We start from the raw sequence: 91,604 nt of genomic DNA, 5'->3' as shown, positions 1-91,604 counted from the left end.
GCATGTAAATGCTATCCGTCAGGTTTTCTAGCAACCTAACGTAAGCACCCACACAAATTACTTGATACTGTTTTGTTAAAGAGCGTTGCTTGCAGAACTCGCTGCAGCAAAGAAGCGAGAATTATACCGGCCTGAGAGAGTGTGTCAACAGTGTTACAACACTAATTTCAGACTTTCTGATGATAGGACTAAAAATCAGTCAGTTAGCTCAAGAAATAATCTTGTTTACTATCATCTATGGCCTTTCAGCCGCTTCTATAAATAGAAAAGCCGGCATTGAGCCGGCTTTCCATGATCGATATATGCTGAGTGTTATTCAGCGTCGACAGCTTCAGCGTCCTGAACCTCGCGATCTACCAGTTCAACAATAGCCATAGGGGCCTTGTCGCCTTGGCGGAAACCACATTTCAGTACACGCACGTAGCCACCAGGACGGTTGGCTGAACGTGGTGCGATTTCATTGAACAGTTTGGTCACAACATCGCGGTCACCGATTCGGGCGAAAGCCAGACGACGGTTAGCAACCGAGTCTTTTTTACCCAAAGTAATCAGCGGCTCAACGACACCACGTAACTCTTTTGCCTTTGGCAAAGTAGTACGAATGACTTCGTGCTCAAACAGAGACGCAGCCATGTTTTTGAACATCGCTTTGCGATGGCTGCTGTTACGATTTAATTTACGACCAGAATTACGATGACGCATTGTTGTTACCCTATTCTTTTATGCTGAATTAACTTCAGTATTATTTTGACTCTAAAGAAGCAGGTGGCCAGTTATCCAGGTGCATACCCAGGGACAGACCTTTTGAAGCCAGCACTTCTTTAATTTCAGTTAATGACTTCTTACCCAGGTTTGGCGTTTTCAGCAGTTCCATTTCAGTACGCTGAATCAGGTCACCAACATAATAAATATTTTCTGCCTTCAGACAATTCGCTGAGCGGACAGTCAGATCCAGATCATCGATCGCTTGCAACAGCGCAGGATCAACAGCCGGTTGTTTCGGTTCACTGACACTTTCTTCAATGACAGTAAAATCAACGAAGGAAGTGAGCTGATCACTCAAAATGGTTGCTGCGTATTTAATTGCATCTTCCGCTTCCAGTGTGCCGTTGGTTTCAACGTCAATAATCAATTTATCAAGGTCAGTGCGGTTTTCTACACGGGCACTCTCAACACTGTAGGTCACCAGACGAACAGGGCTGAAAGAAGCATCCAGATGAAGCTGACCAATCGCATGATCTTCTTCTTCTGTTGTGCTACGGGTATTGGCAGCAGAGTAGCCACGACCTTTAGCAACCTTGAAGGTAATAGCCAGGCTACCACCAGTCAGATTGGCAATAACATGATCAGGGTTGGTCACTTCCACATTATGCGGCAATTGAATATCAGCAGCAGTAACAGGGCCAACGCCTTCTTTATTTAAAGTCAGAACAACTTCATTACCTTCATGTAACTTGATTGCCAGACCTTTCATGTTCAGCAGGATGTCGAGGACGTCTTCCTGCACACCATCAATAGCGGAATACTCGTGGACGACACCATCAATCTGAGCTTCTACAACAGCTGCACCTTCCATTGAGGACAGCAGGATTCTGCGCAGGGCATTGCCCAGGGTGTGACCAAAACCACGCTCAAGCGGTTCCAGCACAAGACGTGTACGCGTATCACTAAACTTCTGGATGTCTACAATCCTTGGTTTAAGAAATTGACTCGTGTAAGTCGTCATGCAAATTCCTCTAGTAAACTCCTGCCCGGAGTTTAGTTATGTTTATTTCGAGTAAAGCTCTACAACCAGGTTTTCAGACAGTTCAGCTGGCAGCTCATCACGCTCAGGAACACGTTTGAAAGTACCTGAGAATGCTTTCGCGTTAACTTCCACCCATTCCGGGAAGCCCAGTTGCTCTGCAACAGACATGGCGTTGCTGATGCGTTCTTGCTTTTTGGCTTTCTCGCGAATTTCTACAACATCACCTTCCTGCACTTGGTAAGAAGGGATATTGGTCGCTTTGCCATTAACCAGCACGGCTTTGTGAGAAACCAACTGTCTTGCTTCGGCACGAGTGCCGGCAAAGCCCATGCGGTACACAACGTTATCCAGACGTTGTTCCAGCATGTTCAGCAGGTTGATACCGGTTGCGCCTTTCTTCTGGTCAGCTGATTTGTAGTAGTTACGGAACTGTTTTTCCAGTACACCGTAGATACGACGAATACGCTGCTTGGCACGCAACTGTTGAGCATAGTCAGAATCACGACCTCTGCGGGCACCATGCTGACCAGGTTTAGTTTCGATCTTGCACTTGCTTTCGATTGGGTTGCCTCTGCTCTTCAGGAACAGATCAGTACCTTCTCTACGGCTCAGTTTACAAGTTGGGCCACGATATTTTCCCATTCTGTGTTACTCCGAAATTCTATTAAACGCGACGACGCTTAGGCGGACGGCAACCATTGTGAGGAATCGGTGTGACGTCAGAAATATTGGTAATCTTGAAACCCAGATTATTCAGGGCACGCACGGCTGATTCACGACCAGGGCCTGGGCCTTTGATTTCTACGTCCAGGTTTTTCATGCCGAAATCCTTGGCTACCTCACCCGCTTTCTCAGCTGCTACCTGAGCAGCAAAAGGGGTGCTTTTACGAGAACCACGGAAACCGCAACCGCCTGAGGTGGCCCATGACAAGGCATTCCCCTGACGATCAGTGATAGTAACGATTGTGTTATTGAATGAAGCGTGCACGTGGGCTACGCCATCAACGACATTCTTTTTAACACGTTTACGTTGTCGTGCTGATGAATTTGCCATCGAAAGCCTCTTACCTTATTTGATCACACGGCGAGGACCTTTACGGGTCCTTGCGTTTGTTTTTGTTCTTTGGCCGCGAACTGGAAGACCTCTACGGTGACGAACGCCACGGAAACAGCCCAGATCTTTCAGGCGTTTGATATCCATGGATACTTCACGACGCAAGTCACCTTCTACGGAGTACTTGCCAACTTCGGTACGAAGCGCTTCGACTTCCTGCTCAGACAGATCTCTGACTTTAGCGTCAGGTGCTACGCCTGCGGCTTCACAGATTGCTTGAGCACGTGTGCGTCCGATACCATAAATCGATGTCAATGCGATTACAGCGTGCTTCTGCACAGGAACATTAATACCAGCTATACGAGCCATTGATTTACCCTAATTCCTCAGGAGTGAACAGTGAATTGTAACATACAATTCTTTTGTTCAACAACAAACTAAAACGATCGTCAAGTTAGCCTTGACGTTGTTTGTGACGAGCTTCTGAACAGATAACTCGTAACACACCATTTCTTTTTACAATTTTACAATTGCGACAAATCTTTTTTACTGACGCCTGAACTTTCATCTTTTTTCTCCAGCAAAACCTTTTAAGTCGGGATTAGCCTAAAAAGCCCCTGACCCCACTATTAGATTTATTCGATTTTTTCATCAAACTTTCGTACTGCTGAGACATCATGTGCGACTGCACCTGGGACACGAAGTCCATAACAACCACGACGATGATCAACAGGGAGGTACCGCCGAAATAAAACGGAACGCTCCAGTAAAGTATTAAAAACTCTGGCAGCAAACATACTGCGGTAATGTAAACCGCACCTGCGAGGGTCAATCGGCCCATCACAGTATCGATATAACGCGCAGTTTGCTCACCTGGACGGATACCAGGGATGAAGGCGCCAGATTTTTGCAGGTTCTCAGCTGTTTCTTTCGGATTGAACACCAGCGCGGTGTAGAAGAAACAGAAGAATATAATTGCCAGGGCATAGGCCATGACATACATCGGTTGACCAGGCGACATCAATGTTGAGATATCTTTCAGCCACCCCATGCCGTCTGATGAACCAAACCAGCCGGCAATTGTAGCAGGAAACAGGATGATACTTGAAGCAAAAATTGGGGGAATAACACCCGCCATGTTCAGCTTCAACGGCAGATGCGTAACCTGGCCGGCGATCATCTTACGCCCCTGCTGGCGTTTAGCATAATGCACAGGTATACGACGCTGTGCTCTTTCGACGAAAACGACAAAAGCAGTGACAGCCAGCGCTAACAACAGCAGCGCAATCACCAAGAAAGTATGCAGCTGACCGGTGCGCGCCAGTTCCAGGGTGCCGCCAATCGCTGATGGCAGTCCGGCAACAATACCGGCAAAGATAATCAATGAAATACCGTTACCGATACCGCGCTCAGTGATCTGCTCGCCCAGCCACATCAGGAACATGGTACCGGTAACCAGGGTAATGACCGCAGTAATACGGAATACAAAACCCGGATCAATGACCACACTAACACCGGCAGCGCTCTGACTTTCGAGTGCAATAGCAATACCCAGTGCCTGGAACGTGGCCAGTACCAGCGTACCGTAACGCGTGTACTGCGTGATTTTGCGGCGACCTGCTGCACCCTCTTTCTTCAGTTGCGCCAGTTTAGGGTGCACAACCGTCAAGAGCTGCATGATAATCGACGCCGAAATATACGGCATGATGCCCAGTGCAAAAACAGACAGGCGCTCAAGAGCGCCGCCGGAGAACATGTTGAACATATCGAGGATGGTCCCTCGTTGCTGTTCGAACATAATGGCCAGCGCAGCCGGATCGATACCGGGAACCGGCATAAACGTACCCATACGGTAAACGATTAACGCCCCCAGAACGAAGAGCAGGCGGGCTTTCAGTTCACCGAAACGTCCACCGCCTGCCAATAAAGCTGCTGCTTGTTGTCTGTTATTTTCCACTTAGCTTACTCTTCGATTTTACCGCCTGCGGCTTCAATCGCTTTTTTCGCGCCAGCCGTTACAGCGATGCCTTTCAGATTAACTGCAGTGCTGATTTCACCAGAGTTGATGACTTTGACACTTTTCGTGTTTTCAGCCACTGCGCCGGCTGCTTTCAGCGTCAGCAGGTCAATCACCTCCGCTTCGATGTTTGCCAGGGTATCCAGGCGAACTTCGGCAGCAGTCAGACTCTTGCGGGAGTTAAAACCGACTTTAGGCAGACGGCGTTGCAAAGGCATCTGACCGCCTTCGAAACCACGTTTGTGGAAACCGCCTGAACGAGATTTCTGACCCTTGTGACCACGGCCACCGGTTTTACCCAGTCCCGAGCCAATACCGCGACCGACGCGTTTCGCGTCTTTCTTCTCGCCTGGTGCTGGCGACAGTGTATTCAGGTTCATCTTAAACTTCCTCAACCTTCAGTAAGTACGACACAGCGTTGATCATGCCGCGATTCTCAGGTGTATCCAGCACTACAGCGCTGCTACCGGTTTTTCTCAGACCCAGACCGGCAACACTCGCTTTATGTTTGGCCAGACGACCAATGGTGCTTTTCACCAAGGTGACTTTTAATTTAGCTTGTGATGACATCTTTCTTATTCCGTGATCTCTTCAACAGTCTTGCCGCGTTTGGCCGCAATCGCTTCAGGGTTGTTCATGTCTGTCAGACCCTTGATAGTTGCGCGAACCACGTTGGCAGGATTGGTTGAACCGTTTGACTTGGCAAGAACGTTATGAACACCGACCGCATCGAATACAGCACGCATCGCACCACCGGCGATAACACCGGTACCTTCAGATGCAGGTTGCATGAACACCTTAGCGGCACCGTGACGTGCTGTCACAGGATGCTGCAGGGTGTCACCTTTCAGCGCGACCTGTTTCATGTTCTTTCTGGCTTCATCCATTGCTTTTTGAATCGCAACCGGTACTTCACGGGCTTTGCCCTGGCCGAAGCCAACGCGACCGTTACCGTCACCAACCACAGTCAGTGCAGAGAAACCAAATACGCGACCGCCTTTTACTACTTTAGCAACGCGACGGATACCGACTAATTTTTCAATCAAGCCATCAGAGTTGTTGGCTTGTCTTTGTTCATTCTGAGCCATGTTTCTTACCTTTTAAATTAGAACTGAAGGCCGTTTTCGCGCGCCGCATCAGCTAATGCTTTGACACGACCGTGATATCTGAAACCGCTGCGATCAAAGGCCACTTCTTTAATACCTTCTTTGGCAGCACGCTCAGCAATGATTTTACCGACGACGGTAGCCGCGTCGACATTGCCGGTGTTTTTCAGATCTTTTTTGACTTCAGGATCCAAAGTTGAGGCCGAAGCAATGACTTTAGAGCTGTCGTGGGTCAGAACCTGCGCATAAATATGGCGTGGAGTTCTGTGAACTGTCAGCCGATAAACTTCGAGTTCTCTCAGTTTAGCCCGCGCTCTGGCCGCTCTACGTAAACGTGAAATTTTCTTATCCATTTTTCAGCCTAACTATTTTTTCTTAGCTTCTTTACGAGCAACATGCTCATCGGCATAACGGACACCTTTACCTTTGTAAGGCTCTGGTTCGCGATATGCGCGGATGTCTGCTGCCACCTGACCGACAACCTGCTTGTCAGCACCTGAAACAACGATTTCAGTCTGGCTTGGTGTTTCAACGGTAATACCTTCAGGCACTTCGTACTGAACCGGGTGGGAAAAACCCAGTGTCAGGTCCAGTTTGTTGCCTTGTGCTTTAGCACGGTAACCCACACCGACCAGGGCCAGTTTCTTCTGGAAGCCCTCGGTAACGCCGATAACCATGTTGTTCAGCAGGGCACGAGTTGTACCTGCCAGGGCAACAGCGGCCTGTGATTCAATTTTGGCAGAAGTTTTCAGTGCAGAATCTTCCTGTGCAACCTGTACATCAGGATGGATTGCACGTGACAGCGTGCCTTTTTTACCTTTAACGGTGATTTCACTGTCGCTCAGAGAAATTTCCACACCTGCTGGAATTTCGACTGGCGCATTTGCAATACGTGACATTTTACAATCTCCAATAAATCAGGCTTAGCTTACTGCGCACAGCACTTCACCACCCTGACCCAGGGCACGTGCTTTGCGGTCGGCCATCACGCCTTTAGATGTAGACACAATCGCTACACCCAGACCGCCGATGATACGTGGCAGGTCATTGGCTGATTTGTAAACACGCAGACCTGGACGGCTGACGCGGTTAATTTCAGAAATAACCGGTTTACCCTCGAAATATTTCAGGGTAATAGTCAGCGTTGCTTTGCTGTCTGCTTCGGTGACATTGAATGCAGTGATATAGCCTTCTTCTTCCAATACCTTGGCGATGTTAACCTTCACTTTAGAGGAAGGCATAGCAACTTCGGCTTTGTTCGCCTGTTGGGCATTGCGAATGCGTGTCAGCATATCTGCAATTGGATCTGTCATACTCATCTATCTAGCTCCACTATTCAGGCTGGTAATTACCAACTGGCCATTACCAGACCAGGGATGTCGCCTTTCATTGCATGTTCGCGCAGTTTGTTACGAGACAAACCGAATTTGCGGAAATAGCCATGCGGACGACCTGTCAGTTCACAACGGTTTCTCAGACGCGTTGGACTGGAGTTACGTGGCAGCGAGTGGAATTTCTTCGCCGCTGCTTCACGCTGTTCTGCAGACAGCGACATATCCAGCATTTGCTTTTTCAATTCTTCACGCTTCGCAGCGTATTTTTTAACCAGTTTTGCCCGCTTGATTTCGCGGTTAACCATGCAACGTTTAGCCATAACTTATTCCATCCAAATGTTTATTTTCTAAAAGGAAACTTGAACGCAGTCAACAAAGCGCGCGACTCTTCTGCGTTATTGGCAGAAGTGGTAATGGTGATATCCATACCACGCAGCTTGTCGATTCTGTCGTATTCAATCTCGGGGAAGATAATTTGCTCTTTAATCCCCATGCTGTAGTTTCCTTGGCCGTCAAACGATTTAGGATTGAGGCCACGAAAATCCCGAATACGTGGAATGGAAATGGTAATCAGGCGATCCAGAAAGTCATACATGCGTTCTTTGCGCAGTGTGACTTTACAACCAATCGGCCAACCTTCACGCACCTTGAAGCCGGCAACTGACTTACGCGCTTTGGTTACAACGGGTTTCTGACCGGCAATCTTCTCCATGTCAGCCATTGCGTTTTCCAGCACTTTCTTGTCAGTCAACGCTTCACCTACACCCATATTAATGGTGATTTTGGTAATGCGAGGCACTTCCATTACTGATTTGTAGTTAAACTGGTCTTGCAGTTGTTTAACTACAGTTTCACGATAATAATCTTTTAATCTGCTCACTGTTCTCTACCTAATACGAAGCTCAAGCGCTTACAACTTCGCCATTTGATTTGAAGACGCGAACCTTCTTGCCATCTTCCAGCACTTTAAACCCAACTCGGTCAGCCTTGCCTGTAGCAGGGTTAACCAGAGCCAGATTCGACCCTTCAATCGGCATTTCTTTTTCGATAATGCCACCTTGTTGACCCAACGCCGGATTCGGTTTCTGGTGTTTCTTGACCAGGTTAATGCCCTGAACAACAAACTTGCCACCATCGACACGGCGCTGGATTTCACCTTGCTTACCGCGATCTTTACCTGTCAGAACGACAACTTGATCGCCTTTTTTTAACTTTTCCATCCTCAGCGCTCCCTTACAGTACTTCTGGTGCCAAAGAAATAATTTTCATGAACTTTTCACTACGCAGTTCACGGGTAACCGGACCAAAAATACGGGTACCAATCGGTTGATGTGCCTGGTTCAGCAGCACGGCAGCGTTCTCATCAAAACGAATCAGAGAACCGTCAGGGCGACGAACGCCTTTACGGGTTCTGACGATAACCGCATTGTGAACGGTACCTTTTTTCACTTTACCGCGCGGAGCCGCTTCTTTAATGGTGACTTTGATGATGTCACCGATACCGGCATAACGCTTGTGTGAACCGCCTAAAACTTTGATGCACTCTACACGTCTGGCACCGCTGTTATCGGCCACTTCAAGACTACTTTGCATTTGAATCATGGTCTAAACTCCAAACTGTACAGTTGCTTATTTCGCACGCTCGATAATTTCGACCAACTTCCAGCACTTAGTCTTAGACAGTGGGCGAGTTGAGGCGACACTAACGGTATCACCAATGTTGCATTCATTGTTTTCGTCATGAACATGCAATTTGGTAGAACGTTTGACATATTTTTTATAGATCGGATGGGCGACACGACGTTCAATCAGAACGGTAATCGACTTATCCATCTTGTCACTAATGACACGACCGGTTAACGAACGTGCTGTACTTTGCTGATCACTCATTTCCGTGCCCTATCTATTTCTCGTTCAATACAGTCTTGATGCGTGCAATGTCACGACGTACACGTTTCATTTCGCTGTTACGTGTCAATTGACCAGTAGCGTTTTGCATCCGCAGATTAAACTGTTCTTTGTGAAGCTCTTCCAGTTCTTTGGTCAGATCTTCAGCTGATTTTTGTCTGATTTCGCTCGCTTTCATTACAGTATCGCCCGCGTTACAAATGTGGTTTTAACGGGAAGTTTTGCTGCCGCCAGACGGAAAGCTTCACGTGCGACGTCTTCAGCAACACCTTCCATTTCGTAGAGCATGCGACCTGGTTGCACATTGGCTACCCAGTACTCGACATTACCCTTACCTTTACCTTGACGAACTTCCAGTGGTTTGCTGGAAATCGGCTTGTCAGGAAACACACGAATCCAGATCTTACCGCCACGTTTGATGTGACGAGTCATGGCACGACGAGCCGCCTCGATTTGGCGTGCAGTAATGCGACCGCGCTCCAGAGATTTCAGGCCGTATTCACCAAAGCTCACTTTAGCGCCGCGGTGTGCCAGTCCTCTGTTACGCAGCTTTTGCTGCTTCCTAAATTTCGTTCTTTTTGGCTGTAACATTGGTTATAACCTTATTTTTCAGCTGCAGGTGCGTTTTGCGCGTTGGCGTCGAAAACTTCACCTTTGAAAATCCAAACTTTGACACCGATGATGCCGTATGTCGTTTTTGCTTCGGCAGTACCGTAATCGATATCAGCACGCAGGGTGTGCAGTGGCACACGACCTTCGCGATACCATTCAGTACGGGCAATTTCTGCACCGTTGAGACGGCCGGCAACGTTAATACGGATACCTTCGGCACCAAGACGCATTGTGTTGGTCACTGCGCGTTTCATCGCACGGCGGAACATAATGCGGCGCTCGAGCTGCTGTGCCACGCTTTCAGCTACCAGGGTAGCATCCAGTTCTGGCTTACGAATTTCTTCGACGCCGACATTGACAGGAATCCCCATCAAGTCAGACGCTTCTTTACGCAGCTTGTCGATGTCTTCGCCTTTCTTACCAATCACGATGCCTGGACGGGCTGTGTGAATGGTGATCTTGGCGTTCTTCGCTGGTCTGTCGATTTGGATTTTGCTGACTGAAGCGTGTGACAGTTTTTGTTTCAAATAGTCACGTACTTTCAGATCGTTATTCAGCTGGTCTGAAAAGTTAGCTGAATCGGCATACCAGATCGAATTCCAATCTTTAATTATACCAAGTCTAAAACCTGTTGGGTGAACCTTTTGTCCCATAAGTCTGCTCTCTTACTTCTCGTCTACAACCACAGTGATGTGGCTGGTGCGTTTAAGAATACGGTTGCCACGGCCTTTGGCACGTGCCTGCATACGTTTCATGGTTGGACCTTCGTCAACCATGACTGCAGAAACAACCAGCTCATCAATATCAGCACCGTCATTGTGCTCCGCATTAGCGATAGCTGAGTCCAGTACTTTTTTCATCAGTTCAGCCGCTTTCTTAGGGCTGAATGCGAGCAGGTTGATTGCTTTTTCTACCGGCAAACCTCTAATTTGATCTGCAACCAAACGCACCTTTTGTGCGGAAATGCGTGCATAGCTGAGTTTAGCTTGTGTAGCCATATCTATAACCTTATCGTTTAGATTTCTTGTCAGCGGCATGACCTTTAAAGGTGCGAGTTGGTGAGAACTCACCCAACTTATGCCCTACCATATCTTCTGTCACAAACACGGGTACGTGTTGACGACCATTGTGAACGGCGATTGTCAAGCCGATCATGTCAGGAGAAATCATCGAACGACGTGACCAGGTTTTGATCGGACGTTTATTGTCAGTTTCTCTCGCTTCCAAGACCTTCTTTTCAAGGTGGAGGTCAATAAAAGGACCTTTTTTAATTGAACGCGGCATAGGTATTCCCTAAATCTTATTTACGATTGCGACGACGTACGATCATATTGTCAGTACGTTTGTTCTTGCGTGTTTTGTAACCTTTGGTAGGTACGCCCCACGGGGTAACCGGATGACGACCACCCGAAGTACGACCTTCACCACCACCATGAGGGTGATCAACCGGGTTCATGACCACACCGCGAACGGTAGGACGAATACCGCGCCAGCGAGTGGCACCGGCTTTACCCAGTGAACGCAAGGAGTGCTCGCCGTTACCGACTTCACCCATTGTCGCTTTACATTCCAGAGGTACTTTACGCATCTCACCACTACGCAGACGAATCGTTGCATAGCCGTTTTCGCGGGCAACGTATTGCGCGCTGCTGCCAGCACTACGTGCCAACTGAGCGCCTTTGCCTGGCTTCAGTTCGATGCAGTGAACGGTGCTACCCAGTGGGATAGCAGACAGCTTCAGTGCGTTACCTGCACGAATCGCTGCATTGTCACCAGATTCCAGACGATCACCTGCTGCCACGCCTTTCGGGGCGATGATGTAGCGTTTTTCACCGTCTGCATATTTCAGCAGGGCGATATGAGCAGTACGGTTTGGATCGTATTCCACTCTTTCTACTTCAGCTGGGATACCGTCTTTGTTACGTTTAAAGTCAATCTGACGGTAACGTTGCTTGTGACCACCCCCGCGATGACGCACGGTGATACGACCAGCATTGTTACGACCGCCAGTTTTGCCTTTCTTTTCAACCAGGGGTGCATAAGGCGCACCGGTGTACAGATCAGGTGTACTGACCTGAACCACAAATCTGCGGCCGGCTGATGTAGGTTTAGCCTTCTTTAATGCCATTCCTAATTCCCTCTTACTTATTCGCCAAGGAAGTTGAGATCAGCACCGTCAGCCAATGTGACGTAGGCTTTTTTCCAGTCGCTGCGTTTGCCCATGATACGGCCGGTACGCTTGACTTTGCCTTTGACATTGGTGGTTGATACTGACGCAACTTTCACATCAAACAGGGTTTCAACCGCTTGTTTGATTTCTGTTTTGTTGGCGTTAGGCAATACTTTCAGCACTACCTGGTTATTCATTTCTGCAACTCGTGATGCTTTTTCAGCAACCACAGGGCCCAAGATAACTTTTGTTAAGCGCTCTGAGTTCATGCCAGTGATTCCTCTAATTTGCGTACAGAGTCTTCACTCATCACAACTTTTTCGAAACGCAACAGGGCAACCGGGTTGACGTGTGCCGCATCAGTGGCAGCAATGTCATACAGGTTGCGTGATGCCAGCGCGACATTGCCGGCGGCATTTTCAGTCACGATAAGTGCGTTTGACAGACCCAGTGATTTGGTTTTGGCCAGCAGGTCTTTGGTTTTTGGTGAATCCAGCTCGACTTTGTCGACCAGAATCAATGCATCTTTACGGCGCAGTTCTGACAGGATGGCTGCTACGGCACCACGGTACATTTTGCGGTTTACTTTTTTGCTGTAGTCACGGTTAGTGGCTGCAAAAGTTTTACCACCGCTACGCCACAATGGGCTACGGATAGTACCGGCACGGGCACGACCACTACCTTTTTGTGAAAAAGGCTTGCGACCACCGCCACTGACAGCTGCGCGGTTTTTCTGTGCATGAGTACCGCTGCGAGCTGCTGCCAGGAATGATGTCACCACCTGATGCACCAGAGACTCGTTATATTCACGGTCAAACAAAGCATCGGAAACAGAGATGTTTCCTGCTTTCTTGCCGTCAAATGATTGTAATTGAAGATCCACGTCTATTCCCCTAAGAATCTTACTGGGCTTTAACAGCCGGGCGGATGACGACGTCGCTGCCAGTGGCACCAGGCACTGAGCCTTTGACCAACAGCAGATTTCTTTCTGCGTCTACCCGAACGACTGACAGGTTTTGCAGGGTGCGTTTCTTGTCACCCATATGGCCCGCCATTCTTTTACCTTTGAAAACACGACCAGGTGTCTGACACTGACCGATAGAACCCGGTGCTCTGTGAGACAGCGAGTTACCGTGTGTGGCATCACCACCACCGAAACCGTAGCGTTTAACGACACCGGCAAAACCTTTACCTTTGGTAATGCCTGAGATGTCGATCTTCTGACCGGCTTCGAACAGGTCTACTTTCAGCTCGGCACCCAGTTCCAGTTCAGCGATATCTTCCACTCTGAACTCTGCAACCTTACGGCCTGCAGCTGTTTGTGCTTTGGCGAAATGACCTGCCTGAGGTTTGGTAACGCGTGATGCTTTACGCTCACCTACAGTCACTTGAATCGCGTTGTAACCATCCGCTTCCAGTGTTTTCAACTGGCTAACACGGTTTGGCTCTACTTCAATTACCGTTACAGGGGTAGACACACCGTCTTCAGAGAAGACACGAGTCATACCACGCTTACGGCCGATGAGTCCGATAGTCATTGACCCAGCCCCTCTTAATTCAACTTGATCTGGACGTCTACGCCAGCGGCGAGATCCAGTTTCATCAATGCGTCTACTGTTTTATCAGTAGGCTCAACAATATCCATCAGACGCTTGTGAGTACGAAGTTCGTACTGTTCACGGGCATCTTTGTTCACGTGTGGTGAAATCAGCACTGTGAAACGCTCTTTCTTAGTTGGCAGAGGAATCGGACCATTGATTCGCGCGCCTGTACGTTTCGCAGTTTCAACAATTTCTTTTGCTGATTGATCGATCAAGCGATGATCGAATGATTTCAGCCGGATTCTAATAGTTTGGGTTGCTGCCATTTCTATTACTCAACGATTTTACTAACGACACCGGCACCAACTGTGCGGCCGCCTTCACGAATAGCAAAACGTAACCCTTCTTCCATCGCAATCGGTGCAATCAAAGTTACGTCCATTTTGACGTTATCACCTGGCATGACCATTTCTACGCCTGAAGGCAGGTCACACGCACCGGTAACGTCGGTAGTACGGAAGTAGAACTGTGGACGGTAGCCATTAAAGAATGGGGTGTGACGACCACCTTCATCTTTTGACAACACGTACACTTCACATTCGAAACGAGTATGCGGAGTGATAGTACCCGGGTGTGCCAGAACCTGACCACGGTCTACATCTTCACGCTTGGTACCACGCAGCAGAACACCGACGTTGTCACCGGCCTGACCTTGATCCAGCAGTTTGCGGAACATTTCAACACCGGTACAAGTGGTTTTCTGGGTGTCTTTGATACCCACGATTTCCAGGTCATCACCCACCTTAACGATACCGCGTTCAACACGACCGGTAACAACAGTACCGCGGCCAGAGATTGAGAATACGTCTTCAATCGGCATCAGGAATGCACCATCAATGGCACGCTCTGGTTCCGGGAAGTATTCATCCATCGCTTCGGCCAGTTTCAGGATAGATTGAACACCGATTTCACTGTCGTCGCCTTCCAGTGCTTTCAGCGCAGAACCGACGATGATTGGCGTGTCATCACCTGGGAAGTCATAGGTGTCAAGCAGTTCACGAACTTCCATTTCAACCAGTTCGATCAGCTCAGCATCATCAACCATGTCTGCTTTGTTCAGGTAGACAACGATGTATGGAACGCCTACCTGACGAGACAGCAGAATGTGCTCACGGGTTTGTGGCATCGGGCCATCAGCTGCGTTTACAACCAGGATCGCGCCGTCCATCTGAGCCGCACCGGTAATCATGTTTTTAACATAGTCGGCGTGGCCCGGGCAGTCTACGTGCGCATAGTGGCGGTTAGCAGTTTCGTACTCGACGTGTGCGGTTGAGATTGTAATACCACGCTCACGTTCTTCAGGTGCGTTATCGATATCCGCGTAATCTTTGAATTCGCCGCCTGACATTTCACCCAGCACTTTGGTCAGCGCTGCTGTCAAAGTGGTTTTACCATGGTCAACGTGACCGATGGTGCCCACGTTGACGTGGGGCTTCGAGCGTTCAAATTTTTCCTTGGACATTCTCGTCTACCTCGTTAAAAGTCGTTATTTCGTTTTGTTAATGATCGCTTCTGCAACATTGCCTGGTATTTCACTGTACTTGGCGAACTCCATGGAGTAAGTCGCCCGACCCTGTGTTGCAGAACGCAAATCAGTTGCGTAACCAAACATTTCTGCCAGTGGCACTTCTGCCTTGATAATCTTGCCGCTGGATGCATCATCCATTCCAGCAACGGTACCGCGACGGCGATTCAAATCACCCATCACGTCACCCATGTACTCTTCGGGAGTCACTACTTCGATTTTCATTACGGGTTCGAGCAGAGCCGGACTCGCTTCGAGCGCGCCGTTTCTGAAACCCATCGAACCGGCAACTTTAAATGCCATCTCGCTGGAGTCGACGTCGTGATACGAACCGTCGAATAATGTCACTTTGACATCCTCCACAGGGTAGCCCGCTATTACACCATTTTTCATCTGCTCTTGTATACCCTTATCTACAGATGCGATGTATTCTTTTGGTACCGATCCGCCAACAATGGCGTTTTCAAAGGCGTAACCAGCACCCTGCTCTTGTGGTTCCAGTCGTAGCCAGACATGGCCGTACTGGCCTTTACCACCACTTTGGCGCACAAACTTACCTTCAGCCTCAACGGTTTTACGAATCGTTTCGCGATAAGCGACCTGCGGCGCACCCACATTGGCTTCGACGCCAAACTCTCGTTTCATACGGTCAATGATGATATCGAGGTGCAGCTCACCCATACCGGCGATAATAGTTTGTGCTGATTCTTCATCAGTGCTGACACGGAATGAGGGATCTTCTTTGGCCAGCTTGCCCAAAGCAATACCCATTTTTTCCTGGTCTGCTTTGGTTCTCGGCTCAATCGCGACCGAGATAACAGGCTCGGGGAACTCCATGCGTTCCAGTGTGATCTCATGTGCCGGGTCGCACAGCGTTTCCCCGGTAACGGTATCTTTGAGGCCAATCGCTGCAGCGATATCACCTGCGCGGACTTCAGTCAGTTCTTCACGGCTATTGGCATGCATCTGAACCAGACGGCCAATGCGTTCTTTCTTGCCTTTGACAGGATTATAAACCGCATCACCAGACTTCAGAACGCCGGAATAAACCCGGAAGAATGTCAGGCTGCCGACGAAAGGATCGGTCGCAATTTTGAAAGCCAACGCAGCAAACGGCAGTTTGTCATCGGCCTCACGGGTTTCATATACCTCGTTATCGACATCGACCAGGCCCTTGATGGCAGGCACATCACCGGGAGCAGGCATGAATTCGATGACTGCATCCAGAACCGCCTGAACACCTTTATTCTTGAAAGCCGAACCACAGAAAGCCGGCACGATTTCATTGGCCAAGGTTTGCTTGCGAATGCCCTGCTTGATTTGCGCCTCGGTCAGCTCTCCGGCTTCGAGGTAGGCATTCATCAGCGCTTCATCAGCTTCCGCCGCATTTTCGACCAGCTCTTCACGGTAATGCTGGCATTCAGCCAGCATGTCTTCGGGAATGTCGCGCAAGTCGTAGGTGGCACCGAAATCTTCCTCGTTCCAGTAAATGGCTTTCATACGAATCAGATCGACAACGCCTTCGAACTCGTCTTCACTGCCGACCGGTAATTGCATGACAACCGGCTTGGCACCGAGGCGTTTTTTGATCTGTTCAACAACGCGCAGGAAGTTGGCGCCCTGACGATCCATCTTATTGACAAAGGCGAGACGGGGAACGTGATATTTGTTGGCTTGGCGCCAGACTGTTTCAGATTGAGGTTCGACACCACCCACTGCACAGAAGACAGCGATGGCACCATCGAGAACACGCAGGGACCGTTCTACTTCAATGGTGAAGTCAACGTGTCCAGGCGTGTCGATGATGTTAATGCGATGTTGTTCAAATTGTTGATCCATGCCGGCCCAGAAGCATGTAGTAGCAGCAGAGGTAATGGTGATACCCCGCTCCTGCTCCTGTTCCATCCAGTCCATAATGGCCGCACCATTGTGTACTTCGCCAATCTTGTGCGAAATACCGGTATAGAACAGCACGCGCTCGGTCGTCGTGGTTTTACCCGCGTCGATGTGAGCCATGATGCCGATATTACGGTATCTGTTAATTGGTGTCGTACGTGCCACTATAGCTACTCTTAAATCAACAATGTTAAAGAACAAAAAACCTTCACCAGAACCAGCTGGTGAAGGGGTAATACAGCTTTAGAAGCGGAAGTGCGAGAACGCCTTATTCGCTTCAGCCATACGGTGAGTATCTTCTTTCTTCTTCACCGCAGTGCCTTTGTTTTCGTAAGCGTCAGACAGCTCACCGGCCAAACGCATACCCATGGATTTTTCACCACGTTTACGAGAGGCTTCAACCAGCCAGCGCATCGCCAGGGCAACACGACGCTCAGGACGAACTTCAACGGGCACCTGGTAAGTCGCACCACCGACACGACGGGATTTTACTTCCACCATCGGGCTGATATTTTCAATGGCTTTCTGGAAGATTTCCAGACCATCAGTGCCTTTGCTTTCAGCGACTGTGTCCAGTGCGCCATAAGTGATTTTTTCAGCAACTGATTTTTTGCCGTCTTTCATGATGACGTTGATGAACTTGGCCAGGCCGATGTTTTGAAACTTCGGATCAGGCAGTACTTCACGTTTGGCAACAACCCTTCTTCTTGGCATTTGTCTTTCCTAAATCTTGTACGTTAATGGCGAGTCTAAAAGTGCTTAGCCTTTAGGACGCTTGGCACCGTATTTGGAACGGCCCTGGCGACGAGCTGCAACACCGGAGGTATCCAGTGCACCACGAACAGTGTGGTAACGCACACCAGGCAAGTCCTTAACACGACCGCCACGAATCAGAACAACGCTGTGTTCCTGCAGGTTGTGACCTTCACCACCAATGTAGGAAGTCACTTCGAAACCGTTAGTCAGACGAACACGGGCGACTTTACGCATCGCAGAGTTCGGCTTTTTAGGCGTAGTGGTGTAAACACGAGTACAAACACCACGACGCTGAGGACATGCCTGCAACGCAGGAACATTGTTCTTTTTCTTCTGCTTTAATCTTGGTTTGCGAACCAACTGATTTATTGTTGCCATCAATACAACCTTACAAATATCTAGCGATGGTAGCCTGCGTTACTATTATTCACGCATTACCATTCCAGTAAAAATGTGGGCACCCTCAGGAGGGTGCCCGACAAAGAAGACGAATTCTATAACGTAACAAAGTGTTACGTCAAGACATTTGGCTTATGAAACTTCTTTCATTGCCTCGTCTTTGCTTTCCTCAGAATCAGAGGCGGGTGCAACATCCGGGTTACCCATCCGCTCTGCACGACGACGCTGGCGTTCCTTGTGGTAAGCCAGACCAGTACCGGCCGGGATCAGACGCCCCACAATCACGTTCTCTTTCAGGCCACGCAGGTTGTCGCTCTTGCCAGTGACCGCCGCATCGGTAAGGACGCGGGTTGTTTCCTGGAACGACGCCGCCGAAATGAACGACTCGGTTGCCAGTGAGGCTTTGGTGATACCCAGCAGCAACGGTGTGAAGGTCGCTTCCAGTTTATCCTGCTGGCGCAGAATATCATTGGCTTCCAGCACACGATCGTATTCAACCTGTTCACCTTTCAGGAACTTGCTGTCACCGGCTGCATCAATTTCAACTTTACGCAACATCTGACGCACGATGACCTCGATGTGCTTGTCGTTAATTTTTACACCCTGCAGACGGTAAACTTCCTGTACTTCACTGACCATGTAATTAGACAGGGCCAGCACGCCTTTAAGACGCAGGATGTCATGCGGATCTTCCGGACCATCGACCAGCATCTCACCTTTCTCGATGTGCTCACCTTCGAACACGGAGATGTGACGCCATTTTGGAATCAGTTCCTCGTAAGGCTCGCCTTCTTTCGGCGTGATGATCAGACGCTGTTTACCTTTGGTCTCTTTACCAAAGCTGACCGTACCGCTGATTTCTGCCATCAGAGCAGGATCTTTCGGCTTACGTGCTTCGAACAGGTCGGCAACACGCGGCAGACCACCGGTGATGTCGCGGGTCTTACTGCTTTCCTGAGGAATGCGCGCAAGAATGTCACCGATTTCCACTTCCTGGCCATCGCTGACACGAACAATCGCGCCACCCGGCAGGAAGTACATCGCTGGAATATCAGTACCCGGAATAAAGACGTCTTCGCCTTTCTCATCAACCAGCTTAACCATCGGACGCATGTCTTTGGCGGCACCGCTGCGCTGTTTTGGTTCACGGACACTGAAGCTGGTCAGACCGGTGACTTCGTCGACTGTCTTATCAACGGTGACACCTTCGACCAGATCACTCAGTTGAACCTGACCTTTCACTTCGGTCACAACCGGATGCGTATGCGGATCCCAGTTGGCAACGATCTGACCTGAGTCTACCGCCGCGTTATCCGGTACGGTGATTTCCGCACCGTAAGGGATCTTGTAACGCTCACGCTCACGACCATTTTCATCGATCAGGTGCAGCTCACCGGAACGGGATACCGCAACGAATTTACCGGCCGAGTTCTCAACATATTTAATGTTGTGATAGCGGATATTACCTTTGTATTTCAGTGCAACCGAGTTATCAGCCGCAGTACGTGACGCCGCACCACCGATGTGGAAGGTACGCATGGTCAGCTGGGTACCCGGCTCACCGATAGACTGTGCCGCGATAACACCGACCGATTCGCCGACGTTGATCTTGTGACCACGACCCAGGTCACGACCGTAACAGGCGGCACAGACACCGTAGCGTGATTCACAGGTAATCGCACTGCGAACCATGACTTCGTCGATACCTTCTTTTTCCAGCTTGGTCACAGCGGCTTCATCGATCATATCGCCGGCAGCCATAACCAGTTTGGAACCATCCGGTGACATCAGGTCTTCAGCCACAACACGACCCAGTACACGTTCACCCAGGGCTTCAACAACGTCACCACCTTCGATAATCGGTGACATGCTGATACCCAATGAGGTACCACAGTCATCTTCTACCACGACCAGATCCTGAGATACGTCAACCAGACGACGGGTCAGGTAACCGGAGTTCGCGGTTTTCAGTGCGGTATCAGCCAGACCTTTACGTGCACCGTGAGTCGAGATGAAGTATTGCAGTACGTCCAGACCTTCACGGAAGTTCGCGGTGATCGGTGTTTCGATGATAGAACCATCCGGTTTCGCCATCAGACCACGCATACCAGCGAGCTGACGAATCTGCGCCGCACTACCACGGGCACCGGAGTCAGCCATCATATAAATGGAGTTCATCGATTGCTGTTCGACATCATTACCGTCTTTATCTTTGGTAATGTCTTTACCGATACCGTCCATCATCGCTTTCGCGACCTGGTCGTTGGTACGTGACCAGATGTCGATGATCTTGTTGTAACGTTCACCGTCGGTGACCAGACCGGAAGCATACTGAGTCGCAATTTCTTCCACTTCGGCTTCGGCTTTGGCCAGGATTTCCGCCTTGGCAGCCGGAATCACCATATCGTCGGCACAAACGGAAGAACCTGACTGTGTCGCTTGTGAGAAGCCGAGGTACATCAGCTGGTCAGCAAAGATAACGGTTTCTTTCAGACCCAGACGACGGTAGCAGGTGTTGATCACATCACCAATTGCTTTCTTCGACATGGCGCGGTCAACAATCGAGAACGGCAGACCTTTGGGCACAATACCGAACAGGATGGCACGACCAACCGTGGTTTCCACACGGATGCGACGGCTCTGTTCCGGTTCCGGCAGCGTAATGTCAGTTTCATCCAGACGTACCGTGATCTTGGCATGCAGCGAAACAACACCACTGTCATAGGCACGGCGCAGTTCTGCCAGATCAGCAAAGAAGCTGCCTTCGCCTTTTTCACCAACACGTTCACGGGTCATGTAGTAAAGACCCAGTACCACGTCCTGAGACGGGATAATGACCGGTTCACCGTTGGCTGGCGACAGGATATTGTTGGTCGCCATCATCAGAGAGCGGGCTTCCAATTGGGCTTCCAGTGACAATGGTACGTGGACCGCCATTTGGTCACCGTCAAAGTCAGCATTGAATGCGCTACAGACCAGTGGGTGCAGCTGAATCGCTTTACCTTCGATAAGCAACGGTTCAAAGGCCTGGATACCCAGACGGTGAAGGGTTGGCGCACGGTTCAGCAGAACCGGATGCTCACGAATGACTTCTTCCAGAATATCCCAGACTTCCGGACCTTCACGTTCCACCATTTTCTTGGCAGCTTTGATAGTGGTTGCCAGACCCTGACGTTCCAGTTTGCCGTAAATGAATGGCTTGAACAGTTCCAGTGCCATTTTCTTCGGCAGACCGCATTGGTGCAGCTTCAGGTAAGGACCCACCACGATAACCGAACGACCGGAATAGTCGACACGTTTACCCAGCAGGTTCTGACGGAAACGACCCTGCTTACCTTTGATCATGTCTGCCAGTGATTTCAGCGGCATGCGGTTGGTACCGGTAATAGCACGACCACGACGACCGTTATCCAGCAGCGCATCCACAGATTCCTGCAGCATACGTTTTTCGTTACGTACGATGATGTCCGGCGCGCTGAGGTCCAGCAGGCGTTTCAGACGATTGTTACGGTTGATGACACGACGGTACAGATCGTTCAGATCGGAGGTCGCAAAACGACCGCCATCCAGTGGCACCAGTGGACGCAGATCCGGTGGCAGTACCGGCAGTACTTCCATGATCATCCATTCCGGCTTGTTACCGGATTCCTGGAAGGCTTCCATCAACTTCAGGCGTTTGCTCAGTTTCTTGATCTTGGTTTCTGAGTTAGTGCCGTCGATTTCCTCACGGATGACTTCAATTTCTTTATTGACGTCGATGTTGCGCAGCAGTTGCTGAACTGCTTCAGCACCCATGCGGGCGTCAAATTCATCACCGTATTCTTCAATGGCCTGCAGGTAAGTTTCATCAGACAGCAGTTGGCCTTTTTCCAGCGGCGTCATACCGGGATCAACAACGATAAACGCTTCAAAGTACAGTACACGTTCGATATCACGCAGCGTCATATCCAGGAACAGTGAAATCCGTGATGGCAGGGATTTCAGGAACCAGATATGGGCGACCGGACTGGCCAGTTCGATGTGACCCATACGTTCACGACGTACTTTGGCAACCGTGACTTCAACGCCACATTTTTCACAAATAACACCGCGGTGCTTCAGACGCTTGTATTTACCGCACAGACATTCGTAATCTTTAACCGGGCCAAAGATCTTGCAGCAAAACAGACCTTCGCGCTCCGGTTTGAAGGTACGGTAGTTGATGGTTTCAGGCTTTTTGACTTCACCGAAAGACCATGAGCGCACCATTTTAGGTGAGGCCAGGCCAATGCGAATGGCATCAAATTCCTCGGGCTGAGTTTGTTGCTTTAACAAGTTAAGCAAATCTTTCATGTTTCATTCTCCGCTGCCGTAAACGGCTCATTTCTTGATTATCTGTCAGTACTTGGTATCGCTTACTCTTCGACCAGGTCGACGTCGATACCCAGAGAACGAATCTCACGGGTCAGTACTTTGAAGGATTCAGGCATACCTGCATCCATACGATAATCACCATCAACGATGTTTTTGTAGATCTTGGTCCGACCATTCACATCATCCGATTTCACAGTCAGCATTTCCTGCAGGGTGTAGGCAGCACCGTAAGCCTGCAGTGCCCAGACCTCCATCTCACCGAAACGCTGACCACCGAACTGGGCTTTACCACCCAACGGTTGTTGTGTGACCAGGCTGTAAGGACCGGTAGAACGGGCATGCATCTTGTCATCGACCAAGTGGTTCAGTTTCAGCATATGCATGTAACCGATGGTCACCGGACGGTGGAAGAATTCACCAGTACGGCCGTCAATCAGTTTCGCCTGACCACTGCGTGGCAGATCGGCCAGTTCCAGCATGTCCTTGATCTCATTTTCGTTGGCACCGTCGAACACCGGTGTCGCCAGTGGCACGCCGTCTTTCAGGTTCTTCGCCAGCTCGATGATTTCCTCATCAGTCAGGGAATCCAGATCTTCTTTCTTACCACTGGTGTTGTAGACCTTGTCCAGGAACTCACGCAGGTCGGAAACGGCTTTCTGCTGTTCCAGCATATCCTGGATCTTGTAACCCAGACCTTTCGCGGCCCAGCCCAGATGCACTTCCAGAATCTGACCGATGTTCATCCGTGAAGGTACACCCAACGGGTTCAGTACGATATCGACCGGACGGCCATCCTGGGTATATGGCATGTCTTCAACCGGTACGATGTTGGAAATAACACCTTTGTTACCGTGACGACCCGCCATCTTATCACCAGGCTGGATACGACGTTTCACAGCCAGGAACACTTTCACCATACGCTGAACGCCTGGTGCCAGATCATGACCTGAAGTCAGTTTCTCTTTCTTGTGTTCAAACGCTTCCTCCATTTCCTGACGGTACTGCTTGAGGTGGGCGTTGGCCTGTTCCAGCAGGGTATTAAGCTCTTCCGATTCCATCCGAATGTCGAACCATTTCGCATGCTCCAGACCTTGCAGATAGGCTTTAGTAAGCTTGGTGCCTTTCTTCAAATCAGGACCGGCTTCGGCGACTTTACCAGTCAACGCTCGCTCCAGTCGGGCAAACACGTCTTCGGTCAGGATACGGTTTTGGTCTTTAAGGTCGTTCCAGACTTTTTCCAGTTCGGCCTTTTCGATTTCCTGAGTTCGCTCGTCCTTTTCCACGCCGTCGCGGGTAAAGACCTGAACGTCAATCACTGTACCGTAAGTGCCTGATGGAACGCGTAAGGATGAATCTTTCACGTCTGCGGCTTTTTCACCGAAAATGGCACGCAGCAGCTTTTCTTCCGGTGTCAGCTGGGTCTCACCCTTGGGTGTCACTTTACCCACCAGGATATCACCCGGCTTGACTTCAGCACCCACGTAGACAATACCGGATTCGTCTAATTTGGACAGTGCGCTCTCGCTAACGTTCGGAATATCACTGGTGATTTCCTCGGTACCGAGTTTGGTGTCACGGGCCAGACAGTTCAGTTCCTGAATGTGAATGGTCGTGAAGCGATCTTCTTCCACCACTCGTTCAGAGACCAGAATGGAATCCTCGAAGTTGTAACCGTTCCAGGGCATGAAGGCGACCAGAATATTCTGACCCAGCGCCAGTTCACCTTTGTCGGTTGACGGACCATCGGCCAGTACATCGCCTGAAGCCACCTGATCACCCGGCTTCACAATCGGACGCTGGTTGATACAGGTGCTCTGATTGGAACGGGCATACTTAATCAGGTTGTAGATATCTACCCCTGATTCACCGGCTTCGGTCTCATCATCGTTAACACGAATAACGATACGGCTGGCGTCAACAGAGTCGACGAAACCACCACGTTTAGCGGTAACCATCACGCCGGAATCCTGTGCCACAACACGTTCGATACCGGTACCAACCAGCGGCTTGTCCGCACGCAGCGTCGGTACAGCCTGACGTTGCATGTTAGAACCCATCAGGGCGCGGTTGGCATCATCGTGTTCCAGGAATGGAATCAAGGACGCAGCCACAGACACCACCTGACGTGGTGAAACGTCCATCAGCTGCACCTGTTCAGATGGTGTCAGTGAGGATTCACCACGGTAACGGCAGTGGACCATGTTTTCGGCGATGGAACCATCTTCATTCAGTTCAATTGTCGCCTGGGCGATCTTGTATTCGCCTTCATCAATGGCAGACAGATAAACGATTTCATCAGTCGCTTTGGTGTCGATAACCTTACGATACGGGGTTTCAATAAAACCGTATTCGTTGGTACGGGCGTAAGTCGCCAGCGAGTTAATCAGACCGATGTTTGGACCTTCAGGGGTCTCGATCGGGCAGACACGACCGTAGTGAGTCGGGTGAACGTCACGCACCTCAAAGCCGGCACGTTCGCGTGTCAGACCACCCGGGCCTAATGCAGAAACACGACGCTTATGGGTGACTTCTGACAGCGGGTTGTTCTGGTCCATAAACTGTGACAGCTGACTGGAGCCGAAGAACTCTTTGATCGCTGCAGCGACAGGTTTAGCATTGATCAGCTGTTGCGGCATCAGGCCTTCAGACTCGGCAATGCTCAGACGCTCACGTACGGCACGCTCAACACGAACCAGACCAACACGGAACTGATTCTCAGCCATTTCACCAACACTACGTACACGACGGTTACCCAGGTGATCGATATCATCGACGACACCGTTGCCGTTACGAATTTTGATCAGCTCTTTCAACACGGCCAGGATATCATCCTTGGACAGGGTGCCCTCGCCTTCCATTTCTTCGCGACCCAGACGGCGGTTAAATTTCATCCGGCCGACACTGGACAGATCATAACGATCCAGGGTGAAGAACAGGCTGGTAAACAGATTTTCCGCGGCATCCTCTGTCGGCGGTTCGCCCGGACGCATCATGCGGTAGATTTCAATTTTGGCTTCCAGTTCACTGCGGGTTTCATCCAGACGCATGGTGTCCGACATGAACGGACCGTCGTCCAGATCGTTGGAGTAGATCGTTTCAATTTCATTGATATCGAAACGAGCAAAGGCTTCCAGCAGCTCTGTGGTGATTTCATCGTTGGCATTAGCCAACAGCTCACCGGTTTCCGGATCAACCATATCTTTGGCAACGACTTTACCCACCAGGAAGCTGGTCGGTACGGTCAGGCTGTTCATACCGGCTTTTTCCATACGACGGATATGACGGCCGGTGATCTGACGCTCAGCTTCAACAATCACTTCACCGTCTGGATCGACGATATCAAATGGCACAGACTGACCACGCAGACGAGCCGGTTCCAGCGCCATTTCGAAATCATCGCCCTTACGGACAAAGCTATCGTTGCTGAAGAAAATTTCCAGCATTTCCTGGTTACTGTATCCCAGCGCGCGCAGCAGAATAGTGGCAGGCAGTTTGCGACGACGGTCGATACGGACGAAGACAGAATCTTTCGGATCGAACTCGAAGTCGAGCCAGGAACCACGGTAAGGGATAACACGGGCGTTATAGAGGATCTTGCCCGAGGAGTGAGTTTTGCCGCGATCGCTGTCGAAGAACACACCGGGTGAACGGTGCAGTTGCGACACGATAACGCGTTCGGTACCGTTGATGACGAAGTTACCTTTCTCGGTCATCAGCGGGATTTCACCCATGTAAACTTCCTGCTCTTTGATGTCTTTAACGACTTTTTGCTTGGCAGGGGCATCTTTGTCATAAATGACCAGACGCATTTTGACTCTCAGAGGTGCGGCATAAGTGACACCGCGCAGTTGGCACTCTTTCACATCAAATGATGGGGTGCCAAGGCGATAGCTGACATATTGCAGCTCTGCCATGCCGGTATGGCTCTTGATAGGGAACACTGATTCAAAAGCAGCGTGTAGCCCTTTTGCCCCGCGTTCATCTGCAGCGACGCCCATTTGCAGGAAGTCTTGGTAAGAGTTAACCTGCGTAGCAAGCAGATTGGGAACATTCAAGACAATTGGACGTTTGCCAAAATCTTTACGAATCCGTTTTTTCTCGGTAAACGTATAGGCCATGTATTACACCTCGAAGAACGTCCTGATTTCACGGCGGTGAAATCCAGGAAAGATTGTTTTGTTAATGACCGGCAAAACCGCCCGGCCTGCAACGGAAAAAGGCCGGTGACCAAAATCACCAGCCATTTTCTTTTTCGCGGTGGTCCGCAGACCACCGCGACCGATGCGATGCTTACTTAAGTTCAGCAGCTGCACCAGCTTCAGTCAGTTGTTTGACGAGGTCTTCTGCTTCAGCTTTTTCAACGCCTTCTTTCACTGTAGCAGGTACGCCTTCAACCATTTCTTTGGCTTCTTTCAGGCCCAGACCAGTGATGCCACGAACAACTTTGATGACGCCGACTTTGTTATCACCGAAGCTGGTCATAACAACGTCGAATTCAGTTTGTTCAGCGGCAGCAGCGCCACCTTCAGCAGGAGCAGCAGCAACAGCAGCAACAGGTGCTGCAGCAGTCACGCCAAATTTTTCTTCCATTGCTTCGATCAGATCAACGACCTCAACAACAGTCATGTTGGAAATTGCTTCCAGGATATCGTCTTTAGATACAGCCATGATAATTACCTATTTCAAGCTTACAGAATTTATAAATTTGCCTAATCCAACTCGGATTAAGCGGCTTCTTTCGCGTCGCGGACAGCCGCGAACGTACGTACCATCTTGCTGGTAGGTGCTTGCAGCGTACGAACAAATTTCTCGATTGGCGCCTTGAGCGTACCCATGAACATGCTGATTGCCTGTTCTTTGGTCGGCATCTTAGCCAGTTTTTCGATTTCGCTGGCTGGCAGCAGTTTGCCGCCCAGTGAAACCATTTTTACTTCGAGGTTTTTGTTGTTTTTAGCAAAGTCACCCATGACACGTGCAACGGCACCTGGATCTTCCATAGAAAAACCAAATACCAGCGGGCCAGTCATTCCTTCCTGCATGCAGGCGAAATCAGTACCGTCTACCGCACGGCGAGCCAGTGTGTTACGAATAACGCGCAGGTAAACATTTTCCTTACGCGCTGCAACACGCAGCTCTGTCATTTCTGAAACAGTCAAACCACGGTATTCTGCTGCAACAGCAGAAAACGCGTTGCTTGCTACTTCAGAGACCTCAGCAACGACGGCCTTTTTACCTTCGAGATTTAAAGCCACCTAAGACCTCCTTAGGTTCATCCATTACTGGATGAATAGTTGCTAAACGGAAGTGTTGCCACTCCCCCCTTTACGGTATCCAACTCAGAAATTCTGCAGCTGAACCCGTCTGCGCAGGCCGCCCCATTCACATGGGTCAATTAAAATTGCTTACCTGCGGTCTTAGACGACTCGCCACCGAGAACGGTGACGAGCGGTCCAATTCGTTTGATAAATCTTAGCCGAGGAAAGATTTATCGACAGTAACACCGGCACCCATGGTGCTGGAGACACTGATTTTCTTAATGTATGTACCTTTGGCTGAGCTCGGCTTCAGCTTGTTCAGGTCATCGATCAACGCCTGCAGGTTTTGACGCAGCGCGTCAATTTCAAAGCTGGCATTACCGATTGGGCAGTGAATGATACCTGCCTTGTCAGTACGGTAGCGAACCTGGCCGGCTTTGGCGTTTTTTACCGCTTCAGCGACGTTCGGCGTAACCGTACCAACTTTCGGGTTTGGCATCAGGCCACGAGGCCCCAGAACCTGGCCCAGTTGACCGACAATACGCATCGCATCCGGTGTGGCGATGACAACGTCAAAGTCCATGTTGCCTTTCTTGATGTCTTCGGCCAGATCTTCGAAACCGATGACGTCTGCGCCGGCTTCTTTTGCTGCGTCAGCATTAGCGCCCTGGGCGAAAACAGCAACGCGAACGGTCTTGCCGGTGCCGTTTGGCATCACAGTAGAGCTACGAACGACCTGGTCAGATTTACGCGGGTCTACGCCCAGGTTAATTGACACGTCGATAGACTCAACGAATTTGGCAGAAGCGTTTTCTTTAACAAATGCCAGAGCGTCGTCGATAGCAAAGGCACCAGCGCCTTTCAATTTCTCGCGGATGGCGAGTGTTCTTTTACCTAAAGCAGCCATTACTCAACACCCTCCGTGTTCAGACCCATGCTACGTGCAGTACCTGCGATCGTTTTGACAGCAGCTTCAAGATCAGCCGCATTCAGATCAGGCATTTTGGTGTTGGCAATTTCTTCCAACTGTGCACGTGTAACCGTACCGACTTTCTCGGTATTAGGACGGCTGCTGCCGCTTTTCAGACCGGCCGCTTTTTTCAGCAGGATAGAAGCTGGCGGGGTTTTGGTTACAAAGGTAAAGCTCTTGTCGTTAAAAACAGTGATAACGACAGGAATAGGCAGACCATTTTCCAGGTTCTGTGTCTGCGCGTTAAACGCTTTACAGAATTCCATGATATTCAGGCCGTGCTGACCCAGAGCAGGACCAACCGGTGGACTTGGGTTAGCACCACCTGCCGGCACTTGCAGCTTGATATAAGCTTCAATTTTCTTTGCCATGTTTACTCCTTACGGGTACAAACGCCTTGCGGCTCCCCAGTGATAAAAACCAGTTAAACTGGACTTGCTTTGCCAGCCTAGCCTTTGACGACCTGGCTGAATTCAAGCTCAACCGGTGTTGAGCGGCCAAAGATGACCACTTCAACCCGCAGCTTGCTTTTCTCGTAATTCACTTCTTCTACAACACCGGTGAAGTCATTAAACGGACCGTCAATCACACGGACCACTTCACCCGGCTCGAACAACACTTTCGGACGCGGGCTTTCAGCCGTATCCTGAACGCGTTGCAGAATGGTATTGGCTTCTGCTTCGCTGATTGGCGCCGGGCGGTCACCAGTACCCCCGATAAAACGCAGGACGCGAGGCAGATCATTCACGATGTGCCAGGTTTCATCATCCATTTCCATATTCACCAGCACGTAGCCGGGGAAGAATTTGCGTTCACTTTTACGCTTCTGGCCTTCTTTCATTTCCACGACTTCTTCAGTCGGAACCAGAATTTCGCCAAACTTATCCTGCAGGCCAAGACGATTAATGCGCTCTTCAAGAGAACGTTTCACTTGTGCTTCAAAGCCTGAATAAGCTTGAATGACATACCAACGTTTGCTCATTAGGAACCCTGTATTATAGCGTCAGAGCGCGGACCGCCCAACCCAGAATAGAATCGATACCCCACAGCATCAGCGCGACAAGCATGACCATCAAAATGACAACCAATGTGGTTTGCAGTGTTTCCTGGCGTGTTGGCCAGACCACTTTTCGCACTTCGATATTGGTATCACGTATGTAAGACAGCGTGTTTGCACCAACAGCCGTCTTAGATGCGATGAACAAGGAAATACCTGCCACAGCCAACAGACCGAGGACGCGAAGCAATGTTGAATACTCTGAGTAGGTATAAAACAAAGCAATCGCAGCCGCCATTAAGACGACTGCGACTATTAATTTGATGTTGTCTGCCATTATTATTCGATAATTATCCGTTTTGAGGAAAACATAAGATGGCAGGCCAGGAGGGAATCGAACCCCCAACCTACGGTTTTGGAGACCGTCGCTCTGCCAATTGAGCTACTGGCCTATCCTATGCTCTCAAAAATGCTGAGCGCCGATGCGCTCAGCATGGTGGCATCCTTCAGCTTACTTCGTGATCTTACTGACGACACCGGCACCAACGGTGCGGCCACCTTCACGAATAGCAAAACGCAGGCCTTCTTCCATCGCGATTGGTGCGATCAAAGTTACGTCCATTTTGACGTTATCACCTGGCATAACCATTTCAGTACCTGATGGCAGTTCACATGCACCAGTTACGTCGGTGGTACGGAAGTAGAACTGTGGACGATAGCCATTAAAGAATGGGGTATGACGACCACCTTCATCTTTCGACAGGATGTAAACTTCCGCTTCAAACTCAGTGTGTGGCGTGATAGTACCCGGGTGAGCCAGAACCTGGCCACGGTCAACTTCTTCACGCTTAGTACCACGCAGCAGAACACCAACGTTGTCACCGGCTTGACCTTGGTCCAGCAGTTTGCGGAACATTTCAACACCAGTACAAGTGGTTTTCTGGGTGTCTTTGATACCCACGATTTCCAGCTCGTCACCCACTTTAACGATGCCGCGCTCAACACGACCGGTCACAACAGTACCGCGACCAGAGATTGAGAATACGTCTTCAATCGGCATCAGGAACGCACCGTCAACAGCACGCTCTGGCTCTGGGAAATACTCGTCCATCGCTTCGGCCAGCTTGATGATAGAAGGAGCACCGATTTCGCTGGTGTCGCCTTCCAGTGCTTTCAGCGCAGAACCGACGATGATTGGCGTGTCATCACCTGGGAAGTCATAGGTGTCAAGCAGTTCACGAACTTCCATTTCAACCAGTTCGATCAGCTCAGCATCATCAACCATGTCTGCTTTGTTCAGATATACGATGATGTACGGAACGCCAACCTGACGAGACAGCAGAATGTGCTCACGGGTTTGTGGCATCGGGCCATCAGCTGCGTTTACAACCAGGATGGCGCCGTCCATCTGAGCCGCGCCGGTGATCATGTTTTTAACATAGTCGGCGTGACCTGGGCAGTCTACGTGAGCGTAGTGGCGGTTTGGAGTTTCGTACTCAACGTGGGCGGTTGCAATGGTAATACCACGCTCACGTTCTTCAGGTGCGTTATCGATATCCGCATAGTCCTTGAACTCACCACCAGAAGCTTCACCCAATACTTTGGTCAGCGCTGCTGTCAAAGTGGTTTTACCATGGTCAACGTGACCGATAGTGCCCACGTTGACGTGGGGTTTAGAACGTTCAAATTTTGTTTTAGACATGACCAGTCTCCCCGCCAATAATTTTTTAATGTCAAAAAATCAAACAGGCAGGAACAACCTGCCTAATCAAAATCAATTATGGAGCCCGCAATCAGAATCGAACTGATGACCTCATCCTTACCATGGATGCGCTCTACCGACTGAGCTATGCGGGCCGAATTCTTTTTACTGTATCTTCCAAGCAGAAAATGGAGCGGGTGATGGGAATCGAACCCACGTAGTCAGCTTGGAAGGCTGGAGTTCTACCATTGAACTACACCCGCTTAATAGTAAACTCGCAAATACTAAATGGTGGAGGGGGGAGGATTCGAACCTCCGAAGGCGGAGCCGTCAGATTTACAGTCTGATCCCTTTGGCCACTCGGGAACCCCTCCACTAAAAGAAGTGGCATTTTCCGGAAAAGCCTGACCGTTGTCAACACTTAAAATCAGCCAATTTCCAAGAAGCCGCTTATTTGCATGGGTAGAACTGACATTCTCCCCGACACACTGCAGCGCCAAACCCAACATAGTATACTAATCGGCTCTTCTTTACAGCCTAATTTTCACAGGAGTCATTTATGGAGCAGTACCGTGGTACGACTATTCTCTCGTACCGTCGTGACGGCCAGGTTGTGATCGGCGGCGATGGTCAGGTCAGTCTCGGCAACACTATTATGAAAGGCAATGCCCGCAAAGTACGTCGTCTCTACCACGGCAAAGTGATTGCTGGTTTTGCCGGCGGCACCGCAGATGCTTTTACTTTGTTTGAACGTTTCGAAGGCAAACTGGAAAAGCACCAGGGCAATCTGACCCGCAGTGCCTTGGAACTGGCCAAGGACTGGCGTACTGACCGTATGATGCGGCGGCTCGAAGCGCTCCTGGCTGTCGCTGATCACGAGGTATCTCTGATTATTTCCGGTAACGGTGATGTGATCGAACCCGAGCAGGGACTGATTGCCATCGGTTCCGGCGGCCCCTTTGCCCAGGCGGCAGCAACAGCCTTAGCGGAGAACACCGAATTATCTGCCCGCGAGATTGTTGAGAAAGGCTTGAATATTGCCGCCGACATCTGCATCTATACCAATCACAACCTCACTATTGAAACGTTGGATTCCAATAATTAATGACTATGCAATCTCTGACTCCAAAACAAATCGTCCACGAACTTAATAAACGCATTATCGGCCAGGAAGCAGCCAAGAAAGCTGTCGCCATTGCGCTGCGTAATCGTTGGCGGCGCAAACAACTCGGTCATGAACTGCAACAGGAAGTCACCCCCAAGAACATTCTGATGATTGGCCCCACCGGTGTCGGCAAAACTGAGATCGCCCGTCGGCTGGCAGCCCTGGCTGATGCGCCCTTTATCAAGGTGGAAGCCACTAAATTCACGGAAGTGGGATACGTCGGTCGCGATGTTGAGTCCATCATCCGTGACCTGGCGGAAACTGCGATGAAGCTGTTGCGGGAAAAAGCCATTAAGTCAGTGAAAAATAAAGCTGAAGATGCTGCTGAAGAACGTATTCTGGATGCTCTGCTACGCCCTGCACGGGACGTTGAGTCCGACGAGGATTCATCTACCCGCCAGCGCTTCCGGGTAATGCTGCGCGAAGGCAAACTCGATGACCGCGAAGTCGAACTGGAACTCAACGCGCCACAAGTCGGTGTTGAAATCATGTCTCCACCTGGCATGGAGGAGATGACCAACCAGTTGCAGGAGATGTTTCAGAACATGGGCCAGCAACGCAAAAGCACGCGCAAACTGACTGTCGCCAAAGCCATGCGTCAACTGGCTGAAGAGGAAGCCTTGAAACTTATCAATGAGGAAGAACTTAAGGCTGAAGTGCTCGACAGCGTGGAACAGAATGGCATCGTGTTTCTCGATGAAATCGACAAAATTACTGGCCGCGGTGAAGGCAGTGGTAGTGCCGATGTCTCACGGGCTGGTGTTCAGCGTGACTTGCTACCACTGGTTGAGGGCAGCACGGTGCAGACCAAATACGGCATGATCAAAACCGATCACATTCTGTTCATCGCTTCCGGCGCCTTCCATCTGAGCAAACCTTCTGATCTGATACCGGAACTGCAGGGTCGCCTGCCTATCCGGGTGGAACTGGATGCCCTGACCAGCGCCGATTTCGTCCGTATCCTCACCGAACCCGATGCTTCTCTGACAGAACAGTACGTCGCCCTGATGGGGACCGAAGGTGTGGAACTCGAGTTTACCGACGACGGTATCCAGCGTATTGCCGAGCTGGCCTGGGAGGTCAATGAAAAGACCGAGAATATCGGTGCCCGCCGACTGCACACACTATTGGAAAGACTGCTGGAAGATATTTCCTATAACGCCGGTAGTGAACTGAACTTCCGGGTGACTGTCGATAAAGCCTATGTTGATAAACAGCTGGGCGAACTGGCACAGGATGAAGATCTGTCCCGTTACATACTGTAGGAAGCACAATGTCCGAACACGCAATTCCAACTGAAATCACCCTGCATAAGCAGTCCAAAAGCCTGGGGCTGGCTTATGGGGACCAACAATATAAGCTGACTGCCGAATATCTGCGGGTCTTCTCGCCATCTGCAGAAGTACGCGGTCATGGACCCGGTCAGGAAGTGTTACAGACTGACAAGGAAAATGTGGGCATCAATCAGATAGAACCAGTGGGCCATTACGCCATTAAGATTTATTTCGATGATGGCCATGACAGTGGTCTGTATTCATGGGATTATCTGTACGATCTCGCCACCAATCAGGACGCGCTGTGGCAGGACTACCTACAACGCCTGGCTGACGCCGGTCATCATCGTCATTAGGACAAACATGGAACACAAAGACACCACCCATTTTGGTTACCGCCAAGTCCCGGTCTCGGACAAAGCCCGTCACGTTGCCGAGGTTTTTCATTCTGTCGCCGGCAAATACGATCTGATGAATGATCTGATGTCGATGGGCATTCACCGCCTGTGGAAGTGGTTTACCGTCAATAACAGTGGTGTCAGACGTGGTGCAAAAGTATTGGACCTGGCCGGTGGCACGGGTGATTTGACCCGCAAATTTTCAGAGATGGTCGGTGACAGCGGAAAAGTGGTATTGGCCGATATCAATGCCTCCATGCTCAGTGTCGGCCGGGACCGGCTGACTGATGATGGCGTGGTCGGCAATATCGAGTATGTGCAGGCCAATGCCGAGGCACTGCCGTTCCCTGATAACAGCTTTGATTGCATTACCATGGCCTTCGGCCTGCGTAATGTGACCGATAAGGATAAGGCACTGGCCTCGATGTATCGGGTGCTCAAACCCGGCGGTCAATTGATGGTACTGGAATTTTCCAAACCTGCCGACTGGCTGGCCAAGGCTTACGATGCCTATTCTTTCCACCTGCTGCCCAGAATCGGCAAAGTCATTACCGGCGACGAGGACAGTTACCGCTACCTGGCGGAATCCATCCGCATGCATCCGGACCAGGACACCCTGAAACAGATGATGGATACCGCAGGTTTCGAACGAACTCAGTATCACAATATGACTGCCGGTATTGTGGCGCTGCACCGGGGATACAAATTCTGATATGGCGGGCCTGCTGACACCGATTGAACGGGCTGTGAATGCTGCGCTGCGGCAGGATCCGGATACCTGCGATCGTCTCAAGGCTTTTGAACAGCGAACCATCGTGGTTCACATCACCGACCTGCATCAGTTTGTTCACATTACTTTTGACCGGCAATCCATCAAATTAAGTCACAATGATGATGAAGGCACAGACCTGCTTATCGCCGGCAGCAGCTTTTCCCTGCTTAAACTGGGCGAGCACCCGGATAATCTGTTTTCTTCAGAAATCCGTATTCATGGTGATGTCCAGTTTGCCAAGCAATTACAGGATCTGCTGGACGGGTTTGATTTCGACTGGGAACAGCAACTGGCCAGAATCACCGGTGATGTGGTTGCGCAACCACTCGCCTACGGCCTGCGGCAGGGTTTCGGCTGGCTACGCGACAGCAGCCAGTCTCTGCAACAAAGCCTGTCTGAATACCTGCGCGAAGAAGCCCAGTTATTGCCGGATAAAATTCAGATTGAAGACTATATGCAGGCTGTTGACAGACTCCGTGCCGACTGTGATCGCCTCGAAGCGCGGATTAAGCGGCTGGAAAACAAGTCATGATCTCACTCAGCACAACCATAAGGAGCCCTGAATGAAGGCCAGTCAGTTTGCCCGACTGATTCAAATTAATCATGTGCTGGCCAGACACCGTCTGGATGAGGTGATTAAGGCGATTCATCTGCTCAGACCGCTACGCTATCTCAGCTTCCTGTCTCCCAACCGCTGGCGCCGTTCCAGTGGCCTGCCACGTGGTGAACGATTACGGGTGGCATTACAGGACCTGGGGCCGATTTTTGTTAAGTTCGGCCAGGTTCTGTCTACACGCCGCGACTTGCTGCCACCTGATGTGGCCGACTCCCTCGCTAAATTACAGGATCAGGTCGCGCCCTTCCCCGCCGAGCAGGCCCGCGAACTGATTGAGCAGGCTTATGATGAACCGCTTAATAATCATTTCGCGCATATCGAACCGGAGCCCCTGGCCTCTGCCTCGATCGCCCAGGTCCATGCCGCCCGGTTGGTTAACGGCGAAGAAGTGGTCATCAAACTGGTCCGCCCGGGTATCGAACCACTGATCCGCCGCGATATCGATTTGCTCTATACCATCGCCGGTTTTGCCGAGCGTTACTGGTCGGAAGGTAAACGTCTGCGCCCCAGAGAAATTGTTGCCGAACTGGAAAAGAACCTGTTCGACGAGTTGGATATGCTACGTGAAGCATCTTCTGCCTCGCAGCTGCAGCGCAATTTTGAGGGCACCAAACTGCTCTACGTGCCCAGGGTTTACTGGTCCCTGACCCGCACCAACCTGTTGGTACAGGAACGCATTTACGGCATGCCCATCAGCGATGTGCAGGGGCTGAGAGATCGTGGCGTGAATATGGCCAGACTGGCTGAAATCGGGGTCGAAATCTTCTTCACCCAGGTGTTCAAACACAGTTTCTTCCATGCTGATATGCATCCGGGCAACATTATGGTCGACATCAACGACCCGGAAAACCCACGCTACGTTGCCGTTGACTTCGGCATTATGGGCACGCTGTCACCCGATGATCAGCGCTATCTGGCAGAAAACTTCCTGGCCTTTTTCAATCATGATTACCGGCGGGTTGCCGAACTGCATATTCAATCTGGCTGGGTACCGGCCAATACTCGACTCGATGAGTTCGAAGCAGCTATCCGCAGTGTCTGTGAACCGATTTTTGCCCGGCCACTGAAAGATATTTCTTTCGGTCAGTTGCTGTTAAGACTGTTTCAGACTGCGCGCCGCTTTAACATGGAAGTGCAGCCACAGCTGGTCCTACTGCAGAAAACCCTGCTTAATATCGAAGGTCTGGGTCGTGAGCTATACCCGGATCTGGATTTGTGGCAAAGTGCCAAACCCATTCTTGAACACTGGATGAAAGAAAAACTGGGCTGGAAAGCAGCGATGAAAACCCTGCAACAGGAAGCGCCACACTGGGCTGAAACCCTGCCGCAGATGCCGCGTCTGCTGCATGATTTAAGCAATAAGGCCCAGCAAGGCAAACTGCATGTGAATTTATCCTCCAGCGATCTGGAGAAACTGCAACAGGAAATCCGCCAGTCCAGTTACCGCACGGCCGCAGCAACCAGCGGCGCGGCTTTTCTGGTCGGCGCCGCCGTGATGAAGGGGCTGGATGGCTATGCCCCCACCATGCTCGGCGGCCTGCCCATATTGAGCTGGGTATTCGGAATATGGGGTATCGCCCTGCTCTATTTCAGTCTTAGCAATAGAAATTAACGCTTATGTTTAGATTTATCGCCCTGATTCTGGGCATTATCCTGCTGGGCACGATGGGACTGGGTATTCTGGTTCTTGCCGTTTTCGGCGTTATCATTGGCCTAATCTATGCCGCCATCACCGGCCGCATGCCGCAGTTCAATTTCAGTCTGAACCCACTCAAGTCGCAGCAACGCCAGGCGGTATTTCTGGAAACCGTGTTTGTACTGATGGGCAAACTGGCCAAAGCCGATGGCCGCATCTCCCAGATTGAGATTGATCACGTCGAAGCTTTTATCCAGAAAATGGGGATGTCGGCTGAACATCGTCAGGAAGCAATTCGCCAGTTCAAACGCGGTGCCGACCCTGGCTTCGATATCAAGCCGACACTGGACAACTTCATGACCCACTGCGGCCGCAGCTTTAATCTGAGACAGGTGCTGCTGGTCTATCTCACCGTCATGGCGCTCGCTGACGGTCAGCTGGATCCATCTGAACGCCAGATTCTGGAGCAGATTGCCGCCCATCTCGGCTACAGTCAGGCAGAATTCAAGCGCATTCTGGAAATGGTGTTGAGTCAGGCTCACTTCTCCAGCGGGCAGCAGCAGTATCGTCAGCCCGGGCGCTCCAGCGCCAGCGACCTGGATGATGCCTACAAAGCGCTGGGCGTCAGCAAAGAAGCCAGTAATCAGGAAATCAAACGTGCCTACCGCAAACTGATGAGCCAGTATCATCCGGATAAATTAACCGGCCAGGGTGTGCCGGAAGATATGATCGCGGTCGCCACCGAGCAGGCCAAGGAGATTCAGGTGGCTTATGATTTGATAAAGAAGCACCGGGGGATTTAGCAGCTTATTCAGACCTCCTCCGGTTTCCACTACTCAAAAACATTTAATCTTTCAGATACAGATTTCGCCTTGAGGGCGAGTCAGGGATTTGCGCGGCCAAATCCCTAACAACCCTAGGCCGCCCCACTGTGCTGGCCTGCGGCTTCACTGCGTTGCTCGGTTTATCTTGGGATTGGACAAAACTCGCTGCGCTCACAAATTTGTCTGGAACAAATTTGGACGACAGGGGCGCCCGAAGGGTGAGTGGCAGGGATGCCACGAATCAGACACTGCCCAATCCTTATCCAGATACCCCTGCGCTACTCGTCAGCACAAAGGGGAAATAGGGAACGCTTTTCGCCCCGTGTTATTGCCGCCAAAAATTAGGCTTGTTTGATGGGTTAAGTGGTCGAGTGTTTGAGCGTAGCGAGTTGTCGACCACGCCATCAAAGAAGGTTAATTTTTGGATGAAGGCAATAGCGGGTGCCTTTTTCTTTGGTTCGTTTATTTTGGGCAAACAAAATAAATGAACGCCCCGCGGCAGCGTCCCAGCTTGGATAGAGAGCATTCGGGCTTAAAACTTGAACCAGAGTTACAAATAACTTAATTGCAGGCTGATTGAGAAAGCCCTGCGGCGGCAGTATCAGAACAACCCGGTGATCTGCCCCTGATCATCAATATCAATCCGCTCTGCTGCCGGACGCTTGGGCAGCCCGGGCATGGTCATGACATCACCACAGAGTACGACCAGAAAACCAGCACCATGTGACAGTCTGACATCACGAACCGTCAGGGTGTGTCCGTCTGCCACACCGCGCAGATTAGCATCGCTACTGAAGGAATAAGGCGTTTTCGCCATGCAGACCGGAATATCACCATGCTGCTCGTTAAGCATGCTGATTTTGTCCATGACTTTTTTATCGGCCACAACCTGGCCAGCGCCGTAGAGTCGCTTGGCAACTGAGCTAATTTTGTCCCACAGTGGCAGTTCATCGGCATAGAGGAATTCACAGGCCTCGGCGTCCTGTTCCAGCATAGCAACAACACGCTGGGCCAGTTCTTCCGCTCCGGCGCCACCATTGGCCCAGTGTCTGGCCAGGATCGCTTCGGCACCCATGTCTTTCACCGCAGACTGAATCAGTGCAATCTCGGCATCGGTGTCATTCACAAAATGATTGATAGCCACCACGCAGCGCAGGCCGAATTCCTGTTGCAGATTATTCAGGTGCCGCTGCAGATTTCTGAGGCCAGCTTTAAGGGCATCAAGATTCTCTTTGCCCAGTTCTTTCAGGCCCAGACCGCCGTGGTATTTTAATGCTTTCACGGTGGCGACAACGACCGCCATATCCGGTTTAATACCGGCTTTGCGGCACTTGATATTGATAAACTTTTCCGCGCCCAGATCAGCACCAAACCCAGCTTCGGTCACCACATAATCACTGAGTTTCAGAGCCATCTTGGTAGAAACCACCGAGTTACAGCCATGAGCGATGTTAGCGAAGGGACCGCCATGGACAAAGGCTGGATTATTTTCCAGGGTCTGCACCAGGTTGGGCTTAATCGCTTCTTTCAGCAGCGCGGCCATGGCACCGTGCGCCTGAAGCTCTCGGGCATAGCGTGGCGTGCCGTCGGTGGAGTAGCCTATCAAAATCTCACCCAGCCGGGTTTTGAGTTCCTGTAAAGAATTGGACAGGCAGAAAATCGCCATGACCTCGGAGGCGACAACAATATCAAAACGGTCTTCACGCAAATAACCATTAGCAGTGCCGCCCATACCGACGACAATATCGCGCAGCGCGCGATCGTTCATATCCAGCACCCGCTGCCAGGCAATACGGCGGGCATCGAGCTGCAAGTCATTACCGTGGTGGATATGGTTATCGATCATCGCTGCCAACAGATTGTGCGCTGCAGCAATCGCATGCAGGTCACCGGTGAAATGCAGATTGATATCCTCCATCGGCACGACCTGAGCATAACCGCCGCCGGCGGCACCGCCCTTGACACCGAAACAGGGCCCCATTGATGGCTCGCGGACACAGACCAGAGATTGTTTGCCGATGCGGTTGAGTGCGTCACTCAAACCAATGGTGGTGGTGGTTTTGCCTTCACCGGCCGGGGTCGGACTGATCGCGGTCACCAGTATCAGTTTCCCGTCGGGACGATCGGCCAGTTCATCCAGCACATCCAGAGAGACTTTGGCCTTGTAGCGACCGTAGGGATCGAGATGTTCCGAGGCAATGCCCAGTCGCTCTCCGGCAAGGCCGGTCACTTCCTGCATCGTTGCCTGTTGTGCGATTTCGATATCAGACATGATTTCCCTGCTGTTTATTCTAAGCCAGCATTATACGCGACTTGGCTGCCTTGTCCTGTCCGGACTATTCGCCCCAGCGTGGCATCAGGCTGTGTTCAATACCGGTCTGATCCAGAATACGGGCGACCACAAAATCCACCACTTCCTGCAGGCTGCCCGGTCGGAAATAAAACCCGGGGCTGGGCGGCAAAATGCAAACGCCCAGTCGCGCCAGTTTCAGCATATTTTCCAGGTGAATGGCAGAAAACGGCGCTTCCCTTGGCACCAAGATTAATTTGCGATTCTCTTTCAGCATCACATCCGCGGCACGATTAATCAAATTATCGCTCTGGCCACAGGCAATCGCTGACAAAGTGCCCATGGTGCAGGGGCAGACAATCATCGTTGGCACCCGGTGTGAGCCACTTGCCAGCGGTGCGGACCACTGCTGTTCACCATAGACTTTTAGCTGCTCAGGCTGACACTGGAACTGCTCACTGAGAAGAGTCTGAACATCTCCGGCACGGGCAGGCAGTTTCCAGTCCAGTTCATCTGCCAGCACAATACGGCCCGCAGCTGAAATCATCAGGTGCACGGTGATGCCGCTTTGCAGCAAAATTTCCAGTAATCGTTTTGCGTAGGGCGCGCCTGAGGCCCCGGTAATAGCGAGTGCAATCTGTTTATTATCGGTCATCGTGATGCCAACGCCTCCAGAATTTTCTGGTGGATACCACCGAAGCCGCCGTTACTCATGACCAGAATTTCATCGCCCTGCCCCGCTTCTTTCTGCAGCGCTGTGACGATGCCATCCACGGAATCATGCACACTGACATGATCGCCCAGACTCTCGGTGACCTGTTTCAGAGACCACTTGAGACCGGCATCCTGAAACAGCAGCACCCGGTCGGCCTGGATCAGTGACTGCGCCAAGGCATCCTGATGCACGCCCATTTTCATCGTATTGGATCTCGGTTCCAATACTGCGACCAGTTTGCGGTTACCGATACGCGCCCGCAGTCCGGCAATCGTGGTGGCAATCGCCGTCGGGTGATGGGCAAAATCATCATAGACACGGATATTGTCGACTTCACCGCGCAGTTCCAGCCGGCGTTTGACGCCGACAAACTCAGATAAAGCTTTGGCCGCATGTTCCAGAGTCACACCCACATGACGGGCGGCGGCGATAGCGGCAAGCGCATTGCTGACATTATGCTGCCCCAGCATATTCCAGCGAACAATCGCGGTCTGGTCTTCGAAGCGAACCTCAAACTCACTGCCGTCTTTATTGAGTAAATCGGCCTGCCAGTCGCCGTCATGACCCAGTATCTGTCTGGGGGTCCAGCAGCCCATTTCGAATACCTGATCAATGGCCTTTTCCTGCGGTGAAACAATCAGCCCCTCAGAAGGCACAGTTCTGACCAGGTGGTGGACCTGTTTCTGAATCGCCGCCAGATCATCAAAAATATCGGCATGATCAAACTCGAGATTATTGATGATCAGCGTGCGTGGCTGATAGTGAACAAACTTGGAGCGTTTATCGAAAAAGGCCGTGTCATATTCATCCGCCTCGATTACAAAAAAAGGCGTGTTGCCGAGTCTGGCTGTTTCACCGAAATTATCCGGCACGCCGCCAATCAAAAAACCCGGCGACATACCGGCGTGTTCCAGTATCCAGGCCAGCAGACTACTCGTCGTAGTCTTGCCATGGGTACCCGATACGCCCAGCACCCAGCGACCACGCAGTACATTTTCTGCCAGCCATTGCGGCCCGGAGACATAAGGCAGACCTTTATTAAGGACATATTCCACCGCCGGGTTACCGCGGGTCATGGCATTGCCCATCACCACCAGATCCGGTGCCGGTTCCAGATGAGCGGGTTCATAGCCCTCCATCACATCAATGCCGGCCGAAGCCAGTTGATCGCTCATCGGCGGGTAGACATTGGTATCACTGCCGCTGACGGTGATGCCCAGTTCTCTCGCCAATAGCGCAAGACCGCCCATAAACGTACCGCAGATACCGAGAATATGAATATGCATCAATGCACCCCAGAGAATAACAAAGCAGGATCAGCCAGCGAATTCCGGATCAACGGCGATACCGGAAATAGTCAGCCCCACCACGACCAGTGACAAAATGGTATAGGCCACGGTCAGAATGGCGGCCATGCCGGGCCTGATTTCCAGTGAGTGACGGAAAATATGGGCGGTAATAAACAGACTCCAGAACATCAGAATCAAAACCAAGAGCAATATCAGACTGGTGAGTTGACCCTGCCCCTCAAACTGGCGGAAAAGTATGAAAACCGGCAAACCAAACAGCCCCATAATGGCACCGGTGCCGGCCATCGCCGTGGCTGTCTGTAGAAAACGTTCGCTAAAGCCACGAACTGAGAGCAGTAACCAGCAGACAGCAAGTAAAAGCAGTGTATCACTGAGACTGGCTGAGAGCGCGGCGGACCAGGGATGATCCACATGGCTGACCATGGCACCTATGGAAAAATAAATCAGACAAACCAGTTTCAACAACCAGTGAGATGCCGGCACATCCGCGGGGCCTGCCTTAAAAAGGCAGATCTGAAAGAAACGCTGCAATAAAATCATGGAGGCATGATACCCCGTCACCTGCAGTGAACAAAGTGTTAAATCCGGGCCTTTCTATGCTGATAAACGCCGCTCCCCAAAAACCCTGGCCCAGACAGGATTAATTTGCAGTAAATACTCAAGTCAGCCTGCCTGCGACCGATACTAAGAATAACTCGGTAGGTATTGGACTATGACGGATAAATCCCTGGAACTTGAAATGCGCCTGGTGATGGAGGGGCTGGAAGAACTGGCCACCTTCAGCAGCTATCACTGCCAGCTTGCGCATTGCCGGATCCTCAGCGTAGAAACAGTGGAAGAAGCCGCACAACGCGAACTCGCTGAAAACAGTCAAAATGTCATCACCCTGGAGTCCCGTCGACGGCATCAGTCTCCGACCTTTATCAGCAAGGCCCTGCGCTTTCGTGATCGCCACTCCTTTTCATAAAAAAGCCCGGTAAACCCGGGCTTTTTTGTAATCGCCATGCCATTAGACCTGACTACCGTCAGGATTCACATTCTCATCATCTTCTTTCACTGGTGGTAGCAGATCTTCCTTGCTGACCCCCATTACCAGGATGGTGTTACTGGCAATGTAGATAGACGAGTAAGTACCAATCACAATGCCGAACAGCAAGGCTATCGAGAAGGCATGAATGACCTCACCGCCAAAAATGAACAACGCCATCACCACCAGCAATGTCGTCAAGGACGTCATCAACGTCCGGCTCAGTGTATCGTTCAGGGCGGCGTTGACAATTTCCACTGATGTGCCTTTACGCATCCGCAAGAAGGTTTCACGGATCCGGTCGAACACCACGATGGTATCGTTAAGCGAGTAACCAATAATCGCCAGAATCGCTGCCAATACTGTCAGGTCAAACTCGATACGCGTGAGCGAGAAAAAGCCTAGGGTGATGACAACGTCATGTATCAATGCCACCACCGAACCGATAGCGAAACGATATTCAAAGCGCAGCGATACATAGATCAGAATACCGATGAGGGCATAGAGCATGGCCAGTCCACCCTGCTCGGTCAATTCATCACCAACCTGCGGGCCGACAAACTCGACCCGGCGCACATCAATTTCGGTCTCGTTTTTACTCTGTAGCATCGCCACGACTTCATTGCTGAGCTCGGCCATATTCTGGGTTTCAATCACTGGCAGACGAATCAGCACATCATGGATTGAACCGAAGTTCTGCACCGTCGCTTCCGGATAACCGCCCTCAGAAAGATCCTGACGAAGTTGGTTAAGGTCGACCTGCTCCTTGTAGCCCAACTCGATCATGGTACCGCCAGTGAAGTCGATACCGAAGTTCAGGCCCTGCGTCACCAGAGAGCCGACGGATAAAATAACTAAAATGATCGAAAACACCGCTGCCAGCAGGCGTTTCGACATGAAATTGATATGGGTTTCGTTGGATAAAAACTGCATGTCTGGTAAATCCTAAATTGACAGCTTGGGTTTATGCTGACGACCGTAAATCAGGTTGACCACGGAACGTGTGCCCATGATCGCGGTAAACATCGAGGTAATAATCCCGAGTGACAGGGTCACGGCAAAGCCTTTGATCGAACCGGTCCCAAAGCCGAACAGGACAATCGCTGCAATCAGGGTGGTGATATTGGCGTCGGCGATGGTCGAGAACGCTTTACCATAACCACTGTTAATACTGGCTTGCGGACTGTTGCCATTTCTGAGCTCCTCGCGGATCCGCTCAAAGATGAGCACGTTGGCATCTACCGCCATACCAACTGTCAACACGATACCCGCAATACCCGGCAAGGTCAGGGTCGCCTGCAGCATCGACAGCAGCGCCACGATGAAAATCAGGTTGGCAGCCAGGGCCAGGTTGGCGACAAAGCCGAAGACTTTATACCAGAGCAACATGAACACCAGAACAAAGGCAAAACCGATCATGACCGAGGCAAAGCCCTGGTCGATATTGTCCTGACCCAGGCTCGGACCGACGGTACGCTCTTCGACGATTTCAATCGGCGCCGCCAGGGCACCGGCACGCAGCAGCAGTGCGAGATCACGCGCTTCGGTTGTACTATCGAGTCCGGTAATCTGGAATTTTTTACTCAACTGATCGCGGATGGTCGCGACATTGATAATTTCAGGCACCTGGCGGCGGACTTTTGTCAGTTCGCCATCGATTTCCTTGGTTTCTGTTTTGGACTCAATAAACACCACCGCCATCGGGTTACCGATGTTGTCGCGGGTGATATTACTGAAGATCCGCGCCCCTTTCCCGTCCAGGGTGACCGATACCGCTGGCGAACCCGACTGCGGGTCCAGTGTGGACTGTGCGTTGATGACATGTTCACCGGTCAGCATCACCCGCTTGTTGAGCAGATAAGGCCGGCCGTCACGGTGATAAAACAGTTCGGAATTCGGTGGTACACGGCCGTTGACCGCATCCTGAACATCACTCTCAAAATCGACCAGGCGGAATTCCAGCGTCGCGGTGGCACCCAGAATTTTCTTGGCCTGAGCGGTATCCTGAACACCGGGCAGTTGCACCACGATACGGTTTTCACCCTGCTGCTGAACGGTCGGCTCTGCCACCCCCAGTTCGTTGATCCGGTTGCGCAGTGTGGTGATGTTCTGCTGCAAGGCCAGGCGTTTGGTTTCCCGCAGATTCACGTCATCAAGTTGCATCACCAGGGCAGGGTCGGTTGTGTCCTCTGCCGTATTGACCAGTAACGCATTAATTTCATTACTGATGAGCGTCTCTGCCGCATCGCGATCTTCTGCATTGCGGAATACGACGATGAGCTGCTGCTCTTCCACTTTGATTTGCTTGTAGCGGATTTTTTCATCACGCAACAGCAATCTCAGGTCACTGCCATAACCATCCAGCGCTTGTTTGACTGCCGCAAACATGTCGACTTCCATCAGGAAGTGCACGCCGCCCCGCAGATCAAGACCCAGGTTCATTGGCTCAGCGCCCAGCGATGCCAGCCAATCCGGCGTCGTTGGTGCCAGATTCAGTGCGATAATGTAATCACCGGTCAACGTCTGGTTCAGTACTTCCTTGGCCTGCAACTGGCTGTCGGCTGATGTCAGTCGAACCAGCAGCTTGTCATCTTCCAGTTCGATGCCTTTATAGTCGATTCCGGCTTCTTTCAGCGCGGTTTCGGCTGTGTCAGCCAGCGCCAGATCCACTGTGGCGGACCGACCTGCCGAAATCTGCACCGCCGGATCATCACCAAACAGATTGGGCATGGCAAAAATAGTGGCAACAATCAGTACGATAAGAACCAGCAGGTTCTTCCACATTGGATATCGGTTCATTATAAATTCCTGGTTTTTGAAACCGTTTTTCAGGTGGGAGGATTACAGCTTTTTCAGTGTACCTTTAGGCAACACAGCATTGATTGATTCACGGCGCACTTTAACTTCAACGCCCTCAGCAATCTGAACTGTGATCGCGTTGTCCGTGATTTCCAGAATCTTGCCCATCAGGCCGCCATCTGTGACCACTTCGTCACCTTTTGACAGTGCAGATTGCATGGCACGGTGCTCTTTCGCCCGTTTTTGCTGGGGACGAATCAGCATGACGTAGAACAGCACCAGCAGCAGGATAGGGAAAGCAAAGTCGAGCAGACCGGGAGATGCCGCAGCCTGACTTTCAACAGCACCAGCATGGGCAGCAGAAATGAAAAAGTCCATCATGTGTCCTCAAGTTCAACAATAAAAAGAAACCGATTATGCCACAGCCGGCAGAGTCACCGATAGCAATGACCAAGATCAGTCTATCGGGGTTTCCCGAAGGGCATAAAATTCCTGCCTGAATTCTGTCAGGCGACCGTTTTCTATCGCGGTTCTGATGTCGCGCATCAGCTTCTGATAGTAATAAAGATTGTGAATGGTGTTGAGCCGTGGCCCCAGCATTTCCCCAGTACGATCCAGGTGATGCAGATAGGCACGGCTGTAGTTGCGGCAGGTATAACAATCACAGTAAGGGTCCAGTGGACCGGTATCTGTTTTATAGCGGCTGTTACGAATCTTAATCACGCCCTGATGCACAAACAGATGACCGTTACGGGCATTGCGGGTGGGCATCACACAGTCGAACATATCGACACCCAGCATCACCGCCTCCACCAGATCCTCCGGCCGTCCTACCCCCATCAGATAGTGCGGCTTATCTGCTGGCATCCTATCGGCAAGGTGGGTCAGAATGCGAATCATGTCCTCTTTGGGTTCCCCTACTGACAGGCCACCAATAGCGTAACCATCAAAGCCAATTTCAGTCAGTCCGGCCAGTGATTCATCCCGCAGGTTTTCATGCATACCACCCTGAACAATGCCGAACAACGCTGAGGGATTATCCCCATGTGCGTGTTTGCTGCGCTCGGCCCAGCGCAGTGATAACTGCATCGATGTCGCGGCGGTTTTTTCATCAGCTGGATAGGGCGTGCATTCATCAAAAATCATGACGATATCGCTGCCCAAAGCGCGCTGCACCGCCATAGACTCTTCTGGTCCCATAAACACTTTGTCACCATTGACCGGCGAGCGGAAATGCACACCTTCTTCAGTGATCTTGCGCAGCTCTCCCAGGCTGAATACCTGGAAACCACCGGAGTCGGTCAGGATGGGTCCCTGCCAGCGCATGAAATCATGCAAGTCACCATGCTGACTGATGATATCGGTACCCGGGCGCAGCATGAGATGAAAAGTATTGCCCAGGATAATCTCGGCCCCGGTGTCGCTGACTTCTTCCGGGGTCATCGACTTCACCGAGCCATAGGTACCCACCGGCATGAATGCCGGTGTCTGAACCGTACCACGCTCAAAGGTCAACTGGCCGCGACGGGCAAAACCGTCCTGCGCAAAGAGATCGAACTTCATTGAAAAATTTCCGCAAAAAACGCCGCACAGGATACCATTTTCTACAACCCAGCAGCGAAAAGGTCACAAAACGCCGCCTGTTAGGCTAAGATCGTCGGTGTTTTCAATCTGGAGCTGTGCATGTCTGATCCGAAAATCATCGTTGCCCTGGACTATCCCGATAGTCATTCTGCTCTCGCTATGGCGGATCAACTCGATCCGAATATGGCCCGGGTCAAAGTTGGTAAAGAACTGTTTACCCGAGCAGGACCTGATGTCGTCCGTGCTCTGGTCAGCCGCCAATTTGATGTCTTCCTGGATCTGAAATATCACGATATTCCGCATACCGTCGGTCGTGCCTGTGCCGCAGCTGCTGACCTCGGTGTCTGGATGATGAATGTACATGCTTTGGGTGGGATGGCGATGATGCAGGCTGCCCGCGAAGCGGTCGGCGACGGTGATGATGCCCCCCGACTGATTGCGGTGACATTGTTAACCAGCATGGATCAGCAGACCTTTGACCTGATCGGCCTGTCAGGCACGCTGGCTGAAAATGTCGTTAAACTGGCCTGCCTTGCCAAGGACAGCGGTCTGGATGGTGTGGTTTGTTCTGCTCAGGAAGCCCCGGTTTTGCGTGAAGAGTTGGGGGAGACATTCCAACTGGTTACCCCCGGTATTCGTCCCGCCGGCAGTGACCGCGGTGATCAGCACCGCACTATGACACCCGCTGAAGCAGTAGCTGCCGGTAGTCACTACCTGGTTATCGGCAGACCTATCACGGCAGCCAGGGAGCCGATGCAGGCACTGCAGGAAATCGAACAGAGTCTTGGCTGATAGATTCGACAGAATAAAAAAGGCCATCAAAACGATGGCCTTTTTTTGCCCGGTTTGAGATCAGTGCTGTTAATTAACACCGATATCGGGATCGCCTTCTCCTTCATTCAAACTGAGTAATACGGAATCAGCATCACACTCGGCTTCGGTCAGGAAAGTACGGGTAACATCCACCGGCCCCAGATGCTGAATTGTTCTTCGGCCCAGCAAAATCGGATAAATCATATTGTCTCGATCACGCAGGCTGAACTGCTCTTCGTAGAGTGTGTTACCGACACAGATAGTCATTGCCACTACTGAGCGCTGATCGCGTCCGCCAGCCCCGACCGCGGTGAATTCACGCAGCAGAGGACGCTCAATTCGCTGACTGACCCGGTCACCGGTTTCAGCATCTTCAAAATCGATGGTGAACCGCACCCACTGCTCACCCTGTTTCTCAAAGCGCTCAATCTCCTCCGCGTGCATGGAGGATGTCAGGGCCCCGGTATCCAATTTGGCCTTGGCCTCAACGCCCCATGGCTGAACCTGGACTTTCTCTATCCAGCCCAGAGGCTCCTTTGCCAGTGATACCGTGCTGTGCAACAGCATCAGAAAACTGAGGGTGGTTAACAATCTGATCAAGCCGTTTCGCATAAGGGGTTTCTCCTGTTGCCAAAATCAGGACTTTAGTTGGCAGATCGGCCTCAGGGTTCCTCCGAGGCTGAGATCTTTCTCACAATTCAAGACAATCGGACACAAAAAAGCCCGCTTTCGCGGGCTTTTCAGATCGATTTGAGTACAGCTAGACTTTAAACTTGGCTGAAGCCTCCTGCAGTTGAGACGACAAACTGCCCAGCGTTTCTACCGCTACAGAGGACTCGCGGGCCCCCTCTGCCGTGTGCTCTGCTACCTGGCTGATATTGACAATACCGCGGTTGATATCTTCCGCCACGGCAGACTGCTCGTTGGCGGCACTTGAAATCTGAGCACTCATTTCATCCATGGTGGAAATCATGGCCGTGATAGTATCAAGCGCGGCCCCGGCACTGGAGGCTTTTTCGACACTGGTGCGGGCACGCTCACGGCTTTCATTCATCACTTTTACCGCCACATGTGCACCCTGTTGCAGCCGTTCCACCATCTCTTCGATTTCATGCGTGGAAGACTGGGTTCTTGCCGCCAGCGTACGCACCTCATCGGCGACCACCGCAAAACCACGTCCATGTTCACCGGCACGCGCGGCTTCAATCGCTGCGTTCAACGCCAGAAGGTTGGTTTGTTCTGTGATACCACGTATGACATCAACGATAGCACCGATGTTGCCAATATCGGCTTCCAGGTTGCTCAGTTGTTCCGCCGCTTTTTCTACTTCATTGGCCAGCGAATCAATCGCTTCCATGGTTTCCATGACCACCTGTTTACCAGACTTGGCTTCGTTATCGGCATTTCTGGCTGCCTCTGCCGCACTGGAGGCTGTCCTGGCGACTTCCTGTACCGAAGCCGTCATTTCGTTCATCGCTGTCGCCACCTGAGTCGTTTCAGCTTGCTGTTTCAGTACACCATCGACCGTTTCCTTGCTGATAGCTTGCATATTCTGGGTAGCGGTATTGAGTTGCGATACACCTCCCACAAGGGTGTGAACCAGGTTGGCGACATTTTTGCGGGCACTATCAAGTTCGAAAGCCATCCAGCTGAAATCGCTTTTACCGGGGATGACGACTTTTTGGGTCAGGTCCCCTTTCTTGATGTTCTGGATTGCCCCCACCAGCGTCGTCGCACGTTTATCACCAAAACGACCGATGACGTGTGCAAGATACATAATGATGACGCTACCAAGCACAACATAACCCAGAACAACATAGAACTGGTTGATTGCACTGATGTCAGAAACCATCATGTACCATTCAACAAAGACAAGCCCCAGCAAAGCGATAATGCCGAAGGCGCCTATGAGATACATTCTTTTTCTTAGTGAAAAGTTTTCAAGTTTAAACACGTCCGTCTCTCCCGGATAAAGCTCATTTTTATTAGTGCTCAGGCATACAAACTGAGGCCCACCGATCCTCCTTCTGAGCTGACCGTTTCAGCAGTCTCATTCTCTATATCGTCACCCTGACCGCCGGCTTGAGCAAAAATATGAGAATCACCTGCCTGTTCTGATTGCTCCTGTTGCTGATGCTGGTGTTCACCCACTTCAGCGTGAGCCAGTTGCAGGCCACTTTCAGCAAAACTCTCACGCAAACGCGGCAATGCCTGCTCAAGCGCTTCTCGTGTTGTTCCCTGCTGAGCTAGAAAAGTTACACTGGCTTGGTCATTTTGTACATTCAGTCTGACTTCAACCGGTCCCAAATTGGCCGGATTCATCCTTAATTCGGCCTGCTGTACGCCTTCTTTCGCCATATAAACGACGCGGCTACTCATCACCTGAGCCCACGCCGGATTCTGCATATTAGGCTGCACGGGCAAGCTCAGCACGGGTTGGCTGACCGTGGCAGCGCTGCTGCCCCCCGGAGAGGACAACAGACCACTCAGACTGGTTGGCGTCAGTGTGCTGGCTGTGCTCTCTGGGGCCGCTCTATCCGCCGCCAGAGGAGGCAGGGTCACTGCCGTCTTGCTGTCAGCCTGTTGCGCCTGCGCAGCTATCAGGTTACGCAGATTGGTGGTGACTTCCTGCTTATTTTGCTGGCGCTGTAATGCGTCCATGATGTCAGCACGGATTTTTGGCGGGTCAGCCTTGTCTTCTGACACCTGCTTCAAAACAGCTGCGAGGTTAGGCGTCGCTTTCTGAGCTTGTTGCTTTTCCTCTCCGGTGAGCTTGTTTATGGTTTCACTGATGGTTTTTGCGGCAGTCTGTTCAGTATTTTTAGCACTGGTAGCAGATTCAGCACTCTGCCCCTCTGACTGTTTAGGAGCTGTTTTAGTATTGTCACTACCCTGCTGGCTAGGGTTAACCTGAGTTTGTACCTTTTTATCAGTCTGACCAGCGCCAGCCTCGTTCTTTTTCGACGAATCAGTCGTTTGTCCGGCGGCGACCACAACGCCGTCCTGGTCTTCAGATTCTGAGGTCGCGTCAGCGGCATCTTGCTTCTCAGCGTTGGTCTCGTTTTTATCGGCCTGCTGCTCGGCATCAGACTCAGACTGTGTCTGCTCACTGTCTGAGACAGGTTTACTGCTTTCTTCCGCCGGCAATTTATTGCCGTCAGCGGCAACATTCTGTTCCTTATCCGCCGCTTTTGCCGCCTGGTCTTTATCTGATTGGCTGCGGCTGGAAGCGGCCCGCCCCTGTTCTATCTGCTGGTTAAGTTCAGAAGAAAATGCTGACTTATCAGTACTTTCACCGGCGCCGGCGTTTTTTTTGGCACTGACCGCCGCCATCGGCTCGGTCTGGATCATGACGGGTTGTGGCATAAATGCTCCTGATTCGATCACGCTGATCAATGAATGTCACCAGAGCATTTGCAATCGTTATGCCAGCATGAAAGCCTTCATCAGAACAATTCTATATTGCCACTCTCCATACTTTTCTGGGTGACCGACTGATGTTGGATACCAGCAACTTTTGGCGCTAACGTGGCCACTTGTTGTCTTACGCTGTTCAACTTTTGCCGACTCAGTTCAACATCACCAGACTGAATTGCTGTCTGTTGAAGTATCTGATTAATCTCTGCCAATTCTGTAATCATGTCGATTCGTTTATTGATATGTGTACTCAGTTGGCTACAGATATCTTCAAACTGCATGGATGTAACGGCCTGATTAACCAGACTGGCCATTGTCTGACTGGTTCGACGCAGTTCACTCAGTTCCCGTTGTTTTTGCTGATACTGACTCAGATTGGTGTCAGCCTCATGGACAGAATCCGTTGTGTCCTGGCTCAGCACAGTCTGGCTTTCCAGATTTTTCAGTATTTGTTGCTGCTGTAGCGCCTGCGAACTCACCGCGTGGAAGCTGTCACTGAGTTGGCTGATCGCATGGTTGACCAGCCTGGCAACCTGTCGGTTTTCTTCATCAACCAGTAGAAGCTGTTGTTTGACCATACTCAGGGTTTCTCGAGAGAGCTGTTCCACCTCTGCTTGAGTTTGCTGATGGTCGCCAGCATCCACTGGCAGCGTCGTGACGTTCGCCGGCGCTCTGACAAGCAGATAAACGACCAGACTGGACAGCAATAAAAGTAGAGACAGGCGCCAATCGGCCAGCCAGTTCGCGACTGCCGCCAGCACAATAGCGGTTACAGTTGCAGGGATTGTCCTGTTCATGTCTTAATGTCCATTGTTTTATCCCTGCTCACCATTTCCTTGTCGACTCAACTTGAGTATTTCTTTAGCTATTTCTGCTAACGGCAGGCTCCGCCGGGCAGCGCCTAATTTGAAAGCCGATCCGGGCATTCCCCAGACAACACTGCTTTTTTCATCCTGTACGATGTTGTGAGCGCCGGCCTGTTTCATTGCCAGCATGCCCCGTGCACCGTCCTCTCCCATGCCGGTCAGCAGGATGCCGATGGCTCTGGGGCCAGCGTGCTCGGCAACCGAATGGAAGAGTACATCGACTGAGGGTTTGTGGCGTGATACCGGTGGGCCGTCATCAAGCCGGCAATAATAGTGTTTGCCGTTACGATGCAGCAACAAGTGTTTATCACCGGGTGCGATATAAACATGCCCGGCAAGCACCTGCTGGCCATCCTCAGCCTGGCAAACCTGCAGCTGTGACAGACCGTTTAAGCGTTTGGCAAAAGCCGCACTGAAAGCGGCAGGAATGTGCTGGGTGATCAGCACAGCGGGAGCCGAGGGAGGCAGTGAACAAAGCACTGTCTTAATCGCCTCTGTCCCGCCCGTTGAAGCACCAATAGCGATTATCTTAGGTGAAGAAATGCTTGCCGTGGTTGTGATCAAATCTGGCGTCGACGGCTTCTGTTTTGCTGTCCGGCTGGGTCTGGGTGTCATTACCGGTACTGGCATCGCCGCGGCCGCCTTCACCTTTGAGATAATTTCCTGAGCGTAATCTTCTAACTGCCCGGAGAGATACAGTTTTGGTTTAGCCACAAAATCAAAAGCCCCCAGAGACAGAGCCTCTAATGTGACCTCAGCGCCTTTTTCGGTCAAGGTGGACACCATCACTACCGGCATCGGCCTCAGACGCATCAGGTTTCGCAGAAATGTCAGCCCGTCCATGCGTGGCATCTCGACATCCAGTGTCAGTACATCCGGGTTATGTAGTTTGATTTTTTCACGTGCCTGGTAGGGATCCGAAGCGGTTGCCACCACCTGAATCGCTTCGTCACTGTTGAGAATTTCTGTCAGCAACTGTCGAATCAGGGCGGAATCATCAATCACGATCACTTTCAGCGTTTTCATACCGGGTCTGCCTAGAACAATTCAACATCACCGGCTACGGGCTGGGTTTCCAGTTCCGCGACGTAATGTTGCTCACGCTGAATCACAGTATCGTTATGCAAGGACCGCAAACGCTTTACGCGCATGGCACCAGTAAGGGGACAAAACACCACCTTGCGCGGATAGATATCCCCCAAATCACTGGCCATGACCTTGAGTTCTTCCAGCCTTGTATACTCGAGTACAAAATCAATATTACGGCGGCCCACATCGTACATACTCTGAATAATCCGGCCACCGCCTACCAGTTTGACTTCCATATTTTCCCGACTGGCCCCCTGCTTGAGCATCTCATTGATCAGATACTCCATTGCGGCACTGCCAAAACGGGTCGCCATGTTCATCCAGCAGGGATTGCCTTCTGATGAAACCGGCAGCATAAAGTGATTCATTCCCGCCACACCGGCCCTGGCATCACGCAGACAGGCTGACACACAAGAGCCCAGTGTCGTGCAGATCAGCTCACTGAGATTGGTCGTCACATAAAACTCACCGGGCAACAGCTTGGCCGCCCAGCAGCCATGCTGCCTGTCCCAATAACGGTTTATATGTTCAAAACCGCTCAGTGGTGCTGGTTGACTCGTTTGAGTGAACATCATCGACTACGCCTGTATATGGTGTTACCCAGAGAGGTGAAACGATCGCTGACCTTGTAGAGGGACTCAGAGTGGCCGATGAATAAATGACCGTCCGCCACCATCAGGTCGGCAAAACGGTCAAACAAACGGGCTTGTGTTTGCTTATCAAAGTAAATGACAACATTACGGCAGAAGATCAGATCAAACGGTCCTTGCATCGGCCAGTCATGCAATAGATTCAGTCGCTTGAATGTCACTATTTCTCTAAGCTCTGGCCTGAGTCTGACAAGGCCGTGGTTAGTCCCGCTGCCCCGCTGGAACCATTGAAACTCGCTTTGCGGTAGCTTGCTCAATTTATCCACAGTGTAGATACCCGCCCTGGCATGGTTCAGGACATTGGCATCAAGGTCGGTGGCCAGAATTCTGATATCCCAGTCGACAAGCTGCCGGCTGCCAGCCAGGCACATGGCGATGCTGTAGGGCTCTTCCCCCGTGGAACAACCCGCTGACCATATGCGTAACTTTCTGCTGTTTGCATTACGTTGAAGTAACGCCGGGATAAGCTGCCGCTGCAAATAATCAAAATGATGGGCTTCACGGAAAAAAGCGGTGAGGTTTGTGGTGATGGCATTTATCAGAAACTCCTGTTCCTGCTGATCTCCGTGCTCAATGACATCACAGAAAGCCTTGAAGTCACCACCGTAATGAGAGCGGATGTGTTTCGACAGGCGGGCATAGACCATATCTTTCTTGGCTTGCGTCAGTGCGATCCCCGTCTGCCTGGCAATGAAAGTTCTCAGTCGGTTGAACTGCCTGTCTGAAAATATGAATTCGCGGCCAAGCACCCCCATCACCCTATCTCCTATCATTGAGACCGGTCAGTCAACTAAAACTCATCCCATTCATCGTCATCCTGCTGTGTTGCCGCTTGCCGGCTGAATAAAGGGCGGTTCTGTATTGCAGACCGCTCTTGCTGTGGCAAGGGGCTGACACCTGAAGCGGTTTGATTTGGCGGCTGCATCATGCGCCGACCGGTATCAAAGAAAGCCATCATTTGTTGCAGATTGTGCCCCTGCTCGTCCAGTGATTCGCTGGCAGCGGCAGCCTGTTCAACCAGGGCCGCATTCTGCTGGGTCATTTCATCCATCTGGGAAACGGCTTTGTTAACCTGTTCAATACCGGAAGCCTGTTCCAGTCCTGCAGCTGCAATTTCGGAAATGATATCGCCTACTCTCTTGGCTCCATCAACAATCTCTTCCAGGGTTTTACCTGACTCATCGACGAGCGCGGTACCTTCTCTCACTCTCTCGCCGCTGTCATTGATTAAGGCCTTAATTTCCTTGGCTGCAGAAGCTGAACGCTGCGCCAGGTTGCGCACTTCGGAAGCCACTACAGCAAAGCCGCGTCCCTGCTCACCGGCACGCGCGGCCTCTACGGCAGCGTTCAATGCCAGAAGATTGGTCTGGAAGGCAATTTCATCAATCACACCAATGATATCAGCGACTTTTTTACTGGAAGTATTGATGGCTGCCATCGCCTGAATCGCGCTTTGAATAACCTCACCACCTTTCTCAGCCTTCTCGCGCGCATCCATTGCCAGCTGATTCGCCTGACGGGCATTGTCCGAATTCTGTCTTACCGTACTGGTCAACTCTTCCATGCTGGAGGCCGTCTCTTCCAACGATGATGCTTGCTCTTCCGTGCGCTGACTCAGATCCACATTGCCCTGAGAAATTTCGCTGGCCGCAGCGGAAATATTCATCGCCGCCTCGGTGATATCCTGAACCACTGAAGCCATCTTGCTCACAGTACCGTTGATGGCCTGCTGTAACTGGGCGAAGTCGCCCTCATAGTCGCCTTGCATCAGTTTGGTCAGATCGCCTTCCGCCATGGCATTCATCACTACCGCTGTGGATTGCAATACTGACTCCACGTTCATTTGCAGTTGTTTCTGCCGGGTGATATCAGTAGCGTACTTCACTACCTTGTAGGGCTTGCCGTTTAAATCAAGAACCGGGTTATAACTGGCCTGAAGCCAAATCTCTTTGCCATCCTTTGCAATCCGTCTGTACTCACCGCTATCAAACTCTCCCCGGTTCAGCTTGGCCCAGAATTCGGCATAGGATGCACTCGCCGCCAGGGTCGTATCAGCAAACATCCGGTGGTGTTTACCAATGACTTCGTCACGGCTGTAGCCCACGATGTCCAGGAAATTATCGTTGATATCGGTAATAACGCCATCCATAGAGAAACTAATCACACCCATGGATTTATTGATGGCTTCCAGCTGACCATCCATATCCCTGCTGTGCAGTTTTTCCTCTGTCACGTTATGCCATTCCAGCATATTGCCAACATAGCTATCACTGTCATCAAACAATGCAGTCACATTCAGGTTGAATGCCAGCGGGCCAACCTGAATATCAGCGGAATAGGGCAGGTTCTCAGGATTGCTCAATAACTGGCGCTGGTGTTCAGGATGTTTATGGAAGATATCGATATTCGATCCCACCAGATTTTTGACACTAAAGCCGGGAAAGCAGGTTTTCAGCGTCTCCTCATGCTCAGCCAGCATGTTCAAGGTCGATTGATTGGCATAGGTAATATTGAAGTCCCTGTCTACCATCATAATGGCCGTGACGGCACCATCCAGTGCCTTTGTCATGAAACGGGTAAAGCTATCTTTCGGTTTTAGCGATGAGACCGCCATATCTGATTCCTTGTGAGCGTTATAGCTACTCAGCATCTGTTGAACAACCGAGTCCAATGTTTTATGCCAGGCGGATGCCACCGACTCATTCCAGGCCTCACCTGCTTCTCTGGACATCACGGTTAACAGACTGTCTTTAACTTTTTCGTAATCTTCGGCGCTGACGCCATAACTCTGGTGGCGGTGACCCAGTTCCTTGAGGTAATCCTGCAAAATTTCAGGGTTACGCAGATTATTGACCAGTAACATCAATGCCGCTAACAGCTTTTTCTGCTGGCCCGCAGTGGAAATGCCGTCAAACAGCGGCTTTAGCTCCGGGTGATGTGAAAACAGATGCAGGTAAAAGTCGTTGACAATCTGTTCACCCTTTTTTGCCAGTTGTGCAAAGCTCTCCTCTACAATCTCCGTGTCCGTTTTTGGCGCATTATCACGACTTGGCCGAAATGATTTGTCGGGAATGTCGTCAACCCGCTTAGCTGCAACAACCTGATCAACATCGGAATCATCCTGTGTCAGCCAGGCCAGGGGGTCATTACCTATCGCTTTTTTATTATCAGCCATCGGCTGTTCTCCCGCGCATCAGGTCCTGGGCCAGAGACTGATAATCTTCCGCCCCCGGACTGTTTTTTCGATAATCAAAAATGGTTTTGCCAAAGCTTGGGCACTCCGCCAGTGACACATTCTCTCTTACCGGGGTGAATAGCACTCTGCCCGGGAAATATTTCAGAATGCGGTTTCGCACCTCTTCGGTTAACCTGCGTCGCATTTGCATGCGGGTGGAAACCAACCATAGTCTGATTCTGTGGCCAGCCAGTTCCTCTGCCCGTTTAAGAATCTGAATCATCCGCGACAGGCCCTGCAGTGACAGGTAATCACCGGAGACCGGTATCAATAACTCGGCGGCAGCAAACATGGCATTGACGCCAAGCAAACCGGAAGAGGGTGGACAATCAATCAGCACATAATCGTATTGATTCAGTGAGGATTGCTGTAGCGCCTCACGCAGCCGGTGACCACGCTGGATGCCCCCTTCACTGGTATGTTCAAATTCATTCAAACGGTTACCGGCCACAATCAGATCCAAATTGTCACGAGCACTCATCTTAATATCGTCTATCGCAACGCCATCCAGCAAAACGCTGTCGAGCCCTGGTGAGTGATTATCAAAGCCAAGACTGGTAGCGACCTGGCCCTGTGGATCCAGATCCATCAATGCCACTCTCTGACCCGCCTGTGCCAGCGCATGCCCAAGGTTTACGGTGGTGGTGGTCTTACCGACCCCGCCTTTCTGGTTCATGATGGCAATAATGCGTGCTGCGTTTTGTGTCATCGTCAGCCAATCTGTTCACTGCTGAGTAATGTATCGATATCCAGTAGCGTCACCATATTGTCACCTATGTGCGTCATCCCGGAGATAAAACCGGTGTTGAGCTGTTCACCGAAATCCGGTGCCGACTTAATGTCTTCCTGTTTCACGTTATGCGCATCAGAGACGGCATCAACGACAATACCCACTGTACGCCGGGTGTACCCCTGGACATTAAGGACAATCACCACAGTGGTCTTGGTGTAGGGTTCAAAGGGCATATCAAACAAAAGCCTGAGATCAACAATCGGCACAATGGCACCACGCAGATTCAATACACCGCACAAGTGAGTCGGTGTATTGGGAATGGGGGTGACCCGGGTCCAGCCTTTTATCTCCTGCACCCGGAGAATATCAACACCATAGTGTTCCTGATTCAGCTCGAACGTCATATATTGCGGTATTCCGGGCTCGACACTGCCGATGACATCAAATCTATCCAGCATTTCATTGTTTTGGCTGAACTCAATCATGCTAATCCCTAGGCCGCCCGGAAAGTTTTGTTAACGTCACGTTGAGAGGGGTCACGATAAAGCGTCAACAGGCCGGAGATATCAAGTATCAGGGCTACGTCACCATCGCCCAGGATAGTCGCTCCCGCAATACCGGTCACTTTGCGATAGTTTTTTTCCAGGCTTCTGATCACGACCTGCTGTTGTGCCAGCAACGCATCCACCAGCAGACCGATCCGCTGATCTTCAAACTCCACCACAACCAGCAGCGCGTTCTCCAGACTGTTGCTGATGGTGGTCAGATTAAACAGTTGATAAAGCCGGAGTACCGGCACATACTCATCACGCAGACTATAAATCTCCCCTTTCCCTGCCACCTGTTTCAACGTCCCCGGCATGATTTCCACTGTTTCGATAATAGAAACCAACGGAATGATGTAGCGCTGGTCTCCGACCTGGATAATCTGACCATCCATAATTGCCAGCGTCAGCGGTAACCGGATGATGAAGCTTGAACCGACGCCAACGCCAGAACTGACATCAACACTGCCACCCAGGCTATGGATGTTTTTGCGGACCACATCCATACCCACACCACGGCCGGAGACATCACTGACCTCTTCAGCAGTGGAGAAGCCGGGCATAAAAATCAGTTCGTGGACTTGCTCCGGACTGAGGCTTTCTTCGCTACTAATCAAACCGCGTTCAATCGCTTTGCTGCGGATTTTTTCTTGATCAAGGCCAGCGCCGTCGTCACTGATTTCGATCACAATCGTGCCGCCCTGATGATAGGCATTCAGATGCAACAGACCGGTTTCCGACTTACCGGCAGCACGGCGTTGTGCCGGCGTTTCCAGTCCATGGTCCAGGGCATTACGCACCAGATGCACCAGTGGGTCGCCGATTTTTTCCATGACGGTTTTATCCAGTTCGGTCTGCTCACCGCTGATTAACAGTTCAACCTGTTTACCCATCTTCGCGCTGAGGTCATAGACCAGTCTGGGTAAGCGATTGAAGGCAAAACTGATGGGCAACATGCGGATGCGCATAATGCCCTCCTGCAGTTCACGTGTGTTTCGCTCCAGTTGTTCGAGCCCGTCAATCAGTTGCGGCAAACGGCTGATTTCGAAGTTCTCTCCCAACTGGCTCAACATTGACTGGGTGATGACCAGTTCGCCGACAAGATTAATCAGTGAATCAAGTTTCTCTGTCCCGACCCTGATCGAGGAAACAGCACTGTCGGCGCGGTCTTTTTTAACCACTGTGTCAGCGACAGGCAAGGCCATGGTTGATGTGGTTTCAGCCTCTTCAACAGAAAGAGGATGCCCGTCGGCGACGGTGGCATTGGAAAGCGGCGTAATCTCAAGCTCGCAATCACCCTCGACCCACTCAAAAATCTCTTTGAGTTGCACCAGGGTGGCATCGCCGTGTATCTCAATGTGCCATGCCAGGTAGCAATCTTCCGGTTCGAGATCACAAAATCCGGGTAAGCTGTCAGTATCGATTTCAACTGATAGCTCACCTAATTCGGCCAATTCCCGCAACATAAGCACGGGGTCATTGCCAGTCTGCAGCAGGTGACGGTGCGGTTTGAAATAAATAGACCAGCCCGTCATCAGTCTCGATTTTGGCTCATCAATCAAGCCCGGAGTGTCAGCAGCAGGTAAAGCCGCGTGCAATAAGGCCTCAATCTCCAGGCGGACGTCTTCTGCCAGAGCCTGATCATTGTCTTCACCCTGTTGCGCAGCAGCCAGCATCCCTCTCAACACATCAACTGCCTGCAATAGTGTGTCCAGCGCATGTTGGCTTACCTCGCGCTCACCGTTGCGCATCTGATCCAGCAGCGTTTCCAGTCCATGCGTGAATTCAGCGACCTGACCGAAGCCGAAAGACCCCGCGCCACCTTTGATGGAATGGGCTGCCCGAAAAATAGTGTTGATGATTTCAACATCGTCTGAGCCCTGCTGCATACCCAGCAGCCCCATTTCCATGGCATCAAGGCCCTCGGCACTCTCTTCAAAGAACACCTGATGAAACTGGGAGACATCTATGCTCATGTCCGACTCTGACTCAACAGCCTGAAACTCAGCCCAGTACTTTTTTTACTGTAGCGAGCAGTTGATCCGGGTTAAACGGTTTGACCAGCCACCCTGTGGCACCCGCAGCGCGGCCTTCCTGCTTTTTTTCCGGGCCCGCCTCAGTGGTAAGGACCAGAATGGGTGTGAAACGGTAATCGGGTAATTGACGTAGTTCCCGGGTCAGGCTGAGTCCATCCATCACCGGCATATTGACATCAGTAAGTATCAGATCGAACTTTTTCTGGCGGGCAATTTCAAGGGCATGTTTACCATCTTCAGCATCAGTGACCCTGTGACCGGCCCCCTTTAAGGTGAATGCCACCATTTGTCGCATAGAAGCAGAGTCATCTACTGCCAAAATGTCCGCCATAACAACATCACTCCATCTCATCACTTAATTCAGGACTCAAGATTTTGCCGATAAAAAGTGTCCATGCCTAATATATCGACTGCATCACAAAAAACCTTACTGGGTTCTGACCAGATCGTCACCAGTCCTTGTGCCCGGGCATCGCGCTGGAAACTGAAAAAAAGCTGTAAAGCCGCTGTATCGATACGTTGCAGCTGACTGACATCGATATTAACGGCCTGCCCATCAGCCATCGCAGCAAGCAGTTGTTGATAAACCTCTGCGCACTGAGCAATGGTCAGTTGTTCACCACAGTCAATTTCTCTAATGCCGTTCAAGTCTGGCTCCTATGCCTTTGAGTAAAGAATCAATGCGAGATGTGTGAATGCGCTTGCTAATGCCGGTGGGTATCAAAACCGCGCTTGCAAATAACAAAGTGCCGTTTCAGGCCGCAAGCCACAAGAAAGCGTCTTTATTCTGTCTCCGCTCTGGCGTTCAGCATCGCTGTCATTAGATGTCGACATCAGCCCCCCGGCCCAGCACTCCCGCACAAGCCTGCCGTTATTTAGTTATCGGCTATCAACAGGAAAAGATGACATGACTTTTGATCCAGAGGCGAGATAACGGTTAACGGTCTCTAATCATGACGACGCGCTCGTAACCACATAGCGTTGGTGTGTTCATCATTTTCGCGCTGCTCGCGTTTTTGCTCTATGCGTTCTTCATCAGCACGGTAACGGGCCATGAGGGTATCAAGCGCCCGTTCTTTATTGCGGGCCTGCACCCAGTTCTGTTGCTGACGGTTTACCACCTGCAGGCTCTGATTGACCTGATGTTCCTGAGCCTGAATCGCCTGGTCCAGTTGTGCCAGAAAGCCACGCAGGTCCAGTGCTTTTTTTGCGGACATTTGCATCGGATCGCCCTGCCGGAAGCGGGACAGATATTCATCTCGGTATTGGATCAGTTCATCCAGCTGATTCTGCTCACGTTGCAGTAAGGCATTTTGCTCACCCAGTTTAATCAGTTCCGACTCGGTGGCCTTACGCGCCATATCAATCACCGGATTCAGTTTCCGTGTTCGACTCATAATCCGCTCAATTCGTCGTTAGCCTGATTGTTGCTCACTTTAAAACCGCCGGTTGCCCTCTATCACGGCCGGCGCTTGATTCTGTCCCTGATGGGGCTGGTTCTGCAACTGTTTACGCATATCCGTCACCTGCTGCAAACGCTGTACACTCTGCTGCCAGTTTACCGCTTGATCCATCCCTTGTCGCAACAACTGAACCAATGCAGGATACAAGGCAATGGCTTCATCAATCAGCGGATCGCTGCCACGACTATAAGCGCCAACACTGATGAGATCCTGATTCTGGCGGTAAGTCGAATAAATCTGCTTGAACTGTTGTGCCCGCTGCAGGTGCTCAGCATCGACTATCTGTGGCATGACACGGCTAATAGAAGCCTCCACATCAACCGCCGGATACTGTCCGGATTCCGCCAGCTGACGAGACAATACAATATGACCGTCAAGTATGGCTCGGGCGGCATCAGCAACCGGATCCTGCTGGTCATCGCCTTCGGTGAGGACGGTATAAATCGCGGTAATGGCCCCGCCACCGACGGGACCATTACCAGCCCGCTCCACCAGCTGTGGCAACAATGAAAACACGGAAGGCGGATAGCCCTTGGTCGCCGGAGGCTCACCAATAGCAAGGGCAATTTCACGCTGAGCCTGAGCAAAACGGGTCAGGGAATCCATCAACAGCAGGACCTGTTTGCCCTGATCGCGGAAATACTCGGCAATCGAAGTCGCCAGCATCGCCCCATGCAATCGCATCAGGGGGGAATGATCAGCGGGTGAGGCGACCACGACCGAACGGGACAGCCCTTCTTCACCGAGAATATCCTCGATAAATTCCTTTACCTCGCGGCCGCGCTCACCGATAAGCCCGACAACAATCACATCCGCTTCCGTGAAACGGGTCATCATGCCCAGCAGGACACTCTTACCGACACCACTGCCTGCAAACAGCCCCATACGCTGACCGCGTCCGACACTGAGCAATGCATTGATACTCTGAACCCCGACATCAAGATGTTGACGCACCGGCGAGCGTGCCAGAGGATTGACCGCTTCACCGTGTAACGGCATTTTATTGCGGACTTTGAGCGGCCCTTTGCCATCCAGCGGTTTGCCCGCGCCATCAACAACTCGACCGAGCATCTCATCACCCACGGGAACCTGGGAGTCACTTCGAATGGGACGGACTCTGGCATTGGGAACCAGGCCACGCATATCTCCTGTCGGCATCAAATAGAGGGTTTCGCCGGCAAAGCCGACCACTTCGGCTTCAATCGGTTTCTGACCACTGCCAAGCACTTCGCAGCGACTGCCGACCGGCGCCTGAAAGCCGACAGCTTCCAGCGTCAGGCCGACCATGCGGGTCAGGCGACCCTCCACCAGCACATCGCTGGTCAGATCGCTATCCAGTCGCTGCTGATATTCCTGCAGCTTCTGCTGCCAACCAGACTGTCGCCTAGTGTCCACCATCCGCATCTCCCCGCTCTTCCCCGAGCAGTTTGCTGATGACACTGTTGAGGCGGGCCTCAACGGTGGCATCGACCGTGGTATCGGCCGTTTCGAGTTTGACACCGCCACGGGTCATCAAGGGATCTTCAATCCATTGCCGTGAACTATCTTCAGCTTCCATCGACAAGCCTTTGCGGATGATGGTCAGATCGTCAGGATGAACAAAGATTTTGAGCTTGCGATCACTGATAGGCAAGGCCTGCAGCGCCGCACGCATGGCGCCGATCACATGCTCCGGTTCCTGCTTGAGTTCCCGGCGGAGTAGCTGGCGGGTCATGGTAATAGCCAGATTGACCAGGTCCTGCTCAATCTCCTCATCGAGGTCGTTCAGCGGCTGTTCAAGATTAGCCAGGATCTGTTGCAGGTAGGCAATTTGCTGCTGAATATCTTTTTGACCGGCCTGCTGACCGGCTTCAAAACCGGCTTTATGACCTTCTTCAAAACCGGCTTTATAGCCCTCTTCCTGAGCCTGTTGCTGCAATGCTTCGATAGCTTTGACATCAAGCATACCGTCATCGCCTTCAACATCGCTGACCGAGACCATACGCGGTGCTTCCCAGCGTTCAAAGGCATCGGCCAGTTCTTCCGCTGATAAAACATCCGTATGTCTGGTTACCAGCGTATCATCAGACGTAGTCATCGCCGGCTCCACCGCCCAGCATGATTTCCCCTTTATCGGCCAGGTTGCGCGCGGTCGCCAGAATCGCTTTCTGCGCACCCTCCACATCACTGAGTCTGACCGGGCCCATGGCCTCGAGATCATCACGCATCATTTCAGCAGCACGCTGTGACATGTTTCTGAGGAATTTCTCTTTCAGGGTGTCGTCGGCACCTTTCAATGCCAACTGCAGTTGGTCAGTTTGAATTTCACGCATCAGAGTCTGAATACTACGATCATCGACGTCATTGAGGTTATCAAAGACAAACATCAGATCTTCAATATTTTGCCCCAGATCCGGTTCGGATTCTTTGATCTTGTCCATGATCGCTGCTTCGCTGGCACTGTCAAAGAAGTTGAGAATGTCCGCCGCAGTTTTCAGCCCCCCCACGGTGGTGGTCTGAGCGCCAGCATTACCGCTGAATTGTTTTTCCAGAATTTCGTTAAGCTCGGACAGGGCAGCAGGCTGAACACCATCGAGTGTGGCTATTCGTAGCATGATGGATGATTGGTCCCGCTCCGGGAACAATGACAATACTTCCGCAGCCTGGTCCGCATCAAGGAATGAGCAGACAATCGCGATGATTTGAGGATGCTCAAGCCGAATCACTTCATAGATACCGCGGGCATCCATCCATTTGAGTTGTTCCAGGCCATTGGTATTACTGCCAGACAGAATCCGATCCAGCAGGCTGCCGGCGCGGTCTTCACCCAATGCGCCCACCAGCATTTTGCGCACGTAATCATGGGAACCAATGCCCAGGCCGGTTTCCTGTTCTACTGTGCTGACAAAGCTAGTAAGCACATTCTGCACTTCTTCACGGGTGACATTCTGCAGGGTGGCCATGGCCTGCCCCACTTTCTGCACCTCTTTCGGGCTCATGTGCTTGAGCACTTCCGCTGCATCGGCCTCACCGATGGAGCGCAGAAAGACTGCTGCTCTCTCAGTACCGCTCAGTTTTCTGACTTCTTCAGCCATCAGGCATCACTCGCTGTCCAGTTCTTGACCACTTGTGCTACCAGCGCGGGATCTTGCTGCACCAGGCTACGAACATTACTCAATTGCTCTTCCATTTGGTCCGAGCCTTTTGCCAGTTTAGCAATCTCATCACTGCTGACGCCACTCTTATTGGATAGTGCCTGTTCAGCGGTCATGCCATCTTGATTGTTGCTGCTGGTCTCTGCCGGCACTTTTGCCATATCGCGGAAAGCCGGACGAATCACACCGAATATCAGGAATAAGACAACCAGCGCCCCGGCGACCTGTTTGGCCACGGTCCAGACCCAGGCCTGTTCCCAGATCGGTTTTTCCGGCAGCGGTTCCATACTCTCTGGCGCAGCGAAAGCGGCATTGACAATATTCAGGCTGTCGCCCCGGGCCTGATTGAAGCCGATAGCATCAGTGACCAGTGCATTGATCCGGGTCATTTCCGCTTCAGTCAGCGGCGTGGAGACCACATTACCATCGGCATCAACACTACGGCGTTCATCAACCAGTACCGCCACACTGAGTTTTCTCACTTCGCCAGGCGCAGCACGGGTATGACTGATGGTTCGATCCAGTTCAAAGTTACGGGTCGCACTCTTGGTTGACGACTCGGGACGGGGTGCCGGAATCGGATTACCTTCCTCGTCGACATTGGCGGTTTCTTCAGGCGCTACGCCGCCACCGGGGGGCTGATTAGTCAAAGCGCCCGGCACACCGACAGCACCGTTGGAACCAATACGCTCCTCTTCACGGATCTGCTCACTGCGCAGCGCCGTCATGTCGGGGTTATAGCTCTCTTGAGTCTGCTCGGTCATGGTGAAATCAATATCCGCCACCACCTGGGCACGAACGCCATTCATACCGACAATCGGCGTCAGGATATTTTCGATACGACTGATGTACAGCTGTTCCACTTTCTGAGTGTATTCCAGCTGACTATCGCTGAGAGCGATGCCGGTTTCACGCTCGGGTTGTGTCAGCAGATTGCCACGCTGATCGACAACAGTGACATCGGCATTAGTCATATTGGGCACACTGGAAGCCACCATATGCGTGATTGCATTGACATGCCCTTGTTCCAGGGTTCGACCGGCGTAAAGATTGACGACAACTGAGGCGGTGGGATCTTTACGATCACGGACAAACACCGATTGTTTGGGAATCGCCAGATGTACACGGGCACTTTTGACGTTGTTCAGTTCCGTGATGGAACGTGACAGCTCCTCTTCCAGCGCGCGTTGATAGCGGGCCCGCTCAATAAACTGACTGGTACCGAAACCCTGATCCTGATTCAGCATTTCCATACCCTGAGAGGTGCTGCGGGGCAGGCCTTCTGCCGCCAGACGCATACGCAGATTCTGGACTTCACCTGCCGGGACCATCAGTGCGCCGGTGGTCGGCTCCAGTTTGTAGTCCACCCCCATTTGCTGCAGGACATCAACCACTTCGGTCGATTCCTGTGGCGCCATGTTGGAAAACAACACCTGATACGACGGTGTCTGTGACCACATCAATACCCAGCCACCCAATGCAATACTGGCCGCAATCGCCAATAGAAACAGCATCTGTTTGACCACCGGCTGACGGGTAACATTATTCTGCATCGCCGCCAGCGACGTGGTGGGCCGTGGGCTGGGGGCATTCATATTGGCTTGGTTGGCAGTAGTGGCCGGTGCGTTTTCCATGGCTTTCTCTAAATTAGACTAAACAGCTTAAATCGACATGCGCATCACTTCCTGATACGCCTCTACCATTTTGTTACGGACCTGCAGGGTCGCTTCGAAAGCCACACTGGCTTTTTGTGATGCAATCATGACTTCGGCCAGACTGACGTTAGGGTCACCCATTTCAAAAGCCGTTTTCAGGTCACCGGAGTTCTGTTGTAACTCATTGACCTGACCCACCGCATTTTGCATCACCTTGGAAAAATCCACCCGATCGCTGCTTTGAGCTTCCTGCGGCGGCTGCGGTGTGACGTTGTCATTGGCCTGTGCCTGCATCGCACGCATCTGAGTTAAAAGCTGGTTCGGATCAATCGCGTTAATCATGAATCTCTCCCCCCGGGGATAAAAAGGACTGATGGACACTGCATGTCACTATGCAGACTTCTTGCCAGTTTTATCGGGCACATCGACACCCTGATCACGGAAACGGGCAATCTTGTAGCGTAGTGTACGTTCGCTGATACCCAGCTCTCTGGCGGTGAGGCGGCGGCTGCCCTGATTTTTCTCCAGCACGTCGAGAATATGACGCTGCTCCTGGCTGCGCAGGTCTTGTGAATCAGGCATCGCAGAAACCGTCGCTGATGAGTCGACCGTGGCAGGGCTTTGTTCTGCGCCATATAGAGCTTCAAAGGCGATATCCTCAGCCTTGAGTGTCTCTCCGCTTTGCAGGATCAACGCCCGCTGCAGCACGTTGTCAAGCTCACGCACATTACCGGGCCAGCTGTGTGAGACCAGCTTGTCACGGGCAGCCTGGTCCAGGACCGGTGCTACGCGTCCATTCTGAGTCGCATGTTTGCCTAACAGTCTTTGTGACAGAGCCAGAATATCGTCACGCCGTTCACGCAGGGGTGAAATCTGCAACGGGAAAACATTCAGGCGATAAAACAGATCCTCACGGAAGCGACCGGCTTTGACCTCATCCCGTAACGTGCGGTTGGTGGTAGCCAGCACCCGTACATCCAGCGACAGCACTTTACGTCCACCAATCCGTTCGACTTCTTTTTCCTGCAGTACGCGCAGTAATTTCGCTTGCAAAGCCAGGTCCATTTCCGAGATTTCATCAAGCAGAATGGTGCCGTGATTGGCCTGCTCGAATTTACCGGCATAAGCCTGGCTGGCGCCGGTAAAAGCCCCTTTTTCATAACCGAACAGGGTCGCCTCCAGCATGTTTTCGGGAATTGCCGCGCAGTTAATCGCCACGAAAGGTTTGTCAGCCCGTGGCGAATGGCTGTGAAGGAATCGAGCCAGCACCTCTTTACCAGTACCACTTTCCCCGTTGATTAGTACGGTGGCGTCGCTGTCGGCGACACGCTTGGCCAGCGCCTGCAACTCTCTGGAGACACGTGATTCGGCGACCATATCACCTTCATCCTGTCCCAACTGGCTGACATAACGCTGTACCCGGCCCAGTAATTCGTCAGCCTCAAAGGGTTTCAGCAAATAGTCCGACGCCCCTTGATGCATGGCTTCTACGGCACTCTGGACGGTACCGTAGGCGGTCATCATCACCACCGGCAGATCCGGCATCATCGCTTTCGCTTTTTTCAGCAGTGTATGGCCGTCCATCGGCTGCATCTGCAGATCACTCAGCAGCAGACTGACCGGCTGACTGGCGATAGTATCCAGGGCTGACTGACCATGCTCCATGCCCGTGACCTGATAGCCAGCCAGTTCCAATGTGTCGCATAGCGCGCCACGCAGATTGGCATCGTCTTCGACGACCAGAATAGTGGACTGATTCATGAAACACACTCCTGTTGAACTGCCGCTGAAGTATCGGCTTGACTGGTTGACTGGTAAATTGGCAGGCGCAAACCAAAGGTGCTGCCTTCGCCTTCATCGCTCTCAATCCAGAGCTCACCTTTATGCGCCTTGGCAATTGATTGCACAACGGCAAGCCCCAGACCGGTGCCGTTAGCGCGGGTGGTATAAAACGGGGTCAGGATTTTGTCACGGTCTGCCTCGCTGATACCGGGACCGTTATCTTCGACACTAATATCAATCCAGGCCCGGTTATTGTCTTCAATAAATTCGGCAAAGATGCGGATGATGCCGCTATCACCACAGGCCTGCCGGGCATTGTTGAGCAGATTGTTGATGGCACTGGCCAGTGCCGCCTGACTGCCATAAACATGACCGTCGTTGACGTGGTTATGAATACTGATCTGAAACTGCTCGGATTGCGGCTGTGACTGGAACTGCTGCAGTACTTCGTCCAGCAGGCTGGTAATCGCCACCGGTGAAGTCGAGGCCATGCTGCCACGGGAGAAAGCCAGCATGTCACGTACCAGTTGTTCCATATGGGTCAGGCTGTGCTTGAGGCGACCGGCAAATCGTTGTCTGATATCTGGCTCGCTGTCTTCTTTCAGCAGTGGTGCCAGATAGAGCAGGGCCGAGGACAAGGGCGTTCTGATCTGGTGGGCCAGTCTGGCTGCGACTTCACCCATGGTGGAGAGACGCTGCAGATGCGAGACTTTGTTTTGCAGGGCACGGGTTTCCGTCACATCCTGCAACAGAATAATCTGCCCCGGTTCGCTGCCCATCGGACTGGTAGAAATATGCACCAGGCGGCCGTCACGTAAGGATACATCGTGACCATCGCCGGGCTGTGGACTGAAAGCGCGATCAATGATGTGGATCCAGCGCTCACCTGACAGTGGCTCACCCAGCAAATCAATCGCTGCCGCGTTGGCTTCCTGGACAATGCCTTCCCCATCGATAACAACCACACCAGCGGGCAAAACCTCAAGCAGACGGCTATGGCGGTTAGCCAGTCTATCTGCCTGCTTTTGGTCTGTACTGGGTTCGCGCTGCCAGCTCTGGTCGACAGGCTGCCAGAATTGCTCTGCCTGTTTTAGTGCCGAAGCACGGCCGACCGGTGGACGCACGCTGTCGGTTGTTGAGGTCGATAGTTTCAGGTTCATGTTGACTGCTCCCTTTGGCATGATGCCGTTTAACAGGGAATTAGCAATTACTATGCCTGAAACCTTTTACTTTTAATTACAACAACTTATAAACTTAAACCTCACACCAGTCAAAAGCCCGACGCTGGCTGAAAAGGCTTATTCACCGTCTCGCTGAATCCCGTACTTACGCATTTTCTCCACCAGGGTGGTCCGACGCATTTTAAGTTTCTGTGCCGCATGGGCGACGACACCCGCAGCCTCATCCAGTGCCTGTTTGATCAGCATGTATTCAAGATTGGCAAGATGCTCTTTCAAGTCAAGCCCCTCTTCGGGGAGACTCTCAAGCGATTCAGCAAGATTAGCTTCTGTAGACTGATCAGCCGGTTTGGCCACCGTCTCAGGCAGGTTACGCGCCGTGTCGGCCTGGGGCACCGCGTTAATGATCGCGGTGATTTGTTCGGGCAGGTCATCGCCTTCCAGCTGATATTTAGCGGGCAGGTCATCATAGTCGACCGTCGCGTAGGGATAGAGAATCACCAGTCTCTCCACCACATTGGCCAGCTCTCGTACATTACCCGGCCAGCTGTAACGGCACAGGGATGTCATCGCTGCCTGGGTTAATTTCACCGTGCCACGGTTTTCATGCTCAATACGCTTGATCAGTTCATTGACCAGCAACGGAATATCTTCCGGCCGTTCTCTGAGTGCCGGCATTTCAATCGGGAATACATTCAGGCGGTAAAACAGATCTTCACGGAAACGGCCATCGGAAATGTGTTCTTCCAGGTTACGGTGAGTCGCCGCGATGACCCGAACATTGGCAGTCTGTGTTTTGTTGCTGCCAACACGCTCAAAGGTACGTTCCTGTAAAACGCGGAGCAGTTTCACCTGCATCGGTAAGGGCATGTCGCCGATTTCATCCAGAAACAGCGTGCCTCCCTCAGCCAGCTCGAAACGGCCTTTGCGTGCCGTAATCGCCCCGGTGAAAGCGCCCTTTTCGTGGCCAAACAATTCGCTTTCCAGTAATTCGCCGGGAATGGCACCACAGTTGACTGGTACAAAGGGTTTGTCACGTCGGCTGGAAAAATGATGCAGATTGCGGGCAACGACTTCCTTACCCGTACCCGACTCACCCAGGATCAACACATTCGCCTCGGAATCAGCCACCTGGTCAATCATGCGCTGAACCTGTTTTACCGCCCGGCTGTTGCCGACCAGAGAGCGGAACAGACTGCCATTACTGGTTTCCTGTCTTTGCGACTCACCACGATAAATGGTGGCCTGCTGCAGGGCGTTACTCAGTTGCGGGTATTTAATCGGGAAACGGAGAGAACCGATAGTACCGGGAAACTCAATAGTTTCGGTATCGGGTAAATCCAGGGTAAAAACCGGAACGCGGGCTTCGTGGTTGACCAGTTCCCGCAGGAGCTGTTTAGTAGTGTGGCGATTTCCACAATCGCCAATTATCGCCATCACGATATCGTTGAGGTTGTCGATTTGATCGAACCAGACTTCCGGCTCATCAATGATCACCGGCTGACAATTCACGAATTCAATTAAAGTCGATAGCATCTCGCGCCGATCAGTGTTTTCTTCCACTACCAGCACATGATTTCCACTCATACTTACTCCAGCCTTGCTCTCTGATCGACGATATTGAATCGCTTCTTTTCAAGGATGGAGTTAAGCATTTTTACAGGGATATTGTCAAAAAAATGACAGGGCTACTTGTGTGGTTATGCGGTTTGCACCAGGCTTACGATGACTGATAGGCAGCCACTGCTTTACGGTTGTTGTTGAGACCCCGGAGTTCTGTTTGCAGGCTTTGCTGGGCTTGGCGGCAAAGCTGTTCCAGCTGTTGATTCTGTGCAATCATTGTTTCAACTACAGCACGCACATCGAGCGTCTGTTGTTCAGCATCGAGAGGGAAGCACTGCTGCAATAAATCTGTTCGCTGTTTTTGAAACTCGGATAGACCGGACCATTGACCCGCCTCAGCCATTTGCAACATGGTGCTGGTGAGATCAGCAGCACGCTTGAGTTGAATGAGCTTAGTCTGCGTCATCAGTGATATTCAGCAGGAATATTATCCCAGCCCGCTTTCACTTCCTGCAGCAGGGTAATGACCTCATCAATGATGGCAGGATCATTACTGACATTCGCTTCCAGCAACCGTCGGCCCATATACTCATAGAGTGAGTCCAGATTCGCGGCGATATCGCCACCCTTGTCGGCATCCAGACTGGTGCGCAGTCCCTGAATGATATTCATACCCCAAGTGATCTGGCGGCTTTTTTCAGCGATTTCATTGCGGGCAATACAGCCCTTGGCTGTTGCCAGCTTAGATAATGCGCCTTCCATCAACATCTGGATAATACGGTAAGGTGAGGCGTAATTGACTTCAGATTCAACTGCCGTGCGACCGTAACCTTCCATTGCCTTTTTATTGATCATGGACTGCGTCATTTCAAGGACTCCCCTTTATTGATTTGCTGCCGGCAATGAAGCCAGCTGTTGCAAAAGAAAATCACCGGTATTACTAAGCTCACTGACCAGCGTATCCAATGCGGTAAACTGGGATCGGATGCGGGTCTCCACAATCTCCAGCCTGGCTTCCAGCCTTAACTCATCATCTTCCAGTCGGTCCAGTTGCGTGTTCAAGCCTTCTTCACGGGCATTAATCAAACCGTTATCAGCAAGCCAGCCGTCAGCAATGGATTCCATTCTTGCCGCATAACCTTCATCTTCTGCCGCAAAAAGATTGACGAAAGAATTGAAGTCGGTATTGAGTTTTTCGCTCACCGTGGCTTCATCAACCTCCATCACACCGTCTTCATTGACTGAGACACCGGCTTCAATCAGATAGCGAAACGAGGAACCGCCAATTTCAGAACCGGCATTGAGCACATCGGACAATGCCTGTTCGATACTTAACAGAGTACTGTCTGCTTGTAACTGTCCACTACGCTGATTATTGACTTCAGTTCGCAGCGCATTATAGGCCTCGGCAAACTGGTTCACAGACTCGAGTATCGCCTCATCGTCACGAGTCACATCAAGACTCGCGGTCCCTACACTTTTCGCCGTAAAGCTGATGCCATCTATTGCATCAGAGATGGTGTTACTACTGCTGGTCACTGTAAAGCCATCTATTTCGACCACTGCATCAGTGGCTGTAGAAATGGAGGTCGCGTAATTGGTGCCGCCTGAAACATAAGTCAAGGCCGATAAGCCAGCATTATCACCGTCATCACCATCACCATCGCCAGTGACTGTAACCGACAACGCATTATCCGTACCGGTTTCATTAGAGGACAAAACCAGTCGCGCTCCATCGTCACTGTTAACGATGGAGGCTGTGACGCCGGTGTTATCACTGGCTTCATTAATCGCGGTACGGATACTGGCCAGTGAGTCGCCGGCACCCACATTGATGCTGAAACTCTCACTGCCCACAGAAAGGTTGAGGGTGCCGCTGCCTATCGTGGTATTGCTGTCTGCAAACGGTCCAAAGGCCACCTTGTCCCGCTCGGCCAGGGCTTGAACATCCACAGCATAACTACCAGCCAGTGCTTCGCTGCCAACTGTGGCAGTAAACACACTTTCGTTGCTCGAAGTCCCCTGAAACAGCTTGAAGCTGGAGGCACTCCCCAGAGAAGCCATGGCAGACTGAAAATCAGAAATTTTACTTTTCAGCGAACCATAGGCGCTAATCTGGGCGTTGACCTGGGCCTGCTCATTCTGGACCCGGTTAATTGGCCGTCGTTCCAGCGCCACTAGCTGGCTGACAATGCTCTCGACATCAAGACCGGAGCCGATACCCCCTGCTCTAATGGCCATGTCTACCCTCCAAATTCACTTTGCGTTCAAGTTTTACTGCAAATCTCAGGCCAATCAAACCTTGACTTCTAGTAAAATTCCGCGGTATTTGTCCGCCGCATTGCGGGCATCAAGCAACTCCTGTGATGGAATCTGCCTGACCACTTCATCTGTTTCGGAGTCAATAACCTTAACGACGGTATCTCCACTGTTTTCATCTACTGTGAACTGCAAACTCCGGTTGAAGTTCTGCATGTAGTCGTTGAGTTCAGCGACCTTTTCCTGCAGAGCCTCAGCACGTTCTTGCCGCTGTGTTTCTTGCTGCTCCAAGCTTTCAGACGTGGCGGAAGCGGTTTGTTGCTTCTCTGAGACGACAAAAGCAGGACCCACTTCCGTGGTGGCCTGCTGCTTCGTTTCAGCTTGCTTTGGCAACGTCGGTAGGCTTGATTGCACTAATAATTCGTTATTAGCCATCTTACCTGCTCCTTGTTAACCGGGACATCCCGGAGCAGCGCTCCGGGAACCCGATTACTCAGCTTAACCCAGCAAACTCAGGGCGGCCTGTGGCAGCGTATTTGCCTGAGCCAGAATGGATACACCAGCCTGCTGCAGAATCTGCGCACGGGTCAGATTAGCAGTTTCCGCTGCAAAGTCAGCATCTTCGATACGACTACGTGCGGCTGTCAGGTTCTCTGCATAGTTCTGCAAGTTAGAGATAACAGCTTCGAAACGGTTCTGAATCGCACCGTAAGTGGCACGGGCTTCGTTGACGTCATCGATATCGCTACTCAAGTTACCCAGCGCAGCTGATGCTGCAGCAGTGGTTGAAACATCAATGGTACCGGTCGCTGTCAGGTTGGCAGCAAAGGCGTTAATGCTGGACAGGTCATCCAGGGTGATAGAGATACGGTTGTTGGCCGCACCGGAAGCACCTACCTGGAAGCCGACTGTGCCACCACCGCTCAGCAGATCCACGCCATTAAAGTTGGTGGTCGCCACGATACGGGAAATCTCCTGAGTCAGCTGATTAACCTCAAGCTGCAGACCCGATGCATCACCGACAGTGTCATTTGAAGCCTGTACCGCGATTTCACGAATACGTTGCAGGTTGTTGGCAATTTCACCCAGGGCACCTTCAGCAGTCTGACCCAGAGAGATACCGTCACCGGCATTACGAACTGACTGGTTGATACCACGGATATCACGGGTCAGCTGACCAGCGACAAACAGACCTGCCGCGTCATCTTTGGCGCTGTTGATACGCAAACCGGATGACAGTCGCTGCAGTGAGGTGTTCAGTGCATTTTGAGATTCATTCAGGTTTCTTTGAGCATTCAAAGAAGAAACATTGGTATTGATGATAAGTGCCATGACTTTCTCCTAACCGGCAGCACTCTATATTTATTAAGTGAGTGCTGCTTTGTTGACTTTGGCAGATATACATTACTGATGTATTTACCGCCTCCGAAAACAATAACGGCAGGAGAAACAGTTTCTTTAATAAAAAATACAAAGATCTTTTAATGTCATGGCCACTCAGCAGTCAGGCTTGTTTCTTGATTAGCTCGCGATTAACCCTGCAACAGCGTCAAGGCGTTCTGAGGTAACGTATTCGCCTGCGCCAGGATCGAGGTACCTGCCTGTTGCAGAATCTGAGCACGGGTCAATTTTGCCGTCTCGGCGGCAAAGTCGGCATCTTCGATCCGACTACGGGCTGCCGTCAGATTTTCAACATAGTTCTGCAGGTTGGAGATCACGGCCTCAAAGCGATTCTGCACCGCGCCATAAGTCGCTCGCGCACCGTTAACGTCATCGATGTCACTGCTCAGATTTGAAAGGGCAGCAGACGCCGCAGCAGTGGTAGAGACGTCAATAATACCGGTCGCGGTCAGATTGGCTGCGAAAGCATTAATGCTGGTAATGTCATCCAGTGTTACTGAGATCTGATTGCTGACATCACCTGATGCACCCACATGGAAGTTGACAGTTTCACCACCGCTCAACAGGAATCGACCGTTAAAGTTGGTGGTGGCTACGATACGGGAAATTTCCTGCGTCAATTGATCCACTTCCAGCTGCAGGCCGGCAGCATTACCGACGGTATCATTGGAAGCCTGAACCGCGATTTCACGAATACGCTGCAGGTTGTTGGCGATTTCACCCAACGCGCCCTCTGCGGTCTGGCCCAAAGAAATACCATCAGCCGCATTACGAATCGCCTGATTATTACCTCGAACATCGCGAGTAATTTGGCCGGCAACAAACAGCCCGGCAGCATCATCCTTGGCACTGTTAATGCGGAGACCGGATGACAGTCGCTGCAGTGACGTATTCAGATCGCTCTGAGATTCATTCAAATTGCGCTGTGCATTCAACGACGCAATATTGGTGTTAATGATCAAAGCCATGACTTTACCCTCTTAAATGGTTAGCTATGCTGTTGTTTTCCACGTCAGCACGTGGGCACAGACTGGGTAAAGCACGATACGTGCCACTAACTCCTAAATGATTGTTTTAAGGTCTTTTCCGCTTTCATACGATCTGCTTCAAACGCAGCAGTGGCAAGGGATGAGAACCACTCGTCAAGATGCTCTTCAAGCAGGTAATGCTGTTTAACCCAGGCTTTCAAGTCGTCACCGGCCTGCTGTAAAGCTGACGGATCGGCAAGGATTTGCCGGATTGCCGCCAGCCAGTCTGCCTTGTTATTGGCGACCCGGATAACGGGGGCATCGTTGGTCTGGTAGGGGAAAATATCCGAGCAGACTACCGGCCAGCCGAGAATGCCGTATTCCAGTAGTCTCAGATTACTCTTAGCGATATTGAAATCATGCTCTTCCAGTGGTGCTACGGCCAGATCCAGGTTCAGCGAAGCCAGCTTCTGGGGATAGTTTTCAATATCAACGAAGGCATGTTCTTCCTTGATATAAGGTTTGATTTCTTCCGGACACATGCCGAAAAATATCCAGTCTACTTCCTCTGCTGTTTCCTTCACCACATCAATGATGATTTCTAAGTCTCCCTGGTGCTGCTGGGCGCCAGCCCATCCCACCCGTGGTCTGGCTGACTGCTGCCTGAGGCTTTGCAATTCATTCCAGGGATCTATCCGCAAACGGTTAGGAATAATTGCGATGTCCTGGATCATATCCCGACACATTATCGCTAGTGGCTCAGTAGACACTATCAAACGGTCACAATAACTGAGGGCTTTGCGCAAACGGCTTCTGGCATCGCGGAATGCCGCTTTCATTTTTTTGTACTGAGAACTTTTTTCAGGCAAATCGTGTAACAGATCGTCAAGCAGAAAAATAATCTGTGTTTTTGGTATGAATTCACGAAACAGACGAATCGTTTCGATATCCGTATCACTGATGCCGTTCTGGAAAACGACTGTGTCAGGTTGTAGCCGGGCCATTTCCGGTATATTGAGATGTCGTTCGCCGACTTCACACATCGCCATACCTGACTGCGATAGCGCGGCGAAGGGCTGTTTCATTCGGTATTCGCCAGAGCCCCCCTTGATGGGGACACCATAGACCCGTAACCTCAGGTGGGTGTCCAGATCCCAGTTCAAAGGTGCATCAATATCAATCGCACAATGACGAAAGCGCAGACTCAGGTTGGGGTTGTAGGCGGGATCAAAAGCCAGTTTTGGTAACCAGCGATTAAGCATATAGCGCTGTTCCTGGCGGGTACGAATGACTTTGTCTGCTTCCCCCTGCCAGTCATTGTAGAATTTGATTTCGCTCTTTTCCGCCACGCTGGTACTGCCGTGATGAACGACCATGGCGAATGGGGTATAAACAATCCGGTATCCCATTTCGCTCACTCGCAAACACAAATCAACATCGTTAAACAGCACAGCCAGGTTCTCGGCATCCATTCCGTTGACAGCCTGGTACACCGATTTACGGACTAACATCACCGCTGCAGTGACTGCGGAGAAATTCTGATCCAGTCGTGCCCGTTCCATATGACTGCTGTCGTGCATACAGAGCATATTGGCATAGGGGTGATCGGCAATCGTTGCCATACCCAGAATCACCCCAACATGCTGAACACGGCCCGAGCCGGGATACAGCAAGCGGGCACCGACAATACCGACATCATCTCGCAGACCGTGATTTAACAGCCTATCCAGCCAGTCAGGTTGAATGACTTCGGTATCGTTATTGAGCAACAACAGGTATTCACCGCTCGCCTGCTCAGCCGCCCAGTTATTCATTTCGGAGAAGTTGAAAGGTTTATCGAAGAACAGAATACGAACACGCTGCGGATAACGGGTAGAGAGTTGCTTGTAGTAATCCAGCGTGTCCGGGTCGCTACTCTGGTTATCAACCACCAGCACTTCATAATTCTCATAACGGGTTTTATCGAGGAGGCTCTCAACACAGGGTTGCAGGTATTCCACTTTGTCCCGCGTGGGGATGATAATGCTGACTTTCGGTTTGCTCTCATGCTGATAAAGCACACGATAACTGTTATCCACATAGCCAGGCTCAATGTTTACCGCGATGTCCTGCCGCTTGAAGTGCTGATACAAAGCCTCTTCGCCCGCCCTGGAATCAAACGGACGATCCACCTGGCTGCTCTTATGTGTCAATACATCAGCGATATGGTGGAAAGCATTTTCACCAAAGTGATCGAACCAGCGTAAGGCCAAATCATAGTTTTCAGCACCCGGAAGCGCCTGGAGGCCACCCAACTGGGCCAGCTGGCCAGCCGGTACCCAGCTGTTGCCGATATAAGGAGAGGCTCTCAACAGGTCAAGATTAAAGTCAGGCTTAAAACGCGGATAGCTTCGTATGCCGGCTTCATCAATACGATCATCATCGGTGTAGAAGAAGGTTCTCGCCGGGTGCAGATTGATTGCATCGGCAATTTTTGCCAGCGAATGCGCACTGAACTGCATACCGGGTTCAATAAATGAGATCCAGTGTAACGGTTCACGACTGACTTCCTCATGCAAAATTCGATAAGGGTCTTCGCCGGCCTGTAGCGTTCGCCAGTGAAGGAATTCAGCTTGCTCGAAGACAGGATCAGGCGCCGGTGACCCCGAAATCACGGTCAGTTGCCAGCTTTTCAACAACTGACCCGCAAGAGAATCAATCGTGTCCGCCAATAGCACTTCTTCGCCCGGCAGAACGAACATGAAGCAATGCATGATGGGTTGCTGTGGCCAGTGCAAGACCATCCGTTCGGCCAGCACCTCGGCATCCACTTCACGTAACTCATGTTTGCGAATCCAGTTACGATACTCATCAAGCTCAATCAGTTGTCTGATCTGGGTTTTACATTCCTGCATCAAGGCTGACTGCTGATCAGCGTCAAGCTGCTCGTTAATCAAGGTGTAAAGGCTGTAAAGTTCACGTCGACGTTTTCCACCACCGATACCTGCGCTTTTATTGATTTTTTCAATAGCGTTCTTAATCAGATGTTCCGACGCTTCCAGAAGAAACAGTTCCTTATCCGTACGGCTGAGTTGCCCCAGTTGCCCTGAAGACATCAGTGTGCGAATAACTTCCGGCAGGGATTGCGAAGATAGTTCAGCAAAACGCCTCGCCAGCGCCATCGGTGTGTCAGCAATCTGATTGTCTGAAGAAGCTTTATTACGCGCATACTCTGACACTGTAATAGGCTTTCCGCCTGCCGCGCGGGTGTTGTCCCCCAGTACCTGGTAAACCTCTCGCAACAGCTTATGCGCGAGCTCGTTGTCAGCATCCAGCTCCACCACTTCCAGCAAAATCAGGTAAACCAATACGGCGGCGAAATGAAATTGCTGCAAATATTTTTTTTCAATATCAATAGCCGATTGCGCCAGACGTAGCTTCGCCGCGACAATGTCTTCGACACTTAACTGCTGATCATCACTCAATGCCTGATTACGCAGGTTCACCGCTCTGAGAACACTGATCACGGTCTCATAAGAACCGGCATAAGCATGCTGGCCGGGATTCTGGACACTGATATTGCCGCCATGGATACGGTATTCGGTGAGCTTGTCATCCAGCCGCACCAATTCATAATGCTCCAGCAGGCGCAGCCAGTGATCGAAATCCTGTACATACTGCAAAACCGGGCTGATCAGGCCGACGTAATCAAACACTTTTTTTCTGACCAGCGCTGACGGCGCATTCAGGAAATTGCCCTGCAACAGCTGTAGCCGTAAATCAAATACCGGTGTTGAAAAAGGCAGGCTGACAGGGACACGCTCACCCTCTTTATCAATCGCATAAACATCACTACAGACGGCACCTACCGACTGATTCTGTAGAAGATAATCGACCTGAACCTGGAGACGTTCGGGCAGCATGCGGTCATCGGCACCCAGGTAGGCAATATAATCACCTTTCGCCAATGAAATGCAGTGATTGAGCGTGTTGCCGATACCACGATTGGCTGCTGCAGCCACAAAGTGGAAGCGATCCGGGTAGTCACGTTGATAGGCCTCCAGCAACGCGGGTGAGTTGTCTGATGAGGCATCATCAACAACAATAATCTCCCAGTTGGTATAAGTCTGATGAAGCACCGACTCGATCGCCTCACCAATATACTTTTCGTAGTTATAACTGGGTATGCAAACGCTGACCAGGGGTCGCTGTTGTTGTGACATTTGCCCTCTCCGGGTCCTGAATTTAGAAATGATGTTAGTTACTATGCTCTCGGATGGTCTGCAACATGTGTTCCACCTGCTGCGGATAATGCGCCAGCAATCCCGGGAAAACCGGCAGACTGAACACTTGTTGCGCCAGCGCTTCGGTCACTGGAAAATCCCCTTTTTGCCAACGACCGTTAAAGGCACCACTCAGATGGGGGGGAATGGGATAATGGATCTGGGTGCCTACCTCCGCTTCATGCAGCGCTGTCTGCAGTTCCTGCCGTCGGGGCGTTCGCAGCACATACAGATGCCAAACAGGACTGTTTCCATCCTCTACTGAAGGCAGAATAAGGTCACGGCATGCCGATAATTCCGCAGAGTAATAGCTGGCTATGTTTCGTCTTTCCTCATTCCAGCTATCAAGCCAGTTCAGTTTCACCCGCAGAAACGCAGCCTGCATTTCATCCAGCCGCGAGTTACAACCAGGCAAATCGTGATGATACTTTTCAGCACTGCCATAGTTAGAGAGGGTCCTTACCGTCTCAGCCAACACAGGATCATTCGTGACCACAGCGCCGCCATCACCAAGTGCACCCAGATTTTTACCCGGATAAAAACTAAACGCTGCTGCATCCGCCAGACTACCGGCCGGCTGATCGTGATATCGGGCTCCGTGCGCCTGGGCCGCATCCTCAATCACTCTTAAACCGCGCTCGCGGGCAAGCTGATTGATTGTATTCATCTCCGCTGGCTGGCCATAGAGGTGGACGACAATAATCGCTTTGGTTCTGGCACTTATCGCAGCTTCGATCCGGGACGGATCAATATTGTAGGTTGCGGACGAGGGCTCAACGGGGACCGGTCTTGCTCCTACCTGCTCCACTGCCAGCCAGGTGGCAATAAACGTATTGGCCGGTACGATGACCTCATCACCCGGACCGATGTTCATGGCTTTGAGAATCAAAACGATGGCATCAAGGCCATTCCCGACACCGATACAATGCTGTGATTGGCAGTAGGCGGCAAACTCTGCCTCAAAGGCGGCCAGTTCCTGCCCCATGATAAACCAGTTAGTCTTCATGACTCGCTGGTAGGCCTGGTCCAGTTCTTCACGGCATTGAAGATGGGTCAGACTGAGATCAAGAAACGGCAGTGCCCTCATTTTTTGTCCTTCACTGCTGCCACAAACTCATCATAGTCTCTGAAGTAATCATGCTCGTCATAAAGCTCGGAGGCGAGCACCATACATACAGAGCCGGAAGAAAAATTATCAATCGTCCGCCACATCATTGACGGCACATAGAGACCATAATAAGAACGGTTGAGATGGAAGCGCTTTTGCTGTTTGCCATCATCAAGCACCACATCAAAGCTCCCCGACATGGCCACAATGAGTTGTTGCAACTGCTTGTGCGCATGAGACCCGCGTTCGCTGCCACCCGGGACATCATAGGTGTAATACACCCGCTTGATATCAAAAGGGATATGGTTATCACTCTCAATAAAGGTCAGGTTGCCACGGGGGTCATGGATCCGGGGCAAATCGATAATCCGACATCGCTCAATCGACATGGTCTTGTTCCTGTGTTGTCGCCTGGTTTAAATAACGCACGATCCGGGCCGGATTACCAGCCACCAGCGCATAGGCTGGAACATCCCTGGTCACAACAGCGCCTGCAGCGACCATCGCATGCTGGCCAATCGTAAGTCCAGGCAGAATCGTCGCATTGGCGCCGATTGACGCACCTTGACGCAGCTGCGTTTGCGGAAATTCTGTTGGATAAACCTTGCTGCGCGGGAAAGGGTCATTGGTGAAAGTGGCATTAGGGCCGATGAATACATCAGACTCGACTCTTAGACCATCCCATAACTGCACCCCGCATTTCACTGTCACTCTATCCCCGACCACAACGTCGTTCTCGATAAAAACATGGTCGCAGATATTACAATCACGGCCGATCGTTGCGCCGGGAAGAATATGGCAAAAAGCCCAGACTCGGCTGCCGTCACCAATATTATCCGGTGCCTCCACCAGTGCGTGGGAATGAATCAATGTATCGGCCATCTTTTATCTTTATCTCTGTTGACTGAGCTATTGTCGAAGCTGTGCTGGAACAGATCCTGCAAAGTATTCTTTCCCGTACTTTACTGGTTTCGCCATGGACAGCAAACAATACGATTTTTTCATACTACAAAGTTCGACCGCGGCAGGTCATGCCCTGAATGAGTTTCTGCGTGCTCATCCAGCAATTAACATGCCTGACCGAGAACTGGTCGATCGCGCCTTCGAGAGTCAGCAGGATGAGATATTAATTTCACCTGAGTACTTCCCCGGCTGGCCTAATGAATATCAGCATGGCTTTCTGCTTCACGCAAGGGTTCAGCTTGAAGAAAACATCCCCCAGCGTGTCGCAAAACTGTGCAAAAACCGGCTGTTTCTGCAATTGGTGAGGGATCCGATTGATGTGATTACGGCCTCTCACAAACGTTACATTCAAATGAACGTTTTCAAAGATGTCGCAGCACAACTTAAACTGCCAGGTTACCGCGAAAACGTGCCCATACGGAGCCCCGAAGAAGTCTATGACTGGCTCAAACCAAGACTGTTTTATCATGCGCAGGGACAACGGTTCGCAGCAGATTTTGACCATTACCAGTTAGTTGACGGCAGTGAAATGTGGCCGAATAAAGTCGACGCCACCATGAGACAACTTTATGAACTTCTGGATGTCGATGCGCAGTTTTGTACACCGTTTTTCAAAAGAGATTTTCACGGCCTGCTACAGAGAGCACTGGAATTCTCAGTCACTGACCTTGAACTATATGGCTACCGGCTGCCATTGAAACTTGACATACATGATCCCGACAAAGCCGGGCTACTGGGTCGGTCGTATCATGTTGAGATTGCTCATTGCCGCCACACGCTGCCAGTACTGGGAAAAGAGGACAAGGAAGTGGCACTGGCGCTGATCACGACTCAGGCGCAATGGCTTGGTCTGCCAGTTAAACTGCGTGAATACCTGCTTCGCGAAAATATCCTGCAACAAGCGCTTGAAGAGGAAATTCTGCCAACCTGGAAGACGGTCTATCACTTCATCAAACAAAGTATAGAACATCAGTGGGTCAGAGACTTACCACCAGCGCTGATTCAACGCATGCAGTCTGAGTTGAGCACCGACTATGACAAACTGTTTAAGCAGCGTCCCGAGCTGGAAACACTATGGACATCCTGGCAATCGGCGACAGCAGCCTAGCGACGGTTTAATGACGCCAGTCGTGTTTCCAGTCCGCGTGACTGCTCAATCTTTTTTCGTAAAAAGCCAGGTCATCCGGATCATCTACTTCCAGCCAACGCCCGGATCCCGCGACCGTGGCGATAGAGACACCACTTTTCAGCAGGCGTGATAACAGGGTGGTCATATCCAGCTTGTCGATCTCGGTAGCGCTGTAGTCTTTCAGCAGGTTTTTAAGCTGCTGCCAGCCATGCGGCCGGAATAACAAGAGGCCCATGTATTGTCCGGCGATATCAGCCAGGTCAGTGACTTGCCGCCCGATATCGGTCAGATACCCGCCTTCACTTTGAAAGCTCTCGGCATCAGATAATGGCTCATCGAATCGTTGTGACCAGAGTGCCAGCCAGTCTTTATCATAGCTGATAGCAATATCCGCCGGGCATTCATTCAACTGCTTGACCCAGTCGGGGTGATAAAGAATATCGCCGTAGGAAACAATACACGCCTCGTGCTGGAGCAGTTCATCTGCCTGGAGCAGGGTCCTGACCATATTCGACTTATCCCAGAATGGATTATGAATACGGTTGACCGGGAAGCCTTCAAACTGCTCACCGAGATAGCCTGTTATCACTGTGACATCCCTGATCCCGGCCTGCTGCATCGCCGAAAGTTGCCATTCAAATAGCGGCTTTCCCGCGAGTTCAACCAACGGTTTGGGCTTATCGGCAGTGAGTCGGTTTAGTCTTGAGCCTCTTCCGGCTGCGAGAATGATCCCTTTCAATCTTGATTACCTAATAAAAAAGTCTGTAATAAATGTTTGTCATGATCCGCATAGGGCTGTTCACGTTCAGGATGCCACATCAGCCCAAGCATAGGGGCCTGCGAATGTTTCACGGCCTCAATTTGCTGCTCGCTGGTGGTGGCCAGCGCGCTCAATGCTTCCGGACTGCTCTTTTGTGACAGCCCCATCGTGTGAAAGGAGTTGACTTCACAAGGGGTGTTTTCCCCCGTCAACGCTTCCCATTCAGCTGTCGGATACACCAGGTGGCGTTTCGCAATGTGCATTTCCGCCGGTACTGGACTCAATGCGCCACCAAAATATCGCCAGAGTAGTTGCAACCCACGGCAGATTCCCACCAAAGGCATATTATTTTCCAAAGCATGCTCAATAAGCGCGGTTTCTGTCTCGTCCCGAATCGGACTGTCACCAATATCGTTACCGCCCGACAAAATCAGTCCATCAATTCGCTGCGCCCTGACAAAATCACGGACAGCCTTGTCGCCCAGGTTGGGGATCATCAGCCATGTTGCCCGCGCCCCCAGCACCCAGTCCAGAAAGGGGTACCAGTCATGTGCCAGTGCATCGCGAGGCTCCTGATAGCCTGTTGCCTTGACAACACGCATACTGATACCGATGATTTTTTTCTCAGCCATGAGCTCTGGGTTGTAAGGTCCGGTTGTGGCAGTTCAGCATGACATTACCGGCTTTAACCATACGACCAAACGTCTGCTCACCACAACCGATCGCCGCCGGAATGCCAAATTCGGCACACCGTATCGCCATATGTGAATTGGCACCGCCAAACTGGGTGATGAGCCCCCGAATGCCCTTGGTAAAAATCCAGTCAAAGCCGGGATCGGCATTTTTAATACAGACAATTTTGTTAAACAGCGACTGAGAGGCTGAGGATTTAGCATCCAGCAGGACGGTCTCACCGCTAATGGATTCATTGGTGATAAAGGTCGGCTCATGACGATTGACCGGGATAACAAAGACATCACGCGCATCACGCAATAAATACCCCAACCGTAGAGGTAACGCCGCCCGCAGACTCTTTTCTGCTTCAGCCGCTTTATCGAGAAAATAGCGATCCTGGAAATCGAGTACCGGTGCAATAGCGCTGCTCTTGATATCTCCCCAGTCAAGGTAAGACACATCTTCGCGTGACAGCCCACTCATCTCCCCCCAACGCGACAGACAGAAGAGTGCATCAGACAAGCTGCGGGTGAACACAAATTTGCCCAGTTCACGGCCTTTGATGGCTAGCTCGGCATAGACAAACAATGCTGAAGCATTCAGCTTCAGTCCGGCGTCGGCCAGCATTTTATCAATCGCCGCTTGCTCCTCAGCAGTGTAATCAAAGTCACGCTGTGTCGATTTTGCTTTTGTGCTGGTCTGGTTACTAAACAGATCCGGGCTTTCGTCATAACGCAGGGAAGTAATATCGTAGGTACCGGGTCGCAGGTGACCATATTTACCGAGAAATGCCGGTATCAATGACGGTTCCTGCGCAGCCATTTGAAAATCGACGACCAAATCACTGGTCACCGTATGGATTGCATGCTTGAGCTGGGCAACGCGATCGGCCGTGATAGCCCCGGCGCGCACCAGCGAACGGAGCAATGCTTCTGCCATAAACCCATGCCTTGCCAGACAGGCGAAGGGAAAGGTGCCGGAATGTCGACATTCATCCACCAACTCAATTGCCAGTTGCAACGGGTCTTCCGTCTGCTCCAGATCAATCCGGCTTCGTTGCTGCTGGCGAGATACCAAGGTGTCAACTTGTGCCATAGATTGCTTGAGATTACCGTGTTCAGTGCAATCCAGTAGTGTATTGGTTAATGTCTGCAGCTCAGTTTTATAAACCGTCAGCTCTTCATCACTCAGCAGGTTCGGATAACGCTGTTTAAAGTGCTTTTCAAAGTCGACATCGAGACAAGTATCGGCAATCTCAAATTCAACCTTGTCATGCAGTTCCGGCCGATGATCCAGTCGGTCCAACCAGGCATTGATCAGCTTTTCACCGATGCTGTCCGGGAGTGGCGCTGGCAGGAAGGAATTAAAGCTGTTACGGATATCGATATAGGGATGGTGGTCAATCACTACCATCAACTCTTCAGCAGGCAAAGCGCGGTAACCCATGGTCGCCCTGGCATCGCGCCAGATTTCACTTGTGACCAGCTCACGATACAGGGATACCGCCAGGGGCCTGGGGGTCACACCAATAATTTCCGCCGGATTCCAGTCGGTCATCACCCCGAGAATGGTTCGTTCTCCGAGCAGATTGTTCCTCGGTGCCGAGCGTTGTTTAATAAAGTTTTCAATAAACGTCAGTTTGCGTGAAGTTCGGCGTTCAGTGACCGGATGCCAGGTTTTATGCAGGGCAATCCGGCGCACCTGGAGGACAAATAGTGCACCTGACGCGGTGAGCACAAATTCGATATCCAGCGGCACATTACCGCACACCTGTTCCAGTTCATGGACACCGTGAAGAATAGCCCTGATGCGGGTAGATTCAATTAAATCCGGTTCATATTCACGATGTAACAGCACCGTTTTGTTGACCCCGTTACCGGCAGTAATGGTATCGGTGCGGCCACTCTCATCATCGTAACTGACCACATAGTAGGGCGCCCCGGTTTCAATGTCGTGGGTCATCACCACACCGCTGAGCGCTACATCCGACAACATCGGCTGCACCAGCACCTGATCAAGGGGATTGCCGGAATAGGAGTCGACCACGGTCTGGACCGCTGCAATCAGGCTTTGATGGTCACTGGCCCTGACGTTGAGAACAGAGTCATAGGCACCCGCCATCGAACTTGCCTCACCATCTTCCCCCTGTGCGCTGCTTCGCACAGCCAGCGTATCACCAGCAAAACGTTCAACTATGGCAGCCAGGACACTGTCGCGGGATTGCTGCCATTGTTCGCAGGAGAAAAAATATTGTGGTAACAGCTGACTTTGACTCAGGCTGCCCTGCAAATTTTCCAGCGTTTCCGCCTTGGTACCGAAATCAAAGGCTATCGCCAGCATCTGCTGTCTCCTCTAAAGACAAAATGGCAAGATGCTTGAGCAGAGGATGAATGACGTAAAACATCTCTCCTTCCTCCTCAATCGCAATGGGATCGGGTAAACAACCCTCAAGGACATAGTGTTTCAGCACCGTCAGCAGCAAGTCCGACCGTATTGCACAATCATAGGCATAGTCGATATCCGAATGTTGAGCAGGTGCGGGATAAGTTTTACGGGCCAGGATCGGGCCGTTATCAATAGCTTGTGTTAAAAGCAGCGCTGATGCGGCGCAATATCCCTGCTCCAGCAAGCTGTAATAGAGTGTGGTGCTGCCGCGATAATCCGGTAACCAGCCGGAATGGATGTGTAAAAGCGGGCCTGACACTGCCAGCACTCTCTCCGGTACCAGCTGTCCGCCGAAGCCGGAAAAAACCGTTAGTGCCGGAGATAATTCCACCAGTCGCTCAATGACTTCATCGCCCCCGATAGCCTCATCGTCGATATAACTTGCCTGCCAACCGGCATCTGTAATGGTTTGACTGAGTGGGATAGTGAAGTCGGTCTGAGGTAATGATAGAGCATGACCACGGGTATCCTGCGTCAGGTTTCGGGGGCGGGCATTACCGTAAACAACGACATGCTCAGGTGTGAGTCCATCTGCACTGATGGCTTGCAGATAAGCTTGTGAGCGCGCCGTCGGGGCGCACAGTACAATAAAACCCGTCGTACGACTCATAGCATCAGCCTTTGTTGCAGTTGGCTGACACAGGTCTTTTCCTGTTCAAGCAGCCAGGCCAGGTGACGCAGTTGTGTAGGTGAGAGCTCTTTTTGCTGTGATACCAGTGTATCCATCACTTTAAGCAGCGTATTGAGTAATTGCAGCCTGGGCTGATATTGATAACTGGTAGCGAGCCATTCGGCAAAAAGCAGATAGTTATCCAGATCCTGATAGCCACTATCGGTCACGGGTCGATGCGGCGGTTCAGACTGGTAGACAGAAAACAGTCTTTTTTTGACTTCAAATTTTTTAATCAGCCGCGGCCACCAGTATGTTTGATCGGCCTGCTGAATCAACAGATCAAGTAACAGGTTGCGGGTGACGATGTCTTTACCTGCAGGGTCACATTGAGCAATATCGGCTGAGGGTCGGTTGCTACTACCGGGCATGGAAACCAGTGAACGGCTCTGTTGCCAGGCCTCCAGAAAAGTGCTGCCGTGAAAGGCCGTGTAGAAGTAGGTGTTGGGCTGCTCCAGCAATGGCCCCTGCGCATAGGGATAAATGTTGTCGCTGAACATCAGTGGATGCCCGCCAAACTGAGAATCGACTCAGCATAGGCTTCGATATCAGCCTGCTGATGACTGTTTTCGATAACAAGATCAGGGTTTTGAGGCCGGTCAAAAGGAATATCAACCCCCACTACATTGTGGGTCTCACCATCCAGGGCAGACTGATATAGACCCTTGTCATCACGTGCAATCAGTTCTGCCATGGGCACATCAACAAACACCTCAAAATAAGCACTCAGTGTGTTTCTATTATGCTGCCGATGGTCCTCGAAAATTGACAGCAAACAGCAGACAACATTGATACCCTGACTGTCGAGCAGCTGACACAGGCCGATAGCACGCTGCGCGTTTACCCGGCGCCCTTCAATGCTGTAATCGGTTTTTTGATTATCGTGAGCAAAGACCTGTCGCAACTGATCGCCATCCAGCAACACGGTATTGGGTGTCTTCTGCCGCCATTTTTCATAGACGGCTTTACCGATAGTTGTTTTACCTGCGCCTGACAGACCGACAATCCAGATAACCATAATTACGCTGTCAGCCCCTCTCGCTGGATGATGTCACTCGCCTCCAGAATCGCTTTGGCAGCAACCTCGGAAGCATGGCCATAATTCGGCGCGAAATAATAAGCCCGCAGTTGTTCACGCCGTTGCTGCTGTTGTTGCCAGATCGCCTCATTATTGAGCACATCACTGATCATATGAAAGCTCCCGGTATCAAGGCTGACAATATCATTTCTCAGCATGAGATCAGGGGAACCGGCACCGGCCAGCGGGTCCTGCTGTGCATCCGGCAGGTTAAGCAGCAGCAACGGTTTATCCAGATAAATCGCCCCAAAGGCGGTACCGCCGTAATCGCAGATCACTTTATCTGCCAGTGCAAACAGGTAAACATTATCAATCACTGAGGTAATAACCGCAGTAAATGGCAAAGGAGCCAGCAAATCAATAATTTCCGGCTCTTCTTCCTGGGTCAGCGGATGCAGTTTGACGATGATGTTGTATTCATCTGCAAGCCCGGCCATCTTTTCGGCATAGGCAGGAACAGAAGAGAGTTCACGCCAGGTCGGCAACCACAACAGGGTCTCTTTATCAGGATCCAGTTGGAGCTGCTCCGTAAGTGGCGTCAGATCCGGCAGGCCATTGAAGAAAATGTCATAACGCGGGTAGCCCATCTGCACCACCGGTGCGTCGAATCGGGCCAGTTGTTCTTGATGAAAAGGACCAAAGCCCAGAAACAGATCATAGCTGTTGTTCCAGGCGGAAAAATTGTGGCGGGCTTTGCCCAACGCATACATAAAGCGAATATTTTTCTCAGCAATCGCCTCGATCAGGGGGCGGCCATTGAATTGATGCATGGCGTGGTTGGAGACCATGAATGGAAAGCGATGCCCTTCTGCCAGCACATCTTCCAGCATGACATAATGAACCTGGTATTCCTCACAGGCTTCAATCGTGCGTTCTCTTTCAAACTCCGTACCGTGCACCACGATAATGAAGTCTTCGCGCTTTAACTTATTCCAGACAGGGCCATAATGGTTAAACATTTCCGAGAAATGAACCAGAAAAGCAATCTCGAAATCCTCAATTTTCACGCTGTAAATCCCTTCTCTGCGACCCGTCAGATGAAATTAAACAATGACAAACCCTGCACTTTAACATAAGCCTGCTGAGCGGCCTGCAGGCCAACAGACTGCTGGTTGAGACGGGTGATCGCTTCAGCATAATCCAGGTCAGCCAGTTGCGAGCGGTTGGTTTCCAGGCTGGCAATGCTGGCTTCATTGACAGCACGTTGCTGATCAATCGCGTTCAATCGGGCGCCGACATCAGTGCGGGCACCAAAGACCTGCTCCATGGCTGTATCCATATTGGAGAGAAAATCGCCGTTATTCGGGGCAACCGACACATTATTGTTATTCAGCGCGGTAGCAAAATCATCGATGGTCTGAAATATCGCCTGGGTATTACCATCCAGGTTGGTACTGACAAAAATCTGATCACCGGGCTCACTGACTTCCACCAGATAACCACCTCCCACGCGCACATTTCGCTGACCATCGTCGCCGTTGTAGGCATAGGTGGTCGGGTTAAAAGCCTTGGTATTGGACTGATAACCGGAAAAAAGGTATTCGCCATTGGCATCCGTCGTATTGGCCAGGCTCAACAGGCTTTGATTGAGCTGGTTGATTTCCTCAGCAATACCGGCACGGGCATTCGCATCGTTGGAGTCATTCAGGCCCTGCACTGCCAGTTCGCGTATACGCTGCATGATATTTGAGGCGCTGGTGAGGACACCATCAGTCACACTGAGTTTATTCTCCGCCACATCGGCATTACCCTGATATTGCTCAGTGAGATTCAAATCACGATCAATACCGAGAATTCTGACCGCCGCGACAGGATCATTAGAGGGCGTCAGAAGACGCTCACCGGTCGAAACCTGCTGCTGGGTTTTGGCCAGCTCCGTCTGCTGACGCAGCATGTCCTCGACACTTTGTTGCTG

At 51.3% G+C, this 91,604-nt stretch carries 100 protein-coding genes and 4 tRNA genes (1 of these 104 only partly in view); 10 read left to right on the top strand and 94 right to left on the bottom strand.

Going from position 1 to position 91,604, the window contains the following annotated elements; genetic code table 11:
* Window positions 1-312: 312 nt before the first annotated feature.
* The 46 genes from rplQ to OMQ46_RS15470 form a co-directional block, all read right to left on the bottom strand.
* On the bottom strand, window positions 313-702 hold the full coding sequence (gene rplQ, locus OMQ46_RS15695) for a 50S ribosomal protein L17 (RefSeq protein ID WP_266238413.1): 390 nt from the start codon (window positions 700-702) through the stop codon (window positions 313-315).
* 40 nt (window positions 703-742) lie between these two features.
* Window positions 743-1,726, bottom strand: coding sequence for a DNA-directed RNA polymerase subunit alpha (locus tag OMQ46_RS15690; RefSeq protein ID WP_266238412.1), 984 nt, complete (start codon window positions 1,724-1,726; stop codon window positions 743-745).
* A gap of 42 nt (window positions 1,727-1,768) precedes the next feature.
* Window positions 1,769-2,389: a 30S ribosomal protein S4 gene (gene rpsD, locus OMQ46_RS15685; protein ID WP_266238411.1), complete on the bottom strand. Its 621-nt coding sequence runs from the start codon at window positions 2,387-2,389 to the stop codon at window positions 1,769-1,771.
* A 22-nt stretch (window positions 2,390-2,411) separates the two neighbouring features.
* The gene (gene rpsK / locus OMQ46_RS15680) at window positions 2,412-2,801 is read right to left on the bottom strand and encodes a 30S ribosomal protein S11 (protein ID WP_266238410.1); all 390 of its coding nucleotides are present in this window, start codon (window positions 2,799-2,801) and stop codon (window positions 2,412-2,414) included.
* 15 nt (window positions 2,802-2,816) lie between these two features.
* The gene (rpsM, locus tag OMQ46_RS15675) at window positions 2,817-3,170 is read right to left on the bottom strand and encodes a 30S ribosomal protein S13 (protein WP_266238409.1); all 354 of its coding nucleotides are present in this window, start codon (window positions 3,168-3,170) and stop codon (window positions 2,817-2,819) included.
* Window positions 3,171-3,255: 85 nt separating this feature from the next.
* Window positions 3,256-3,369 (bottom strand): 50S ribosomal protein L36, encoded by a 114-nt coding sequence (rpmJ, locus tag OMQ46_RS15670; RefSeq protein ID WP_083821451.1) that lies wholly within the window; start codon window positions 3,367-3,369, stop codon window positions 3,256-3,258.
* Window positions 3,370-3,402: 33 nt separating this feature from the next.
* The gene (gene secY / locus OMQ46_RS15665) at window positions 3,403-4,758 is read right to left on the bottom strand and encodes a preprotein translocase subunit SecY (RefSeq protein WP_266238407.1); all 1,356 of its coding nucleotides are present in this window, start codon (window positions 4,756-4,758) and stop codon (window positions 3,403-3,405) included.
* Between the two features lie 5 nt (window positions 4,759-4,763).
* Window positions 4,764-5,198, bottom strand: coding sequence for a 50S ribosomal protein L15 (rplO, locus tag OMQ46_RS15660; RefSeq protein ID WP_266238406.1), 435 nt, complete (start codon window positions 5,196-5,198; stop codon window positions 4,764-4,766).
* A 1-nt stretch (window position 5,199) separates the two neighbouring features.
* The gene (rpmD, locus tag OMQ46_RS15655; protein ID WP_266238405.1) at window positions 5,200-5,388 is read right to left on the bottom strand and encodes a 50S ribosomal protein L30; all 189 of its coding nucleotides are present in this window, start codon (window positions 5,386-5,388) and stop codon (window positions 5,200-5,202) included.
* A gap of 5 nt (window positions 5,389-5,393) precedes the next feature.
* Window positions 5,394-5,906, bottom strand: a complete 513-nt coding sequence (rpsE, locus tag OMQ46_RS15650) for a 30S ribosomal protein S5 (protein ID WP_266238404.1) — start codon at window positions 5,904-5,906, stop codon at window positions 5,394-5,396.
* A 17-nt stretch (window positions 5,907-5,923) separates the two neighbouring features.
* Window positions 5,924-6,277: a 50S ribosomal protein L18 gene (rplR, locus tag OMQ46_RS15645; protein WP_266238402.1), complete on the bottom strand. Its 354-nt coding sequence runs from the start codon at window positions 6,275-6,277 to the stop codon at window positions 5,924-5,926.
* A 12-nt stretch (window positions 6,278-6,289) separates the two neighbouring features.
* Complete coding sequence (rplF, locus tag OMQ46_RS15640) at window positions 6,290-6,823, bottom strand: 50S ribosomal protein L6 (protein ID WP_266238401.1); 534 nt, start codon at window positions 6,821-6,823, stop codon at window positions 6,290-6,292.
* Window positions 6,824-6,847: 24 nt separating this feature from the next.
* Window positions 6,848-7,243, bottom strand: coding sequence for a 30S ribosomal protein S8 (rpsH, locus tag OMQ46_RS15635; protein ID WP_266238399.1), 396 nt, complete (start codon window positions 7,241-7,243; stop codon window positions 6,848-6,850).
* A 29-nt stretch (window positions 7,244-7,272) separates the two neighbouring features.
* Window positions 7,273-7,578, bottom strand: coding sequence for a 30S ribosomal protein S14 (gene rpsN, locus OMQ46_RS15630; RefSeq protein ID WP_266238398.1), 306 nt, complete (start codon window positions 7,576-7,578; stop codon window positions 7,273-7,275).
* A gap of 20 nt (window positions 7,579-7,598) precedes the next feature.
* A complete protein-coding gene (gene rplE / locus OMQ46_RS15625) occupies window positions 7,599-8,138 on the bottom strand; it encodes a 50S ribosomal protein L5 (protein ID WP_266238397.1) in 540 nt (179 codons plus the stop codon).
* A gap of 22 nt (window positions 8,139-8,160) precedes the next feature.
* Window positions 8,161-8,478: a 50S ribosomal protein L24 gene (gene rplX, locus OMQ46_RS15620; RefSeq protein ID WP_266238396.1), complete on the bottom strand. Its 318-nt coding sequence runs from the start codon at window positions 8,476-8,478 to the stop codon at window positions 8,161-8,163.
* A 13-nt stretch (window positions 8,479-8,491) separates the two neighbouring features.
* Window positions 8,492-8,860 (bottom strand): 50S ribosomal protein L14, encoded by a 369-nt coding sequence (gene rplN / locus OMQ46_RS15615; RefSeq protein WP_266238394.1) that lies wholly within the window; start codon window positions 8,858-8,860, stop codon window positions 8,492-8,494.
* 27 nt (window positions 8,861-8,887) lie between these two features.
* Window positions 8,888-9,148 (bottom strand): 30S ribosomal protein S17, encoded by a 261-nt coding sequence (rpsQ, locus tag OMQ46_RS15610; RefSeq protein ID WP_266238392.1) that lies wholly within the window; start codon window positions 9,146-9,148, stop codon window positions 8,888-8,890.
* Window positions 9,149-9,161: 13 nt separating this feature from the next.
* Window positions 9,162-9,344: a 50S ribosomal protein L29 gene (rpmC, locus tag OMQ46_RS15605; protein WP_266238391.1), complete on the bottom strand. Its 183-nt coding sequence runs from the start codon at window positions 9,342-9,344 to the stop codon at window positions 9,162-9,164.
* Window positions 9,344-9,757, bottom strand: a complete 414-nt coding sequence (gene rplP / locus OMQ46_RS15600) for a 50S ribosomal protein L16 (RefSeq protein ID WP_008292018.1) — start codon at window positions 9,755-9,757, stop codon at window positions 9,344-9,346. Before rplP ends, rpmC begins: the two co-directional genes overlap by 1 nt.
* A gap of 11 nt (window positions 9,758-9,768) precedes the next feature.
* Window positions 9,769-10,431: a 30S ribosomal protein S3 gene (gene rpsC, locus OMQ46_RS15595; protein WP_266238389.1), complete on the bottom strand. Its 663-nt coding sequence runs from the start codon at window positions 10,429-10,431 to the stop codon at window positions 9,769-9,771.
* Window positions 10,432-10,443: 12 nt separating this feature from the next.
* Window positions 10,444-10,776, bottom strand: coding sequence for a 50S ribosomal protein L22 (rplV, locus tag OMQ46_RS15590; RefSeq protein ID WP_266238388.1), 333 nt, complete (start codon window positions 10,774-10,776; stop codon window positions 10,444-10,446).
* Window positions 10,777-10,786: 10 nt separating this feature from the next.
* Window positions 10,787-11,062, bottom strand: coding sequence for a 30S ribosomal protein S19 (gene rpsS, locus OMQ46_RS15585; RefSeq protein ID WP_266238386.1), 276 nt, complete (start codon window positions 11,060-11,062; stop codon window positions 10,787-10,789).
* A gap of 16 nt (window positions 11,063-11,078) precedes the next feature.
* Window positions 11,079-11,906, bottom strand: a complete 828-nt coding sequence (rplB, locus tag OMQ46_RS15580; RefSeq protein WP_266238384.1) for a 50S ribosomal protein L2 — start codon at window positions 11,904-11,906, stop codon at window positions 11,079-11,081.
* A 17-nt stretch (window positions 11,907-11,923) separates the two neighbouring features.
* A complete protein-coding gene (gene rplW / locus OMQ46_RS15575; RefSeq protein ID WP_266238383.1) occupies window positions 11,924-12,217 on the bottom strand; it encodes a 50S ribosomal protein L23 in 294 nt (97 codons plus the stop codon).
* Window positions 12,214-12,831, bottom strand: a complete 618-nt coding sequence (gene rplD, locus OMQ46_RS15570; RefSeq protein WP_266238381.1) for a 50S ribosomal protein L4 — start codon at window positions 12,829-12,831, stop codon at window positions 12,214-12,216. Before rplD ends, rplW begins: the two co-directional genes overlap by 4 nt.
* Window positions 12,832-12,850: 19 nt before the next feature.
* Complete coding sequence (rplC, locus tag OMQ46_RS15565; RefSeq protein ID WP_266238380.1) at window positions 12,851-13,486, bottom strand: 50S ribosomal protein L3; 636 nt, start codon at window positions 13,484-13,486, stop codon at window positions 12,851-12,853.
* A gap of 14 nt (window positions 13,487-13,500) precedes the next feature.
* Window positions 13,501-13,815, bottom strand: coding sequence for a 30S ribosomal protein S10 (gene rpsJ / locus OMQ46_RS15560; RefSeq protein ID WP_008292025.1), 315 nt, complete (start codon window positions 13,813-13,815; stop codon window positions 13,501-13,503).
* Between the two features lie 5 nt (window positions 13,816-13,820).
* Window positions 13,821-15,011 (bottom strand): elongation factor Tu, encoded by a 1,191-nt coding sequence (gene tuf / locus OMQ46_RS15555; protein WP_266238377.1) that lies wholly within the window; start codon window positions 15,009-15,011, stop codon window positions 13,821-13,823.
* Between the two features lie 24 nt (window positions 15,012-15,035).
* Window positions 15,036-17,135 carry an elongation factor G gene (fusA, locus tag OMQ46_RS15550; RefSeq protein ID WP_266238375.1) on the bottom strand — a complete coding sequence of 700 codons (2,100 nt, stop codon included), beginning with the start codon at window positions 17,133-17,135 and terminating at the stop codon, window positions 15,036-15,038.
* A 78-nt stretch (window positions 17,136-17,213) separates the two neighbouring features.
* Window positions 17,214-17,684 (bottom strand): 30S ribosomal protein S7, encoded by a 471-nt coding sequence (gene rpsG, locus OMQ46_RS15545; RefSeq protein ID WP_266238373.1) that lies wholly within the window; start codon window positions 17,682-17,684, stop codon window positions 17,214-17,216.
* A gap of 45 nt (window positions 17,685-17,729) precedes the next feature.
* Window positions 17,730-18,104 carry a 30S ribosomal protein S12 gene (gene rpsL / locus OMQ46_RS15540; protein WP_014704941.1) on the bottom strand — a complete coding sequence of 125 codons (375 nt, stop codon included), beginning with the start codon at window positions 18,102-18,104 and terminating at the stop codon, window positions 17,730-17,732.
* Window positions 18,105-18,257: 153 nt separating this feature from the next.
* Window positions 18,258-22,457 (bottom strand): DNA-directed RNA polymerase subunit beta', encoded by a 4,200-nt coding sequence (rpoC, locus tag OMQ46_RS15535; protein WP_266238370.1) that lies wholly within the window; start codon window positions 22,455-22,457, stop codon window positions 18,258-18,260.
* A 62-nt stretch (window positions 22,458-22,519) separates the two neighbouring features.
* Complete coding sequence (gene rpoB / locus OMQ46_RS15530; protein ID WP_266238369.1) at window positions 22,520-26,596, bottom strand: DNA-directed RNA polymerase subunit beta; 4,077 nt, start codon at window positions 26,594-26,596, stop codon at window positions 22,520-22,522.
* A 3-nt stretch (window positions 26,597-26,599) separates the two neighbouring features.
* The gene (locus OMQ46_RS15525; RefSeq protein WP_266238367.1) at window positions 26,600-26,791 is read right to left on the bottom strand and encodes a hypothetical protein; all 192 of its coding nucleotides are present in this window, start codon (window positions 26,789-26,791) and stop codon (window positions 26,600-26,602) included.
* Complete coding sequence (gene rplL / locus OMQ46_RS15520) at window positions 26,769-27,146, bottom strand: 50S ribosomal protein L7/L12 (RefSeq protein WP_266238365.1); 378 nt, start codon at window positions 27,144-27,146, stop codon at window positions 26,769-26,771. The genes OMQ46_RS15525 and rplL overlap by 23 nt, the downstream gene beginning before the upstream one ends.
* Before the next feature lie 56 nt (window positions 27,147-27,202).
* Complete coding sequence (gene rplJ / locus OMQ46_RS15515) at window positions 27,203-27,730, bottom strand: 50S ribosomal protein L10 (protein WP_266238363.1); 528 nt, start codon at window positions 27,728-27,730, stop codon at window positions 27,203-27,205.
* 217 nt (window positions 27,731-27,947) lie between these two features.
* Window positions 27,948-28,640: a 50S ribosomal protein L1 gene (gene rplA / locus OMQ46_RS15510; RefSeq protein ID WP_266238361.1), complete on the bottom strand. Its 693-nt coding sequence runs from the start codon at window positions 28,638-28,640 to the stop codon at window positions 27,948-27,950.
* On the bottom strand, window positions 28,640-29,074 hold the full coding sequence (rplK, locus tag OMQ46_RS15505; RefSeq protein WP_266238360.1) for a 50S ribosomal protein L11: 435 nt from the start codon (window positions 29,072-29,074) through the stop codon (window positions 28,640-28,642). Before rplK ends, rplA begins: the two co-directional genes overlap by 1 nt.
* A 77-nt stretch (window positions 29,075-29,151) precedes the next feature.
* A complete protein-coding gene (gene nusG / locus OMQ46_RS15500; RefSeq protein WP_266238358.1) occupies window positions 29,152-29,685 on the bottom strand; it encodes a transcription termination/antitermination protein NusG in 534 nt (177 codons plus the stop codon).
* 13 nt (window positions 29,686-29,698) lie between these two features.
* Entirely contained in the window at window positions 29,699-30,037 is a 339-nt protein-coding gene (gene secE, locus OMQ46_RS15495; RefSeq protein ID WP_266238357.1) for a preprotein translocase subunit SecE, read from the bottom strand.
* Between the two features lie 39 nt (window positions 30,038-30,076).
* Window positions 30,077-30,152 (bottom strand) — tRNA-Trp (locus OMQ46_RS15490).
* Window positions 30,153-30,211: 59 nt separating this feature from the next.
* A complete protein-coding gene (gene tuf / locus OMQ46_RS15485) occupies window positions 30,212-31,402 on the bottom strand; it encodes an elongation factor Tu (RefSeq protein WP_266238356.1) in 1,191 nt (396 codons plus the stop codon).
* A gap of 79 nt (window positions 31,403-31,481) precedes the next feature.
* Window positions 31,482-31,557, bottom strand: a tRNA-Thr gene (locus OMQ46_RS15480).
* A 34-nt stretch (window positions 31,558-31,591) separates the two neighbouring features.
* Window positions 31,592-31,665 (bottom strand) — tRNA-Gly (locus OMQ46_RS15475).
* Window positions 31,666-31,691: 26 nt separating this feature from the next.
* Window positions 31,692-31,776, bottom strand: a tRNA-Tyr gene (locus OMQ46_RS15470).
* A gap of 185 nt (window positions 31,777-31,961) precedes the next feature.
* On the opposite strand from OMQ46_RS15470, the gene hslV reads away from it, so the two are divergent.
* From hslV to djlA, 7 genes are read left to right on the top strand one after another with little or no spacing between them, the layout of a single operon-like run.
* The gene (gene hslV, locus OMQ46_RS15465) at window positions 31,962-32,507 is read left to right on the top strand and encodes an ATP-dependent protease subunit HslV (RefSeq protein WP_266238355.1); all 546 of its coding nucleotides are present in this window, start codon (window positions 31,962-31,964) and stop codon (window positions 32,505-32,507) included.
* A gap of 5 nt (window positions 32,508-32,512) precedes the next feature.
* Entirely contained in the window at window positions 32,513-33,832 is a 1,320-nt protein-coding gene (gene hslU, locus OMQ46_RS15460) for an ATP-dependent protease ATPase subunit HslU (RefSeq protein ID WP_266238420.1), read from the top strand.
* A gap of 8 nt (window positions 33,833-33,840) precedes the next feature.
* Window positions 33,841-34,197 (top strand): DUF971 domain-containing protein, encoded by a 357-nt coding sequence (locus OMQ46_RS15455; RefSeq protein ID WP_266238354.1) that lies wholly within the window; start codon window positions 33,841-33,843, stop codon window positions 34,195-34,197.
* 7 nt (window positions 34,198-34,204) lie between these two features.
* On the top strand, window positions 34,205-34,951 hold the full coding sequence (ubiE, locus tag OMQ46_RS15450; RefSeq protein ID WP_266238353.1) for a bifunctional demethylmenaquinone methyltransferase/2-methoxy-6-polyprenyl-1,4-benzoquinol methylase UbiE: 747 nt from the start codon (window positions 34,205-34,207) through the stop codon (window positions 34,949-34,951).
* 1 nt (window position 34,952) lies between these two features.
* On the top strand, window positions 34,953-35,543 hold the full coding sequence (locus OMQ46_RS15445) for a ubiquinone biosynthesis accessory factor UbiJ (RefSeq protein WP_266238352.1): 591 nt from the start codon (window positions 34,953-34,955) through the stop codon (window positions 35,541-35,543).
* A 31-nt stretch (window positions 35,544-35,574) separates the two neighbouring features.
* The gene (gene ubiB, locus OMQ46_RS15440; protein WP_266238350.1) at window positions 35,575-37,239 is read left to right on the top strand and encodes a ubiquinone biosynthesis regulatory protein kinase UbiB; all 1,665 of its coding nucleotides are present in this window, start codon (window positions 35,575-35,577) and stop codon (window positions 37,237-37,239) included.
* 5 nt (window positions 37,240-37,244) lie between these two features.
* Window positions 37,245-38,066: a co-chaperone DjlA gene (gene djlA / locus OMQ46_RS15435; RefSeq protein WP_266238348.1), complete on the top strand. Its 822-nt coding sequence runs from the start codon at window positions 37,245-37,247 to the stop codon at window positions 38,064-38,066.
* 622 nt (window positions 38,067-38,688) lie between these two features.
* On the opposite strand, the gene OMQ46_RS15430 is transcribed toward djlA, so the two are convergent.
* The 4 genes from OMQ46_RS15430 to OMQ46_RS15415 all read right to left on the bottom strand — a co-directional run bounded on the left by OMQ46_RS15430 (window position 38,689) and on the right by OMQ46_RS15415 (window position 42,885).
* Window positions 38,689-40,359, bottom strand: coding sequence for a formate--tetrahydrofolate ligase (locus tag OMQ46_RS15430; protein ID WP_266238346.1), 1,671 nt, complete (start codon window positions 40,357-40,359; stop codon window positions 38,689-38,691).
* A gap of 64 nt (window positions 40,360-40,423) precedes the next feature.
* Window positions 40,424-41,032 carry a UbiX family flavin prenyltransferase gene (locus tag OMQ46_RS15425; protein WP_266238345.1) on the bottom strand — a complete coding sequence of 203 codons (609 nt, stop codon included), beginning with the start codon at window positions 41,030-41,032 and terminating at the stop codon, window positions 40,424-40,426.
* Window positions 41,029-42,378 (bottom strand): UDP-N-acetylmuramate:L-alanyl-gamma-D-glutamyl-meso-diaminopimelate ligase, encoded by a 1,350-nt coding sequence (gene mpl, locus OMQ46_RS15420; protein ID WP_266238343.1) that lies wholly within the window; start codon window positions 42,376-42,378, stop codon window positions 41,029-41,031. The genes OMQ46_RS15425 and mpl overlap by 4 nt, the downstream gene beginning before the upstream one ends.
* A gap of 30 nt (window positions 42,379-42,408) precedes the next feature.
* Window positions 42,409-42,885, bottom strand: coding sequence for a hypothetical protein (locus OMQ46_RS15415; RefSeq protein ID WP_266238341.1), 477 nt, complete (start codon window positions 42,883-42,885; stop codon window positions 42,409-42,411).
* A 229-nt stretch (window positions 42,886-43,114) separates the two neighbouring features.
* Between OMQ46_RS15415 and OMQ46_RS15410 the strand changes: the two genes are divergently transcribed.
* Complete coding sequence (locus OMQ46_RS15410) at window positions 43,115-43,369, top strand: hypothetical protein (RefSeq protein WP_266238340.1); 255 nt, start codon at window positions 43,115-43,117, stop codon at window positions 43,367-43,369.
* A 42-nt stretch (window positions 43,370-43,411) separates the two neighbouring features.
* Here OMQ46_RS15410 and secF read toward each other — a convergent pair whose 3' ends face one another.
* From secF to tgt, 4 genes are all read right to left on the bottom strand, one after another.
* Complete coding sequence (gene secF / locus OMQ46_RS15405) at window positions 43,412-44,362, bottom strand: protein translocase subunit SecF (protein WP_266238338.1); 951 nt, start codon at window positions 44,360-44,362, stop codon at window positions 43,412-43,414.
* Between the two features lie 12 nt (window positions 44,363-44,374).
* Complete coding sequence (gene secD, locus OMQ46_RS15400) at window positions 44,375-46,228, bottom strand: protein translocase subunit SecD (protein WP_266238336.1); 1,854 nt, start codon at window positions 46,226-46,228, stop codon at window positions 44,375-44,377.
* Window positions 46,229-46,270: 42 nt separating this feature from the next.
* Complete coding sequence (yajC, locus tag OMQ46_RS15395; protein ID WP_266238419.1) at window positions 46,271-46,606, bottom strand: preprotein translocase subunit YajC; 336 nt, start codon at window positions 46,604-46,606, stop codon at window positions 46,271-46,273.
* A gap of 78 nt (window positions 46,607-46,684) precedes the next feature.
* Window positions 46,685-47,791, bottom strand: a complete 1,107-nt coding sequence (tgt, locus tag OMQ46_RS15390) for a tRNA guanosine(34) transglycosylase Tgt (protein WP_266238334.1) — start codon at window positions 47,789-47,791, stop codon at window positions 46,685-46,687.
* Window positions 47,792-47,911: 120 nt separating this feature from the next.
* Between tgt and pyrF the strand changes: the two genes are divergently transcribed.
* Complete coding sequence (pyrF, locus tag OMQ46_RS15385) at window positions 47,912-48,604, top strand: orotidine-5'-phosphate decarboxylase (RefSeq protein ID WP_266238332.1); 693 nt, start codon at window positions 47,912-47,914, stop codon at window positions 48,602-48,604.
* A 69-nt stretch (window positions 48,605-48,673) separates the two neighbouring features.
* Here pyrF and OMQ46_RS15380 read toward each other — a convergent pair whose 3' ends face one another.
* The 32 genes from OMQ46_RS15380 to OMQ46_RS15220 all read right to left on the bottom strand — a co-directional run bounded on the left by OMQ46_RS15380 (window position 48,674) and on the right by OMQ46_RS15220 (window position 82,851).
* Window positions 48,674-49,237 carry an ATP-dependent zinc protease gene (locus OMQ46_RS15380; protein WP_266238331.1) on the bottom strand — a complete coding sequence of 188 codons (564 nt, stop codon included), beginning with the start codon at window positions 49,235-49,237 and terminating at the stop codon, window positions 48,674-48,676.
* A gap of 148 nt (window positions 49,238-49,385) precedes the next feature.
* Complete coding sequence (locus OMQ46_RS15375; RefSeq protein WP_266238329.1) at window positions 49,386-50,543, bottom strand: methyl-accepting chemotaxis protein; 1,158 nt, start codon at window positions 50,541-50,543, stop codon at window positions 49,386-49,388.
* Between the two features lie 74 nt (window positions 50,544-50,617).
* Window positions 50,618-51,991: a flagellar hook-length control protein FliK gene (locus OMQ46_RS15370; protein WP_266238327.1), complete on the bottom strand. Its 1,374-nt coding sequence runs from the start codon at window positions 51,989-51,991 to the stop codon at window positions 50,618-50,620.
* An 80-nt stretch (window positions 51,992-52,071) separates the two neighbouring features.
* Window positions 52,072-52,839, bottom strand: coding sequence for a hypothetical protein (locus OMQ46_RS15365; protein ID WP_266238326.1), 768 nt, complete (start codon window positions 52,837-52,839; stop codon window positions 52,072-52,074).
* An 18-nt stretch (window positions 52,840-52,857) separates the two neighbouring features.
* Window positions 52,858-53,934: a protein-glutamate methylesterase/protein-glutamine glutaminase gene (locus OMQ46_RS15360; RefSeq protein ID WP_266238325.1), complete on the bottom strand. Its 1,077-nt coding sequence runs from the start codon at window positions 53,932-53,934 to the stop codon at window positions 52,858-52,860.
* 11 nt (window positions 53,935-53,945) lie between these two features.
* Window positions 53,946-54,572 carry a chemoreceptor glutamine deamidase CheD gene (cheD, locus tag OMQ46_RS15355; RefSeq protein ID WP_266238323.1) on the bottom strand — a complete coding sequence of 209 codons (627 nt, stop codon included), beginning with the start codon at window positions 54,570-54,572 and terminating at the stop codon, window positions 53,946-53,948.
* Window positions 54,569-55,402, bottom strand: a complete 834-nt coding sequence (locus tag OMQ46_RS15350) for a CheR family methyltransferase (RefSeq protein WP_266238321.1) — start codon at window positions 55,400-55,402, stop codon at window positions 54,569-54,571. Before OMQ46_RS15350 ends, cheD begins: the two co-directional genes overlap by 4 nt.
* A gap of 35 nt (window positions 55,403-55,437) precedes the next feature.
* The gene (locus OMQ46_RS16600) at window positions 55,438-57,822 is read right to left on the bottom strand and encodes a methyl-accepting chemotaxis protein (RefSeq protein WP_323135168.1); all 2,385 of its coding nucleotides are present in this window, start codon (window positions 57,820-57,822) and stop codon (window positions 55,438-55,440) included.
* A complete protein-coding gene (locus tag OMQ46_RS15335) occupies window positions 57,815-58,591 on the bottom strand; it encodes a ParA family protein (RefSeq protein WP_266238320.1) in 777 nt (258 codons plus the stop codon). Before OMQ46_RS15335 ends, OMQ46_RS16600 begins: the two co-directional genes overlap by 8 nt.
* Before the next feature lie 2 nt (window positions 58,592-58,593).
* Window positions 58,594-59,100 (bottom strand): chemotaxis protein CheW, encoded by a 507-nt coding sequence (locus OMQ46_RS15330; RefSeq protein ID WP_266238318.1) that lies wholly within the window; start codon window positions 59,098-59,100, stop codon window positions 58,594-58,596.
* 8 nt (window positions 59,101-59,108) lie between these two features.
* On the bottom strand, window positions 59,109-61,136 hold the full coding sequence (locus tag OMQ46_RS15325; RefSeq protein WP_266238316.1) for a chemotaxis protein CheA: 2,028 nt from the start codon (window positions 61,134-61,136) through the stop codon (window positions 59,109-59,111).
* 28 nt (window positions 61,137-61,164) lie between these two features.
* Entirely contained in the window at window positions 61,165-61,527 is a 363-nt protein-coding gene (locus OMQ46_RS15320; protein ID WP_266238314.1) for a response regulator, read from the bottom strand.
* Between the two features lie 29 nt (window positions 61,528-61,556).
* Window positions 61,557-61,844 (bottom strand): STAS domain-containing protein, encoded by a 288-nt coding sequence (locus OMQ46_RS15315; protein WP_266238313.1) that lies wholly within the window; start codon window positions 61,842-61,844, stop codon window positions 61,557-61,559.
* 299 nt (window positions 61,845-62,143) lie between these two features.
* Window positions 62,144-62,593 (bottom strand): flagellar export protein FliJ, encoded by a 450-nt coding sequence (fliJ, locus tag OMQ46_RS15310; RefSeq protein ID WP_266238311.1) that lies wholly within the window; start codon window positions 62,591-62,593, stop codon window positions 62,144-62,146.
* A 39-nt stretch (window positions 62,594-62,632) separates the two neighbouring features.
* Window positions 62,633-64,057 carry a flagellar protein export ATPase FliI gene (gene fliI, locus OMQ46_RS15305; protein ID WP_266238309.1) on the bottom strand — a complete coding sequence of 475 codons (1,425 nt, stop codon included), beginning with the start codon at window positions 64,055-64,057 and terminating at the stop codon, window positions 62,633-62,635.
* The gene (locus tag OMQ46_RS15300) at window positions 64,044-64,736 is read right to left on the bottom strand and encodes a flagellar assembly protein FliH (RefSeq protein WP_266238307.1); all 693 of its coding nucleotides are present in this window, start codon (window positions 64,734-64,736) and stop codon (window positions 64,044-64,046) included. Before OMQ46_RS15300 ends, fliI begins: the two co-directional genes overlap by 14 nt.
* A complete protein-coding gene (fliG, locus tag OMQ46_RS15295) occupies window positions 64,723-65,733 on the bottom strand; it encodes a flagellar motor switch protein FliG (protein ID WP_266238306.1) in 1,011 nt (336 codons plus the stop codon). The genes OMQ46_RS15300 and fliG overlap by 14 nt, the downstream gene beginning before the upstream one ends.
* Window positions 65,733-67,427, bottom strand: coding sequence for a flagellar basal-body MS-ring/collar protein FliF (gene fliF / locus OMQ46_RS15290; protein WP_266238305.1), 1,695 nt, complete (start codon window positions 67,425-67,427; stop codon window positions 65,733-65,735). Before fliF ends, fliG begins: the two co-directional genes overlap by 1 nt.
* Window positions 67,428-67,454: 27 nt before the next feature.
* Window positions 67,455-67,790, bottom strand: a complete 336-nt coding sequence (gene fliE / locus OMQ46_RS15285; RefSeq protein WP_266238304.1) for a flagellar hook-basal body complex protein FliE — start codon at window positions 67,788-67,790, stop codon at window positions 67,455-67,457.
* A gap of 48 nt (window positions 67,791-67,838) precedes the next feature.
* Window positions 67,839-69,209: a sigma-54-dependent transcriptional regulator gene (locus OMQ46_RS15280; protein WP_266238303.1), complete on the bottom strand. Its 1,371-nt coding sequence runs from the start codon at window positions 69,207-69,209 to the stop codon at window positions 67,839-67,841.
* The gene (locus OMQ46_RS15275) at window positions 69,206-70,390 is read right to left on the bottom strand and encodes a sensor histidine kinase (RefSeq protein ID WP_266238302.1); all 1,185 of its coding nucleotides are present in this window, start codon (window positions 70,388-70,390) and stop codon (window positions 69,206-69,208) included. The genes OMQ46_RS15280 and OMQ46_RS15275 overlap by 4 nt, the downstream gene beginning before the upstream one ends.
* Window positions 70,391-70,528: 138 nt before the next feature.
* Window positions 70,529-71,995, bottom strand: a complete 1,467-nt coding sequence (locus OMQ46_RS15270; RefSeq protein WP_266238300.1) for a sigma-54 dependent transcriptional regulator — start codon at window positions 71,993-71,995, stop codon at window positions 70,529-70,531.
* A 133-nt stretch (window positions 71,996-72,128) separates the two neighbouring features.
* Window positions 72,129-72,437 (bottom strand): flagellar protein FliT, encoded by a 309-nt coding sequence (locus tag OMQ46_RS15265; protein ID WP_266238298.1) that lies wholly within the window; start codon window positions 72,435-72,437, stop codon window positions 72,129-72,131.
* Complete coding sequence (fliS, locus tag OMQ46_RS15260) at window positions 72,437-72,838, bottom strand: flagellar export chaperone FliS (protein ID WP_266238296.1); 402 nt, start codon at window positions 72,836-72,838, stop codon at window positions 72,437-72,439. Before fliS ends, OMQ46_RS15265 begins: the two co-directional genes overlap by 1 nt.
* Window positions 72,839-72,853: 15 nt before the next feature.
* Entirely contained in the window at window positions 72,854-74,212 is a 1,359-nt protein-coding gene (fliD, locus tag OMQ46_RS15255; RefSeq protein WP_266238295.1) for a flagellar filament capping protein FliD, read from the bottom strand.
* A 54-nt stretch (window positions 74,213-74,266) separates the two neighbouring features.
* Window positions 74,267-74,665 (bottom strand): flagellar protein FlaG, encoded by a 399-nt coding sequence (locus tag OMQ46_RS15250; RefSeq protein ID WP_266238294.1) that lies wholly within the window; start codon window positions 74,663-74,665, stop codon window positions 74,267-74,269.
* Window positions 74,666-74,728: 63 nt separating this feature from the next.
* Window positions 74,729-75,562, bottom strand: coding sequence for a flagellin (locus OMQ46_RS15245; protein WP_266238293.1), 834 nt, complete (start codon window positions 75,560-75,562; stop codon window positions 74,729-74,731).
* Window positions 75,563-75,762: 200 nt separating this feature from the next.
* Window positions 75,763-76,599, bottom strand: a complete 837-nt coding sequence (locus tag OMQ46_RS15240; protein WP_266238292.1) for a flagellin — start codon at window positions 76,597-76,599, stop codon at window positions 75,763-75,765.
* Between the two features lie 86 nt (window positions 76,600-76,685).
* Window positions 76,686-80,801 carry a glycosyltransferase gene (locus tag OMQ46_RS15235; protein ID WP_266238291.1) on the bottom strand — a complete coding sequence of 1,372 codons (4,116 nt, stop codon included), beginning with the start codon at window positions 80,799-80,801 and terminating at the stop codon, window positions 76,686-76,688.
* 34 nt (window positions 80,802-80,835) lie between these two features.
* Window positions 80,836-81,948 carry a DegT/DnrJ/EryC1/StrS family aminotransferase gene (locus OMQ46_RS15230; protein ID WP_266238289.1) on the bottom strand — a complete coding sequence of 371 codons (1,113 nt, stop codon included), beginning with the start codon at window positions 81,946-81,948 and terminating at the stop codon, window positions 80,836-80,838.
* On the bottom strand, window positions 81,945-82,358 hold the full coding sequence (locus OMQ46_RS15225; RefSeq protein ID WP_266238287.1) for a sugar 3,4-ketoisomerase: 414 nt from the start codon (window positions 82,356-82,358) through the stop codon (window positions 81,945-81,947). Before OMQ46_RS15225 ends, OMQ46_RS15230 begins: the two co-directional genes overlap by 4 nt.
* Window positions 82,348-82,851, bottom strand: a complete 504-nt coding sequence (locus OMQ46_RS15220) for an acyltransferase (protein WP_266238285.1) — start codon at window positions 82,849-82,851, stop codon at window positions 82,348-82,350. Before OMQ46_RS15220 ends, OMQ46_RS15225 begins: the two co-directional genes overlap by 11 nt.
* Before the next feature lie 190 nt (window positions 82,852-83,041).
* On the opposite strand from OMQ46_RS15220, the gene OMQ46_RS15215 reads away from it, so the two are divergent.
* On the top strand, window positions 83,042-84,040 hold the full coding sequence (locus tag OMQ46_RS15215) for a hypothetical protein (RefSeq protein ID WP_266238283.1): 999 nt from the start codon (window positions 83,042-83,044) through the stop codon (window positions 84,038-84,040).
* Window positions 84,041-84,047: 7 nt separating this feature from the next.
* On the opposite strand, the gene OMQ46_RS15210 is transcribed toward OMQ46_RS15215, so the two are convergent.
* The 8 genes in view from OMQ46_RS15210 to flgL are tightly spaced (at most 26 nt apart) and all read right to left on the bottom strand, a layout consistent with a single transcriptional unit that may run on beyond the window.
* Window positions 84,048-84,800 (bottom strand): phosphocholine cytidylyltransferase family protein, encoded by a 753-nt coding sequence (locus OMQ46_RS15210; RefSeq protein ID WP_266238282.1) that lies wholly within the window; start codon window positions 84,798-84,800, stop codon window positions 84,048-84,050.
* Complete coding sequence (locus OMQ46_RS15205) at window positions 84,797-85,453, bottom strand: gamma-glutamyl-gamma-aminobutyrate hydrolase family protein (protein ID WP_266238281.1); 657 nt, start codon at window positions 85,451-85,453, stop codon at window positions 84,797-84,799. The genes OMQ46_RS15210 and OMQ46_RS15205 overlap by 4 nt, the downstream gene beginning before the upstream one ends.
* Complete coding sequence (locus OMQ46_RS15200) at window positions 85,446-87,836, bottom strand: PEP/pyruvate-binding domain-containing protein (RefSeq protein ID WP_266238279.1); 2,391 nt, start codon at window positions 87,834-87,836, stop codon at window positions 85,446-85,448. Before OMQ46_RS15200 ends, OMQ46_RS15205 begins: the two co-directional genes overlap by 8 nt.
* Window positions 87,817-88,551, bottom strand: a complete 735-nt coding sequence (locus OMQ46_RS15195) for a formyltransferase family protein (RefSeq protein ID WP_266238277.1) — start codon at window positions 88,549-88,551, stop codon at window positions 87,817-87,819. Before OMQ46_RS15195 ends, OMQ46_RS15200 begins: the two co-directional genes overlap by 20 nt.
* Entirely contained in the window at window positions 88,548-89,111 is a 564-nt protein-coding gene (locus tag OMQ46_RS15190) for a hypothetical protein (RefSeq protein WP_266238275.1), read from the bottom strand. Before OMQ46_RS15190 ends, OMQ46_RS15195 begins: the two co-directional genes overlap by 4 nt.
* Window positions 89,111-89,629, bottom strand: a complete 519-nt coding sequence (locus OMQ46_RS15185) for an adenylyl-sulfate kinase (RefSeq protein ID WP_266238273.1) — start codon at window positions 89,627-89,629, stop codon at window positions 89,111-89,113. Before OMQ46_RS15185 ends, OMQ46_RS15190 begins: the two co-directional genes overlap by 1 nt.
* 2 nt (window positions 89,630-89,631) lie before the next feature.
* Window positions 89,632-90,696 carry a CDP-glycerol glycerophosphotransferase family protein gene (locus OMQ46_RS15180; RefSeq protein WP_266238271.1) on the bottom strand — a complete coding sequence of 355 codons (1,065 nt, stop codon included), beginning with the start codon at window positions 90,694-90,696 and terminating at the stop codon, window positions 89,632-89,634.
* Between the two features lie 26 nt (window positions 90,697-90,722).
* Window positions 90,723-91,604: the 3' portion of a flagellar hook-associated protein FlgL gene (gene flgL / locus OMQ46_RS15175; protein ID WP_266238269.1), read on the bottom strand. Its footprint extends 24 nt past the window's final position; only the last 882 of its 906 coding nucleotides appear in the window; the start codon falls outside the window, past its right edge; its stop codon occupies window positions 90,723-90,725.

The sequence above is a fragment of the Methylophaga sp. OBS1 genome, assembly GCF_026319365.1.
The sequence above is the reverse complement of the archived record's forward strand: the minus strand, read 5'-3'. Positions and strand labels throughout refer to the sequence as shown.

Bases quoted from the DNA above. Each gene is read 5' to 3' on its own strand.
- yajC (WP_266238419.1), bottom strand. From the start codon at position 46,606: ATGGACTTTTTCATTTCTGCTGCCCATGCTGGTGCTGTTGAAAGTCAG.
- rpsL (WP_014704941.1), bottom strand. From the start codon at position 18,104: ATGGCAACAATAAATCAGTTGGTTCGCAAACCAAGATTAAAGCAGAAG.
- OMQ46_RS15245 (WP_266238293.1), bottom strand. From the start codon at position 75,562: ATGGCACTTATCATCAATACCAATGTTTCTTCTTTGAATGCTCAAAGA.
- rplA (WP_266238361.1), bottom strand. From the start codon at position 28,640: ATGGCTGCTTTAGGTAAAAGAACACTCGCCATCCGCGAGAAATTGAAA.
- OMQ46_RS15190 (WP_266238275.1), bottom strand. From the start codon at position 89,111: ATGTTCAGCGACAACATTTATCCCTATGCGCAGGGGCCATTGCTGGAG.
- fliJ (WP_266238311.1), bottom strand. From the start codon at position 62,593: ATGAGTCGAACACGGAAACTGAATCCGGTGATTGATATGGCGCGTAAG.
- rpmJ (WP_083821451.1), bottom strand. From the start codon at position 3,369: ATGAAAGTTCAGGCGTCAGTAAAAAAGATTTGTCGCAATTGTAAAATT.
- rplK (WP_266238360.1), bottom strand. From the start codon at position 29,074: ATGGCAAAGAAAATTGAAGCTTATATCAAGCTGCAAGTGCCGGCAGGT.
- rpsG (WP_266238373.1), bottom strand. From the start codon at position 17,684: ATGCCAAGAAGAAGGGTTGTTGCCAAACGTGAAGTACTGCCTGATCCG.
- rpsJ (WP_008292025.1), bottom strand. From the start codon at position 13,815: ATGGCAGCAACCCAAACTATTAGAATCCGGCTGAAATCATTCGATCAT.
- OMQ46_RS15200 (WP_266238279.1), bottom strand. From the start codon at position 87,836: ATGCTGGCGATAGCCTTTGATTTCGGTACCAAGGCGGAAACGCTGGAA.
- OMQ46_RS15690 (WP_266238412.1), bottom strand. From the start codon at position 1,726: ATGACGACTTACACGAGTCAATTTCTTAAACCAAGGATTGTAGACATC.
- ubiB (WP_266238350.1), top strand. From the start codon at position 35,575: ATGAAGGCCAGTCAGTTTGCCCGACTGATTCAAATTAATCATGTGCTG.
- rplQ (WP_266238413.1), bottom strand. From the start codon at position 702: ATGCGTCATCGTAATTCTGGTCGTAAATTAAATCGTAACAGCAGCCAT.
- OMQ46_RS15250 (WP_266238294.1), bottom strand. From the start codon at position 74,665: ATGGCTAATAACGAATTATTAGTGCAATCAAGCCTACCGACGTTGCCA.
- rpsN (WP_266238398.1), bottom strand. From the start codon at position 7,578: ATGGCTAAACGTTGCATGGTTAACCGCGAAATCAAGCGGGCAAAACTG.
- OMQ46_RS15195 (WP_266238277.1), bottom strand. From the start codon at position 88,551: ATGAGTCGTACGACGGGTTTTATTGTACTGTGCGCCCCGACGGCGCGC.
- ubiE (WP_266238353.1), top strand. From the start codon at position 34,205: ATGGAACACAAAGACACCACCCATTTTGGTTACCGCCAAGTCCCGGTC.
- OMQ46_RS15240 (WP_266238292.1), bottom strand. From the start codon at position 76,599: ATGGCTTTGATCATTAACACCAATATTGCGTCGTTGAATGCACAGCGC.
- OMQ46_RS15275 (WP_266238302.1), bottom strand. From the start codon at position 70,390: ATGAACCTGAAACTATCGACCTCAACAACCGACAGCGTGCGTCCACCG.
- fliG (WP_266238306.1), bottom strand. From the start codon at position 65,733: ATGGCTGAAGAAGTCAGAAAACTGAGCGGTACTGAGAGAGCAGCAGTC.
- fliD (WP_266238295.1), bottom strand. From the start codon at position 74,212: ATGGCCATTAGAGCAGGGGGTATCGGCTCCGGTCTTGATGTCGAGAGC.
- OMQ46_RS15225 (WP_266238287.1), bottom strand. From the start codon at position 82,358: ATGTCGATTGAGCGATGTCGGATTATCGATTTGCCCCGGATCCATGAC.
- fliE (WP_266238304.1), bottom strand. From the start codon at position 67,790: ATGATTAACGCGATTGATCCGAACCAGCTTTTAACTCAGATGCGTGCG.
- rpsH (WP_266238399.1), bottom strand. From the start codon at position 7,243: ATGAGTATGACAGATCCAATTGCAGATATGCTGACACGCATTCGCAAT.
- rpsC (WP_266238389.1), bottom strand. From the start codon at position 10,431: ATGGGACAAAAGGTTCACCCAACAGGTTTTAGACTTGGTATAATTAAA.
- fliI (WP_266238309.1), bottom strand. From the start codon at position 64,057: ATGGTGGACACTAGGCGACAGTCTGGTTGGCAGCAGAAGCTGCAGGAA.
- OMQ46_RS15235 (WP_266238291.1), bottom strand. From the start codon at position 80,801: ATGTCACAACAACAGCGACCCCTGGTCAGCGTTTGCATACCCAGTTAT.
- OMQ46_RS15300 (WP_266238307.1), bottom strand. From the start codon at position 64,736: ATGACTACGTCTGATGATACGCTGGTAACCAGACATACGGATGTTTTA.
- rpmC (WP_266238391.1), bottom strand. From the start codon at position 9,344: ATGAAAGCGAGCGAAATCAGACAAAAATCAGCTGAAGATCTGACCAAA.
- OMQ46_RS15380 (WP_266238331.1), bottom strand. From the start codon at position 49,237: ATGCGAAACGGCTTGATCAGATTGTTAACCACCCTCAGTTTTCTGATG.
- pyrF (WP_266238332.1), top strand. From the start codon at position 47,912: ATGTCTGATCCGAAAATCATCGTTGCCCTGGACTATCCCGATAGTCAT.
- secE (WP_266238357.1), bottom strand. From the start codon at position 30,037: ATGGCAGACAACATCAAATTAATAGTCGCAGTCGTCTTAATGGCGGCT.
- djlA (WP_266238348.1), top strand. From the start codon at position 37,245: ATGTTTAGATTTATCGCCCTGATTCTGGGCATTATCCTGCTGGGCACG.
- OMQ46_RS15265 (WP_266238298.1), bottom strand. From the start codon at position 72,437: ATGACGCAGACTAAGCTCATTCAACTCAAGCGTGCTGCTGATCTCACC.
- OMQ46_RS15360 (WP_266238325.1), bottom strand. From the start codon at position 53,934: ATGAAAACGCTGAAAGTGATCGTGATTGATGATTCCGCCCTGATTCGA.
- rplB (WP_266238384.1), bottom strand. From the start codon at position 11,906: ATGGCATTAAAGAAGGCTAAACCTACATCAGCCGGCCGCAGATTTGTG.
- OMQ46_RS15220 (WP_266238285.1), bottom strand. From the start codon at position 82,851: ATGGCCGATACATTGATTCATTCCCACGCACTGGTGGAGGCACCGGAT.
- rpsD (WP_266238411.1), bottom strand. From the start codon at position 2,389: ATGGGAAAATATCGTGGCCCAACTTGTAAACTGAGCCGTAGAGAAGGT.
- rplC (WP_266238380.1), bottom strand. From the start codon at position 13,486: ATGACTATCGGACTCATCGGCCGTAAGCGTGGTATGACTCGTGTCTTC.
- tgt (WP_266238334.1), bottom strand. From the start codon at position 47,791: ATGAAGTTCGATCTCTTTGCGCAGGACGGTTTTGCCCGTCGCGGCCAG.
- OMQ46_RS15350 (WP_266238321.1), bottom strand. From the start codon at position 55,402: ATGGGGGTGCTTGGCCGCGAATTCATATTTTCAGACAGGCAGTTCAAC.
- OMQ46_RS15185 (WP_266238273.1), bottom strand. From the start codon at position 89,629: ATGGTTATCTGGATTGTCGGTCTGTCAGGCGCAGGTAAAACAACTATC.
- OMQ46_RS15325 (WP_266238316.1), bottom strand. From the start codon at position 61,136: ATGAGCATAGATGTCTCCCAGTTTCATCAGGTGTTCTTTGAAGAGAGT.
- secF (WP_266238338.1), bottom strand. From the start codon at position 44,362: ATGCAGTTTTTATCCAACGAAACCCATATCAATTTCATGTCGAAACGC.
- OMQ46_RS15410 (WP_266238340.1), top strand. From the start codon at position 43,115: ATGACGGATAAATCCCTGGAACTTGAAATGCGCCTGGTGATGGAGGGG.
- rplW (WP_266238383.1), bottom strand. From the start codon at position 12,217: ATGAACTCAGAGCGCTTAACAAAAGTTATCTTGGGCCCTGTGGTTGCT.
- OMQ46_RS16600 (WP_323135168.1), bottom strand. From the start codon at position 57,822: ATGGCTGATAATAAAAAAGCGATAGGTAATGACCCCCTGGCCTGGCTG.
- OMQ46_RS15455 (WP_266238354.1), top strand. From the start codon at position 33,841: ATGTCCGAACACGCAATTCCAACTGAAATCACCCTGCATAAGCAGTCC.
- cheD (WP_266238323.1), bottom strand. From the start codon at position 54,572: ATGATGTTCACTCAAACGAGTCAACCAGCACCACTGAGCGGTTTTGAA.
- hslV (WP_266238355.1), top strand. From the start codon at position 31,962: ATGGAGCAGTACCGTGGTACGACTATTCTCTCGTACCGTCGTGACGGC.
- rpoC (WP_266238370.1), bottom strand. From the start codon at position 22,457: ATGAAAGATTTGCTTAACTTGTTAAAGCAACAAACTCAGCCCGAGGAA.
- rpsQ (WP_266238392.1), bottom strand. From the start codon at position 9,148: ATGAGTGATCAGCAAAGTACAGCACGTTCGTTAACCGGTCGTGTCATT.
- rplO (WP_266238406.1), bottom strand. From the start codon at position 5,198: ATGAACCTGAATACACTGTCGCCAGCACCAGGCGAGAAGAAAGACGCG.
- OMQ46_RS15365 (WP_266238326.1), bottom strand. From the start codon at position 52,839: ATGAACAGGACAATCCCTGCAACTGTAACCGCTATTGTGCTGGCGGCA.
- rpsE (WP_266238404.1), bottom strand. From the start codon at position 5,906: ATGGCTCAGAATGAACAAAGACAAGCCAACAACTCTGATGGCTTGATT.
- secD (WP_266238336.1), bottom strand. From the start codon at position 46,228: ATGAACCGATATCCAATGTGGAAGAACCTGCTGGTTCTTATCGTACTG.
- OMQ46_RS15335 (WP_266238320.1), bottom strand. From the start codon at position 58,591: ATGACACAAAACGCAGCACGCATTATTGCCATCATGAACCAGAAAGGC.
- rpmD (WP_266238405.1), bottom strand. From the start codon at position 5,388: ATGTCATCACAAGCTAAATTAAAAGTCACCTTGGTGAAAAGCACCATT.
- OMQ46_RS15445 (WP_266238352.1), top strand. From the start codon at position 34,953: ATGGCGGGCCTGCTGACACCGATTGAACGGGCTGTGAATGCTGCGCTG.
- hslU (WP_266238420.1), top strand. From the start codon at position 32,513: ATGCAATCTCTGACTCCAAAACAAATCGTCCACGAACTTAATAAACGC.
- OMQ46_RS15375 (WP_266238329.1), bottom strand. From the start codon at position 50,543: ATGTATCTCATAGGCGCCTTCGGCATTATCGCTTTGCTGGGGCTTGTC.
- OMQ46_RS15425 (WP_266238345.1), bottom strand. From the start codon at position 41,032: ATGACCGATAATAAACAGATTGCACTCGCTATTACCGGGGCCTCAGGC.
- OMQ46_RS15205 (WP_266238281.1), bottom strand. From the start codon at position 85,453: ATGGCTGAGAAAAAAATCATCGGTATCAGTATGCGTGTTGTCAAGGCA.
- nusG (WP_266238358.1), bottom strand. From the start codon at position 29,685: ATGAGCAAACGTTGGTATGTCATTCAAGCTTATTCAGGCTTTGAAGCA.
- rplX (WP_266238396.1), bottom strand. From the start codon at position 8,478: ATGGAAAAGTTAAAAAAAGGCGATCAAGTTGTCGTTCTGACAGGTAAA.
- fliS (WP_266238296.1), bottom strand. From the start codon at position 72,838: ATGACGCAGTCCATGATCAATAAAAAGGCAATGGAAGGTTACGGTCGC.
- OMQ46_RS15230 (WP_266238289.1), bottom strand. From the start codon at position 81,948: ATGAGGGCACTGCCGTTTCTTGATCTCAGTCTGACCCATCTTCAATGC.
- rplN (WP_266238394.1), bottom strand. From the start codon at position 8,860: ATGATTCAAATGCAAAGTAGTCTTGAAGTGGCCGATAACAGCGGTGCC.
- OMQ46_RS15270 (WP_266238300.1), bottom strand. From the start codon at position 71,995: ATGAGTGGAAATCATGTGCTGGTAGTGGAAGAAAACACTGATCGGCGC.
- mpl (WP_266238343.1), bottom strand. From the start codon at position 42,378: ATGCATATTCATATTCTCGGTATCTGCGGTACGTTTATGGGCGGTCTT.
- rplL (WP_266238365.1), bottom strand. From the start codon at position 27,146: ATGGCTGTATCTAAAGACGATATCCTGGAAGCAATTTCCAACATGACT.
- OMQ46_RS15370 (WP_266238327.1), bottom strand. From the start codon at position 51,991: ATGCCACAACCCGTCATGATCCAGACCGAGCCGATGGCGGCGGTCAGT.
- rpsM (WP_266238409.1), bottom strand. From the start codon at position 3,170: ATGGCTCGTATAGCTGGTATTAATGTTCCTGTGCAGAAGCACGCTGTA.
- rplP (WP_008292018.1), bottom strand. From the start codon at position 9,757: ATGTTACAGCCAAAAAGAACGAAATTTAGGAAGCAGCAAAAGCTGCGT.
- rpsS (WP_266238386.1), bottom strand. From the start codon at position 11,062: ATGCCGCGTTCAATTAAAAAAGGTCCTTTTATTGACCTCCACCTTGAA.
- OMQ46_RS15215 (WP_266238283.1), top strand. From the start codon at position 83,042: ATGCCTGACCGAGAACTGGTCGATCGCGCCTTCGAGAGTCAGCAGGAT.
- rplV (WP_266238388.1), bottom strand. From the start codon at position 10,776: ATGGCTACACAAGCTAAACTCAGCTATGCACGCATTTCCGCACAAAAG.
- OMQ46_RS15280 (WP_266238303.1), bottom strand. From the start codon at position 69,209: ATGAATCAGTCCACTATTCTGGTCGTCGAAGACGATGCCAATCTGCGT.
- rplF (WP_266238401.1), bottom strand. From the start codon at position 6,823: ATGTCACGTATTGCAAATGCGCCAGTCGAAATTCCAGCAGGTGTGGAA.
- tuf (WP_266238356.1), bottom strand. From the start codon at position 31,402: ATGTCTAAAACAAAATTTGAACGTTCTAAACCCCACGTCAACGTGGGC.
- rplR (WP_266238402.1), bottom strand. From the start codon at position 6,277: ATGGATAAGAAAATTTCACGTTTACGTAGAGCGGCCAGAGCGCGGGCT.
- rpsK (WP_266238410.1), bottom strand. From the start codon at position 2,801: ATGGCAAATTCATCAGCACGACAACGTAAACGTGTTAAAAAGAATGTC.
- tuf (WP_266238377.1), bottom strand. From the start codon at position 15,011: ATGTCCAAGGAAAAATTTGAACGCTCGAAGCCCCACGTCAACGTGGGC.
- rpoB (WP_266238369.1), bottom strand. From the start codon at position 26,596: ATGGCCTATACGTTTACCGAGAAAAAACGGATTCGTAAAGATTTTGGC.
- fliF (WP_266238305.1), bottom strand. From the start codon at position 67,427: ATGGAAAACGCACCGGCCACTACTGCCAACCAAGCCAATATGAATGCC.
- OMQ46_RS15330 (WP_266238318.1), bottom strand. From the start codon at position 59,100: ATGATTGAGTTCAGCCAAAACAATGAAATGCTGGATAGATTTGATGTC.
- OMQ46_RS15320 (WP_266238314.1), bottom strand. From the start codon at position 61,527: ATGGCGGACATTTTGGCAGTAGATGACTCTGCTTCTATGCGACAAATG.
- OMQ46_RS15430 (WP_266238346.1), bottom strand. From the start codon at position 40,359: ATGTCTGATATCGAAATCGCACAACAGGCAACGATGCAGGAAGTGACC.